General features: G+C 70.5%; 108 protein-coding genes (2 of these 108 only partly in view). 55 read left to right on the top strand and 53 right to left on the bottom strand.

Going from position 1 to position 110,566, the window contains the following annotated elements; genetic code table 11:
- Window positions 1–418, top strand: the end of a protein-coding gene (locus tag ACZZZB_RS16390) for an endo alpha-1,4 polygalactosaminidase (protein WP_463530264.1). 446 nt of this gene lie to the left of the window's left edge; 418 of the gene's 864 nt are visible here — the last part of the coding sequence; its start codon lies off the left edge, out of view; its stop codon occupies window positions 416–418.
- Between the two features lie 131 nt (window positions 419–549).
- The gene (locus ACZZZB_RS16385) at window positions 550–1,455 is read left to right on the top strand and encodes a LysR family transcriptional regulator (protein WP_192018475.1); all 906 of its coding nucleotides are present in this window, start codon (window positions 550–552) and stop codon (window positions 1,453–1,455) included.
- Between the two features lie 12 nt (window positions 1,456–1,467).
- Here the strand turns inward: ACZZZB_RS16385 and ACZZZB_RS16380 are convergent, their stop codons facing one another.
- The 13 genes from ACZZZB_RS16380 to ACZZZB_RS16320 all read right to left on the bottom strand — a co-directional run bounded on the left by ACZZZB_RS16380 (window position 1,468) and on the right by ACZZZB_RS16320 (window position 16,275).
- A complete protein-coding gene (locus ACZZZB_RS16380; protein ID WP_463530263.1) occupies window positions 1,468–2,922 on the bottom strand; it encodes an LCP family protein in 1,455 nt (484 codons plus the stop codon).
- An 82-nt stretch (window positions 2,923–3,004) separates the two neighbouring features.
- The gene (locus ACZZZB_RS16375) at window positions 3,005–4,162 is read right to left on the bottom strand and encodes a lysostaphin resistance A-like protein (protein ID WP_463530262.1); all 1,158 of its coding nucleotides are present in this window, start codon (window positions 4,160–4,162) and stop codon (window positions 3,005–3,007) included.
- A gap of 74 nt (window positions 4,163–4,236) precedes the next feature.
- Window positions 4,237–5,226, bottom strand: a complete 990-nt coding sequence (locus tag ACZZZB_RS16370; RefSeq protein WP_191941509.1) for a LacI family DNA-binding transcriptional regulator — start codon at window positions 5,224–5,226, stop codon at window positions 4,237–4,239.
- A gap of 87 nt (window positions 5,227–5,313) precedes the next feature.
- Window positions 5,314–6,234, bottom strand: a complete 921-nt coding sequence (locus ACZZZB_RS16365; protein ID WP_197479028.1) for a hypothetical protein — start codon at window positions 6,232–6,234, stop codon at window positions 5,314–5,316.
- Between the two features lie 88 nt (window positions 6,235–6,322).
- Window positions 6,323–7,732, bottom strand: a complete 1,410-nt coding sequence (locus ACZZZB_RS16360; RefSeq protein WP_463530261.1) for an FGGY-family carbohydrate kinase — start codon at window positions 7,730–7,732, stop codon at window positions 6,323–6,325.
- A 159-nt stretch (window positions 7,733–7,891) separates the two neighbouring features.
- Window positions 7,892–8,947, bottom strand: a complete 1,056-nt coding sequence (locus ACZZZB_RS16355) for a DUF4432 family protein (RefSeq protein WP_463530260.1) — start codon at window positions 8,945–8,947, stop codon at window positions 7,892–7,894.
- A 64-nt stretch (window positions 8,948–9,011) separates the two neighbouring features.
- A complete protein-coding gene (locus ACZZZB_RS16350) occupies window positions 9,012–9,779 on the bottom strand; it encodes an SDR family oxidoreductase (RefSeq protein ID WP_463530259.1) in 768 nt (255 codons plus the stop codon).
- Window positions 9,780–9,836: 57 nt separating this feature from the next.
- On the bottom strand, window positions 9,837–10,583 hold the full coding sequence (locus ACZZZB_RS16345; RefSeq protein ID WP_463530258.1) for an SDR family oxidoreductase: 747 nt from the start codon (window positions 10,581–10,583) through the stop codon (window positions 9,837–9,839).
- Window positions 10,580–11,422, bottom strand: coding sequence for a class II aldolase/adducin family protein (locus tag ACZZZB_RS16340; RefSeq protein WP_137243454.1), 843 nt, complete (start codon window positions 11,420–11,422; stop codon window positions 10,580–10,582). The genes ACZZZB_RS16345 and ACZZZB_RS16340 overlap by 4 nt, the downstream gene beginning before the upstream one ends.
- Window positions 11,419–12,906 carry a rhamnulokinase gene (locus ACZZZB_RS16335; RefSeq protein ID WP_229938952.1) on the bottom strand — a complete coding sequence of 496 codons (1,488 nt, stop codon included), beginning with the start codon at window positions 12,904–12,906 and terminating at the stop codon, window positions 11,419–11,421. The genes ACZZZB_RS16340 and ACZZZB_RS16335 overlap by 4 nt, the downstream gene beginning before the upstream one ends.
- Window positions 12,903–13,907, bottom strand: coding sequence for a 1-phosphofructokinase family hexose kinase (locus tag ACZZZB_RS16330; protein ID WP_463530257.1), 1,005 nt, complete (start codon window positions 13,905–13,907; stop codon window positions 12,903–12,905). The genes ACZZZB_RS16335 and ACZZZB_RS16330 overlap by 4 nt, the downstream gene beginning before the upstream one ends.
- The gene (locus tag ACZZZB_RS16325; RefSeq protein ID WP_229938950.1) at window positions 13,904–14,689 is read right to left on the bottom strand and encodes a DeoR/GlpR family DNA-binding transcription regulator; all 786 of its coding nucleotides are present in this window, start codon (window positions 14,687–14,689) and stop codon (window positions 13,904–13,906) included. The genes ACZZZB_RS16330 and ACZZZB_RS16325 overlap by 4 nt, the downstream gene beginning before the upstream one ends.
- A complete protein-coding gene (locus ACZZZB_RS16320; protein WP_229938949.1) occupies window positions 14,686–16,275 on the bottom strand; it encodes an FGGY-family carbohydrate kinase in 1,590 nt (529 codons plus the stop codon). The genes ACZZZB_RS16325 and ACZZZB_RS16320 overlap by 4 nt, the downstream gene beginning before the upstream one ends.
- A 132-nt stretch (window positions 16,276–16,407) precedes the next feature.
- Between ACZZZB_RS16320 and ACZZZB_RS16315 the strand changes: the two genes are divergently transcribed.
- Both ACZZZB_RS16315 and ACZZZB_RS16310 read left to right on the top strand, forming a co-directional pair.
- Window positions 16,408–17,178, top strand: coding sequence for a DeoR/GlpR family DNA-binding transcription regulator (locus ACZZZB_RS16315; RefSeq protein WP_463530256.1), 771 nt, complete (start codon window positions 16,408–16,410; stop codon window positions 17,176–17,178).
- 55 nt (window positions 17,179–17,233) lie between these two features.
- Window positions 17,234–18,052 (top strand): class II fructose-bisphosphate aldolase, encoded by an 819-nt coding sequence (locus ACZZZB_RS16310; protein ID WP_463530255.1) that lies wholly within the window; start codon window positions 17,234–17,236, stop codon window positions 18,050–18,052.
- A gap of 38 nt (window positions 18,053–18,090) precedes the next feature.
- Here ACZZZB_RS16310 and ACZZZB_RS16305 read toward each other — a convergent pair whose 3' ends face one another.
- From ACZZZB_RS16305 to ACZZZB_RS16280, 6 genes are all read right to left on the bottom strand, one after another.
- A complete protein-coding gene (locus tag ACZZZB_RS16305) occupies window positions 18,091–18,390 on the bottom strand; it encodes a hypothetical protein (RefSeq protein WP_463530254.1) in 300 nt (99 codons plus the stop codon).
- Window positions 18,391–18,648: 258 nt separating this feature from the next.
- Entirely contained in the window at window positions 18,649–19,644 is a 996-nt protein-coding gene (locus ACZZZB_RS16300; RefSeq protein WP_056013014.1) for an ABC transporter substrate-binding protein, read from the bottom strand.
- Window positions 19,645–19,779: 135 nt separating this feature from the next.
- Window positions 19,780–20,865: an ABC transporter permease gene (locus ACZZZB_RS16295; RefSeq protein ID WP_079707371.1), complete on the bottom strand. Its 1,086-nt coding sequence runs from the start codon at window positions 20,863–20,865 to the stop codon at window positions 19,780–19,782.
- The gene (locus ACZZZB_RS16290) at window positions 20,862–21,623 is read right to left on the bottom strand and encodes an ATP-binding cassette domain-containing protein (RefSeq protein ID WP_079707372.1); all 762 of its coding nucleotides are present in this window, start codon (window positions 21,621–21,623) and stop codon (window positions 20,862–20,864) included. Before ACZZZB_RS16290 ends, ACZZZB_RS16295 begins: the two co-directional genes overlap by 4 nt.
- A 130-nt stretch (window positions 21,624–21,753) precedes the next feature.
- Window positions 21,754–22,848 (bottom strand): class I mannose-6-phosphate isomerase, encoded by a 1,095-nt coding sequence (locus tag ACZZZB_RS16285; RefSeq protein WP_274500627.1) that lies wholly within the window; start codon window positions 22,846–22,848, stop codon window positions 21,754–21,756.
- Entirely contained in the window at window positions 22,845–23,882 is a 1,038-nt protein-coding gene (locus tag ACZZZB_RS16280; RefSeq protein WP_274500626.1) for a LacI family DNA-binding transcriptional regulator, read from the bottom strand. Before ACZZZB_RS16280 ends, ACZZZB_RS16285 begins: the two co-directional genes overlap by 4 nt.
- Window positions 23,883–24,238: 356 nt before the next feature.
- Here ACZZZB_RS16280 and ACZZZB_RS16275 point away from each other — a divergent pair, with 356 nt between their 5' ends.
- The 3 genes from ACZZZB_RS16275 to ACZZZB_RS16265 all read left to right on the top strand — a co-directional run bounded on the left by ACZZZB_RS16275 (window position 24,239) and on the right by ACZZZB_RS16265 (window position 27,933).
- Complete coding sequence (locus ACZZZB_RS16275; protein WP_463530253.1) at window positions 24,239–25,447, top strand: HAD-IA family hydrolase; 1,209 nt, start codon at window positions 24,239–24,241, stop codon at window positions 25,445–25,447.
- 161 nt (window positions 25,448–25,608) lie between these two features.
- Window positions 25,609–26,229 (top strand): CPBP family glutamic-type intramembrane protease, encoded by a 621-nt coding sequence (locus tag ACZZZB_RS16270; RefSeq protein ID WP_463530252.1) that lies wholly within the window; start codon window positions 25,609–25,611, stop codon window positions 26,227–26,229.
- 186 nt (window positions 26,230–26,415) lie between these two features.
- On the top strand, window positions 26,416–27,933 hold the full coding sequence (locus ACZZZB_RS16265; RefSeq protein WP_463530251.1) for an HNH endonuclease signature motif containing protein: 1,518 nt from the start codon (window positions 26,416–26,418) through the stop codon (window positions 27,931–27,933).
- 529 nt (window positions 27,934–28,462) lie between these two features.
- On the opposite strand, the gene ACZZZB_RS16260 is transcribed toward ACZZZB_RS16265, so the two are convergent.
- Together ACZZZB_RS16260 and ACZZZB_RS16255 are read right to left on the bottom strand one after the other, a co-directional pair.
- The gene (locus tag ACZZZB_RS16260; RefSeq protein WP_229939620.1) at window positions 28,463–29,956 is read right to left on the bottom strand and encodes a mannitol dehydrogenase family protein; all 1,494 of its coding nucleotides are present in this window, start codon (window positions 29,954–29,956) and stop codon (window positions 28,463–28,465) included.
- A gap of 85 nt (window positions 29,957–30,041) precedes the next feature.
- Window positions 30,042–30,734 (bottom strand): nucleoside/nucleotide kinase family protein, encoded by a 693-nt coding sequence (locus ACZZZB_RS16255; protein WP_463530250.1) that lies wholly within the window; start codon window positions 30,732–30,734, stop codon window positions 30,042–30,044.
- A 221-nt stretch (window positions 30,735–30,955) separates the two neighbouring features.
- On the opposite strand from ACZZZB_RS16255, the gene ACZZZB_RS16250 reads away from it, so the two are divergent.
- Both ACZZZB_RS16250 and ACZZZB_RS16245 read left to right on the top strand, forming a co-directional pair.
- Window positions 30,956–31,684: an SDR family oxidoreductase gene (locus ACZZZB_RS16250; protein WP_064296395.1), complete on the top strand. Its 729-nt coding sequence runs from the start codon at window positions 30,956–30,958 to the stop codon at window positions 31,682–31,684.
- A 36-nt stretch (window positions 31,685–31,720) separates the two neighbouring features.
- Complete coding sequence (locus ACZZZB_RS16245; protein WP_463530249.1) at window positions 31,721–32,704, top strand: LacI family DNA-binding transcriptional regulator; 984 nt, start codon at window positions 31,721–31,723, stop codon at window positions 32,702–32,704.
- Window positions 32,705–32,879: 175 nt separating this feature from the next.
- Here the strand turns inward: ACZZZB_RS16245 and ACZZZB_RS16240 are convergent, their stop codons facing one another.
- Together ACZZZB_RS16240 and ACZZZB_RS16235 are read right to left on the bottom strand one after the other, a co-directional pair.
- A complete protein-coding gene (locus ACZZZB_RS16240; RefSeq protein ID WP_463530248.1) occupies window positions 32,880–33,821 on the bottom strand; it encodes a linear amide C-N hydrolase in 942 nt (313 codons plus the stop codon).
- A gap of 39 nt (window positions 33,822–33,860) precedes the next feature.
- Window positions 33,861–34,412: a GIY-YIG nuclease family protein gene (locus ACZZZB_RS16235; protein ID WP_463530247.1), complete on the bottom strand. Its 552-nt coding sequence runs from the start codon at window positions 34,410–34,412 to the stop codon at window positions 33,861–33,863.
- A 706-nt stretch (window positions 34,413–35,118) separates the two neighbouring features.
- On the opposite strand from ACZZZB_RS16235, the gene ACZZZB_RS16230 reads away from it, so the two are divergent.
- Entirely contained in the window at window positions 35,119–35,445 is a 327-nt protein-coding gene (locus tag ACZZZB_RS16230; protein ID WP_124769757.1) for a GIY-YIG nuclease family protein, read from the top strand.
- Between the two features lie 690 nt (window positions 35,446–36,135).
- On the opposite strand, the gene ACZZZB_RS16225 is transcribed toward ACZZZB_RS16230, so the two are convergent.
- Both ACZZZB_RS16225 and ACZZZB_RS16220 read right to left on the bottom strand, forming a co-directional pair.
- Entirely contained in the window at window positions 36,136–37,314 is a 1,179-nt protein-coding gene (locus tag ACZZZB_RS16225; RefSeq protein WP_463530246.1) for a Gfo/Idh/MocA family protein, read from the bottom strand.
- Window positions 37,311–38,153, bottom strand: coding sequence for a class I fructose-bisphosphate aldolase (locus ACZZZB_RS16220; RefSeq protein ID WP_202938184.1), 843 nt, complete (start codon window positions 38,151–38,153; stop codon window positions 37,311–37,313). The genes ACZZZB_RS16225 and ACZZZB_RS16220 overlap by 4 nt, the downstream gene beginning before the upstream one ends.
- Window positions 38,154–38,278: 125 nt before the next feature.
- Between ACZZZB_RS16220 and ACZZZB_RS16215 the strand changes: the two genes are divergently transcribed.
- Entirely contained in the window at window positions 38,279–39,355 is a 1,077-nt protein-coding gene (locus ACZZZB_RS16215; protein WP_202938185.1) for a carbohydrate kinase family protein, read from the top strand.
- Between the two features lie 25 nt (window positions 39,356–39,380).
- A complete protein-coding gene (locus tag ACZZZB_RS16210; protein WP_202938186.1) occupies window positions 39,381–40,403 on the top strand; it encodes a LacI family DNA-binding transcriptional regulator in 1,023 nt (340 codons plus the stop codon).
- A 347-nt stretch (window positions 40,404–40,750) separates the two neighbouring features.
- Here ACZZZB_RS16210 and ACZZZB_RS16205 read toward each other — a convergent pair whose 3' ends face one another.
- The 3 genes from ACZZZB_RS16205 to ACZZZB_RS16195 all read right to left on the bottom strand — a co-directional run bounded on the left by ACZZZB_RS16205 (window position 40,751) and on the right by ACZZZB_RS16195 (window position 44,019).
- Window positions 40,751–42,523 carry a glycoside hydrolase family 3 protein gene (locus tag ACZZZB_RS16205; RefSeq protein WP_463530245.1) on the bottom strand — a complete coding sequence of 591 codons (1,773 nt, stop codon included), beginning with the start codon at window positions 42,521–42,523 and terminating at the stop codon, window positions 40,751–40,753.
- A 136-nt stretch (window positions 42,524–42,659) separates the two neighbouring features.
- Window positions 42,660–43,613 (bottom strand): alpha/beta hydrolase fold domain-containing protein, encoded by a 954-nt coding sequence (locus ACZZZB_RS16200; protein ID WP_463530244.1) that lies wholly within the window; start codon window positions 43,611–43,613, stop codon window positions 42,660–42,662.
- A gap of 40 nt (window positions 43,614–43,653) precedes the next feature.
- Window positions 43,654–44,019: a MerR family transcriptional regulator gene (locus ACZZZB_RS16195; protein WP_137243475.1), complete on the bottom strand. Its 366-nt coding sequence runs from the start codon at window positions 44,017–44,019 to the stop codon at window positions 43,654–43,656.
- Window positions 44,020–44,140: 121 nt separating this feature from the next.
- Between ACZZZB_RS16195 and ACZZZB_RS16190 the strand changes: the two genes are divergently transcribed.
- From ACZZZB_RS16190 to ACZZZB_RS16170, 5 genes are read left to right on the top strand one after another with little or no spacing between them, the layout of a single operon-like run.
- Window positions 44,141–45,337: an MFS transporter gene (locus tag ACZZZB_RS16190; RefSeq protein ID WP_463530243.1), complete on the top strand. Its 1,197-nt coding sequence runs from the start codon at window positions 44,141–44,143 to the stop codon at window positions 45,335–45,337.
- 50 nt (window positions 45,338–45,387) lie between these two features.
- A complete protein-coding gene (locus tag ACZZZB_RS16185; protein WP_463530242.1) occupies window positions 45,388–46,239 on the top strand; it encodes a siderophore-interacting protein in 852 nt (283 codons plus the stop codon).
- Between the two features lie 56 nt (window positions 46,240–46,295).
- Window positions 46,296–47,231 carry an ABC transporter substrate-binding protein gene (locus tag ACZZZB_RS16180; RefSeq protein WP_463530241.1) on the top strand — a complete coding sequence of 312 codons (936 nt, stop codon included), beginning with the start codon at window positions 46,296–46,298 and terminating at the stop codon, window positions 47,229–47,231.
- Window positions 47,228–48,283 (top strand): FecCD family ABC transporter permease, encoded by a 1,056-nt coding sequence (locus ACZZZB_RS16175; protein WP_463530240.1) that lies wholly within the window; start codon window positions 47,228–47,230, stop codon window positions 48,281–48,283. The genes ACZZZB_RS16180 and ACZZZB_RS16175 overlap by 4 nt, the downstream gene beginning before the upstream one ends.
- A 17-nt stretch (window positions 48,284–48,300) precedes the next feature.
- Entirely contained in the window at window positions 48,301–49,308 is a 1,008-nt protein-coding gene (locus ACZZZB_RS16170; protein ID WP_463530239.1) for a FecCD family ABC transporter permease, read from the top strand.
- 18 nt (window positions 49,309–49,326) lie between these two features.
- Here ACZZZB_RS16170 and ACZZZB_RS16165 read toward each other — a convergent pair whose 3' ends face one another.
- From ACZZZB_RS16165 to ACZZZB_RS16150, 4 genes are all read right to left on the bottom strand, one after another.
- Window positions 49,327–49,566, bottom strand: coding sequence for a helix-turn-helix domain-containing protein (locus ACZZZB_RS16165; RefSeq protein ID WP_159879522.1), 240 nt, complete (start codon window positions 49,564–49,566; stop codon window positions 49,327–49,329).
- Window positions 49,566–50,216: a DUF2975 domain-containing protein gene (locus tag ACZZZB_RS16160; RefSeq protein ID WP_463530238.1), complete on the bottom strand. Its 651-nt coding sequence runs from the start codon at window positions 50,214–50,216 to the stop codon at window positions 49,566–49,568. The genes ACZZZB_RS16165 and ACZZZB_RS16160 overlap by 1 nt, the downstream gene beginning before the upstream one ends.
- 100 nt (window positions 50,217–50,316) lie before the next feature.
- Window positions 50,317–50,649: a biopolymer transporter Tol gene (locus tag ACZZZB_RS16155; protein ID WP_463530237.1), complete on the bottom strand. Its 333-nt coding sequence runs from the start codon at window positions 50,647–50,649 to the stop codon at window positions 50,317–50,319.
- 81 nt (window positions 50,650–50,730) lie between these two features.
- Window positions 50,731–51,039, bottom strand: coding sequence for a hypothetical protein (locus ACZZZB_RS16150; protein ID WP_079706962.1), 309 nt, complete (start codon window positions 51,037–51,039; stop codon window positions 50,731–50,733).
- 283 nt (window positions 51,040–51,322) lie between these two features.
- Here ACZZZB_RS16150 and ACZZZB_RS16145 point away from each other — a divergent pair, with 283 nt between their 5' ends.
- Complete coding sequence (locus tag ACZZZB_RS16145) at window positions 51,323–51,808, top strand: pyridoxamine 5'-phosphate oxidase family protein (protein WP_202938193.1); 486 nt, start codon at window positions 51,323–51,325, stop codon at window positions 51,806–51,808.
- 21 nt (window positions 51,809–51,829) lie between these two features.
- Here ACZZZB_RS16145 and ACZZZB_RS16140 read toward each other — a convergent pair whose 3' ends face one another.
- Window positions 51,830–53,242 carry an aminotransferase-like domain-containing protein gene (locus tag ACZZZB_RS16140; protein WP_274500607.1) on the bottom strand — a complete coding sequence of 471 codons (1,413 nt, stop codon included), beginning with the start codon at window positions 53,240–53,242 and terminating at the stop codon, window positions 51,830–51,832.
- On the opposite strand from ACZZZB_RS16140, the gene ACZZZB_RS16135 reads away from it, so the two are divergent.
- Both ACZZZB_RS16135 and ACZZZB_RS16130 read left to right on the top strand, forming a co-directional pair.
- A complete protein-coding gene (locus tag ACZZZB_RS16135) occupies window positions 53,241–54,155 on the top strand; it encodes a DMT family transporter (RefSeq protein WP_463530236.1) in 915 nt (304 codons plus the stop codon). The two genes, ACZZZB_RS16140 and ACZZZB_RS16135, sit on opposite strands and share 2 nt — an antisense overlap.
- A gap of 7 nt (window positions 54,156–54,162) precedes the next feature.
- Window positions 54,163–54,780 carry an FMN-binding negative transcriptional regulator gene (locus ACZZZB_RS16130; RefSeq protein WP_191941546.1) on the top strand — a complete coding sequence of 206 codons (618 nt, stop codon included), beginning with the start codon at window positions 54,163–54,165 and terminating at the stop codon, window positions 54,778–54,780.
- Here ACZZZB_RS16130 and ACZZZB_RS16125 read toward each other — a convergent pair.
- Window positions 54,698–55,723 carry a DMT family transporter gene (locus ACZZZB_RS16125; RefSeq protein ID WP_463530235.1) on the bottom strand — a complete coding sequence of 342 codons (1,026 nt, stop codon included), beginning with the start codon at window positions 55,721–55,723 and terminating at the stop codon, window positions 54,698–54,700. The genes ACZZZB_RS16130 and ACZZZB_RS16125 overlap by 83 nt on opposite strands.
- Window positions 55,724–55,755: 32 nt before the next feature.
- Here ACZZZB_RS16125 and ACZZZB_RS16120 point away from each other — a divergent pair, with 32 nt between their 5' ends.
- Window positions 55,756–56,343, top strand: a complete 588-nt coding sequence (locus tag ACZZZB_RS16120; protein WP_463530234.1) for a TetR/AcrR family transcriptional regulator — start codon at window positions 55,756–55,758, stop codon at window positions 56,341–56,343.
- 54 nt (window positions 56,344–56,397) lie between these two features.
- Window positions 56,398–57,207 carry an SDR family oxidoreductase gene (locus tag ACZZZB_RS16115; RefSeq protein WP_463530233.1) on the top strand — a complete coding sequence of 270 codons (810 nt, stop codon included), beginning with the start codon at window positions 56,398–56,400 and terminating at the stop codon, window positions 57,205–57,207.
- Here the strand turns inward: ACZZZB_RS16115 and mmuM are convergent.
- Window positions 57,204–58,103 (bottom strand): homocysteine S-methyltransferase, encoded by a 900-nt coding sequence (gene mmuM / locus ACZZZB_RS16110; protein WP_463530232.1) that lies wholly within the window; start codon window positions 58,101–58,103, stop codon window positions 57,204–57,206. The two genes, ACZZZB_RS16115 and mmuM, sit on opposite strands and share 4 nt — an antisense overlap.
- Window positions 58,104–58,340: 237 nt before the next feature.
- Here mmuM and ACZZZB_RS16105 point away from each other — a divergent pair, with 237 nt between their 5' ends.
- Entirely contained in the window at window positions 58,341–59,927 is a 1,587-nt protein-coding gene (locus tag ACZZZB_RS16105; protein ID WP_229939599.1) for an MFS transporter, read from the top strand.
- On the opposite strand, the gene ACZZZB_RS16100 is transcribed toward ACZZZB_RS16105, so the two are convergent.
- The 5 genes from ACZZZB_RS16100 to ACZZZB_RS16080 all read right to left on the bottom strand — a co-directional run bounded on the left by ACZZZB_RS16100 (window position 59,908) and on the right by ACZZZB_RS16080 (window position 63,040).
- Window positions 59,908–60,393: a Sec-independent protein translocase family protein gene (locus tag ACZZZB_RS16100; RefSeq protein ID WP_229939598.1), complete on the bottom strand. Its 486-nt coding sequence runs from the start codon at window positions 60,391–60,393 to the stop codon at window positions 59,908–59,910. The genes ACZZZB_RS16105 and ACZZZB_RS16100 overlap by 20 nt on opposite strands.
- 15 nt (window positions 60,394–60,408) lie before the next feature.
- Complete coding sequence (locus ACZZZB_RS16095; protein WP_137243487.1) at window positions 60,409–60,588, bottom strand: twin-arginine translocase TatA/TatE family subunit; 180 nt, start codon at window positions 60,586–60,588, stop codon at window positions 60,409–60,411.
- A 58-nt stretch (window positions 60,589–60,646) separates the two neighbouring features.
- Window positions 60,647–61,630 (bottom strand): intradiol ring-cleavage dioxygenase, encoded by a 984-nt coding sequence (locus ACZZZB_RS16090; RefSeq protein ID WP_463530231.1) that lies wholly within the window; start codon window positions 61,628–61,630, stop codon window positions 60,647–60,649.
- Between the two features lie 78 nt (window positions 61,631–61,708).
- A complete protein-coding gene (locus tag ACZZZB_RS16085; RefSeq protein ID WP_463530230.1) occupies window positions 61,709–62,722 on the bottom strand; it encodes a squalene cyclase in 1,014 nt (337 codons plus the stop codon).
- Between the two features lie 42 nt (window positions 62,723–62,764).
- Complete coding sequence (locus ACZZZB_RS16080; protein ID WP_079706952.1) at window positions 62,765–63,040, bottom strand: hypothetical protein; 276 nt, start codon at window positions 63,038–63,040, stop codon at window positions 62,765–62,767.
- A gap of 139 nt (window positions 63,041–63,179) precedes the next feature.
- On the opposite strand from ACZZZB_RS16080, the gene ACZZZB_RS16075 reads away from it, so the two are divergent.
- From ACZZZB_RS16075 to ACZZZB_RS16035, 9 genes are all read left to right on the top strand, one after another.
- Window positions 63,180–64,670, top strand: coding sequence for a glycoside hydrolase (locus ACZZZB_RS16075; protein WP_463530229.1), 1,491 nt, complete (start codon window positions 63,180–63,182; stop codon window positions 64,668–64,670).
- Between the two features lie 81 nt (window positions 64,671–64,751).
- Complete coding sequence (locus ACZZZB_RS16070) at window positions 64,752–66,113, top strand: ABC transporter substrate-binding protein (protein ID WP_463530228.1); 1,362 nt, start codon at window positions 64,752–64,754, stop codon at window positions 66,111–66,113.
- Window positions 66,114–66,183: 70 nt separating this feature from the next.
- Entirely contained in the window at window positions 66,184–67,065 is an 882-nt protein-coding gene (locus tag ACZZZB_RS16065; RefSeq protein ID WP_056013507.1) for a carbohydrate ABC transporter permease, read from the top strand.
- Window positions 67,062–67,976 (top strand): carbohydrate ABC transporter permease, encoded by a 915-nt coding sequence (locus tag ACZZZB_RS16060; RefSeq protein WP_192005524.1) that lies wholly within the window; start codon window positions 67,062–67,064, stop codon window positions 67,974–67,976. The genes ACZZZB_RS16065 and ACZZZB_RS16060 overlap by 4 nt, the downstream gene beginning before the upstream one ends.
- Window positions 67,973–69,013, top strand: coding sequence for a LacI family DNA-binding transcriptional regulator (locus tag ACZZZB_RS16055; RefSeq protein WP_285026038.1), 1,041 nt, complete (start codon window positions 67,973–67,975; stop codon window positions 69,011–69,013). The genes ACZZZB_RS16060 and ACZZZB_RS16055 overlap by 4 nt, the downstream gene beginning before the upstream one ends.
- A gap of 10 nt (window positions 69,014–69,023) precedes the next feature.
- Entirely contained in the window at window positions 69,024–70,466 is a 1,443-nt protein-coding gene (locus tag ACZZZB_RS16050; protein WP_463530227.1) for a glycoside hydrolase family 32 protein, read from the top strand.
- Between the two features lie 82 nt (window positions 70,467–70,548).
- Window positions 70,549–72,126 (top strand): glycoside hydrolase family 32 protein, encoded by a 1,578-nt coding sequence (locus ACZZZB_RS16045; protein ID WP_463530226.1) that lies wholly within the window; start codon window positions 70,549–70,551, stop codon window positions 72,124–72,126.
- 111 nt (window positions 72,127–72,237) lie between these two features.
- Window positions 72,238–72,720 carry a hypothetical protein gene (locus ACZZZB_RS16040; RefSeq protein ID WP_463530225.1) on the top strand — a complete coding sequence of 161 codons (483 nt, stop codon included), beginning with the start codon at window positions 72,238–72,240 and terminating at the stop codon, window positions 72,718–72,720.
- Between the two features lie 56 nt (window positions 72,721–72,776).
- The gene (locus ACZZZB_RS16035) at window positions 72,777–73,364 is read left to right on the top strand and encodes a DUF1349 domain-containing protein (RefSeq protein WP_463530224.1); all 588 of its coding nucleotides are present in this window, start codon (window positions 72,777–72,779) and stop codon (window positions 73,362–73,364) included.
- Here the strand turns inward: ACZZZB_RS16035 and ACZZZB_RS16030 are convergent.
- Window positions 73,318–74,325, bottom strand: a complete 1,008-nt coding sequence (locus ACZZZB_RS16030) for a helix-turn-helix transcriptional regulator (protein ID WP_202938205.1) — start codon at window positions 74,323–74,325, stop codon at window positions 73,318–73,320. The genes ACZZZB_RS16035 and ACZZZB_RS16030 overlap by 47 nt on opposite strands.
- Before the next feature lie 98 nt (window positions 74,326–74,423).
- On the opposite strand from ACZZZB_RS16030, the gene ACZZZB_RS16025 reads away from it, so the two are divergent.
- Complete coding sequence (locus ACZZZB_RS16025; protein ID WP_463530223.1) at window positions 74,424–74,882, top strand: VOC family protein; 459 nt, start codon at window positions 74,424–74,426, stop codon at window positions 74,880–74,882.
- Between the two features lie 87 nt (window positions 74,883–74,969).
- Here ACZZZB_RS16025 and ACZZZB_RS16020 read toward each other — a convergent pair whose 3' ends face one another.
- A complete protein-coding gene (locus ACZZZB_RS16020; protein ID WP_137243498.1) occupies window positions 74,970–75,560 on the bottom strand; it encodes a DUF805 domain-containing protein in 591 nt (196 codons plus the stop codon).
- Window positions 75,561–76,177: 617 nt separating this feature from the next.
- On the opposite strand from ACZZZB_RS16020, the gene ACZZZB_RS16015 reads away from it, so the two are divergent.
- Window positions 76,178–77,449 carry an HNH endonuclease signature motif containing protein gene (locus ACZZZB_RS16015; RefSeq protein ID WP_463530222.1) on the top strand — a complete coding sequence of 424 codons (1,272 nt, stop codon included), beginning with the start codon at window positions 76,178–76,180 and terminating at the stop codon, window positions 77,447–77,449.
- A 651-nt stretch (window positions 77,450–78,100) separates the two neighbouring features.
- Entirely contained in the window at window positions 78,101–79,444 is a 1,344-nt protein-coding gene (locus tag ACZZZB_RS16010; RefSeq protein WP_463530221.1) for a BNR-4 repeat-containing protein, read from the top strand.
- A gap of 7 nt (window positions 79,445–79,451) precedes the next feature.
- On the opposite strand, the gene ACZZZB_RS16005 is transcribed toward ACZZZB_RS16010, so the two are convergent.
- Entirely contained in the window at window positions 79,452–79,763 is a 312-nt protein-coding gene (locus ACZZZB_RS16005) for a GNAT family N-acetyltransferase (RefSeq protein ID WP_192018426.1), read from the bottom strand.
- A 178-nt stretch (window positions 79,764–79,941) separates the two neighbouring features.
- Here ACZZZB_RS16005 and ACZZZB_RS16000 point away from each other — a divergent pair, with 178 nt between their 5' ends.
- Both ACZZZB_RS16000 and ACZZZB_RS15995 read left to right on the top strand, forming a co-directional pair.
- Window positions 79,942–81,210, top strand: coding sequence for an ammonium transporter (locus tag ACZZZB_RS16000; protein WP_079706939.1), 1,269 nt, complete (start codon window positions 79,942–79,944; stop codon window positions 81,208–81,210).
- 46 nt (window positions 81,211–81,256) lie between these two features.
- Window positions 81,257–81,880, top strand: coding sequence for a hypothetical protein (locus ACZZZB_RS15995; protein WP_463530220.1), 624 nt, complete (start codon window positions 81,257–81,259; stop codon window positions 81,878–81,880).
- Between the two features lie 3 nt (window positions 81,881–81,883).
- Here the strand turns inward: ACZZZB_RS15995 and ACZZZB_RS15990 are convergent, their stop codons facing one another.
- Window positions 81,884–82,375, bottom strand: coding sequence for a DUF4188 domain-containing protein (locus ACZZZB_RS15990; RefSeq protein WP_079706937.1), 492 nt, complete (start codon window positions 82,373–82,375; stop codon window positions 81,884–81,886).
- A gap of 69 nt (window positions 82,376–82,444) precedes the next feature.
- Here ACZZZB_RS15990 and ACZZZB_RS15985 point away from each other — a divergent pair, with 69 nt between their 5' ends.
- A complete protein-coding gene (locus ACZZZB_RS15985; protein ID WP_463530219.1) occupies window positions 82,445–83,077 on the top strand; it encodes a MerR family transcriptional regulator in 633 nt (210 codons plus the stop codon).
- 19 nt (window positions 83,078–83,096) lie between these two features.
- On the opposite strand, the gene ACZZZB_RS15980 is transcribed toward ACZZZB_RS15985, so the two are convergent.
- Together ACZZZB_RS15980 and ACZZZB_RS15975 are read right to left on the bottom strand one after the other, a co-directional pair.
- Window positions 83,097–84,014, bottom strand: coding sequence for a carbohydrate kinase family protein (locus ACZZZB_RS15980; protein ID WP_463530218.1), 918 nt, complete (start codon window positions 84,012–84,014; stop codon window positions 83,097–83,099).
- 37 nt (window positions 84,015–84,051) lie between these two features.
- Window positions 84,052–85,092 (bottom strand): LacI family DNA-binding transcriptional regulator, encoded by a 1,041-nt coding sequence (locus ACZZZB_RS15975; protein ID WP_064294696.1) that lies wholly within the window; start codon window positions 85,090–85,092, stop codon window positions 84,052–84,054.
- 150 nt (window positions 85,093–85,242) lie between these two features.
- Between ACZZZB_RS15975 and ACZZZB_RS15970 the strand changes: the two genes are divergently transcribed.
- From ACZZZB_RS15970 to ACZZZB_RS15955, 4 genes are read left to right on the top strand one after another with little or no spacing between them, the layout of a single operon-like run.
- The gene (locus tag ACZZZB_RS15970; RefSeq protein WP_426737913.1) at window positions 85,243–86,625 is read left to right on the top strand and encodes an ABC transporter substrate-binding protein; all 1,383 of its coding nucleotides are present in this window, start codon (window positions 85,243–85,245) and stop codon (window positions 86,623–86,625) included.
- The gene (locus tag ACZZZB_RS15965; RefSeq protein WP_370582698.1) at window positions 86,625–87,575 is read left to right on the top strand and encodes a carbohydrate ABC transporter permease; all 951 of its coding nucleotides are present in this window, start codon (window positions 86,625–86,627) and stop codon (window positions 87,573–87,575) included. The genes ACZZZB_RS15970 and ACZZZB_RS15965 overlap by 1 nt, the downstream gene beginning before the upstream one ends.
- Window positions 87,576–87,583: 8 nt before the next feature.
- Complete coding sequence (locus ACZZZB_RS15960; RefSeq protein WP_175117588.1) at window positions 87,584–88,417, top strand: carbohydrate ABC transporter permease; 834 nt, start codon at window positions 87,584–87,586, stop codon at window positions 88,415–88,417.
- Window positions 88,418–88,470: 53 nt separating this feature from the next.
- Window positions 88,471–89,808: a glycoside hydrolase family 32 protein gene (locus ACZZZB_RS15955; protein WP_463530217.1), complete on the top strand. Its 1,338-nt coding sequence runs from the start codon at window positions 88,471–88,473 to the stop codon at window positions 89,806–89,808.
- Between the two features lie 40 nt (window positions 89,809–89,848).
- On the opposite strand, the gene ACZZZB_RS15950 is transcribed toward ACZZZB_RS15955, so the two are convergent.
- Window positions 89,849–91,480, bottom strand: a complete 1,632-nt coding sequence (locus ACZZZB_RS15950) for a helix-turn-helix transcriptional regulator (protein ID WP_463530216.1) — start codon at window positions 91,478–91,480, stop codon at window positions 89,849–89,851.
- Between the two features lie 175 nt (window positions 91,481–91,655).
- Between ACZZZB_RS15950 and ACZZZB_RS15945 the strand changes: the two genes are divergently transcribed.
- Both ACZZZB_RS15945 and ACZZZB_RS15940 read left to right on the top strand, forming a co-directional pair.
- Window positions 91,656–94,775 (top strand): DUF7507 domain-containing protein, encoded by a 3,120-nt coding sequence (locus tag ACZZZB_RS15945; RefSeq protein WP_463530215.1) that lies wholly within the window; start codon window positions 91,656–91,658, stop codon window positions 94,773–94,775.
- A gap of 83 nt (window positions 94,776–94,858) precedes the next feature.
- Window positions 94,859–95,419: a hypothetical protein gene (locus tag ACZZZB_RS15940; RefSeq protein ID WP_191941571.1), complete on the top strand. Its 561-nt coding sequence runs from the start codon at window positions 94,859–94,861 to the stop codon at window positions 95,417–95,419.
- Window positions 95,420–95,425: 6 nt separating this feature from the next.
- On the opposite strand, the gene ACZZZB_RS15935 is transcribed toward ACZZZB_RS15940, so the two are convergent.
- On the bottom strand, window positions 95,426–96,046 hold the full coding sequence (locus ACZZZB_RS15935) for an amino acid deaminase (RefSeq protein ID WP_191941572.1): 621 nt from the start codon (window positions 96,044–96,046) through the stop codon (window positions 95,426–95,428).
- A gap of 147 nt (window positions 96,047–96,193) precedes the next feature.
- On the opposite strand from ACZZZB_RS15935, the gene ACZZZB_RS15930 reads away from it, so the two are divergent.
- The 7 genes from ACZZZB_RS15930 to ACZZZB_RS15900 all read left to right on the top strand — a co-directional run bounded on the left by ACZZZB_RS15930 (window position 96,194) and on the right by ACZZZB_RS15900 (window position 102,937).
- Complete coding sequence (locus tag ACZZZB_RS15930; protein WP_191941573.1) at window positions 96,194–96,901, top strand: HAD family hydrolase; 708 nt, start codon at window positions 96,194–96,196, stop codon at window positions 96,899–96,901.
- A gap of 31 nt (window positions 96,902–96,932) precedes the next feature.
- Complete coding sequence (gene phnD / locus ACZZZB_RS15925; RefSeq protein WP_137243514.1) at window positions 96,933–97,943, top strand: phosphate/phosphite/phosphonate ABC transporter substrate-binding protein; 1,011 nt, start codon at window positions 96,933–96,935, stop codon at window positions 97,941–97,943.
- 39 nt (window positions 97,944–97,982) lie between these two features.
- The gene (gene phnC, locus ACZZZB_RS15920; protein WP_463530214.1) at window positions 97,983–98,807 is read left to right on the top strand and encodes a phosphonate ABC transporter ATP-binding protein; all 825 of its coding nucleotides are present in this window, start codon (window positions 97,983–97,985) and stop codon (window positions 98,805–98,807) included.
- On the top strand, window positions 98,804–99,637 hold the full coding sequence (phnE, locus tag ACZZZB_RS15915; RefSeq protein ID WP_124769806.1) for a phosphonate ABC transporter, permease protein PhnE: 834 nt from the start codon (window positions 98,804–98,806) through the stop codon (window positions 99,635–99,637). Before phnC ends, phnE (ACZZZB_RS15915) begins: the two co-directional genes overlap by 4 nt.
- Complete coding sequence (gene phnE / locus ACZZZB_RS15910; protein WP_124769807.1) at window positions 99,634–100,509, top strand: phosphonate ABC transporter, permease protein PhnE; 876 nt, start codon at window positions 99,634–99,636, stop codon at window positions 100,507–100,509. Before phnE (ACZZZB_RS15915) ends, phnE (ACZZZB_RS15910) begins: the two co-directional genes overlap by 4 nt.
- Window positions 100,490–101,362 (top strand): MurR/RpiR family transcriptional regulator, encoded by an 873-nt coding sequence (locus ACZZZB_RS15905; protein WP_121293987.1) that lies wholly within the window; start codon window positions 100,490–100,492, stop codon window positions 101,360–101,362. The genes phnE (ACZZZB_RS15910) and ACZZZB_RS15905 overlap by 20 nt, the downstream gene beginning before the upstream one ends.
- A gap of 66 nt (window positions 101,363–101,428) precedes the next feature.
- On the top strand, window positions 101,429–102,937 hold the full coding sequence (locus ACZZZB_RS15900) for an ABC transporter substrate-binding protein (protein WP_463530213.1): 1,509 nt from the start codon (window positions 101,429–101,431) through the stop codon (window positions 102,935–102,937).
- Window positions 102,938–102,951: 14 nt separating this feature from the next.
- On the opposite strand, the gene ACZZZB_RS15895 is transcribed toward ACZZZB_RS15900, so the two are convergent.
- Window positions 102,952–103,581, bottom strand: coding sequence for an isochorismatase family protein (locus tag ACZZZB_RS15895; protein WP_274500576.1), 630 nt, complete (start codon window positions 103,579–103,581; stop codon window positions 102,952–102,954).
- Window positions 103,582–103,696: 115 nt separating this feature from the next.
- Between ACZZZB_RS15895 and ACZZZB_RS15890 the strand changes: the two genes are divergently transcribed.
- Window positions 103,697–104,791, top strand: a complete 1,095-nt coding sequence (locus ACZZZB_RS15890; protein WP_463530212.1) for a hypothetical protein — start codon at window positions 103,697–103,699, stop codon at window positions 104,789–104,791.
- 15 nt (window positions 104,792–104,806) lie between these two features.
- Here the strand turns inward: ACZZZB_RS15890 and ACZZZB_RS15885 are convergent, their stop codons facing one another.
- Entirely contained in the window at window positions 104,807–105,319 is a 513-nt protein-coding gene (locus tag ACZZZB_RS15885) for a hypothetical protein (protein ID WP_463530211.1), read from the bottom strand.
- 115 nt (window positions 105,320–105,434) lie between these two features.
- Between ACZZZB_RS15885 and ACZZZB_RS15880 the strand changes: the two genes are divergently transcribed.
- Window positions 105,435–105,989: a GNAT family N-acetyltransferase gene (locus tag ACZZZB_RS15880; protein WP_463530210.1), complete on the top strand. Its 555-nt coding sequence runs from the start codon at window positions 105,435–105,437 to the stop codon at window positions 105,987–105,989.
- Between the two features lie 18 nt (window positions 105,990–106,007).
- Here ACZZZB_RS15880 and ACZZZB_RS15875 read toward each other — a convergent pair whose 3' ends face one another.
- Window positions 106,008–106,646, bottom strand: coding sequence for a suppressor of fused domain protein (locus tag ACZZZB_RS15875; RefSeq protein ID WP_463530209.1), 639 nt, complete (start codon window positions 106,644–106,646; stop codon window positions 106,008–106,010).
- Window positions 106,647–106,840: 194 nt separating this feature from the next.
- Here ACZZZB_RS15875 and ACZZZB_RS15870 point away from each other — a divergent pair, with 194 nt between their 5' ends.
- Window positions 106,841–108,478 (top strand): ATP-binding protein, encoded by a 1,638-nt coding sequence (locus tag ACZZZB_RS15870; RefSeq protein ID WP_463530208.1) that lies wholly within the window; start codon window positions 106,841–106,843, stop codon window positions 108,476–108,478.
- A 50-nt stretch (window positions 108,479–108,528) separates the two neighbouring features.
- Here the strand turns inward: ACZZZB_RS15870 and ACZZZB_RS15865 are convergent, their stop codons facing one another.
- Both ACZZZB_RS15865 and ACZZZB_RS15860 read right to left on the bottom strand, forming a co-directional pair.
- On the bottom strand, window positions 108,529–109,497 hold the full coding sequence (locus ACZZZB_RS15865) for an aldo/keto reductase (RefSeq protein ID WP_463530207.1): 969 nt from the start codon (window positions 109,495–109,497) through the stop codon (window positions 108,529–108,531).
- A 17-nt stretch (window positions 109,498–109,514) separates the two neighbouring features.
- A complete protein-coding gene (locus ACZZZB_RS15860; RefSeq protein WP_463530206.1) occupies window positions 109,515–110,384 on the bottom strand; it encodes a helix-turn-helix transcriptional regulator in 870 nt (289 codons plus the stop codon).
- 173 nt (window positions 110,385–110,557) lie between these two features.
- Between ACZZZB_RS15860 and ACZZZB_RS15855 the strand changes: the two genes are divergently transcribed.
- Window positions 110,558–110,566: the 5' end (the start) of an MFS transporter gene (locus tag ACZZZB_RS15855; RefSeq protein WP_463530205.1), read on the top strand. It continues 1,416 nt past the right edge of the window; only the first 9 of its 1,425 coding nucleotides appear in the window; it begins with the start codon at window positions 110,558–110,560; its stop codon lies beyond the right edge, outside the window.

The raw sequence follows: 110,566 nt of genomic DNA, 5'->3' as shown, positions 1-110,566 counted from the left end.
CTGCGCGGAGGCCGGCTTCGACGCCGTCGAGATCGACAACCTCGACTCGTACACCCGGTCCGACGGTCGACTCACCGTTGAGGACGCGATCGCCCTCGCCACCCGGTACGCCGACCTCGCCCACGACGCGGGTCTCCTCATCGGGCAGAAGAACGCCGCCGAGCTCGGCACGCGAGGTCGGGACGACGTCGGGTTCGACTTCGCCGTCGCGGAGGAGTGCCACCGCTTCGACGAGTGCGCCACCTACACCGAGGTGTACGGAGGCGCCGTGCTGGACATCGAGTACACCGACGACCTGCGCGGCACCTTCGACGAGGTGTGCGCCGATCCGCAGGTCCCCTTCTCAACGATCCTGCGCGACCGCGACCTCCGGACGGCCGACGACCCCGCCCACGTCTTCGACGCCTGCGCTCGGTAGGCACCGGCAGGAGATCCGCTCCGGGGCAGGAGGTTCCAAGGCGAAGCGTCCTGCTGCGGGGCGGACCCCCGGCGCCCAGGCATGTCCAGCAGGTGTCGGTAGCGTGGAGGCATGATCCGGACCCACGACGCATGAACCTGGAGCAATTGGAAGCGGTCGTCGCGGTCGTCGACTACGGCTCGTACGCCGCAGCGGCCGACGTCCTCCGGATCTCGCAGCCCTCGCTCACGAGACGCATCCAACGCTGCGAGACGGACCTCGGGCTCGCGCTCTTCACCCGGGTCGGTCGGCGCATGCAGGTCACCGACGCCGGACGGTCCGTGCTCGGCCCGGCGAGGCGGATGCTCCAGGAGGCGAACGGGCTCCGTGCACTCGCCGACGCCCAGCAGGCGCTCACCGCCGGCACGCTCCGGATCGGTGCGCTCCCCTCGCTCGTCGCGACCCACGTCCCGGAGCTCGTCGCCCGGTTCCACGCCGCGCACCCCGACGTCCGCATCGAGGTCACGGGCGCCGTCGACTCCGCCGAACTGCTCGACGCCATCGACCTCGGGCGCATCGACCTCGGTGTGGCCGATGTGGCCACCGCCGGCCCCGGTGTCGAGGTGCGGCTCCTGGAGGAACAGCGGTTCGCGATCGTCCTCCCCGGCCTCAGGACCGTCGCCGAGCGCGAGGCCGAGCACACGCCGCCGACCATCACCGGCGACGAGCTGGCTGCCCACACCCTGGTGACCCTTCCGCGCGGGACGTCGATGCGCGCCGTGACCGACGAGGCCTACGCCCGCTTCGGCGTGCAGCCACCGCGGGTCATCGTGACCACCCAGCGCGACGCGCTCACCCGGTTCGCGACCGCCGGCGTCGGGCTGACCGTGGTCCCCGAGCGGCTCGCCGACTGGGCGGCGGCGAACGGCGCCCGGGTCCGCCGGTTCCCGACACCGGTCACGAGGAGCATCGGCCTGCTCGTGCGCCACGACAGCGTCGGGACCCCCGCCGTGAGTGCCTTCCTCCGCTTGGCGGAGCGGGTCCCACCCGGGGACTGACGACGCCCCGGGTCAGCCGCAGAGGTCCGCGGCGGCGTTGCGGGACTCGACCTCGACGGGCGCGGGCGCGGCAGGAGGGGTCAGTGAGGCGAAGTCGTCGCCGATGACGAGCACGACGTCCTCCTCGTCCGGCCCCGGTTCGCCGCTCACGACGACCGTGATCCCCAACTCCTGGGCGAGGGAGGCGGCCGTCGCCCGGGCCGCGTCCGAGTCGCGCGCGAGCAGGACCGTGACCGGGGTGTCCGTCTCCGCGTCGCCGATCGACGCGACGGTGTAGCCGAGGGCGGTCAGTCGGTCGGCCGTCGCCGTCGCGACCCCGTTCGTCTGCGAGCCGTTGAGGACGCTGACCGCTTCGACCCGCACCGGTTCGACCGGGGCGACCGGCTCGGCGGAGGACGCGTCAGCGGTTCCCGCGATCGGCACCGGGACATCGGTGGCGAGGCTCGAGAAGACGATCGCGGCGTCATCACTCGGGACGACCCGGTTGGCGTCCGACGGCGCCTCGGTCCACGGCATCGTCAGGAAGGTGATGGCCGAGGCCGGCACCTGCGAGACCCGGTGCGCGAGCGAGGTCAGGCTCGCGAGGTCGCCGAGCGCGGTGTCGACGGTGAGCGATGAGGTGACCGCGTCCAGGAAGCGGATGAGGCGGTCCGGCCGGGTGAGCACCTCGGCACTCAGCGCCCGCTGCACGATCGCGGACATCACCATCTGCTGGTTGCCGAGGCGCGAGATGTCGCTGCCGTCACCCACCGCGTGCCGGGTACGGGCGAGCGCGAGCGCCTGCGTCCCGTCGATGACCTGCGCTCCGGCGGGCAACGCGAGGTTCGAATAGGGGTCCTCCATGTCCGACGGCAGACACACCGCCAGCCCGTCCATGCCGTTGACGATCGCCTGGAAGCCGCTGAAGTCGAGCTCGACGAAGTGGTCGATCGGCACACCGGTCATCGCCTGCACCGCGGCGACTGAACAGGCGGCCCCCGAGTTCAACGCCGCGTTCACCATCCCGTAGTCGTCGGGCGTCCCCCGCCCGGTGTCCGTGCACATCGACAGGTCGGTCAGCGTGTCACGTGGGATCTGCATCGCGTCGATCCGGGTGTTGCCCTCGGAGACGTGCACGAGCACCATCGCGTCGCTGCGCTTGGTGCCGGTGTCCTCGCCGTAGTCGCCGACCGCGAGGTCACGACTGTCGGAGCCGAGGAGGAGGACGTTGATCGCCGGGTCCGGTGCGCCCGGCTGCGCGGGCTCGGTCGAACGTCCGGTCGGGGCGGCGATGGCCTCGGAGCTGAGGTTGCCCTGCAGGCGCAGCGCGAGCGCACCGACACCCCCGAGGAGCGCGAGCACGAGGCCGCCTGCGATGCCGACGATGAGGCGCCGACGGCGGACCCGTGCGCTCACCCCACCGCCGTGACGGCGAGCGTGGGCGGCACGTGGGCGGACGGGTGCCTCGGGGAGATCGGGTCTGCGCATCGTCCCAGTGCACCAAGCGTCGAAGCGGCGGACAAGCAGCCTGCCCGGTGCGACTCATACGCGGCGCGCATGCGTCGGAGGATCAGCTCACGGGCGAGGCGACCTCCGAGCCACGCAGTCCGGGCACCGCACGATTGCCGAACTGGCCGGTGACGACCAGGATGAGCGTCGTCGCTGCGAGGAGGATCCAGCCCGGCCAGCCGAGCAGGGTGCCGAACACACTGCCGGTGTCCTGCATCGACGTCGGGCTGGCGAAGAGCAGCAGCGCCCCGACGGCGGCGTTCACCGCGCCGTGGGCGATCACCGCCGGCCAGACCGAGGCGGAGCGGAGCCGCAACCAGCCGATGAGGACGCCGAGCAGCATGCACCAGCCCACCATGAGGAGCAGGCCGAGGACGTCGGTCCGCTGGTAGTTGTAGCCGAGGAGGATGAGCGGTGCGTGCCACACGCCCCAGATCGCCCCGGAGAGCAGGAGGGCGGGCCACGTGCCGAGCGGCAGGAGGTTCGGCAGCAACCAGCCGCGCCAGCCGAGTTCCTCCCCGAACGCGGACAGCGATGCCACCAGGACGCCGAGGGGCAGGGTGAGGAGCTGGACCAGGGCGACCGTGGTGAGGTCGTCCCGCCCGAGCTCGCCGGCGCCCGAGGCGGTCATGATGGCGGCGAGACCGGACAGGCCGACGAGGTCGAGCTCGATGAGCCCCATGGCCTGCCCGAGCAGCATGGAGCAGAACGCGAGGACGGGGAATCCGACGAGCGCCGCCGCGCAGAGCCCGAGGGTCCGGCCGAGGGGACGCAGCGGCGCGAGTCCGAGCAGCCGCGGGATGCTCCTCGGGCGGGCGACGAACAGCACCACGACGAGCGCGGCGATGGTCGGGGTGTACATCATGCCGAGGGCGATGAGCTGGAACCAGGGGTTCGCGAGTCCTTCACCGGACAGCCACAGCGGTGCGGCGATGAGCCAGGCGAGGCCGACGGCGAGCACGGTGAAGACCGTGACGGCGACCCACGGGACCCTGGCGGGCAGGATCGGGGCCAGCTCGCGGTTGCGCCGGCGCTGGCGGTCCGCCGCCGACTCCGGCTGCTGCGCGAGCACGGCCCGCCCGGCGGCACCGATCACCGGAGCCGCGGCCGGTGCTGGTGCAGGCGATCCGTCGGCGACCGGCGTCCGGATCGGCCCTGGCGCGGGCTGTCCGATCGGCGCCCAGCCGCCCTCGATCGGTGTGTCGTCCGGTCGCTGCATGTCATCCCCCGTGGTCGCGAACAGCTTCCCACGCTACGGAGCGACGGCGCGGGGCGCATCCGCCGCCCGGGGGATCACGCGGTGAGGTGACAGCCGCAGGACTCCCGCAGGAGGAGCCCGACGGGGACGACGGTGCTGCGCTCGTGCTCGCCGTCCGCGTCGCCGAAGCGGGCGAGCGCCCGGGTGGCGGCCAAGCGGCCCAGTCGTGCCGGGTCCTGTTCGATGACGCTGACGGCCGGATCGAGCTGGTCGGCCATCGGGAAGTCGCCGAAGCCGAGCGAGGCGATCCCGCGTGAGCGCAGCGCTGGGACGAGCGCCATCGTCACACGCGCGTTCGCCGAGAACAGGGCCGTCGGCGGGGAGGCGAGGGCGAGGAGACCGTCGACCACGGCGGCAGCCGGTTCGCGATCCGTCGCGTCGAGGCTGACGAGGGCGTCGTCGAGGTCGATCCCGCTCTCGGCGAGCGCCGAACGGTAGCCCTCGAGCCGGCGACGGGTGCTCGGCGGGTGTGCCGAGTCGGCGATGAAGGCAACGCGGGTGTGCCCGTGCTCGAGCAGGTGCCTCGTCGCGAGGTAGGCGCCGCGGTGGTCGTCCTCGACGAAGCTGTCGGCGTCGAGTCCGCCGGGGGCGCGGTCGACGAACACGATGGGTGTGTGCTCGGCCCACGGCGCGAGCCACGACTGGTCCTCCGCGACAGGCGCGAGGACGAGCCCCATGAGCTGTGACCGGAGCAGCGAGTCGAGCACGGCACGCTCGCGCGCCGGGTCGTCGCCGATGCTCGTGACGAGGGTGGTGATGCCCGAGACCGAGCAGACCTCCTCGACGGCGCGGACGACCGCGGCGAAGAAGGGGTCGACGACGTCCGGGACCGCGACGCCGACGGAGGAGGACCGCCCGGCGCGGAAGGTGCGCGCCAGGACGTTCGGGACGTAGTTCAGCTCCCGCATGGCCGATTCGACCCGCGACCGCGTCTCCGGGAGCACGTGCGGGTCGTCGTTGAACACGCGGGAGACCGTCTTCGAGCTCACTCCGGCGAGGGACGCCACGTCCTGCATCGTGGCCATGGCTGCTCCTCGGGTGGTTCCACCTGCGTGGCGTGGTCGGATCGGGCTGGTTCGCGGGCGGCGACCGAGGACGCCGCCCGCGATCCGTCAGCGACCGGCGAGCGCGGTCTCGATGACCTGCTCGAGCTCACGGAGGCGAGGCAGCGCACGGTTCGTGAGCAGTTCCTCACGCTTCGCCGACGAGATCGAAAGGCTATCCTTCCACAGCGAACGACCGGCCATCGCGCCGCCGGCACCGTTCTCGACCGCGGTGCGGACCTGGCCGACGAAGGTCTCGTGGTCGACGCCGGCGGAGAGCACGGCCCACGGCACACCGGCGGCGGCCTCGGTCACGGCTGCGGCGGCCTCGGCGGAGCCCGGGTACTGGAGCTTCAGGACCTTGGAACCGGCGGCGACGGAGATCTCCGCGGCGCCGCGCACGAGCTCGGGGAAGATCTCGGCGTAGGCCTCGTCGCTCTCGCCGTCGAGCTGGTAGACGAGGATCTCGACGATGAGCAACACGCCCTCGGCGGTGCACTCCTCCACGAGGCGGGCGATCTCGTCGATGACGACCTGCTCGGCCTCCCGCTGGTCGGAGCGCAGGTAGAAGAGCATCTTGGCGGCGTCGCCACCGAGTTCGCGGACCCGACGGGCGTCCATGCCGGGGACGTACTTCGTCCGGCGCAGACCGTTCTCGGTGTCGAAGCCCGAGGAGTCCATGCCGACGACGAGACCGGTCGTGCGGGAGAGGGTGCGCTCGTCGACGACGAGCGGGAGGGCGACCTCCGGGTCGAGGAGTATGGCGGGTGCGTGGTTGCCGAGGAACCGGACGAGGTCGCTCTTGGCCTCGGCGAGTTCGTCACGGCTGATGCCGGCCGCGCCGTTCGGGGCGTCGGTCATGACGGCCTTCATGCCGTTGCGCTGGTCGCCGGCGACGATGAGCATGCCGCCGCCCGGGGTGCTGATCGTGGCCATGGCGCGGCGTTCGAGCGTCGTCAGCTCGTTGGTCCTGGTGGCTACTGCGTTCATGAGGTGCTCCTTGTGCTTCGGATGGGGTCTGATCCCGGCAGCGGTCGCGCCGGGGCGGATCGGTCTGGGTCGTCGGGTGGTCGGTCGGTCAGGGATGTGATCGGGAGGTGGCTGGTTCGAGGAGGGCCCCGGCGAAGACGGCTGCGCCGTATGCCGTGTCCTGGGACCGGTGCGACACCTGCACGCCGGGCAGGACGGCCGCTCGGGCGCGTTGCACGGACCGCATGCTGGCCCAGCCGCCGGTGAGCAGCGCCGAGGTGGCCGGGGCGACCTCGCGGTCCATCGCCGCGATGAGCACGGCGAGTTCGTCGTTGCCGTGCCGGAGCACCGCTTCGAAGATCTCGGCCGGTCCCGCGCCGTCGGCACGGACCGTGAGCTTGAGGACGCCGTCGTCGTTCCGGGCGCCCGCGACCGAGATGTCGCCGTCACCGAGCAGCCCGCCCGCCGGGAGCGCCATGACCTCGTCGTCCAGGCGGTCGCGCCCTGCGCGGTCGGTCACCCCGACGAGCTGGAGGGTGCGACGCATGAGCAGGCCGGTCTTGACCCCGGCGACGAGCACCCAGGTGCCCGGCACGACGTGACGGACGCAGTTGATGAACACCTCGGCGAGCCGCTCCCGGGCGGCGAACGGGAGTGGTTCGTCGAGGCGTCGCAGCAGGACCTCGGCTGTGCCCATCGACACGTGGTGCCGCTCGGCGGGGAACGAGCCGGTGGAGACGGCCGACACGAGGTGGTCGTGGCCGGCGACGGTCAGGGCCGCACCGGAGAAGACCGCCGGCACCCACGGACTGCTCGCGGCGCCGAGCGGGGCACCGGCGTCGGTGAACGGTGGGAGGAACGACGCGTCGACGCCGAGGTGGTCGAGCAGCTCGGGCCACGGCTCACCCGTGTCCTGGTCGAGCAGGCCGGTGCGCGACGAGAGCGAGTACTCGGCTGCCTCCTCGCCGCCGAGGGCCGAGACGAGGTACTCCGGCAGGTTGAGCCAGCGCGTTCCGGCGAGGTCGAGTCCGGCGTCACGAAGGTGGAGGAGCTTGATGACCGAGACCTGCACGCCGAGCGGCAGGCCGGTCCGACCGGCGAACTGCTCGGCGATCTCGGCCGGGAGGGCTGCGAGCTGTTCGGCACCGCGCGGATCGAACCAGGCGATGGCGGGCGCGACGGGCCGACCGACGGCGTCGAGGACGATCCCGGACTCCCCCATGCCGGAGACGGCGAGGGCCCGGACCCGCGCGGCCGGCCCGAACCGGTCGACGAGTTCCGCGCCGACGTGGTCGAGGAGCTCCCGGACGGTGGCGATGAGGGACGCCGCCTCCATCACGGTCGTGCCGCCTGGACCGGCGAGCCACGGGGTGGGCAGCTGGTGGATGAGGACCTCGGCGCCGTCGGCGTCGGTCACGAGGATCTTGACGCCGGTGCTGCCGAGGTCGAGGCCGGCGACGAGTCGATCCGAGGCCACGGAGGTGACGGCGGTCGAGTCGAGGTTCGCAGCAGGGTGCACGGCGGTGTCCGTTCAGGTTCCGACGTCCGTGTCGGCTTCCGACGATGACTCCATGTCATCGATGTCATGGCGAGCATACCTCGTTCATGTCATCGATGACATACCCCAGCGTGAATTCTTCGGAAACCGGGTATCTGATGGTGGCGGAGGCCGGTGGGCTCAGTCGCCGAAGTCGTCCGCCGCCGGCTCGAACACGATCTCGAGATCGACCTCGAACGACTCCCCGGGCTCCACGATCCGGCCGGCCTTCCCGCGATCCGGACCGGCGGCGTGACTCGGCCAACAGGTTCCGGGTTCGATGCCGAGGGCGTACGACCCCGCGGCCGTGCTCCGCCAGACCGTGAGGAAGGGCAGCTGCTCCGGCCGGAACCGGACGGTGACCGTGCCTGCCTCGCCCGACAGGGTCGCGATGGACCAGCCGTCGGGCCCGGCGACCGCGTCGAGGGCGTCGACCTGCTCGTCGGCGGCCGGTTCGGGCTCGCCGATCACCCGCCGCCAGGCAACATCGTCCGGGCGTTCGGACCCCGCCCCGCCGGGGACATCGGCCTCGGCGGCCACGACGGCACCGCCGTGCAGCACCGGCCAGCCGAGGTTCACGTGGTAGAGCAGGCGCACCGGCTCGGCGATGAACCCCTCGTTCCGGACGACGTCGTGCAGACGGATCCGTGCGACGCCGACCTCGGCTCGGATGCTGCGGGTCACCGTGAGGTTCTGCTGGAAGACGGCGCCCTCGCGGAGCAGACCGTCGACGAGGAGCTCGTACCGGCCCGCCGCGGTCCATCGCCCCTCGCGGCGGGTGAGGGTCGCCGGGATGCGATGCGCCCGACCGTGCATCCCACCGTCCGCCTCCGCGGCCACACCGACCGCGGTGAGCCCGCAGGTCGTCAGCAGACCGCCCTGCCAGCGACGGGCCCAGCTCTCGGCCTGCGGAGCGGTCGTCGGCGCGACGAAGGACACGACCTCGCCGTTCCAGGAGGCCTCGCCGAGGTCGAGGAACTGGTCGACCTCGACCGCGACCTCGAGTCCGCCGAGGTGGCGCAGTTCGATCTGGCGCCGGCCCGTCGACGGCCCGTCGTCGACGCGGACCGCACGCGGAGCCCACGCACGCTCGACGGCACCGGATCGGGCTTCGACGAAGCGTCGACGCCGGGCGCCCCACACGGCGTCGCGGTCGGCCTGGTCGTCAGGCGTCTGTTCGGGCGGCGTCGTCGTCATGGCGGGTCCTCGGGTCGGTGCGGTCGGTGCGGTCGGGTCGAATGGTTCGGCGGGTGGGGCCGGCTCAGAGGGCGGTGTAGCCGCCGTCGATGACGAGGCTCTGGCCCGTGAGGTACGAGGAGGCGTCGGAAGCGAGCAGCAGGACGAGCCCGTGGAGGTCCTCCGGCTGCCCCATCCGGCCCGCCGGGATGTCCGCGGTCCACTCGGCGGCGAGGTCGGGGTTCGCCTCGGTGAACTCGCGGGTCATGTCCGAGAGGAAGTACCCGGGGGCGATCGCGTTGACGCGGATACCGGAGGATGCCCACTCGACGGCTAGCGACGACGCGAGGTGGCTGACCGCCGCCTTCGAGGCATTGTAGGAGGCCTGGAACTGCGGCTGGTTCACGATGAACGCCGACATCGACGAGATGAAGACCGCCGAGGCGGGCCGGCCCGCCGCGATGGCACGACGGGCGAAAGACTGCGCGGCGAAGAAGGTGCCGTCGAGGTTCACGGCGAGCACCTTCCGCCAGGTGTCCGCCGGCACGTCGACGCTGTCGCCCCAGATGGTGATGCCCGCCGCGGTCACGAGCAGCGACGGCGCGCCGAGCGCGGCCTCGGCAGCGGCGAAGGCGGCCTCGACGGCGGTGGCGTCGGTGACGTCGACCGGGTGCGCCGAGGTGCGGACGCCGTACTCGGAAGCCAGCCGCTCGGCCGACTCGTGGACGGTCGGCAGCAGGTCGAGCAGCGCCACCTGGACGCCCTGCGCGGCGAGCGCCGTGGCGATCGAGTAGCCGAGCCCGCGGGCCCCGCCGGTGATGACGGCCGTGCGGCCGTGGAGGTCAGAGAACATGTGCGGTCCTTCGATCGGGGCGGGCTGGTGGAGGTGTCGTCGAGCGACGCGAGTCGCTCAGATCTCCTGGTCGGTGGGCAGGATGACGAGGTCGCGGATGGTGACGTGCCGGGGTCTCGTGAGCATGAAGAGCACGGCGTCGGCGACGTCCTCGGAACGGATGCCGGTGCGTGCGGCGATCTGGTCCTCCACCCCGGAAGCCCCCTCGGCGATCCCCCACAGCTCGTTGAGCACGACGCCGGGGGCGACCGCGCCCATCCGCACCCCGGATCCGACGAGGTTCCGCCGGGTGGTGTGGACGAACGACTGCATGGCGTGCTTCGTCGCGGAGTAGACGGGCTCCCAGTGGATGTCCTGGTGACCGGACACCGAGCTCGTCACCAGGACGTCGCCCGCGCCCTGCTCGACGAGGTGCGGCAGCGCTGCGCGAACCGTCGCCATCGCTCCGAGGACGTTGACGCCGACGAGCTCCTCGATCGCGGTCATCGGGGTGTCGACGACGTCACCGCCGACGTAGAGGCCCGCGTTGGCGAGGACGATGTCGAGGCGTCCGAAGGCGGCGAGCGCCAGGGCGACGGCCTGCTCGGACACGGCGGGGTCGGCGAGGTCACCCGCCAGGAAGACGCTCGGTGTCGGCAGGGCGTCGGCGACGCCCGAGAGTCGCTCGGTGGAGCGTCCGACGAGCACCGTGCGCACCCCGGCAGCGGCGAGCGTCTGGGTGTAGGACCGGCCGATGCCCGAGGAGGCTCCGGTGATGATCGCGACCTGCTCGGTGAGGTCGATGGCGCTGGTCGACAGGCTCATGTCGTGGTCCTTCCGTGCGCCGTCCCGGCGCGGTCGGTGGTTGATTCCTGCGCGGCGAGCGCGGCTCGACGCAGCAGTTCGTCGGGTCTCGTGTCGATGCGGGCGACGGCCTCGTCGCTCAGGTACACCGGCCCGCCGGCGGCGAGTGCTCCGAGGAGCACCTGGGCGACCTTCACGGCCATCTCGGTGATCCGGAGCACCTCGGCCGCACTCGATCCGAGGGCGAACATCCCGTGGTTCTGCAGGTACACGACCTTCGGTACCCGACCGGTCGTGGCGAGCTGCTCGCGCAGCATGCGGCGGACCGTGCGGGCGAGCTCGAGCCCGGGGTCGACGTAGGGCACGAGCAGCGGATCGGTGCCGAGGACCACGATCTGGTCGGGGAAGAGCGAACCGCGGGTCAGGGCGTCGGCCGACGGTGAGCAGAGCAGCGCGTTGACCGGCACGGGATGGGTGTGGCCGACCGCGATGACGCCGGGCAGGTCGAGGCAGACGGCGTGGAGGATCGCCTCCACCGAGGGGCGTCGACCGTTGCCGGCGAGTGCCGCGGCATCGAACAGCGCGGCCACCTCCGCGTCCCCGCCCGTGTGCGAGTCGACGAGGTCGAGCACCGGTCCGAGCGCGAGACGGACCGCGTCGTCGGCGGTCGCCACGGCCATGGACGCGCCGCTCGCCTTCACGAGCATCGCCGGATCACCGTCGTCGGTCAGGAGCAGGGAGGTGTTGCCCTCTGCCAGCAGGGCCCACGCCCGATCGGGGCGGCCGAGATCGCGCGAGAAGGCGACGAAGCGGTCGAGCAGGTCCGTCTCGGTCTCCGGCTGGTCGGTGCGGTCGGTCATGTCGGTGTCCGCTCATGGTCGTGGTCGTCGTGATCGTCGTGGTCGTCCTGGCCGTGCCGGTAGACCGCGTCGAGCGACGGCGCGTGACCGGCCGCGACGAGCTGCACGGCCAGATTGCCGAGCGCCGAAGCCTCCGCCGGACCGGCGGTGACCGGAAGACCGGTCCGTGCCGCCGTGCGGGCGCACAGGAGCCGGTTGCGCGATCCGCCGCCGACGATGCGGACCGAACGGATCGTCACCCCGGTGATCGCCTCGCAGGCCCGGACCGTCTCGGCGTACGCCACCGCGAGGCTCTCGACCACGGTACGCACGGTGTCGCTCCGTCCGCTCGGTGGACGCTGTCCAGTCTCCCGGCAGAGCGTCGCGATGCGTTCCGGCATGTCATCCGGGACGAGCAGCCGTGGGTCGGCGACGTCGAACACGGCGGGCGTGACGTCCGTGGTCGCGTCTCGTTCCGTCTCCGCCACGGCCGACACGAGATCGACGAGGTCGACCGCGCTCCCGTCCTCGGCGGACCAGGCGCGGGCGCACTCGGTGAGCAGCCACATCCCCGCCAGGTTGCGGAGGAGCAGGGAGGATCCGGAGACACCGGCCTCGTTCGTGAAGCCGGCGGTCCGCGCGTGCTCGGTGAGCACCGGCGCCGGCAGACATACCCCCACGAGGGACCAGCTGCCACTCGAGACGAGGAGCTCCGCACCGTCCGGGCAGGCGAAGGCGAGCGCGGACGCAGTGTCGTGCTCCGCGACGCGGTGGACGGGGATCGGCACGCTCGACCCGAGACGCGCCGTGACCGCCGGCGTCGTCGGGCCGGCGACCGTCCCCGGTGCGACCACCGGCGGGAAGTCGAATCCGTCGAGACCCCAGCGACGGATGAGCTCCGCCGCCCAGTCACCGGTCCCCTGATCGAGCAGCTGCGTCGTCGAGGCGATCGTGCGCTCCGCTCCGACAACGCCGGTGAGCAGCCACACCCAGAGGTCCGGGACGAGCAACACGGTCGGGCGATCGCCGTCGGCTCGGCGCGCGTCGAGCTCCTCGGCGCGGGACCGCAGCTGGTACGAGGTGTTGATGGTCTGCTCCAGCACGCCGGTCACCGCGTAGGCCGTCGCGGCGTCGACGAGCACGGCGGCACGGGCCGGTCCATCGGCGTCGGCGCCGCGGTGATGCAGCACGGTCGGGAACGCCGTACCGGTGCCGACCCCCACGAGTGCGATGTCGACGCCCCAGCTGTCGACCCCGATCCCGTCGAGCACGCCGCCGGCGGCCGCTGCGATCCGGACGGCCTCCGCGAGCCCGACGATGGTCTCCTCGAACAGGCGCTCCGCATCCCACCGGAGTCGACCGTCCTGCGTGATCGGGCCGTTCGGGAACCGGTGTACCTCGGTGAGTTCCAAGCGGCCGTCGGCCCAGCGCCCGAGCATGACGCGACCGCTCGACGCGCCGAGGTCCACGGCGGCGTGGAAGCGTGGAACGGCCTGATCGATCATGGCGTCGTCGCTTCGTCGCGTGGCGGCGTGGCCGGTTCGCTCAGCGGCGTCGTCGGGTCGGGGTTCTGGACGGCGACCGGTGTGGTGAGCGCCTCGAGGGAGGTGAGGATGGTCGTCGCGCTCGACACGGCGAGTGCACCCCACGCGGCGGCCGATGCGACCGCCGCCGCCGGATCGTCCCGTCCGTCCTCGCCGTGGAGTCCGACGAGGAATCCGGCCAACGAGGCGTCGCCGGCACCGGCCGTGTTCACGACCGTGGCTGCGACGTGCGCGTGCCACAAGCCCGCCGCCGTGCGGAGGAGCGCTCCGTCGGCCCCCATGCTCACGTAGACGAGGTCGCAGCCGGCACGGTGCAGTTCGTCGGCGGCGGAGGCGACATCACCGATCGCCAGCAGCTCACGGCCGGTGAGCTCGGCGAGCTCGTGCGCGTTCGGCTTGAGCAGGTGGACGAGGTCGAGGTTCGCGACGGCGGTCTCGAGCGCCGCACCGGCGGTGTCGACGGCCACGCGCGCTCCCCGGTCACCCGCCTGCCGGAGCAACTGGAGGATGTCGACGAGGCCGGTACCGCCCTGGACCGTCGGGATCGTGCCGGAGAGGACGAGCCAGTCCGCGCCGATCCGGTCGATCTCGGCCCCGGCGGTCGCGACGACGGCGGCCCAGTCCTCGGCGCGCAGCGGGATCGCCGGTTCGTTGATCTTGGTCGTGCCGGTCGCGGCGTCCAGGATGGTCGTGTTCACGCGCGTCCGACCGTCGGTCGGGACCACGGCGAGCAACGTCCGGAGTGCCGGGTCGTCGGCGAGGATCCGTCCGTCCGCACCCATCGGCACCACCGCACGGACCGGGAGCCGAGAGAGGGTGACCGCCCGCGCGACATTGACGCCCTTGCCGCTCAGCTCGGTGGACACGCCCACCGCCCGGTTGACGTCGCCGAGTCGCAGCCCGTCGACGCGGTAGGTCTGGTCGATCGCGGCCGCCGGCGTGACCGTGACGATGCCGCTCATGCGTCCGCCCCGACCGTCTCGACGCGGACGCCGGTCGCGAGGAGGGCGTCGAGGGTCGGTTCGTCGACGCCCTGATGCACCACCGCCACGTCGAGACGAGCGGCCGGGACGGAGGCCGCGAGGCCGTCTGCGCCGAACGTCGCCGGGTCGCCCAGGAGGATCGTCGTGGAGGCCAGCTCGACCGCCGAAGCGACGACCGCGGCCTCCTCCGGCGAGGCATGGAGCAGTCGGCCGTCCGCGGAGACACCGAGCGGCTCGACGACCGCGACGTCGAGGCGGAGGCCGGCGAGCTGCTCGCGCGCCCAGGCGCCGGTGAGGACGCCGCGCCCGTCCGCCGTCCCGCCGACGAGGTGGACGACGGCCGATTCCTCGGCAGCGGCCGCGGCCAACGCCACCGGCACCGAAGCGGTCACGATGACGGTCCCGGCGGTCGTGGCGAGACCCGCGGCGAGCGCCTCGCAGGCCGAGCCCGCGCCGAGGAAGACCGCTGAACCCGGGTCGACCACGGTCAGCGCTTGCGCCGCGAGCGCACCGGACACCCCGGAGTCCTGGCCCGGGTCGAGGTCGACCCGCACCGCCCCGCCGTGCGCGCGTCGGAGGCGTCCGTCGAGTTCGAGGACGCGGAGGTCGCGCCGGATCGTCTCCTCGGTCACGCCGAGGTCCACTGCGAGCACGCCGACCTCGACCCGCCCGTCCTGGTCGAGTCGGGTGAGGATCTGCCGACGCCGGTCGTCCACAGGGCTGGACGTGGCCGTCCCGCGGCCTCCGATGGACGCGCTCATCGTTCAACCCCGGCGCGGTCGTCGCGTTCGGACGCCGAAGCGTCCGGGCTCGACTCCTCGGCCCGCCGTCGCCACCAGGGGCCGATGGCCTCGACGAGCTCGTCGAACGCGGTTCCGACCCCGGCCCAGTACGCGGCCGAGGCGTCCGTCGGCAGGACGGCGGGTGCGTGTCGGACGACGTCGCGCTGGGCTTGTTCCACCGACGGCAGCAGTCCGGTGGCGACCCCGGCGACGATCGCTGCGCCGAGAGCTCCGGCCTCCTCGGAGTCGACGACCGTCACGGGTGCTCGTAGCGCGTTGGCCACGAGTTGTACGTACAGCGGTGACCGCGCGAGGCCGCCGCCGAGGACGATCGGCTCGTCCCACCGGAACCGTTCGCCGAGCGCACGGGTGTGCCAGCGGTGCATGAGCACGATGCCCTCGAGGGCTCCGCGCAGGACGTGTGCCCGGGTGTGCCAGTCGCGGACGCCGGCGAGGGTGGCCGACGCTTCGGCACCGAGCGGGGAGTCCGATTGGAAGGGCAGGACGAGCGGCACCTGCTCCTCCGGAGGGAGTGCTGCGGCCTCGGCGATCAGCGCGTCGCGGCCGGTGGCGTCGGTCACGCCCAGGAGCCGGAGCGTCCAGTCGAAGGAGGGCGATGCCGTCGCCGAGGTCGACATCGCGATCCGCAGGTCCGGGGTGATCGAGAGGCGGGACTGCCACCGCGGGTCCACGTCGGGCTGGGTCGTCGTCACGCCGTTGGTGCTGAACGAGCCGGCCACGAGGGCGAGCCGCCCGGGGACGAGCGCTCCCATGCCGATCGACGAGGCCTGCACGTCGTGGAGTCCCGACACGACCGGTGTCCCGGCGACGAGGCCCGTGACCGCGGCGGCCGCCGGCAGCACCGACCCGACGATCGTGCCGCTCGGGTTGATCGGCGGCAGCAGACGGAGCAGTTCGGCGGGCAGGCCGTAAGCGTCGAGGACCTCGGCGCTCCAGGTGGCGGTCCCGACGTCCAGGAAGGAGGCGCAGGCGTCGGAGTAGTCGGTGGAGATCTCGCCGGTGAGCCGCAGGCGGACCACGTCCTTGCAGAAGAGCATCGCGTCTGCCTGCTCGACACGCTCCGGGTCGTGGCGGAGCAACCAGCGGAGGAGGTTGCCGGCGGCGCCCGGCGTCGGCAGCTGTCCGGAGCGTTCGAGCACCACGCGCAGCCGGTCCGGGTCAGCCGCGAGTTCGGCGGCCTCGACGTGCGCCCGGGAGTCCATCGCCGTGATGGCCGGGCCGACCGGCGCTCCCTCGGCGGTCACGAGGTGCAGGCCGTCGCCGTGGCCGGTGATCCCGACGGCGGCGACCAGGGTCGGGTCGACACCCGAGGTCGCCATCACCTCCGACACCGCATCGGCGACCGCGGCCCACAGGGCGTCCTGCGACCGCTCGGCGTGCCGGGCGACCGGGCGGTCGACGGGGCTCGCGCGCCGAGCGACCGCGACCGGCAGCAACCGCTCGTCGTGCAGGACGGCCTTGACGGCGGTCTGCCCGACGTCGATCCCGAGCAGGAACCGCGACCCCGACTCGTGGGGTGCGCTGTGCGGCCCGTGCTCAGCCATCGGCGGCCTTCCGTTCGTCGTCATCGTCGTCGTCGGGTGCGCCCGATCATGTTGATCTTCGCACCGATCCCACCGAATCGGAAGGGATATCGGACAGATTCGGATACGCTGGCCGGACCGGACGGAGCAGTCATGTACCCAGCAGAGCGTCACGCCGCGATCCTCGCGGGTGCCCGCGACGGCGACGGCGCCCTGTCGGTCGCCGAGCTGAGCAGCCGACTCGGCGTCACACCGGAGACCATCCGTCGCGACCTCGCCGTCCTCGAGCGACAGGGGCTCATCCGCCGCCACCACGGTGGCGCGGTCCTCGCCCGGCGACCCGCGTTCGAGCCCAGCCTCCAACGACGCCGCGAGGGCGAGCGCATCGAGCGCGCCGCCGTCGCCCGGCTCGTCGTCGAGCAGCTCCCCGAGGAAGGGGTCGTCCTCCTCGACTCCGGTGCGATGACCCTCGAGGTCGCCGCGCTCCTCCCCCACACCAGCCGACTCCTCGTGGTGACGAACAGCCTGCCGATCGTCGCCCTGCTCGGTGGCCGGCCGCGACTCACCGTGCTCGCCCTGCCCGGGCGGGTCCGCGCCGTCACCCAGGCGACCGTCGGTGCGTGGACCGTCGAACGGCTGTCGGGGCTCCACGCAGACGTCGCCGTCCTCGGCGCCAACGGGGTGGGGCTCACCTCGGGCGCCACGACGACCCTGCCCGAGGAGGCCGAGGTGAAGCGGGCGATGCTCGGCATCGCCCGACGACGCATCCTCGCCGTCACCGCCGCGAAGTTCGGCACCACCTCGTTCCACCGAGCCGCGGGACTCGACGAGTTCGACCAGATCGTGACCGACGACGGGCTCGACCCGGACACCGTCGACGCGCTCGCCGACAGCGGTCCCGAACTGCTGCTGGCCACCACCTGACCAACCCCACCGGCACCGGGCCGATCGTCCCACGTGCACCCCGAGAGGAACAACCATGACGCTCGTCTCCACCGCCGCGCTCCTCGACGCACAGCGCGCCGTGCTCGCCTTCAACGTCGTCCAACTCGAACACGGCGAGGCCATCCTCCGCGGCGCGGAGCTCGCGGGCCGCGGCGTCATCCTGCAGGTCTCCGAGAACGCGGCGAAGTACCACGGCGGCCTCGCGCCGATCGGGCTCGCGAGCCTGGAGCTCGCACGCGAGACCGGCACCGCGACCGCCGTACACCTCGACCACGCCGAGGACGAGGCGCTCGTCGAGGAGGCGGTACGGCTCGGATTCACCTCGGTCATGTTCGATGCGGCGACCCTCCCCGACGAGGAGAACCGCGAGCGCACCGCAGCGGTCGCCCGCGCGGCTCAGGCGCAGGGCGTGTGGGTCGAGGCGGAACTCGGGGCGATCGGCGGCAAGGGTGGCGCACACACGCCCGGCGTCCGGACCGACCCCGGTGAGGCCGTGGCGTTCGTCGCGGGCACCGGCGTCGACGGCCTGGCGGTCGCGGTCGGCAGCTCGCACGCGATGACGTCGCGGAGCGCGACCCTCGACTTCGGCCTCATCCGCGAACTCGCGGCAGCCGTCCCCGTCCCGCTCGTCCTGCACGGTTCGAGCGGCGTGAGCGACGAGGACCTCGTGCGGGCGGTGGACGCGGGCATGCGCAAGATCAACATCTCGACCCACATCAACGGCGTCTTCACCCGAGCCGTCCGTGAGCGCCTCGACGCGGACCCGTCACTCGTCGACCCGCGGAAGTACCTCGGCCCGGCGCGCGACGCCGTCGCCGCCGAGGTCGCGCGGCTCCTCACCCTCGTCGCATAGGACTCGTCGCCGACCCGACCGTCAGTCGATCGAGTCGTTCACAACCAGTGGACGATGTCCGGGTCCAGACAGACCCCGCCGAGGCCCTCGGCGGTGGTGACGCCGTCCGCGAACCGGATCACCACGGCCCGTCCCTCCATACGCACGTACTCGGCCCGGAGCCCGAGTCGGAACGGAACGTCGGTCGACGCGGTGACCGCACGGCTCGCGCGTTCGGGGACCGTGATGACCAGGCGGTGGGCTCGCCCCGCTGCATCGACGACCTCGGCCTCGATCCGTCCCGGAGCATCGTCGGACAGCCGGCGCACCGCGGTCGCCGCGACGATCACCTGGGTCATGTCGCGATTCTCGCACCCCGTGGAGGGTGGCGTCGAGGCGGAGCGGACCGGCTTGCCGTCGAGCCTGTCGCCCTTCGACAAGCTCAGGGACCGGGTCGGGGCTCGCGCTCCAGGACCGGGTCGGGCTCGGAGGACTGCCGCCGGTCGCGCAGGCAACGGCAACGCCCGGGCGGACATCCTGCCGGACGCAGCGCGACGGCGCCGGAGCTCGATGCTCCGACGCCGTCGCGGTCTGGTGGTGCGGGGTGGCCAGCAGGCCTAGCCGCACTTGGACTGGTAGACGGCATCCTTCGCGTCGCCGTCGACGTTGTCCTTCGTGATGATGGTGAAGCCGGTCTCGATCTTGGCCTCGACCTTGTCACCGTTCAGTGCTGCGATCGCCTGGGCGACGCCGTCCTTGCCGATGGTGGCCGGCTCCTGAGCGACGAGCGCCTGGACGGTGCCCTCCTTCAGCTGCTTGACCTGGGCGGGACCCGCGTCGAACCCGACGATGGTGACCGAGTCCTCCTTGCCGGCCTGCTTGACACCGGTCGCGGAACCTTCGGCCGCGAACAGGTTCGCTGCGAAGATGCCCACGATGTCGGGGTCCTTCTGGAGCGCCGCGGTCACGATCTCGGCAGCCGTGGACGGCTCGTTGTGGCTGTACTGCACGCCGAGGTCGGTGAACTTGTCATCGCCCTTCACCGCTTCCTGGAAGCCCTCGGCACGGGCGTCCGTGGTCGAGATGCCGGGGTCGACCGAGACCACGAGGACCTTGCCGCCCTCGGGGTGCGCTTCCTTGATCGCGTCGAACGCCGCAGCGCCGCCGCCCTTGTTGTCGCTCGAGATCTGCGAGACCGCGAACGACGGGTCGTCGACGGTGGTGTCGACGAGGACGACCTTGATGCCCGCGTCGGCCGCAGCCTTCAGCGGGGCCTCCATGGCCTTCACGTCGGTCGGAGCGACGAGGATCGCGTCCGGCTTCGAGGCGACGACCGAGTCGACGAGCGGCTTCTGCAGCGTCGGGTCGAACTTCTCCGGACCCTGGGTCGTGACCGTCGCGCCGGCGTCCTTCGCCGCCGATTCGATACCGCACTGCATCGAGATGTAGAACTCGTCGCCTGCGACGCCCTGGATGAACGCGATCTTGTAGCCGTCGGAACCTGCGCCTGCGCTGCTGCCGCCCGAGCTCGCGCCACCGGAACAACCGGTGAGCATGAGGCCTGCCGACGCGCCGAGCGCGAGGACTCCGAGAACTGACTTCTTCCACTTCATTGTGATTACCCGTTTCTCTTGAACTGCTGGACTACTGGGATGGTGCGGGGGGGGTGTTGATCTGTGTAGGGGTTATTTCTTCTTCCTGCTGACGAGGGCTTCGCCTGGTGGACGCCGCCTGGTTGATCAGCAGCTCTATTTCTTCTTCCTGCTGACGAGGGCTCGCCAGAAGCTCGTGGATCCACCGCGGGCTGCGGAGGAACGGCGGACCTGGTCGACGTAGACGGCCAGGATGAGGACGGCGCCGACCGCGACCTGCTGCCAGAAGGGCTGCACGCCGGTGATGACGAATCCGTTCTGGAGGACGGCGGGGATGAACAGACCGACGACGGTGCCGAAGATCGTCCCGTAGCCACCGAAGAGCGAGGTGCCACCGATGACGACCGCGGCGATGACGTTCAGGTTCGTCTGCGACTGACCGGCGATCGCGGTGGTGCCGAACTGCGACAGCGACAGGATGCCGGCGAGACCCGCGAGGCCTCCGGAGATCGCGTAGATGCGGATGAGGTGACGGTCGACCTTCACGCCGACGCGTCGTGCCGCCTCCTCGCTCGAGCCGACCGCGTAGGTGTACAGGCCGAACTTCGTCTTGTGGAGGACGAGCGCACCGATGATGACGACGACGAGGGCGATGACCGAGATGATCGGAACCGCGCCGAAGATGTTGCCGTACCCGATCGAGTCGGTGAGGACCGACGGCACCTCGCGGATGTCGACACCGCCGGTGAGGATCTGGGCGAGGCCGAGCGCCATGCCGAGGCTACCGAGGGTGACGATCAGCGGCGGCACCTTCGCCTTGGAGATGAGGATGCCGTTGAACGTGCCCCAGAGGATGCCGACGCCGATCGAGACGATGATGCCGACGATCGCGGTCCCCCAGTCGTCGCCGCCCATGGCCCGCATCGTCGTCGCAGACACGACGCCCGAGAAGACGAGGACGGATCCGATCGAGAGGTCGATGCCGGAGGTGATGATGACGTAGGTCATGCCGACGCCGAGCACCGCGAGGATCGAGGCGTTCTGCACGACGAGCCGCAGGTTGGACAGCTGCGCGAAGGTGTCGGGCGCGATCGCGGAGAAGATCGCGATGACGACGAGGAGGACGATGAAGATCTGGAAGGCCTGGGCCTTGAAGAGCTTCCTGATCGGGGTCTCCCGATCCTTGGCCGTCTCGATGGCGGTCGTCTCCGGCCCCATCTCGGCCTGCTTCACCGCGCTCATGCGACGTTCCTCGTGCTGGCACCGGTCATGAGACCGACGAGTTCTTCCATGTTCGTGTCCTTCGTGTCGACCGTCGCCGCGCGGTGGCCGAGCCGCAGCACCTGCACGCGGTCGGACACCTCCATGACGTGCGGCATCGAGTGGCTGATGAAGACGACCGCGATGCCCTTGTCGCGCACCCGGCGGATCGTCTCGAGCACGTTCTTCGTCTGGCGGACGCCGAGGGCGGCCGTCGGTTCGTCGAGGAAGACGACCTTGTTGGCCCAGTGCACCGCGCGGGCGATGGCGATCGCCTGGCGCTGCCCACCGGACATCGCGCCCACCGGGTCGGTGAGTGAGCGGACGGTCGCGCCGAGTTCGTCGAAGGCGTGCCGCGACTGCTTGCTCATCTCCTTGACGTTCATGAGGCCGAGCAGCCCGCCGAGGCCGGGCCGCATGATCTCGCGGCCGAGGTAGACGTTCTGGACGGGGTCGAGGTGGGGCGCGAGGGCGAGGTCCTGGTAGACCGTCTCGATACCGAGCGCGCTCGACTGCATGGGCGAGGTGAGGGTGATCGGTTCGCCTTCGAACTTGATCACGCCGCTGTCGACCGCGAGGTTGCCGGAGAGGGCTTTGACCAAGGTGGACTTGCCCGCTCCGTTGTCGCCGATGAGGGCGGTGACCTCGCCGGGGTAGACCTCGAAGTCCGCTTCGTCGAGGGCGCGGACGTGCCCGAACTGCCGGGTGAGGCCTCTGGCCTCCAAGACGGGAGTCGTCATGTCGTTCTCGTTCCTTTCCAGCCGGCCCCGGTGGACGGGTCCGGCGTGTGGTGGCTGTCGTACCGCCGTTCGGGGCGGTGGTGTGTGGTGAGCTGCTGCGTGATCGTGGGTCCTGCGTCGAGGGGTGGCGTCATCGGATGCCTCCCGATGCGAGGGTCGCCGGCCAGCCCACACCGGGGCCGGCGGCGAGCACGGTGCCGGAACCACTGACGGTCCAGGGCCCGAACCCGGCCGGGACGGCGAAGACCTCTCCGGCGGAGAACTCGACGGCCTCGGCGCCGGTCTCAGAGACCAGTGCGCCAGCGCCGGTGAGTGCGAGGGCGACCGAGAAGCCGGCGTCCACGGGTGCGCTGCCGTCGGTGCCGGGCGCCACAGCGAAGAGCTGGAAGTAGGGGTCGGCGGCCGCGGGCAACAGCGACACCGGCGCGTCCGTCCGGGCATCGAGGTCGTGCAGCACGACGAGGTGTTCGATCTCGGACTGCGGGAGTGCCGTCGTCGACACCGCGCCCATCACGGTCTCGAATCCGAGGCCGAGGTGGGACTCGTCGCGGGTCGAGGTCGTGACGGACCACTCGAGGAGGATGGAGAGGTCGGTCGGTTCCTGCACCTCCGCGAGGAAGATGCCGCCGTCGATCGCGTGGGCCGTGCCGGCCGGGACGAGGATGCCCATGCCGCGCTCGACGACGATCCGGTTCATGTGCGACAGCATCCACTCGCTGTCCTGGGCGTCGCGACGGCGGTCGAGTTCGTCGGGGTCCACGTCCTCGCTCCATCCGAGATGGACGGCCGAACCGGGCTCGGCGTCGAGGATGAACCAGGCCTCCGTCTTGCCGTAGGCGCAGTCGAGGTGGGAGGCGGCGAACGCCCGGTCCGGGTGCACGTGGACGGGGAGCCGCTGACGCGCGTCGAGCAGCTTGACGAGGATGCCGGTGTCGGCGGCGTCGGTGCCGTGGTCCTGTCCCGCGCCGGTCCACTGCTCCGGGTCAGCCGCGACGAGGTCACGGAGGAGGACGCCGTCGACGGTGCGGGCGAGGCCGATGGCGCCGCCGGGTTCCTGGTCGGCGCGGCTCACGGTCGCTCCGAGCCACTCCTCCGGCTGGAACTCGCTCTGCTGCTCGATGCCGCGCAGGCCGGCGATGCGGTCGCCGCCGCGGTAGAAGTGCTCGATGAGGTTCGGCGCGAGTCGCGTCGGCTGGGCGAGCGTCGTGGGCTGGGTCGTGCTCATGCTGCTGGTCCTCCGACCATGCTCGTGGTGGACGCGGTGCGCGCGTCCACGATGTGACGCTGTGCCGGGCCGGGGATCTCTCCGGAACCACGCGACACCAGGGAGGTCGGGACGACCCACTCGCGCGGTTCGTCGGCCGGCGATTCGCGCAGTTCGAGGAGTCGCTCGATGGCGGCGGTACCGATGACGAACGGGTCCTGGTTGATGCAGCTGACGGCCGGTCGCAGGACGTCGGCGAGGGTGAAGTCGCCGAACGCGATGTGCGCCGTCCCCTCCCGCCCGATGCGGTGCAGGGAGGTCGTCAGACCGATCGCCGCCTTCGCGTTCGACGCGAAGAAGGCGGTGGGCGGGTCCTCGAGTCCGAGCAGGCGCTCCGTCTCGGCGGCGTAATCGAGCGAGCCGTCGATGGTCCAGGAGACGAGCGACGGGTCGAGGTCGATGCCGGCCTCGGCGAGGACGTCGGTGTAGCCCTGGTAGCGCCGACGGATGGTGAGGAAGCGTTCGTCCCGGTCGTAGAAGGCGATGCGGGTGTGGCCGAGCTCGACGAACTGGCGGATCGCGAGCTGGGTGGCGGCGTAGTCGTCGACCACGACGCTGTCGAAGGCGGCGAGCGGACGGTCGACGGCCACGACTGGCGTCACGTTCCGGAACGCCTCGAGGTAGGGCAGCTCCGCGGCGACCGGGGCGATGATGACGCCGGCGACCTGGTGGCCGGCGATGAACCCGGTCAGCTGGTCGCGCTCGCGCCCCTCGTCGAGCCCGGTGCTCGCCACGAGGACGCTGAGGCCCTCCTTGAGCGCACGGGCCTCGATGGCGCTCACGAGCGAGGCGAAGAACGGGTCGGCGAGCGAATCGATGAGGACGCCGATCGCGCCACCGGTGCCGGACTTCAGAGAACGGGCGGCCGTGTTGGGCACGTACCCGAGGCGATCGATCGCCTCGAGCACGCGGCTTCGGGTCTCGGGGTGCACGGACGGTTCGCCGTTCACCACCCGCGAGACGGTCTTGATGCTGACGCCGGACTGCGCAGCCACATCCTTGATCCCGGGCGGCCGCATCAGCGGGTCCCCCTGACGGGAAGCGGAACGGGTCGGACGTCGCAGCCGGTCCGGAGCGACGGGACGTGCGCATGTGTCCGGGTCGGACTGGTCGCGGTGATCGCGGGGTTGCAGGTGCCCATGGGCTCCACCTCCTGACAGCGTTGTCATCGGTCGGGGTGGTGCAGCTGCAGAACCCCGTCGTTCCTTCGTGCGCCTATACTGACCGCAGACCGACAACGTTGTCAAGCAACGTTGTCTGAAAGAGATCAAATTCATTTGGAACTCGCATCGAAGAGGCGTTCAGACCCCTCGGATGCGGGTCGCCACCCCGGAATCATCGAGGAGTCAGCGTGATCGTCGTCGTCGCAGGAGCAGCCGGAAGCGGCAAGACCACCCTCGGACGTGAGCTCGCCAGGGCCCTCCGACTCCCGCTCCTCGACCTCGACACCATCACCAATCCGTTGCTCGACGGTCTCGGTGCGGTGACCGATCCCGACGGCGCCGAACCGCTCCACTGGAACGACGCGAAGCTGCGCCCGACCATGCGCCCGGCACGGTACGCGGCCCTGCGAGCGGTCCTCGCCGACCAACGCGACAGCGGTGTCGGCGCGGTGCTCGTCGCACCCTTCACCGCAGAGCTCCGCGGCGGCGCCGAATGGGACGCGCTCGTCGAGGCCGCCGGGCTCGTCCCGAAGGTCGTCTGGCTGCACGCCGATGCCGCCACGCTCGCAGCCCGCCGGGCCGAACGCGGTGCCGAGCGGGACACGCACATCGTGGACCCGTCCACCGACACCCCACCCGCCATCGAGCACCTGTCGATCGAAGCGGCGTTGTCCACCTCGCAGCAGCTCGCCGCCGTCCAACGCGCGCTCGGGCTCGGACGGACCATCGAGGCCTCCGCGCCGATCTTCGACCAGGTCTTCGCCGCCGGGCTCTTCGACCTCGACGGGACCCTCATCGACTCGACGCCGGCGGTGAACCGGTCGTGGGCGCAGCTCGCCCGCGAGTACGGCCTCGAGGGCGACCTGCTCGCCGCGGGACACGGCCAGCCCGCCGCCCAGGTGCTCGCCGCGATCTTCCCGCCCGAGCAGGTCGCCGGAGCGCTCGCACGGATCATCGAGATCGAGGCCGACGAGGTCGCCGACGTCATCGCGCTCCCGGGGGCGGCGGAGGCTCTGGCAGCGCTCGGCGACGACGCGAAGGCGATCGTCACGAGTGGCACGAGGCTCATCGCCGGCAACCGGATCGCGGCCGCCGGCCTCGTGCGGCCGGAGGTCGTCGTGACCTTCGACGACGTCACGAAGGGCAAGCCGGACCCCGAACCATTCCTGCTCGGACGCACCCGGCTGGGCATGGAGTCGCAGCCGTGCGTCGTGTTCGAGGACGCACCGGCCGGGCTCGCCGCAGCGCGTGCCGCCGGCTGCTGGACAGTCGGCATCGCGGGGACGCACGAGGCGCACGAACTCGATGCGGACCTCGTGATCGACGGTCTCTTCCAACTGCGGCTCGAGCCGGTCGCCGAGGGTGGGTTCCGGCTCGTCCCGGCGTCGCTCGGCTGAGCAGCGCCCCGCTCCCCGAGCCTGTCGACGGGCCTCCGAACACATCCTCGATCGCGACGACTCCCCCGCCACGACGGTTCGTTCTCCACCGCTGCCTCGGGCAGTTGCGACCGCCATTCTTGTCTTGCATCTGAAATAACACTGCTAACATATCGACTGCTATGTCGATCGTTACAGACGCTCCCTCCCGCCGACCCCTCCGCCCGTTCTCCGCACTGGCCCTCGCCGCGGCGTGGTTCACCCTGTGGTGCCTGACCCCGGGTATCACCGACCGAGGCCCTGTGCGCCTCGTGGTGCAGGAGGAGACCCTCGTGGTGTTCCTCGAGTCCCTGATCGCCGGCCTCCTGGTGATCGCCATCGCCATCCTGCAGCGCACCCACACCCGTGAACTCTTCGCACCGTCTCGGCGGCGGTTCCTGTACGTCATCCCGGTCGCGCTCGCGCTCGCGTTGCCGTTGCACTACGAGCTCGAGTTCCCCGTACTGCTCTACATCTTCTGGATGACCGTCTCGGTGTTCTGGCAGGACTACCTGACCTTCGGACTCCTGCAACGCCATCTCGCCGCGCGCTTGCCGTCGCGCGCGGTCATCCCCGCCGTCGCCGTCCTGTTCGCCCTCGGACACGTCATCCTGCTCCCCGACAAGTTCGGGCTCGTGCCGAACCCGCTCCCGGCACTGAGCATGCTCGCGCTCGGACTCCTGCTCGCGTGGCTCCGTCGCCGGTTCACGACGATGCACCTCATCCTGACGCTGCACCTGTCGTTCTACTTCGTCTTCGCGTGAGGTCAGGCCGCACGTCCGAACGCGACCATCGGCGAGCACCTCGACCGGCTTGACGACCGCGTCATCGCCGGTCCCTGAGCCTGTCGAAGGGCACCCCGAGGAAACATCAACTGTTGGATAAATACCCAGATCAGGGACCGATTCAGTGCGCGCTCGAATGTCAGTGGTCCGTGTTTGGATGGATCCATGACCAGCACCGCACCGAACCCGCTCGCCGCCGCCGCGGCCGGGTTCGATGCGGTCTGGCAGGGCGCGCTCGACGCGATCCGTCCCGGTGCAGGTGTCGCGGAGCAGCTCGAGAACATGAACGACGAGGCGGTCCTCCGGGTCCTGGACGAGCTCGGTGCCGTGCAGCACGCGGTCGAGGTCCTCGCCGCCCGCGTCGTCGGCGCGATCGCGTTGCGCCCGTCGCCTTCCCGCCGCGACGGCACGCTCGTGCGCGCCGCTGGTTACGCGAACCCGGGCGTCATGGTGTCCGAGCGGTGGCGGGTGGCACGCGCCCGCGGCGCAGCGATCGCGGAGGTCGGTGCCGCCATCACGCAGCCGCGCGGGCTGCTCGGCGAGTTGGAGGAATGCCCGTTCCCCACGGTCGCTGCCGCCCTCGAACCGGCACCCGGTTCCGACGCCACGACCGCCCAGGCCGACGGGCCCAGCGGGTCATCCTCGTCGGCCACCACGGATGGTGACGCGTCCACTGCCCTCGGCAGCCCACGCTCACCCCTCAGCGTGGATGGTGCTGCGGTCATCGTCCGGGAGCTCCGCAACGCCGGCCGCATCTGCAGCAGAGGCGAACTGCAAGCGGCGTCGGTGATCGCGGTCGAGCACGCCACCCACGCGCCACTGCAGGACGTCACCCGCATCGCCAAACTCGTCCGCACCCGCCTCGACCAAGACGGCCGCGAACCCCGCGACGAACTCCTCCGCCGAGCAGAACGCTGCACCATCCACGAACTCCCCACCGGCATGACCCTCCTCCGCGCCGAACTCGCCCCCGAAAGCGCCGCCTTCATCCGCGCCGGCCTCGACGCCCTCATCGGCGCCACCCACCGCAAACCCCACTTCATCAACCCCGACACGGCCGACCCCGCCGACCAACCCGACGGATCCGGGAAACCCATGCCCGACGGGCCGTCACTCATCCCCATCGACCGACGGCGCGCCATCGCCCTCACCGAGACCTTCCGCCACCTGGCCGGCTGCAACGCCGCCGCCACCGAACTCGCCCCCGTCACCGTCATCATCCGCACCGACCACAACACCCTCGAAACCGGTCTCGGCACCGCCACCATCGACGGCATCGACGAACCCATCGGAGCTGGCGCCCTCCGCCGCCTCGCCGCCGACGCCAACCTCATCCCCATGATCCTCAGCGGCCCATCCCTGGTCCTCGACCTCGGCACCAGCACCCGCCTCTTCACCCGCGGACAAAAACTCGCCCTCGCCGAACGCGACGGCGGCTGCGCCTGGACCGGCTGCACCCACCCACCATCCTTCACCGAAGCCCACCACATCACCTGGTGGTCCCAAGGCGGCCCCACCAACCTCGACAACGGCATCCTCCTCTGCCCCTTCCACCACCACCGCATCCACGACGACCACTGGACCATCACCATCCAAAACGGCATCCCCTGGTTCATCCCACCCAGCCACATCGACCGACACCAAACCCCCATCCGAGGCGGACGAATCCACCTCGCCGCCTGAACGCATGGCACCCGTCTGCCCGCAACCCCTGCCCTTCGACAAGCTCAGGGACCGAAACGGGAACCACCCTGCCCGGCAAGCCCGGCAGTCGGGTACCCGGTCCCTGAGCCTGTCGAAGGGCCCACGACGAACCGTCATACCTGCCCTTCGACAAGCTCAGGGACCGAGACGGGACACCATGACGTCTCGACACGCCCGCCAGCCGAACGCAGGCTCCGCATCCGGGGCGCCGTTCCCTGAGCCTGTCGAAGGGCTCACGAGGAACCACTCTGCCTCGACAAGCTCAGCGACCGAGACGGGAACCGCCCTGCCTCGCACACGCTCAGCGACCGACGCCGTCCTCGACAACCCGGCCACCCTGGTCCCTGAGCCTGTCGAAGGGCACACGAACAGCCTTCGAACCTGCTCTTCGACAAGCTCAGGGACCGAGACGGGAACCACCAGCACTCGAGGACGGGGACGACTCAGCGACCGAGCGCCCCCTCAACCGGTCGAAGGGCCCACGAGGCACCGGCCGGCCGCCGCAGGGTCACCCTGCGGCGACGACCTCCTCGACCGCCGCCCGCGCACCGACGTCCGCCAGCCGTGCTCGCGCCGCGATGAACGCCTTGCGTAGCCGCGCGTCCGATCCGAGGTCGCCGAACACGACCTCCAGGTCGAGGAACGCCCCAGGGCGCTCCGCCTCCTGCGCGACGGCCGCCTGCAACTCGGCCAACCGCCGGTCGACCGGCGCAAGCTCCCGCCCATCATCACCGACACCCTCGATGAATCGACTCCACGCCGCGAGCACGAGCGCCGAGCGCGCGATCCCGCCGCCGGTCCGCAACTGCTCACGGACGACCGGGAGCAGGAACTTCGGGATGCGCTCCGAACCGTCGACGATCTGCCGCGCCAAGGTGTCCTTGATCGCCTCACTGCCGAACCGGCGCATCAGCTCCGCACAGTACGCGTCGATGTCGATCCCCGGGACCGGCGCGAGCGTCGGCCTCGCCTCCTCATGCATGTACCCGAGAAGGAACCGCGAGAACAGCTCGTCACGGCAGACGTCGTGCACGTACGTCTCCCCCGCCAGCAACCCGAGGTAGCTCATCGCCTGGTGGGAGGCGTTCAACAACCGGAGCTTCATCAGCTCATACGGCTCGACGTCCTCCACGAGCTGCACGCCCACCTGCTCGTACGGCGGACGGCCGTCGGAGAAGTCGTCCTCGAGCACCCACTGCTCGAACGATTCCGAGAGCACCGGCCAGCGGTCGTCGATCCCGAACCGCTCGGAGACGAACGCCCGCTGCTCGTCCGTCGTCGCCGGCGTGATGCGGTCCACCATCGAGTTCGGAAACCGCACCTCGGCACCGATCCAGGCGGCGAGCGCCGGGTCGATCCGCTCGGCGAACGCGAGGATCGCCGTCCGGGCGACGTGCCCGTTGCCCTGGATGTTGTCGCAGGACATGACCGTGAACGGGACCGCACCGGCGTCGCGCCGGGCACGGAGGGCCGCCGTGATGAAGCCGAGTGGGCTCTGCGGCACCGCGCCCGCCGGCAGACCGTCGAGGTCCGCGAGCGTCGCACCGTCACTCGGCTCGAAGGCCCCGGTCGCGTCGTTCACTCCGTAGCCGCCCTCGGTGATCGTGAGCGACACGATCCGCGTCGACGGATCGCTCACGCGGGCGAGGACCGCTTCCGGGTCGTCGGGAGCGAACAGGTACTCGACGATCGACCCGACGACGCGCGCCTCGACCTCGCCGTCCGGACTCGTCGTCACGAGCGTGTAGAGCCGGTCCTGAGCACCGAGTGCGTCCCGCATGGCGGCGTCACCGGCCAGTGTGCCGACGCCGACGAGCCCCCAGGACGCGTGTTCGTCGCTGGGGAGCCCGAGCACGCGGTCGACGAACATCGCCCCGTGCGCACGATGGAAGGCGCCGACCCCGAAGTGGACGATGCCGGGTCGGATGGCCGAGCGGTCATAGGCGGGGACGGCCACCCGCTCATCGAGAGCGGTGAGGGTGGCGTCGGAGAGCTGGGTCATGTGGTGCCTTCTCGTCGGTGAGCGGGTTCCGGGTGGTGCAGGTCGAGGGTGGTGCGGGTCGAGGGTGCTGCGACTGCAGGGTGGATCAGACGCCGTGGGTGGACTCGGTCTCCACCGGCGTCGACGCGTCGAGCGTGACGATGCGGGTGGCGCGCTGCTTGGTCGCGTCGACCAGGCGGGCGTTCGGCTCGTCGACGCCGAGCACCCAGGCTTCGGCCTCGTCGCGCGGGTGTCCGTGACCGAGGCGTCGGGCGATGAGTCGGTCGCGGCGGACCTCGTCGTCCACGTCGACGTACCAGGATTCGTCGAGATGCGCGGCGACACCCTGCCAGCCGTGGTCGTCGAACAGGAGGTAGTTGCCCTCCGTGATCACCAGCGGCACCTCGGGGCGGACGAGGACGGCGCTGCCGATCGACGCCTCGAGCGAGCGGTCGAACCTGGGTGCGTAGATCGGTGTGCCCGGCGAATCGGCGGTGCGTCCGGCACGGGCGAGGCGGGACAGCAGTGCGACGTAGCCGTCGACGTCGAAGGTGTCGGGCGCGCCCTTGCGGTCGCGTCGCCCGAGGCGGACGAGCTCGGCGTTGTCGAGGTGGAAGCCGTCCATCCCGACGATGACGGCCTGGTCGCCAAGCGCGGCGGCGAGCGCGTCGCTGACGGTCGACTTACCCGCACCGGGCGCACCGACGATCCCGAGGATCCTGCGGGACCCGGTGGTGGCGAGCGAGCGGGCGTGATCGATGAGGCCGTCGAGGTCGGTCCCGATCGTGATGCCGCTCATCGTGATGCCTGACCTCTCCTGGGAGCCGACCGGTCGCGGACGCGCCGTCGCCCGACTCACGGTAGGTCCAGGGGATGCGTGTGTCAACACCGGATGTCACCGGTGTCATGATCTGCTGGTGAAATTCATGTCACGGGTGACATGGTTGCCATTCCGTGGTTATGATGCTCCCGACCCGGTGCACCGACGCACGGGCCTCATCACGTCGATCGGACCACCTCATGACTGACTTCAACGGCCGCACCATCCTCGTCACGGGAGCGAGCGGCGGCATCGGCGGCGCGACCGTCCGCCACCTCGTGGCAGCGGGCGCGCAGGTGATCGCCTCCGGTCGCAACGTCGAGCACCTCGACGCCATCGCCGCCGAGACGGGCGCCGAACCACTGCCCTTCGACCTCACCTCGGAGGACAGCATCCGCGACGCGATCGAGGGACGCGACATCTGGGGCGTCGTCAACTCCGGAGGTTGGGGCGGCGAGATCGCCTCCCCACAGGAGACCGACATCGACGTGTTCGACAAGGTCATCAGCATCAACGCACGCGGGTCGCTGCTCGTCACCAAGTACGCGTCCCGCGAGATGATCCGCCAAGAGCGCGGCGGGGCGATCGTCAACGTCTCGAGCCAGGCGAGCCTCGTCGCACTCTCCGGCCACATCTCCTACGGCTCGTCGAAGGCCGCGCTCGACAACATCACGCGGGTCTCGGCCCTGGAACTCGGGAAGTACGGCATCCGGGTGAACGCCGTCAACCCGACCGTCGTGATGACGCCGATGTCCGCCTGGTACTGGGGTCGCCCCGACATCGAAGGCCCCTTCCTCGAGGCGATGCCGCTCGGCAAGTGGGCCACCGAGGACGACATCGCCGGCCCGATCACCTTCCTGCTGAGCGACGCCGCCGGCATGATCTCCGGCGTCTCGCTGCCGATCGACGGCGGCTACACCGCGCGCTGACCCGATCCGGCAGGACCGAACGGGAGGGACCCGAGCATGGCCACGATGCGCCAGATCGCCGCAGCCGCCGGCGTGAGCGCGAAGACGGTCTCACGGGTCTTCAACGACGACCCGCACGTCCTCCCGGCGACCCGAGAACGGGTCGAGTCGATCATGCGGGAGCTCGACTACGTGCCGAACTCCCTCGCGACGGCGTTCCGCTCGGGCCGCCCGTCGGTCATCGGGGTCGCCGTCCCCGACATCGTCGACCCGTTCTTCGCCGAGATCGCGCGTGCGGTGGAGCGGACGGCGCGCGATCACGACATGTCGACGCTCGTGACGAGCCTCGGCGACGACCCGGACCGCGAGCGCGCGGTCCTCGAGCCGATGCTCCGGCGTCAGCTGGCCGGAGTGGTGCTCGCGCCGATCAGCGACGACCAGAGCTCGCTGAGTGCATGGGCGTCGCGGACGCCGTTCGTGTTCGTCGACCGCGCGCCAGGCGGGCTCGCTGCCGACGCGTTCACGCAGGACGACTTCGGTGGAGCGTTCACGGCGACGACCCACCTCGTCGAGCACGGCCACCGCCGGATCGGTTTCGTCGGCGACGAGCTGGCTCTGCCGACGACCGCCGAGCGGCTGCGCGGGTACCGGGCGGCACTCACCGAAGCCGGGCTGCCCGCCGACGAGGAGCTCATCGCCCTCGGTGCGGCGACCCGCGAAGGGGCGGCGCGTGCGCTGGCGGCGATCGACTCGCAGGCGACTGCTCTCTTCTCGTCGAACGCCGTCTGCACGATGGCGTTGCTGCCCGCACTCGCCGAGCAACCGCTCCCACTCGTCGCGTTCGGCGACTTCCCCCTGGCCGAGCTCCTGCGACCGTCGGTGTCCGTGATCACGCAGGACCCGGAGGCCCTCGGCCGACTCGCTGCGGAACGGATCATCGATCGCCTCGACCGCCCCGACGCGCGATACCGCCGGAGCACGGTCCTCCCGGTGCACCTCGTCGAGCGCGACTCATGCCGGGCCGCGCCCGCGGTGCGCTGAGTCGCCGGCTCCGAGCCGCCCCGGCCGAGCCGTCAAGTCCCCGGCCTAGCAGTCAAGTCCCCGGACTAGCCGTCAAGTCCCCGGCCCCTGAACCATCTCGGCCCCTGAGCCTGTCGAAGGGCGCCACGCGAACGCCCCGAACACTCGACCGGCTCGGGAAACGAAACCGGCCGGCCTAGTAGCTCAACGTCGCCGGCGCGAGCTCCGCCGTCTGGTCGCCGACGCGGCTCGGGTCGCGCGGGTCGAGGCGACGGACCTCGCCGACGTCCGCGAGTTCGTCGAGCTCGATCCAGAAGATGTTCGGACTCCGTGTCGAGCCGAAGTAGTACACCCGGTTCGTGAGGTCCGCCCCGGCCCGCCACCACGTCGGGTACACGTCGCCCGTCGAGTACGGCGCGCCATACGGCACCGACACGTTCGCGATGAGCTGGAACACACCAGCCACCGCCTCAACGGTGTCCGCCGGCTCCGGCAGGTAGTGGAGGAAGTAGGACGCGCGGACGAACCGGTCGACCGAGGTGATGTCCCCGGGAGGCGGGAGCTCGCCACCGAACGGGCGGTAGCGGTCGCGGTTGGCGATCTGCTCGTCGAGGCTCGGCGAGTTCGCCATCACGGTGAACTCGCGGCCGTGGTGGACGACGAGCCGGCCGTCGATCGGCTCGATGACCGCGGAGTCACCCGAGGCGTCTTCGATGGCGATGTGGATCCCCATCTGGAGGCCGCGGAACATCGGGGACGTGATGCGGACGGTGTCGATGTCGGCGATCGCTTCGGCGACCGACCCATAGGTGTCGAGGAGGTACTGCACCCACAGCGCGTTCGAGACCGTCGGACGGCCGTCGGGCTCGGCGAACGTCACGTCCTCCGGGTCGAGATACAGTGCGTGTGCTCCGAGGCCCGCCGTGTTCAGGCCGTCGACGGTCCCCATCCCCCACATGCTCGTGACGACACTGCCGTACCGGGAGGTCCACCGGTGCGAGGTGGCGTCGCCCGTGCCACCTCGGTCGGTACCGCTCGGGACGAACCACAGCTCGGGTTCGTCGCTCTCCGACCAGTCCATGCAGCGGCTGACCGTCTTGGCGACCGCGTTGTCGTTCCAGAAGATTCGAGTGCACACGCGCTGAGCGTACTCCGAGCGCGGTGCTCGACGGAGGGGCTATCGCCCACGCAGTGCCGCCGCCTCGCTGAGCCAGCGGCTATAGCAGTCCCAGGGGTCGACGTCGCGGGCGACCGAGGCGATGTGGGCGAGCAGTCGGGGCGACCCCGTGAACCATTCGGAGCGTTCGAGGCGCTCGCGGGCGAACTGTTCGTGACGCGCACGCTCGACGTGCCGGTCGCCGCGTTCGAGGGCGAGCAGTTCGTCGTGCCAGATCGCGGCGAACCGCTGGCGAGGGTTCGTCGTGGTGCCGATCTTCACGCGGTCGCCGTGACGGAGGTAGTAGACGACGTCGATCCGCGGCCGGGCGAGGTCGTCGTCGGGCACGTCCCCCTGCCGCCACTCGCACGCGGCGCACAACCAAGCGGACGGGTAGTGACGGCCGAGCCGCGAGCCGCACATGATGCACGGCGACGGCAGGGCGTCGACGACACCCCAACGACGTCCCGCCCAGTCGGCGGCGAGGGCCAGGTGATCCTCGCAGAGCGCGACGGGCGCGTCGACCGGTGCCGCGGCGTCACACCCGGGTTGTACGCATCGTCTGTGGGGCATCTCCCGAGTGTCCCCCACCCCGCCGACACCGGCCTCCAACCCCCGTCCCTGACCCTGTCGAAGGGCACACGGCAAAACCCCGCCCTTCGACAAGCTCAGGGACCGAACGGTTGGGCTGGCAGGGACCGACCGGACGGGCGAACAAAACGACCGACTCCAACCCCGGTCCCTGAGCCTGTCGAAGGGCACACGAACAGAGCCCGCCCTTCGACAAGCTCAGGGACCGAACGGTTGCGCCGGCAGGGACCGAACGGACGGGCGAACAAAACGACCGACTCCAACCCCGGTCCCTGAGCCTGTCGAAGGGCACACGGCCAGACCCCGCCCTTCGACAAGCTCAGGGACCGAATGGTTGCGCCGGCAGGGACCGGCTGGGTGAGCGAACAAACGACCGACTCCAACCCCGGTCCCTGAGCCTGTCGAAGGGCACACGGACAGACCCCACCCTTCGACAAGCTCAGGGACCGAACGGTTGCGCTGGCAGGGACCGACCGGACGGGCGAACGAAACGACCGACTCCAACCCCGGTCCCTGAGCCTGTCGAAGGGCACACGGCCAGACCCCACCCTTCGACAAGCTCAGGGACCGAACGGGCGAAGCGGCAGGGTCGAGCGACGGTCCTCCACAACTCCCCTGTGATCCGAGAGCGTCCACCGTCGGACGTCAGCGCAGACCGACAGGATCGAGGTCCTGCGAGGCTTCCCGGATGCCCCACGTCTACATCCTCAAATGCGCCGACGGATCCTTCTACACCGGCAGCACCATCGACCTCGCTCGACGAGTCGCCGAGCACATGGACGGCCTCGGAGCGACCTACACCCGCGAGCGACTGCCCGTCACACTCGTCTGGTCGGCCGAGTACGACCGCGTGGACGACGCATTCTTCATCGAGAAACGTCTTCAGGGGTGGAGCCGGGCGAAGAAGCAAGCAGTGATCGACGGGCGGTTCGACGACCTCCCGCGCCTCAGCTGCTCGCGGATCACCGCATGGCGCGATCCAGAACCCGGAACGGACCCGGTGGCCGGTCCCTGAGCCTGTCGAAGGGCACACGGACAGACCCCGCCCTTCGACAAGCTCAGGGACCGAACGGTTGGGCTGGCAAGGACCGGCTGGGTGAGCGGACAAGGACCGACCCTTCAGAAACGGCCGACTCCGACCCCGGTCCCTGAGCCTGTCGAAGGGCACACGAACAGAGCCCACCCTTCGACAAGCTCAGGGACCGAACGGGTGGGCCGGCAGGGACCGAACGGTTGGGCTGGCAAGGAGCGGCTGGGTGAGCGGACAAGGACCGACCCTTCAGAAACGACCGACTCCAACCCCGGTCCCTGAGCCTGTCGAAGGGCACACGGACAGACCCCACCCTTCGACAAGCTCAGGGACCGATCGGTTGGGCCGGCAAGGACCGGCTGGGTGAGCGGACAAGGACCGACCCTTCAGAAACGACCGACTCCAACCCCGGTCCCTGAGCCTGTCGAAGGGCACACGGACAGACCCCGCCCTTCGACAAGCTCAGGGACCGAACGGTTGGGCTGTCAGGGACCGCCCTTCGACAGGCTCAGGGACCAGACAGGCGAGCGGACAACCCTTCGACAGGCTCAGGGATCAGAGAGGCGAGCGGACAGGTGAGCGAACAGGGAGCGCCCTTCGACACGCTCCGGGAGCGGACCGGCGAAGGGCGTTCGGCTGGGAGACGATCGGGTGGCCTCCCAGCCGATGCGCACGTCACAGCGCGATCGCGCGAGCCTCCTCGTGGGAGCGGATCGCCGCTCGGTAGATGTCGTGGGTGAGCGCCGCCTCCTCGGGGCGCGCCGCCCCGAACCGGTCGCCGAGGGAGCCGTGTCGCTCGGCGAGGAACACGGCCCACATCTGGAGGATCGTGTCGGAGAAACCGGACTCGAAGTTCGGCCCGGTCACCGTCGGCCAGACCGACTGGCTGCCTGCGTCAAGCTGCTGCCACACCTGCTCCCGACCGCCACCCGGGATGTCCCGCACCGCGAACACCTCGACGAGCTTCGGGTTCTTCGTACTGAACCGGACCCCGCCGTCGAGACCGATCGCCTCGAACTCCCACGTGTTCTTCTGTCCGGGATCGATGCGCTTCGTCTCGGTCGCCAGCGGGAAGCGGACACCGTCGTGGGTCGCCCAGCTGTGCAGCACGGCGTTGTCCCAGGTGTCGCATGGCACGAGCGAACCGTCGGGGCCGGGACGCTCGGTGACGATGTTCTGCAGCACCCCGTACACGCTCTCGGGTGCCCAGCCGAGCCGCAGCGGCACGTGCCAGGTGTGCATCCCGAGGTCGTTCATCACGCCGGCCTCACCGCAGAACTGCGTCTGGCGCTTCCAGTTGATCTGCTTGCCCCGATCGATGTCACTCGAGTGCAGGAAACTGTTGCGCGCCTCGACGATCGTGCCGAGCGCCCCGGACCGCACGTAGTCGATCGCCAGCTGCGCTCCCGGGAAGAACGGCATCTCACTCGAACACCGGACGAAGCTCTCCGGGTGCTCCGCCATCGCCGCGAGGACGGACTGCGCGGCCGCCGCGTCGATCCCGAACGGCTTCTCCGCCAGGAGACCCTTCCCGGCTCGGATGACGTCGGTGTAGATCTGCTCGTGGAGGTCGTGACGCACGGCCACGTAGACGACGTCGACCGACGGGTCGGCGAGCAGCTCGTGGTAGTCCGTGGTCTTCGTGACGACCGTGTCGATCTCGTCGAACCAGTCGAGCGCCGCCGGGTTGATGTCGCAGACGGCCGTCAGTCGCGGTCGCACCGGGTGGTCGATGAGTGCCGGCCACCGCTGGATGGCGGCTGCGATCTCGCGCCCCATGAGTCCGCCGCCGATGATCGCGACGTTGACGCGCTCCGCCGTCGCCCGGTCGGCCGTCACCTGGTCGGCGCTCATGCGCGAGCCGCCTCGAGGATCGCGAGGCCGGCATCGGCGTCGGCGCCGTCGTGCAGCACCGCCATGAGTGCCGCGGTGATGGCGGCCGGATGCTCGTGCTGGATGATGTTGCGGCCGTAGACGATGCCGCTGACCCCCGCGTCGAGGACGGCGACCGTGCGCTCCAGCAGGGTCCGGTCGTCGACGCGACCGCCGCCGCGGACGAGGACGGGGATGTCTCCGGCGACCTGCACGACCCGCGGGTACTCGGTGATGTCGCTACTCGGGTCGGCCTTGATGAGGTCCGCGCCGAGTTCGACCGCCTGGCGCACGAGGGTGACGATCTTCTCGATGTCGCCGTCAACCTGGTACCCGCCGGCCGTCGTGTTGTCCTGCATGACGAGCGGTTCGATCATGAGCGGCATCCCGTACCGGGTCGCTTCGCGGCGCAGGGCCATGATCGAGCGGATGTTCGCCTCACGGACCTCGGGGTGGTCGGGGATCTGCATGAGGTTGACGCACACGGCGACGGCGTCCAGCCGGACGGCCTCCTCGATCGCGTGCGGCACGTGGTGGCTGTAGAGGATCGAGTCGAGCGGGTTGCCGTAGACGTTCGCGACGTCCGTCCGCAGGACGAGCGCCGGCTTGTCCTTGCCGGGGACCTGCTGCAGGAGACGGGCCTGGCCGAGGGTCAGCTGGACGGCGTCCGGGCCCGCGGCGACGAGGGTGCGGACGACCTCGCCCATGTCCTCGATACCGGTGATGAACGAACGCTCGCCGAAGAACCCGTGGTCGACGGCGACGTCGAGCGCGCGACCGGATCGGGCGTTGAAGAGACGATTGAGGCGGTACAGCGACATTGCGGCGGCTCCTGATCGTGACGGGGAGGGTTTCCGAATCGTCCCTCGGTGTGTCACAGTAGTGGCCTGAGACAACGTTGTCTAGCTTGCGTCGGGTCAGCCCCGGGGCGAAGAACGGAGGGTCCATGGGCGAGATCGTCGTCGCCGGTCACATCTGCGTCGACCTGTCGCCAGGGCTGAGCGCGAGCGCACGAATCGATCCGGGCGCCCTCATCGACACCGGCCCGCTCCGCATCTCCCTCGGCGGCTGCGTCGCGAACACCGGCCTGGCCCTCGCCGACCTCGGGAGCACGGTCCGCCTGCACGCGACCGTCGGCGACGACGAGCTCGGCGCGATCGTCGCGTCGCGCATCGCCGCGCACGAGCGGCTGCACCCGGCGCTCGAGGTCACCGACCGGGCCGCGACCTCCTACAGCGTCGTCGTCGAGCCCGCCGGCCTCGACCGGACCTTCTGGCACCACACCGGTGCCAACGAGGTGTTCACCGGCGAGCACCTGGCCGTCGGCGACGCGGACCTCGTCCACCTCGGCTATCCCCCGCTGCTCCCCGGGATCGTCGCCGACGACGCGGCGCCCCTCGCGAGGCTGCTCGAACGGATCCACCGACACGGTGCCACCACCTCGATGGACCTCGCCGTCGTCGACCCCACGAGCGCCGTCGGTCATCTGGACTGGGAGGCGATCCTCCGGCGCACCCTGCCGCTGACCGACATCGTGAGTCCGAGCGTCGACGACCTGCGTTCGGCGCTCGGCACGCTCCGCCTACCCGCCGGGACCAGCGCATCGCCCCTGGCCCAAGCGGCGGCGTTCGCCGACCTGCTGCTCGCCTGGGGTGCCGGGGTCGTGGCGATCTCGGCCGGCGAGGACGGTCTGCTCCTCCGGGCCGCCGGTGTCGACCGCCTGCGTTCGGGCGGACGGATGCTCGCACCGCTCGCCGAGGCCTGGGCCGACGTCGACCTCGTCGCGCCGCCCGTCCCCGCACCCGCGTTCGTGTCGACCAACGGCGCCGGGGACGCGTCGACCGCCGGCCTGCTCTTCGCGATGTCACACGGTGCCGCACCGGCGGAAGCGGCCGAACTCGCGGGCGCGAGTGCCGCAGCGACGATCGCGGGACGCCGTCCGACGGCGGCCGAGATCACCCGACTGCGCCCCGGACTCAGCGGGCTCTTCGCGGTCGCGGGGGCGGGCGAGCCGATCGCATGATCCCCCATACGCCAGGATGGTGAGCATGCGCAGCTCCCGACCCCCGACCATGAACGATGTCGCCGCGGCAGCCGGGGTCGGGCTGAAGACGGTGTCGCGGTACGTGAACGGCGCGACGAACATCAACCAGGAGCTGTCGGAACGGATCGGCGCGGCGATCGAGGCCCTCGGCTACCGACACAACCTGGCGGCCGCGAGCATCCGGCCCGGCCGGTCGAGCAAGGTCATCGGGCTGATCATCAGCGACCTGGCGAACCCCTATTACTCGGTGTTGGCACGCTCGGTGGAGCGCGTGTGCACGGAACACGGCTACCTGCTGATGTCCGCGAGCTCCGAGGAGGACGCCGGCCGGCACCGGCTGCTCGTCGACCGGCTGGTCGCACAACGCGTGGACGGCCTCGTCGTCGTGCCACCACGGCAGGCGACCACGTCCTGGGCCACGAGCACGATCGTGCACGTCCCGATGGTGCTCGTCGACCGACCGACCGGGCCGCTCGAGTCGGTCGAGGTGCACACGGTGCTCGCCGACAACGCGGGCGGGGCGACCCGGGCGACCGCGGCCATGCTCGCCGCGGGTGCACGTCGGGTCGCGTTCCTCGGCGACTCACTCGAGCTGTACACGATGCGCGAGCGACTGGCCGGCTACCACCGGGCGCTCGCCGAGGCCGATCTCGGCGGCGCGACGGGGACGGGTCCGATCGAGCCGATCGTCTCCGACGGCGCACACTCCGTCGAGGACGCTGCGGCGGTCGTGGCGGGGTTCCTGGCGTCGGGCGAGGTCGACGCGGTGTTCGCAGCGAACAACCGGGCCGCGATCGGGGCCATGCAGGCGTTCGCGACGGCCGGGCACCGGCTGCCGCTCGTGGGGTTCGACGACTTCGAGGCGGCACCGCTCGTGTCCCCGGCGGTGTCGGTGGTGGCGCAGGACGTGGCGCTCATGGGCCGGGTCGCGGCGGAGACCCTCCTCGGACTCATCGCCGGCGAGGCGGGCCCACCCGTGACCCACACCCTGGACGTGCGCCTGGAGCTGCGCGGTTCCGAGCGCTGACGCCCTTCGACAAGCTCAGGGACCGGTGACGGGTGCTCAGGGACCGGAAGAAGTGCACCCGGACCACCCTTCGACAAGCTCAGGGACCGGAAGAGGTGCTCCGGGACCGGAGGGGCATTCACGGACCGTGGGAAGCGACCCCGAGCACGAAGAAACCGCGGACGGAGAACCGCTCCCTGAGCCTGTCGAAGGGCACACGAGAAGACGCCGCCCTTCGACAAGCTCAGGGACCGGAAGAAGTGCTCAGGGACCGGAGAGGTGCTCAGGGGACCGGGGACGGGTGCTCCGGGACCGCCCTTCGACAAGCTCAGGGACCGGAAGAGGTGCTCAGGGACCGGGAGAGGCGCTCAGGGACCGGCGGGGTACGTGAGACCGTGGCCGAAGCGGAAGAGCGGGTCCTCGGTGTCGTAGGGGACGTCGGACCGACTCGCCTCGACGGCCGCCATCGAGCGCGGCAGGTCGAACGGGAGCCGGCCCTCCGGCAGCACCCGACCGAAGACGACGTCGAGGAACGCCGCATCACTGCCGCCGAAGCTCGCGACGAGCGCCGCGACCGCGTCCACCACCCCGGTGAGGATCGCCGGTCGGTCGAGGTGCATGTCGAGCACGGTCGGCACCGTCAGCGCGAGCACGCGCAACCGCTCGACCTCGTCGGCCGGGATGTCGAGGGAGCCTGCGTGGAACATGGCCTCGAAGCCGCCGGGCCGCGGTTCGTACGGCGTCTGCATGCGCACGAGAGCGACGTCCGCCGAAGCCGGATCCGCGACGACCTCGCCGTACGCGCCCGCGACCTCGGGATCGACGCCCTCGAGGTACAACCGCGGACGCGGCGAGCGCACCGGCAGCGTCTCCGCCACGTTCGTCAGGACGGTGAACGCGCGGCGCTGTGCGGCCTCGCCGGCGGCGACGAAGTCCGCGCGCCCGACGACCCCGCTCGCGGCGCCCGCGTCGACGTACGGCTGCTCGAAGAGCCCCAGCACGAACTTCTCGCGCAGCAGTCGGCGCACCGAGGCGTCGATGCGATCCTCGGTGACACGTCCCTGCTCGACGAGTTCGACGACGAGCTCAGGTCGGGCCTCGCCACCGAACTGGTCGCAGCCGGCCTGCAGGATACGCTCGACCCGGGACAGCTCGTCGAGGTGCTCCAGGCCCCAGGCCCGTGCGGGCATGTCCTGTCCCATGATCGACGTGTCGGTGACGAGTCCCCAGTCGGTACAGACGATGCCTGCGAAGCCGAGTTCCTCGCGGAGGAGCCCGGTGATGATCCCGTGGTTGAAGGCGAACGCGACCTCCTCGTGTTCGGTCCCGACGGGCATGCCGTAGTACGGCATCATCTGCGCGGCTCCGGCGGCGATCGCGGCGCGGAACGGGATGAGGTGGTAGTCGAAGTTGTCGCCGGGGTACACCTGTTCGCGCCCGTAGGCGAAGTGCGGGTCCTCCCCGTCGAGCTGGGGCCCACCACCCGGGAAGTGCTTCGTCATCGTGGAGACCGACTGCGGCCCGAGTTCGGCACCCTGGAACCCTCGGATGTAGCCGGCGACGAGTTCGGCACTGAGCTCGGCGTCCTCGCCGAAGGTGCCACCGATGCGCGACCAGCGCGGCTCGGTCGCGAGGTCGACCTGCGGGTGGAGCGCCAGCCGGATCCCGACGGCGAGGTACTCCTGCCGCGCGGTGTCGGCGAACGCCTCGACGAGGTCGACCGATCCGATCGCCGCGAGGCCGAGCGTCTCGGGCCACTGCGAGAAGGCGCCCGCGCGGGCCGCCGTCCCCACGTTGTCGGTGAAGTGGTTGCGCGGGTCGGTCGACAGCGTGACCGGGATGCCGAGTCGGGTGCGCGACGCGCGCTCCTGCAGAGCGTTGGTCCACTCGGCGAGCGCCGTCGTGTCGGGCGCGGTGCCGAGGACGTTGAAGTGGGACATGAGCTGCTCGCCGATCATGTGCTCGCCACTCGCGAGTCCCATGTGCGGGTTCGCCTCGTCGATGGGCCCCGGGGCGATCATCGTCTGGAAGAGCATGCCGGCCTTCTCGGCGACGGTCATCCGTCCGAGGAGGTCCTCCACCCGGTCCTCCACCGGCAGGCTCGCGTCGCGGTAGGGCAGCGCCGGTTCATGCTCGCTCATGGGTGGTCCGTTTCTCGTCAGTGAGTGGGGCGGCGTCGGGATCACCCGGGCTCAGGCGGGCCGGAAGCGAAAACCGAACTCCGTTCGGGAACGGAGCGTGACTCCAGTATGCCCGCTGACGAGGATCACGCAAGACTCAGTCGGCGTGATTCCCCGTGGCGCGCAGCCCGTCGGCCAGCCAGTCCAGCGACGGGGAGACGCCTGGCGCGACCGGATGGCGATTGAGGTGGCCATGGAGGACGCCTGGCTCAAGCCGGCTGCGGACGGGAGCACCGGCGGCCTCCGACGCCGCGATGAGCAGCTCCCCCGACGGCCGGAGGTCGTCGAACTCCGAGAGCAGGACCCACAGCGGCGGGCGGTCCGGGGTCACGGGGACGATTCCCGGCAGGGCGAGCTCGGGCACGTCCTCCAGGCGACCGACGTAGTTCCCGACCATCCAGTCGATCGACTCGGTCGGGAACCGCATGAAGTCCGGGAGGACCGCCATCTCGGCCAGGACGTCCGCGGGCAGCGCTGGCACGACGGCGTGCAGGAACGGGTAGGCCAGCAGCACGGCGTCCGCACGTCGATCGCTGCGGAGTGACGCGGCGAGCGCGAGGGCCGCTCCGGCGCTGGCCCCACCGATGGCCGTCCGCGCACCGGGAACGGCCGACCGCTCGTCGTCGAGTTGCTCCCAGACCGCGAGCACGTCGTCGAGCGGCACCGGGTATCGCGTCGTGCCGTCCGCCAGTCGATAGTCGACGGAGACGACCTCGGCACCCGCTCGCGCCGCCAGTTCGGCGCTCACGACGTGCGCCTCCGGCCAGTCGAGCGTCCCCGCCGCGAAGCCGCCGCCGTGCACCCAGAGGAGGGCGACACCACTGGGGTCGGCCGGGACGTAGCGTCGGATCGGGACCGTGCCGTGCGGACCGTCGACGACCTCGTCGGTGATCACCACGTCGCTCGGTGGGCTCCACGGCCCGTCGTCACCGTATGCGACGAGTCGTTCCTGGAACGCCTCGTCGAGGGTCCCACCGGCGGCGGCGCGATCGGCGTTCGAGAACCCGTCGAAGAGGCTCAGGCGGTCGCGGTAGTACGGATCGAGTGACATGCGCCGAGCCTACCCAGCAGACTCGGTCGACTCAGCCGACTCAGACCACGATGCCGCCGACGCGGTGGAGGTAGACGTCGATGGCGTCCCGGCTCTCCTGGATGCAGCCGAGCTTCGCATCCAGTCGCTCGCGATGCTCGAGCAACCGCTCCAGCACCTCCGCCGAGGGCGTCACCTGGTAGATCGTGTCGTCGTCCTCGAAGCAGGGCAGGACCTGGAGGATGAGCGCGGTCGGCATGCCGACGGCGATCAGCTCACGGATGCGCTGCACCTTCGCGACGAGGTGGTCCCCGTACTCGCGGTACCCGTTCGGGCAGCGGGTCGGGCGCAGCAACCCCTGTTCCTCGTAGTACCGGAGCAGCCGCGGCGTGCTCCCGGTGGCCGCCGCCAGTTCGCCGATGCGCATGCAAGACCCCTTCGACCGAGTTGTGTCCTCTTGGAGCAGCCGTCGGTGCCGGGCGGATATTCCCGGGGCATCCTCGTCGGCTTGACCCTGCCACCAGTGGCAGGCCGGGAGACTCACCGACATGACCACCGACAGTTTGCGCGCGGCACGATCCACGACCCCTCCTGCCACCGGAACCCGCTCTCCCCTCCCGACCGCGCTGCTCCTCGCCGCCGTCGGATTCGTGACGCTCCTCACCGAGGTGCTCCCGGCCGGGGTCCTCCCGGCGATGGCCGCCGACCTGGGCGTCTCGGAGTCGATCGCGGGCCAGAGCGTCGCCGTCTTCGCACTCGGTTGCATCGTCGCCGCGATCCCGCTCAGCCGTGCCCTCGCGAAGCTCGACCGCCGGACGGTCGTACTGCTCGCCCTGATCGTCTCGGCGCTCGCGAACGCCGGCACGGCCGTCGCGCCCGACCTGCTCACGCATCTCGCGACCCGGTTCGTCGCGGGGCTCGTGGCCGGCGTCGTCTGGGCGATGCTCCCTGGGTACACCCGCGGGTTCACCGCCCCGGAGCGGTTCGGTTCCACCCTCGGCGTCGTGCTGTCCGGTGCCACACTCGGCTTCGCGCTCGGCGTCCCGGCCGGCGCGGTCCTCGGTGAGGAGTTCGGTTGGCGCACGGTGTTCGGGATCGTCGCCGCCGCCACCGCGCTCCTCGGCGTCCTCGCGGTCGTCGTCGCTCCCCGCGTGGCAGGCAGGGCCCCCGGGCGTTCGACGCGCATGGGTGCGGCGCTCCGCATCCCCGCGGTCGTGACGATCCTCGTCGCCCTCGCCGTCTGCATCATCGGCCAGAACATCGCGTACACCTACCTCGCACCGGTCCTGTCCTCCCGCGGGACACCCGTGCCGCTCGGGTTGCTCCTCGCCACCTTCGGTGTGGCGTCGGTCGTCGGCACGCTCGGCGCCGGACGGCTGGCGAACCTGCGCCTCGGGACGACCATCCTCACGGCCGCCCTCCTCGGGACCGTCGGCCTCGCCGTCGTAGCCTGGGATCCCCCGGTCGTCGTCCTCCTCATCGCAGCGGCAGGCTGGGGGCTCGCCTTCGGCGCCTACTCCGTGCTGTTCCAGGTGGCGATCGCGCGGGTCGCCGGGAACGCTGCGGATGCGGCCCAGTCAGCACTCGTCACGGTGTGGAACTGCTCGATCGCCACCGGCGGCGCGGTCGGCGGGATCATCCTCGGCACCTGGGGCCCGGCCCTGCTCCTCCCGGCAGCGGCCTCGCTGACCGTCGTCGCCATCCCCCTCTGCGCCGTGATCGCACGCGCCGTCCGCCGCGGGTGAACGACGGAGGACCCGGCACGCCAGCGCCGGGTCCTCCTAGACTCGATGCGATGCCCGTCCCGTTCCTCCACTCGCCGAACATCCTGTTCGACACGGTCGTGGACCGCACGGAACGGCTGTCCCCCGGCTTCATCCGCCTCACCCTCGCCGGTGCCTCGCTCGCCGACTTCGCCCCGTACGAGCGGGACCAGCGGATCAAGGTCCTGCTGCCGGGAGACGACGGCGCCTACCCGGAGGGACTCCACGACGGCCTGCCGGAGCACGCGTGGCGGCGCACCTGGCGCGCACTCCCACCGGCGGACCGCCCGGTGATGCGCAGCTACACGGCCCATCGCGTCAGGCCGGCGCAGCAGGAGGTCGACCTCGACGTGTTCATCCACGAGCCGGCGGGCCCGGCCAGTCGATGGGCGCTCGGCGCGCGGGTGGGCGACCGGCTGCTCGTCTCGGGGCCGGACATCCGTCGCGGCGACCCGACACACGGCGTCCAGTGGGCGCCCGGCACTGCGACGACCGTCCTCATCGCCGCCGACGAGACGGCCTTCCCCGCCGTCCACGGGATCCTGCGCTCCCTCGACGAGGACGTCCGCGCCCACGTCCTCCTCGAGCTCGGCGACCCCGCCGACACCGCCCTGCTCGGGCCGCTGCTCGAGCGTCACACGGTCGAGGTCCATGAACGGGCCGGGCAGGCGGGCGGTGACGCGCTCGTCGCCGGCGTCGAACAGTGGCTCCGGACACACGGGTCGTCGGCGGCGACACTGGGCACCGGCTTCGCCGCCTGGCTGGTGACCGAGAGCACCCGGATCCCCCTCCTGCGCGCTGCGACGACCGACCACGGGATCGACCCGGAGCGCGTCCACGGGCAGGGCTACTGGAACGCTCGCCCCAGAGCCACATCCGAATGAAGGTTATGCTTGCCTTACTCGGTCGCATGCGTCGCGACCCGTTCGAAAGGTGATCCGTGCCCCTCCCCCTCGCCCATCGTCGACGTCTCGTCGCCGTCGCCGCCCTCTCCATCGCCGCCCTCGGCCTCTCCGCCTGCAGCAGCTCGAGCGCCTCGACCCCCTCGGACACCGCGACGAGCGCGACCCACGTCATGGAGCACGCCCACGGCGAGACCAGCATCCCCGACGCACCCAAGCGGGTCGTCGTCCTCGAACCGGTGCAGCTCGACACGACCGTCGCGCTCGGCATCACCCCGGTGGGCGCAGCGGTGCTGAACGAGACCGCCGGCGTCCCCGCCTACCTCGGCGAGCAGGCCGCCGACATCCCCACCGTCGGGACCGTGGCGGAGCCGAACGTCCAGCTGATCGCGGCCGCGAAGCCCGACCTCATCATCGGCACCGAGTCGCGGCACTCCGCCCTGTACGACCAGTTGTCCGAGATCGCTCCGACGGTGTTCATGGCGACGCAGACCGACCCCTGGCGCGACAACGTGCAGTTCGTCGCCGAAGCACTCGGTGACCCGGACGGCGCGGACGAACTCCTCGACGCCTACGACGCGCGCTGCGCGGAGATCGCGAAGGAGCACGAAACCGCCGGCAAGACGGCACAGCTGATCCGCCCCCGCGACGGTGTCCTGACGCTCTACGGCCCGACCTCCTTCGCCGGCAGCACCCTCGAGTGCGCCGGGTTCACGACGCCCGAACACGCCTGGGAGGACATCTCCCTCGACCTCTCCCCCGAGCGCGTGCTCGAAGCGAAGGCCGACCAGGTCTTCGTGACGAGCGTCGATCCCGACGACACCTCGACGCTGCCCGCCTCCCTCACCGCGAACACCGACGCCTTCCCCGAGCTGCACCTCGTCGACCAGTCCTTCTGGATCACCGGCGTCGGCCCCCTCGGCGGCATGGCCGTCCTCGACGACCTCGACCGGCTGCTCTCCGACGGGTCGTGACGAAGCCGACCGCGATCCTGACTGCCCGCGACACCTCGGTGAGCGGTCGAGCGCCGCGGCGACACCGCTTGCTCATCCCACTGCTCGCGGGCGTCGCGGCGCTCGCGGTCGCCGTCCTCCTGTCACTGTTCGTCGGCGCGAACCCGATCGCTCCGGATGACGTCCGTGCGGCGCTCCTCGGCACGGGCTCGGACGAGGCGAACTTCGTCGTGTGGGATCAGCGGGTGCCGCGCACGGTCGCGGCGCTGGCCGTCGGTGCGGCCCTCGGCGTCGCTGGCGCGCTCATGCAGGCGTTCACCCGGAATCCGCTCGCCGACCCCGGCATCCTCGGCGTCAACGCCGGGGCAGGCTTCGCGGTCGCCGTCGGCCTGGCGTTCCTCGGTGTCCGAGCGCCGGGCGACATCGCCTGGCTCGCCTGCGGCGGGGCGCTCGTCGTCACCCTCGTCGTGTACTCGATCGGTTCCGGCGGGCGTGAGCAGTCCTCCACCGCCCGCCTCACCGTCACGGGTGTCGCGTTCGGTGCCGTACTCGCCGGGCTGACGACGGGGATCGCCATCACCCACCCCGACGCGTTCGACCGGATGCGCGGCTGGAACGCCGGCAGCCTGCTCGAACGCGACCTCGGTGTCGTCGTGCCGGTCCTCCCCTTCCTCGCCGTGGGGCTCGTCCTGGCCGCGGCGAGCGCGCGGAGCCTGAACGCGATCGCCCTCGGCCCGGACGTCGCCAGAGCACAGGGCGTCAGCGTCACGCGCAGTCGCATCCTGGTGCTCGCCGCGGTGACCCTGCTCGCCGGTGGCGCCACCGCGATCGCCGGGCCGATCGCCTTCGTCGGCCTCGTCGTGCCCCACCTCGTGCGCTGGTCGGTCGGCAGTGATCAGCGCCGCATCCTCGGGGGTTCGGTCCTCGTCGGCTGCGTCCTCGTGCTGTGCTCCGACGTCGTCGGACGGATCGCGGTGCTCCCGGGCGAGATGCCCGTCGGGCTCGTGACCGCGTTCGTCGGGGCGCCCGTCCTCATCGCGCTCGCCCGACGCAGAACGGCCTCGGGACTGTGAGCACGACACGGGAACAGGTGACCGCCGGTCCGATCACCGGGCGCCGACCGGCTCGACGAGCCCTTTTCGTCTGCGCCGCCGCACTCCTGGCGATCGTCGTCGCGGGGATCGCCGGTCTCGCGCTCGGCGACTACCCGCTGACCACCGACGAGGTGATCGGCGTCCTCACCGGACGCGTCGACGGCCTGGCGCGCACCGTCGTGCTGGACTGGCGACTGCCCCGCGTGCTCGCGGCGATCGGCTTCGGCGCAGCGCTCGGTGTCTCGGGAGCGATCTTCCAGACGCTCACCCGGAATCCGCTCGCGAGCCCCGACATCATCGGCCTCGCGAACGGTTCGTTCACCGGGATGCTCGTCGCGCTCCTCCTCCTCGGCGGCAGCTGGCCGGCGTTGATGGCCGGGTCGCTGCTCGGCGGCCTGGCTGCCGCGGTCGCGATCTTCATCCTGGCCCTCCGCCAGGGCTTGTCGGGCTTCCGGTTCATCGTCGTGGGCATCGGCGTCTCGGCCATGCTCGCCGCGTTCAACAGTTGGCTGTTGCTCCGGGCCGACCTCGACGTCGCGCTCTTCGCGGCGGCCTGGGGCGCGGGGACGCTCAACACCGCGACCGCGACCGTCGTCTGGCCGGCACTCGCGTGCCTCGTGGTGCTCTTCGCGGTCCTGCCGTTCGCCGCCCGTCCGCTCCGCCAGCTCGAACTCGGTGACGACGTGGCTGCCGCGACCGGGGTGCGCCTCACCCGTGAACGCGCCATCCTCATCGGCCTCGCGGTCGCGCTGGTGAGCGCGGTGACCGCGGTCGCCGGCCCGATCGCGTTCATCGCCCTGGCCGCTCCGCAGATCGCCCGCCGGCTGACCCGCTCGCCGGGCATCCCGCTGGTCGCGACGGGGCTCGTCGGCGGCGTCCTGCTCCTCGCATCCGACCTCGTGGCCCAGCATCTGATCCCGCTGACGGTGCCGGTCGGCGTCGTCACGGTGGTCGTCGGCGGGCTGTACCTCACGCAGTTGCTGCTCCGGGAACGCCGGCGCTGACGGTCGGTACCGGACCACTCAGCGGGCGTCGTCGAGCTCCAGCAGTTCGCCGACCGTGCAGTCGAGCACCCGGCAGATCGCCGTCAGCGTCGAGAACCGGATCGCCTTCGCTCGGTCGTTCTTCAGCACGGACAGGTTCACCACGCTCACCCCGACGAGCTCGCTGAGCCGGGCGAGGGTGAGACCACGGTCGGCGAGCAACCGGTCAAGGTTGCAGTGCACGCCGGTCGCGATGTCCTCCTCGGGCGCCGGCACCATCAGACGAGTCCCTCGGTGTCGGCGCGCAGGCGCTCACCGGCGCGGAAGGCGATCGCGAGGCCGCCGACCGCCATGGCGACGAAGAACGGGATCCAGGTGAGCGGGTAGGGGGTTCCTTCGACGGCGCCGTCGGTCACGGCCGCGAGCGCGCCGTTGGACGCCATCGTGCCGAACCAGGTGTCCGCGATCCACCCGCAGAGGATGGCGATGGAGGCGATCGAGAGCAGCCGTGCGTTCCCGGGCGCGAAGGCATCGCCACGCAGCAGGCGGCGGAAGAAGCGGAACGCGCAGACGATGACCACGAGGTTCGCGATCGCCGGCAGGATCGCGGCGAGCAGCACGCACACGAAGGTCACCACCGGGAGGTCGGCCACGACGACCGAACCCTGGTCGATCGTGAAGGCGCCGGCTCCTGCCGCACTCGGCAGGACTGCGTCGACGGCGTCGAAGAACACGGGCACCCGGGTCCCGTCGGTGCCGAAGATATCGAGCAGCCGGAGGACGAGGGTGACGACGACGACCCCCGCCGCGACGACGGCGGCACCGAGCACGGACACGAGGTCGTTGCGGTTGGAGCGCTGGGTCTTCGCGGCCTGCCAGGCCGCGTGGTCGAAGCCGGACGGCGTCGGGCGATCGGTGGACTCGGTCATGATCATCACATCCATATCGATTGTCGTTGGTATCGATAAACGATATGTCGAAACTGATCAGAACGCAAGAGCGGGCGGAGAGCACGTCCACCCGACCGGATCACCCGGGCGGCGACTCGTCGATCGCCTCGAGCTCACGCAGCGCCGCCTCGGCGCGCTCGAGTCGATCGCCCTCCGACTCCTCCCACCACTTCGGGCCGCGTTCACCGAGCCCGTGCTTCGCGAGCCCGACGCGACGGCGGGCAGCAGCGACCGCATCCTCGTCACCCGCCCGCTTCCCGACACCGACACCGGAACGCCCACGACCGAGATGGGACTGCAGGGACGCGACGAGCTCCGACGGCAGAATCGGATCCGTCCGGCGCCAGCGCCTGCCGTTCACCACGAACCAGTGCTCGTCCTCCACCGGCCCGTCGTCCGATCGCGGCGTCACGGGTGCCTCCCGGAGACGACGCAGGGCCCGGCCCACCGCGAATGCGGACGAGACCGGACCCTGGAGGTCATGACGACGCGATCAGCCGTTCTTGACGGCGTCGAGCACGCCCGCCCAGCCGAAGGCGGAGATGGCGTCGGCGAAGGTCGAGTCGCCGCGTCCCTCGCCGATCTGCTTGCCCGAGGCGTCGCGGACGACGACCGTGTGGTCCTTCTCGGCCTCGGTGCCGTTGCCCTCCTCGATGAAGTCGATGTGGATCTCGCTGTCGCCGAGGGTGCCGGTGACCGTGGTCGTGGCGTCCTTCTCGGTGGTCTTCGTCGTGAGGAACGGACCGCCGCCAAGTGCCGCGAGCGCCTCGTTGATCTGGTTCGTGAGCGATGAGGTGTTCATGTGTCTCTCCCTACGGTGGTGAAGAGTCCAGGGTAGTGAGCGGACCCGGGAACGGCGGGAGCATGGCGCTCGCGCACGAGATGTGCGATGGGGCGAGCGGAGACGTCGACTGGAGTCGGCGACCGGACACGACGACCGGAGTCGCCGCAGGAGCAGAAGATCCGCCTCGCGTCAACGGTCGGCACCATCCAGGTGCCGTCGGAGCCGCGAGTCGTAGGCTGCGAGCCACGCAGACCGGCACCCCGACACCGACGGGCCGGTCGACGAGACGAAGGAGACCCCCATGGCCGGAGACACCGACCCCTACACGACCCTCAACAAGCTGCTCGCGGACTTCCGCTTCGCGATGCTCACCACGGTGGACCTCGACGGCAAGCTCGTCGCCCACCCGCTCACCGTCCAGGAGCGCGAGTTCGACGGCGACCTGTGGTTCATCGTCGGCAAGGACGCCTCCGCCGTCCAGCAGCTCGACGTCAACCCGAACGCCGGCGTCACGCTGAGCTCGGACAGCTCATGGGTGTCGCTCGCCGGCACCGCCGAGCTCGTCGAGGACCACGCCAAGCTGGAACAGCTCTGGAACAGCGTCGTCGAGGCCTGGTTCCCGGACGGCCCCTCCGACCCGCGCGTCGGTCTGCTGAAGTTCTCGGCCGACAGCGCCGAGTACTGGGACAGCCCCGGCGGCAAGATCGCGACCGCCGTCGCGTTCGTGAAGTCGAAGGTCACCGGCGAGACCTACGACGGCGGCGACAACGCGAAGCTCGACCTGTAACGAACGGTCGCCTGAACACCTTCAGGCGCGTTCGTCCGCCAGGACACCGCCGAGGATGCGGGCCGCCTCATCGAAGCGACCCGCGTCCTCGCCGGAGTAGTTGACCCGGAGGTAGGACCCCGCGGGCTCCGCCGGGAACCACTCGGTGCCGTCGGAGACGATGAGCCCACGGCTCTCGCAGGTGCGGACCACGCGCGGCACATCGGTGCCCTCCGGGAGCCGCAGCCACAGGTTCAGTCCACCGAGCGGCAGCCGCTCGAGGTGCGCCGTCGGGGCGTGCTCGCGCAGGCTCGCGACGAGCAGGTCCCGCCGGGCCCGGAGGAGCGGTCGCAGACCACGGAGGTGCGACCGCCACCCGGGCTGGGTGACCACGTCGAGGGCTGCGGCCTGCAGGACCCCACTGATGTACATCGACTCGGCGGCCAGGTCGGCCAGGATCCGGTCGTGGGCGGGCCCCCGCGCGATGACGGCGGCGACCCGCAGCGCCGGCGAGACGCTCTTGGTCAGCGACCGCAGGTAGATGACGTGTCCGTCGTCGTCGAGCGCGGCGAGCGGCCGGGCATCGACGTCGATCGCGAGGTCGTGCGCCCAGTCGTCCTCGATGAGGAACGCGCCGTGCCGCCGGACGGTCTCGAGGATCGCGACCCCCGTCTCCGGCGACCAGCGGCCGCCGGTCGGATTCGCGAAGGTCGGCTGTGCGTAGAACGCCCGCGCACCGGTGTCCTGGAACGCGCGCTCCACGACGTCCGGGTCCGGTCCGTCCGGACCGGTCGGCACGGGGACCAGCGTCACGCCCGCCTGCTCGGCCGCGAGGATCGCACCCCAGTAGCTCGGCGACTCGATGAGCATCGGCTGCCCCGGGCCGACGAGTGCCCGGAAGATCGAGCTGAGTCCGCTCTGGCTGCCGGAGATCACGATGACGTCCCGCACGGTCGGCGGCGTGACCCCGGGCGGTGCGGCTGCCGCGAGGTCGGCTGCGAACCACGCCTGGAGCTCGGGCGAGCCGGCCGCCGGCGATCGGGTCATCGCCACGTCGGTGCGGGCGGCACGCGCGAGCGCGGCGCGGACCAGCCGTTCAGGCAACAGTTCTCGGGCGGGGTATCCGGAGTGCATCGCGATCGCGGCGGGTGCGACCGACCGTTGCGCCGAGGAGAGCGCGCCAGAGCGCCACGGGAGCGCCCCGAGCGCAGCGGTCTGCCAGCCGTAGTCGACCGACCGCGCCGGACGAGCCGCACGCACGAAGGTACCGACGCCCGGCCGACTCTCGATGAGCCCTCGGCCGGCCAGCTGGCGCATCGCGTTCTGGACGGTGACGGGGCTCGCTGCGAACTCGGCGGTCAACGCCCGATTGGAGGGCACGCGTGCACCCGGAGGTGCCGCTGCGATCCAAGCGGTCATGGCGGCGACGATCCGCCCGGTGCTATCGTTGTCCATGAGCCCACAGAGTAGCGTTATCGTGACGCCGGCGCGAGTGTTATCCCGCGGCGGGCTCGGCTGGGGCTTCCTCGGCGTCATGGCGTTCTCCTTCACGGTCCCCGTCACGAAGGTCGCACTCGTCGGACTCTCGCCACTCTTCATCGGTTCCGGGCGCGCGGTCATCGCAGCCCTGCTCGCCGCGATCACCCTCGCCACTCTGCGAGCGCGACGACCGACCGGCGCGCAGTGGGCTCGCGTCGCGATCGTCGCCGGCGGCGTCGTCGTCGGATTCCCGCTCCTGACCTCCTTCGCACTGACCACCGCTCCCGCCGGTCACAGCGCCGTGGTGATCGGCCTCCTCCCGGCGGCGACGGCGGTCGCCGCCGTCCTCCGGGGCGGCGAGCGCCCGACGCGTCGCTTCTGGATCTTCGCGGGGTCTGGCGCGGTCGCGGCGATGCTGTTCGCCTCGGTGCAGCACGGCGGCCTCGCGCCGCTGGCCTGGTCGGACCTCCTCCTCCTCGGCGCCGTCGTCGCGGCCGCCGTCGGCTACGCGGAGGGCGGACTGCTCGCCCGGGAGCTGGGCTCCTGGCAGACGATCTCCTGGGCGCTCGTCGTGGCAGCACCGCTCATGGTCGCCCTCACAGCGCTGTCGATCGTCCAGCAGCCACCGACCGCAGCCATCGGCAGCTGGCTGGCGTTCGGCTACCTCGGCGTCGCGAGCATGTTCCTCGGCTTCTTCGCCTGGTATCGCGGACTCGCGATCGGCCCGATCGCCCGGGTCAGCCAGATCCAACTCGTCCAGCCGGTGCTGAGCATCGCCTGGGCGGCCCTCATCCTCCGCGAGCGACTCGACTGGGCCACCGCGCTCGGCGGGCTCGCGGTCATCCTGTGCGCCGGCCTCGCCGTCCGCACCCGTCTCGACCGGAAGTGACCCCACCATGCGCCACACCCCCACGTACCTGATGACCGACGTCGACGAGGTCAAGCGCCTCATCCGCAACCACCCGTGGGCGACGTTCGTCTCGCCCGCGAGCACCGGTCTCGTCGCCTCCCACTACCCGGCGATCCTCGAGGAGGACCGGGACGAGCTGTCGATCGTCAGCCACTTCGGCCGACCGGACGAGCACTCGCACGAGCTCGGCGAGCACGAGATCCTCGTCATCATCCAGGGACCGCACGACTACGTCTCGCCGAGCTGGTACCCGGAGGGCCAGCTGATCCCGACGTGGAACCACGTCACCGCGCACCTGTACGGCACGCCGGAGGTCCTCAGCGAGGACGAGAACTACGAGATGCTCTCGCGACTCACCGACCACTTCGAGGATCACCGACAGGACGGCCGCCACCTGTCCCAGGACGAGGCCGGCACCCGGCGCGCAGCGAAGGGGACGGTCGGCCTCCGGATGCGCGTGACCCGCTTCGACGCCCGTGCGAAGCTCAGTCAGAACAAGACGCCCGAGGTGGTCGACGACATCACCGCGCACCTTGCTGAGCGGAATCCGGCACTGGCCGAGGAGATGCGCCGTCAGCAGGATCGGCGGCCGGAGGGGCACTGACCCGACGGGCCCCGACCCGACGGGCATCGACGCGACCGCGGGCGTCGCTCACGAGCACGAGGGCGACGCCCGCCGCACTGAGCAGGAACCCGCCGGCCGTCAGGAGCGTGAACGGCTCCCGGAACAGGAGCGCACCCGCGACGGCGGTCGTCGGCGCGACGAGGAACAGGAGCGCGTTGAGGACCGTGACCCCGATGCGACGCAGCAGCCACCAGTAGAGCCCGTAGGCCGACAGCGTCGGGACGAGCGCGAGGAAGAGCGTCGTGAGCCAGAAGGTCGCGTCGCCCGGCGGTACCGCCTCACCGGTCGCGAGGGCGAGCACGGCGAGGAGCACCATGGTCGCCGTCGCGTGGACGGTGAGCGTGAGGAGGACCGGGGCTCGGTGCGGCGAGCGCCGTTCCAGGATCGTCGCGGTGATGAGGCTGACCATGGCCAGTGCGGGCAGGGCGTAGGCGATCGGCGGTGCGTCCGAGGCGCCGAACTGGGACTGCACGATGAGGAACACCCCGACCGCGCCGATCCCGAGCCCCAACCATTGAGCGCCCGGGACCCGCACGTGCAGCAGCGGTCCGGCGAGCGCCGCGATGACGAGCGGCTGGACGGCGTCGATGAGCGCGGTCGTCCCGGTCGAGATGCCCACGGCGACCGAGGCGTAGACGAACACGACGTAGCCGAACTGCGCGAACAGGCCGATGACGAGCTGCGACCGCACCTGTGCCCGGGTGGCGTTCCGCCACTGCCCGCTGAGCAGTAGCACGATCGCGAGCCCCACGGCGAGCGGGACGAACCGCCAGAGGAGCACGGTGAGCACCGGCACGTCCTCGGTTCCGATCTTCGCGACGATGAACCCGGAGCTCCACGCGAGGACGAACCCGATCGCCGCGAGGGGGACGATGACCGCGCGGATCGCACGAACCACAGGTATACCGATCTGTTTACTCATCCCGGCAGTATACAGACTGGTATAGTCTTCGCATGACGGTCGACACTCCAGAGCTCGCACCCCTCACGCCGGGCGCCCGACGCGTGCTCGACGCCGCCTCCGTGCTCTTCTACGAGAACGGCATCCACGCGGTCGGCGTCGACACCATCGCGGAGGCGGCCGGCGTCACGAAGAAAACGCTCTACGACCGCTTCGGCAGCAAGGAGGCCCTCGTCCTCTCCTACCTGCAGCATCGCGACGCCCGCTGGCGCGTCTGGGTCGACGAGTTCCTCGCCCGGCACCCGGAACCCGGGATCGACCGGATCCTCGCGATCTTCGACGCGGCGATCGGCTGGTCGGACGACAACAGCCCCAAGGGCTGCAGTGCCGTCAACGCCCGCGCGGAGATCCCCGACCACGCGACGAGCGGCCTCGTCCTTCCCGAGGTCACCCGACAGAAGCAGTGGCTCCTCGACCGCTTCGCCGAGCTCATCACCGAAGCCGGCCTGTCGGACCCCGGGGCGCGCGCCCGCGAACTCATGCTGCTGTACGAGGGCGCCATCGTGACGGTCGGGATGCGCACCTTCCGCGAACCGTTCGAGACCGCGCGTGCGATCGCGCGTCGACTCCTGGCCGCCTGACCGGAGCCGGCGCCGGTCTGTCGCCGACAACCCGACATCGCGTAGGGTCTCGGGATGGACTTCACCGACGACGCCATCGCCGCCGACCACGAGAACAGCACCGACCGCATCGCCATCGTCACCGGGGTCGGACGCCGCCGCTCGATCGGCGCGGGACTCGCCACCGGTCTCGCCGCGGACGGTTGGAACCTCGTCCTCAACGCCTGGCGACCCTACGACGACCGCGTCGGCTACGAGCGGACCCCCGACGACCCCGAGTCGATCGCCGACGAGTGCCGTGCGCTCGGCGTGACCGTCGAGCTCGTGCTCGGCGACCTCGCCGACCCGGCGTTCCCGGCCGAGCTCGTCGGGCGGGCGGCGCAGCTGGGTCCCGTGTCGGGGCTCGTCATGTCGCACTGCGAGTCGGTCGACAGCTCGATCCTCACGACGGACCTCGACAGCTGGGACCGTCACTTCGCCGTGAACGCGCGCGCGACGTGGCTGCTCATCAAGGCCTTCGCCGAACAGCTCCCCGTGCAGGAGGCGCCGCCCCGGGTGGCCGGTCGGATCGTCGCCCTCACGAGCGACCACACCGTGAACAACCTCCCCTACGGGGCGAGCAAGGGCGCGCTCGACCGCATCGTGACCGCTGCGGCCGTGGAGCTGGGCGACCGCGGGGTGCGGGCGAACGTCATCAACCCGGGTCCGATCGACACGGGTTGGATGACCGACGACATCCGCCGCTGGGGCACCGAGGCGACGCCCGCCGGCCGGCTCGGCACGCCGTCCGACACCGCCGACCTCGTCCGCTTCCTGTTCTCAGCCCCGGGCTCCTGGATCAACGGCCAGGTGCTCTCGAGCAACGGCGGCTTCAACGTCGGTTAGGAACGTGTGTCCCGGCCCACCAGGGCACGGATGTCGGCGATGTCGGTCGGCATGATCCGGCAGCAGCCGCCGATGATCGTCGCCCCGGCCTCCAGCCAGGCCTCCACCTCGCCGACCCCGGCGGCTCCGCGCCAACAGCGGGCGCCGGCGTCCCAGCGCTCGCCCGAGTTCGGGTAGACCACCACCGCCTTGTCCGTCACGGACCGCGCAGCGGCGATGGCCGGGAGGACCTCGTCCGGGTGCGAGCAGTTGACACCGACGGCCTGGAACTCGTCGATCCGCTCGACGAGACGGAAGCCCTCCGCCATCGGCTCGCCCGAGCGGAGACGACCGCCCTCCACCGTGAACGACAACCATGCCGGCACGCCCGAACCCCGCACCAGATCGGCGAGCGCCGTCGCCTCGTCGAGCGTCGGGATGGTCTCGAGGGCGAGGAGGTCGGGGGCCGCGTCGACCAGCACTGCCAGACGCCGCTCGTGCCACTGCCGCAGCTCGGTCCGACTGAGACCAGAGGCGCCCCGGTACTCCGAGCCGTCGCCGAGCGTCGCGCCGTACGGACCGACCGACGCGGCGACGAGGAGCGGACCGTCGGGGTCCGATTCCGACCGCGTGTCGCGCGCCGTCCGCGCCAGTTCGACGCTCGATCGCAGGAGCCGTTCGGTCTCGGGAGGCGCGATGCCGACGCACTCGAACGCGTCGAACCCGACCTGGTACGACGAGGTGATCGCGATCTGGGCACCGGCGGCGAAGAACTCCCGATGAGCGTCCAGAATCGCCTGTGGCTCCTCAAGCAGCAGACGAGCGCTCCACAGCGCGTCGGAGAGGTCGTGCCCTCGGGCCTCGAGCAGCGTTCCGAGTCCGCCGTCGAGGGTCCAGACACCGCGCCGAACATCCATGCCGTCCATTGTGCCCGCACCACCGCGGGGAGGGTCGCCACTGGACACCTGGTATTGTCTATACCCGTCCAGAGCCGAGAGGACGCGTTCTCCCCGAGAACGACCCGCCACCCGACGTGCAGCTCCCCCGAGCTCCGTGCCAGTGCAGCATGGCGATCCTCCGGCATTTCTCGGGCACTGAGCGATTACGCGAGTGCCGAATGATTCAACACGACTGTCAGGAAACGAGTACTGCTTGTGAACTCCAGCGACAACGCGGCATCATCGTCCCCCGCATCACCCTCCCCCAAGACCGGCCGGAAGCCGGCCCGTAAGACCAGACGCCTCCGCGTCGACGACGTCCTCGTCGTCAAGACGTCCAAGGTCCGCACTGCCATCTCAGGCACCGTCGTCGGCAACTTCATGGAGTGGTTCGACTTCGGCATCTACGGCTACCTCGCGGTCACGATGACCGTCGTCTTCACCGAGGGACTCCCTCCTGAGGCCGGCATCCTCGTCACCCTGTTCGGGTTCGCCGTGTCGTTCCTCGTGCGTCCGCTCGGCGGGCTCGTGCTCGGACCACTCGGCGACAAGATCGGCCGGAAGAAGATCCTCTTCCTCACGATGTCGATGATGGCCGCGGCCACCGCGCTCATCGGCGTGCTGCCGACCGCCGCCCAGATCGGGCTGTGGGCCATCGCCCCGTTGTACCTCCTGAAGATGATCCAGGGCTTCTCGACCGGTGGTGAGTACGCCGGCGCGTCCACCTACGTCGCCGAGTTCTCACCGGACCGTCGCCGCGGGTTCTGGGCCTCCTGGCTCGACGTGGGGTCCTACGTCGGCTTCGCGGCCGGTGCCGGGACCGTCGCCCTCACCACGCTGATCGCGGAGGGCCTCGCCGGCCCCGACGCCATGACCGAGTTCGGTTGGCGCATCCCGTTCCTCATCGCCCTGCCGCTCGGTGCGGTGGCGGTGTGGTTCCGCCTCAAGATCCCCGAGACCCCGGCCTACGAGGTCGCCGAGACCGCTGGCGGCATCGAGTCCGAGCACGAGGACCCCATGGCCCGCCAGGGCGTCTTCGGGATCTTCCGTCACTTCTGGCGCCAGATCCTCATCGCGATGGCGATCGTCGCCGCGACGAACACCGCCGGCTACGCGCTCACGAGCTACATGCCGACCTACCTCGAGAAGGACGTCGGCGTCTCCAACCTGACGGCGGCGGTCGCGACCATCCCGGTCCTGCTGATCATGTCCGCCTGCCTGCCGCTCGTCGGCCGGATGTCCGACAAGCTCGGCCGCAAGCCCGTCTACCTCATGGCCGTCGGTGCGACCCTCGCCCTCATGGTGCCGGCGTTCGCGGTCATGCAGATCGGTGAGATCTGGGCCATCTTCATCGCCCTCTTCATGGTGGCCGCCCCGGTCGCGCTGTGGGCGGGACCGTCCGCGGCCTCGCTGCCGGCGTTCTTCCCGACGGCGTCCCGCTTCGGCGCGATGGCGATCGCCTACAACCTGTCGGTCTCGCTCTTCGGCGGCACGACGCCGCTGTTCAGCGAGTTCCTCATCCAGCTCACCGGCAACACCTTCATGCCCGCGTTCTACATCATGTTCTTCGCGGCTGTGGCGGGCGTCGGCGTGCTCACGATGCGGGAGACGGCTCGTCGTCCGCTCATCGGCTCGGTGCCGACGGTCGAGACGAAGGCCGAGGCGGTGGAACTCGTCAAGGGGCAGGACGACAACCCGCTCATCGACACCCACACGATGCCACTCGACATCCTGCCGCCCGCGTCGACCAGCGGTGCCGCGGCGGACGGCCAGGACGGACGCGTCACGACGCCCGCCGGCTAGCGGGTTCGTCGACGCGTCCGTCGAGGACGACGCGTTCGGTGATCACGATCGGGGCGGGTGCGCGGTGCGCATCCGCCCCGTCGCGTCCGACCCGCTCGAGGAGCGCGGCCTGCCAGCCGCCGCTCGCGACCGGCTTCGCCGGGGCAGACGGCACGGTCGGCTCCACCTGCACCTCCGACGTCGTCGACGGCTCGAGCTGCGCGACCGACCCACGATCCTCGACGAGCGCCTCCTGGATGATCCGTCGGGGATCGAACTGTCGAGGGTCGAGGCGTTTCCACTCGGTCGGGTCGAACTCGGGGCCCAGTTCCTCGGCGGCTCGCGCCTTGGTCGTCGCGACGAGGTCGCGGACCGTGCGGACGAGCACCCCGAGTCGCTCGGCGTACACCGGCAACTGTTTCGGGCCGATGAGCACGGCCGCGAGGATGCCGATGACGATCAGCTTGTCCATGGTGAGTCCGAACACGATGCGCTCCGATGATCAGGCGGCAGGCGTGTCGGCGCGAGTGTCGGTGTCGGCCGACACCTCGTCCTTCAGGATGCGCGCCGACTGCCCGACGCTGCGGGCGAGGCTGGGGAGTTTCGCCGCGCCGAAGAACAGCAGGATGACGGCGAGGACGATGAGGGCGTGCCAGCCCGTGAGGTTCTGGAGGAATCCCATGACGGGTCCTTTCGGGTCGATACGGGATGGGTCGGGGATGCGAGGAGACGCGGCGCGGTCAGCGGCCGCTCGGGGGCGTCCCTCCGCCACCGCCGGCCCCACCACCACCGGACGGAGCGGCGCCGGCGGTCGGCGTCGTCGTGGTGTCCACGCGGACGGTGAGCGCCACCTGGTACCCGGAGGTCGCGTCGCCCGACACCGTCGCGAGTTGCAGGGCACCGCCGTCGTCACCGAAGACGTTGTCGTCGTCGAGACTCACCTGGGCGAGGTTCCCGCTCGAACCGTCGTAGCCGGACAGCGCGTAGACGGTGTCGCACGCCGCCTGCGGCAGGGCGACCTGCGAGGTCGCGATGGCGTTCGCGGAGTCGGAGATGTCCGCGACCGTGGGGTACACCTCGAAGTGGATGTGCGGCCACCGGCCCGAGTAGCAGGCCGGGAAGATCGAGGTGTACGAGACGGTCCCCGAGCTGTCGGCGACCTGGACGCCGCGGAGGTAGGTCTCGTCCTCGATCCCGTCGGAGTACATCGAGTAGCCGCCCGACGCGTCGCAGTGCCAGACGTACACGGCGACGTCGGTGAACGGGGCGTCACCGTTCGCCGTGTCGAGGATGGTCAGCGAGAGGGCCATGGGGACCCCGCTCGCGGTGGTGCCGGACCCGATGCTCGACCGGATGTCGCTGCGGACGATGCCGGACTCCTCGAGCACGTCGGCTCCGTTCGAGCCATCGCCCGGGTAGGGGCCCGCGGTCTCGTCGGGGATCTCGCCCGATGGGAGGTCGCCGGTCGCGGTCGCGGTGCTCGTGCCGGAACTCGCGGCGCCGGTGCTCGTGCTGCTGCTGCCGGACGCCCCGGTGGAGCAGGCGGCGAGCGCGACGGCCCCGACCCCGGCGCCCACGAGGCTCAGCACCGTGCGTCGGCTGACGAGGGTTCCGAGGTCGAACGCGACGCCCTGGTCGACGACCTCCTCGTCGGCCCGGTCGAGCAGGCGGCCCTCGTAGGCCGGGCCGTCCGGGGTGGTCTCGGGTGTCGGGATCCTGCTCATGGTGCGCCTCGCCTTCGTCTGCGATCGGTGGTCTCGATCGGTGGTGAGACGAGCATCGGCGTGCCGGCTATGGGCTTCCTATGAGCCGTCCATACGTCGTCGATGGGTCTGCTGGGCGGTTGCCGAGCCCGCGTCGTCCCACCAGGCGAGGACCCGGGAACCGATGAGCGTGAGCCACTTCGACGGTTCGCCCTCCGGCACGTCGGTGTCGAACCAGACGCGTCCGGGCAGGGGCCGCCCCTGGAGCCAGGTCCCGTCCGGCCGGCGAGCCGCACGGACGAGCTCGACGGCGTCGGCGAGGCGCGGATCCGGGGGCGTGCCGTCGGCGAGCGAGGCGTCCCGGAAGTGGTCGAGGGCGGCGAGGGCACTGTAGCGGTAGCGGTTCGGGAAGACCAGGTGGTCGACGAACGGGCCGACCCGCTCCCCGGTCGTCGCCCGATTGAGGAGTCGTCGCGTCAGGAGGTACTCCTCGCCACCCTGCCGGGCCTCACGGACGCTCGAGTCACCCGTGTACGCCTCGTACGCCAGGAGACCGCGCACCGCGTTGAGGGTCGAGTGGAAGGAGGACCGCACCGAGTCACCCTCCTCCGCCTCGCAGTTCCAGCCGCCGTCGGCGAGGCGATGCGTGGTGAACCAGGCGGCGAGCGGGGTGACGTCGACGCCGAGCCAGGCGCCGGTGGCGAGCGTGAACGAGTTGATGCAGACGTCGACCTCACCGCCCCAGTACGGCAGATCGTCGTACTCCCACCGACTGTTGACCGCCAGGCGCTCGGCCGTGTCGGTCAGGGCGGCGGCATCGACGCCCCACTCGCGGAGGTCCTTGAGGGCCCAGGTGGTCCCGACCCAGGGCTGCCCGGGCTCCTCCTGCTCGGCACTGCCGAAGAAACCGGCCGGGAAGTACGCGCCGCCCGCCCACTGCCCGTCGGGGTCCTGATGCGCGAGCAGCTCGGCACCGAACCCGGTCGTCGCGACGGCGCTCCGCGTCGCCTCCCAGACCTCGGGTGGCGCACCCGCCAGGTCTCGTTCGACCTGCCACCGGAGAGCCGGATCGGCGTCGAGCAACCAGTCGAGCAGCTTCGGATCGATCGCCATGCGGGAACGCTACTCCCCGACGGCGCGCTCCGACAGAGCGGATCAGCGCGGGGTGGCCTTGAGCCCATTGGGCGGTCCGTCGCGGTCGGAGGTGGTGCGCGGGACGTCGTACCGCACGAGGGCGTCGGCGCGTTCCAGGCTCGGTTGCACACTCATCAACACCCGCTTGAGCGGATCGATGTCCCAGGCGATGACGAAGTACGCGTCGGCACCACCCCGATCGCGGCGCCGTTCGATGACCGCCTTCGGGATCACCGGGTCATTCCGCATCACGAGCCACGTGTCGTGGTCGAGGCGGATCGGACGCGGGCGGGTCATGTGTCGAACATACGTTCGAATGTCACATGAGGCAAGTCGACGATCGAGCTGCTTAACTTTGCTTAACCGCTTGACCACCTTCTCGGCGTCCCGCTACGGTAACTGCGTAACCGATTAACCACTCACTGCAGAGGACGTCATGAACCAACGAGGGTTCCACCAGCCGAATGGCGCATGGGTCGGAGACGTCATCCCCTGGCAGGAGGACGGTGTCTTCCACCTCCTCTACCTGCACGAGTCGCGTCGCGTGCCCAAGATCGGCATGCCGTGGCATCGCGTGACCACCCGGAACCTCGTCGACTTCGACGACCTCGGCGAGGCCCTGGCGTCGGGCGGACCGTCCGCGCCGGACTTCAACGTCTACACGGGCAGCGTCGTCCTGGGTCCCGACGGCGTCCACCACGTCTTCTACACAGGACAGCACCCGGAGCGCCGCGGTGCCGACGGTCTGGCGCTACAACTCGTCATGCACGCCGTCAGCACCGACGGCATGCGCACCTGGGAGCGCCGGGAGGCCGACACCTTCGGCGCCACCGCAGGGTATGAGACCGCCGACTGGCGGGACCCCTTCGTCTTCTGGGACGAGGACGCGGCCGTCTGGCGGATGCTCATCACCGCCCGACACGCACACGGCCCGGAACGACGTCGCGGCGTCATCGCCCAGTGCACCTCCACGGACCTCTCGACCTGGGAACCCGTCGAGCCGTTCTGGGACCCGCGCCGCTACATCGCTCACGAGTGCCCCGAGGTCTTCCAGTGGGGCGACTGGTGGTACCTCGTGTACTCCGAGTTCAGCGAGTCGTTCACGACGCGCTACCGGATGTCGCGCACCCTGCACGGCCCCTGGCTCGTCCCCGAGCACGACACGCTCGACGGACGCGCGTACTACGCGGCGAAGTCCGCCTCCCGCGACGGACGCCGGTTCTTCTTCGGCTGGATCGCCTCGCGTGAGGGAGCCCACGACGCGGGCGCCTGGCAGTGGGCCGGCACCATGTCGGTCCTCGAAGCGGAGCAGCGTGCCGACGGCACCCTCGCCTTCCATCCGCCGGTCGAACTCCGCGAGACGTTCGGACCCGCCGAGGAGCCGGCGGACGCCGTCATCACCTCGGGCACGGTTCTGAGCGCCCCCGACGGGTACGCCGACGCCCTCTCGGACGTGGACGCACCGAGTTCCTTCCGACTGGTCGCCCGGTTCGACATGGCCCCCGGCACGACCGAGTGCGGCGTCCTCCTCCGGGCGAGCGACGACGGCGACGAGGGCTACGTCCTGCGCCTGGAGCCGAAGCGCGACCGCCTCGTGTTCGACCGCTGGCCCCGCTCCAGCACCGGCACGGAGCAGTGGCAGATCTCGGGCGACGTCCCGTTCGTCGTCGAACTCGAACGCCCCTGCCACCTCGCCCCCGGCTTGCACGAGCTCGAGGTGATCGTCGACGGCGACCTCTGCGTCGCGACCGTCGACGACGCGGTCGTCCTCAGCACGCGCCTCTACGACCTACCGAGCGGTCGCGTCGGCGTCTTCGTCGGTGAAGGGACCGTCACCGTCGAGGCGTGCACGCTCCTGGAACGCGACGGCGGCGACTCCGACGACGACCCCACCTCACACCGACTCCTCACCAGCACCACGTCCTGATCCCGACACCACGCTCCGCCCTGCTGCACCACCACCCGCACACCCGCACCCACCTGTGATCGATCAACGGAGATTCCGACCATGCCAACCACCGCACGCCCCCGCACCATGCGCCCCACCCGCAGCACCGCCTTCGTGGCGCTCGTCGCCGCTGCAGCGCTCGCCCTCTCCGGCTGCGCCGGCGGATCGAGCGCCACGGACCCGACCGACGTCGACCCGAAGGGCGACATCGTCCCCCGCGAGATCTCGTGGCTGCTCTCCCGCCCGGCCGACGGCGGGGTGATCACCGCCATGGAGCAGATCGCCGACGAGTACGCGAAGGACCACCCCGGCTTCTCGCTGAACCTCATCACGACGCCCGACCGCCCGTCCTACATCCAGAAGTACGAGACCCTCGCGGCCGCGAACAAGCTCCCCGAGCTCTTCGACACCGACGCGACCCCGTTCGCGCAGAAGCTCGCGAAGCAGGGCCGGATGGTCGACGTCGACCTGCTCCTCGAGGACCTCGGGCTCGCCGACTCCTACCGCGAGGCGGCGCTCAACTACCAGCGGTTCGACGACGGCTCGCTGTACATGGTGCCGTTCGAGTTCCAGCTGGAGTTCTTCTGGTACAACCGCTCGCTGCTCGAGGACGCCGGCGTCACCGTCCCGGCCACGCTCGACGACTTCCCCGCCATGTGCAAGGCGCTCCGCGCCAAGGGCGTCACCCCGATCGCACTCGACGGTCAGGACCAGTGGCCGCTCGAGCGCTACATGGCCTACTACCCGTTCCGGATGGCGGGTCCCGAGTACATCCAGGACCTGAAGGCCGGGAAGGCATCCTTCTCAGACCCGGCAGGACAGGCCGCGGCCGAATGGCTGTACGACCTCGGGCAGGCCGGCTGCTTCCAGGAGGGGTTCTCCTCGACCGGTTACGCGGACGCGCAGGCGCTCTTCACCTCGGGGAAGGCCGCGGTCTACAACATCGGCACGTGGGAGCTCTCGAACCTCGCGACGGATGCGCTCGACCCCGGCGTCCGTGACGCGGTCGGCACCTTCACGCTACCGACCATCGACGGTGCCGTCACCGCCGACAACGAGTACGTCACCCCCTCCGGCATCGGCATGGCCGTGAACGCGAAGACGTACGACCCGCTCGTGCGCGACTTCCTCGCGTTCGCCCTCGAGCGCTACCCGGAGCTCTACGCGGCGACGGGCGCCCTGTCGCCGACGACCTCCGCGCAGACCACTGTCCCCACGAACGCGACCGAGCTGTACGCGAGCTCCGTGGCGCAGGCCGACGGCGTCGGACCGGCGATCGCGATGCCCTGGGACACCCAGCTCGACCCGGCCACGAACACCCGACTCCAGCAGGAACTGACCCTGCTCGTGCAGGGCGACATCACGCCGGACGAGTTCATCACGACGATGGACGCGGCCCTCACGGAGAACGTCGATGACTGAGCTCACCCAGAGCGCGGTGGGCGCGGCGCCGGCCCGCCCACCGCGGCGGCGGAAGCCGATGTCCACGTCGATGCTGCCCCGCCGGTCGACGCTGTCGGTGCTCGTGTTCCTCGTGCCGCCGCTCGTCCTCTACGGCGTGGCGGTGCTCCTGCCGATCGTGCAGTCGCTGTTCCTCAGCCTCTTCTCGTGGGACGGCATCACGGACATGGCGTTCGTCGGACTCGACAACTACGTGAAGATGCTCACGCGGGACGACGTGTTCTGGACCTCCTTCGGCAACGCCCTCGGCTACCTCGCGATCTGTCTGGTGCTCCAGCTCGGTGGCGCGCTCCTCGTCGCCGGGCTGCTCACGGCCCTCCCCCGGGCCCGCGAGCTCGTCAAGACGCTCTACCTCCTGCCGGCCGTCATCTCCACGGTCGCGATCGCCATCCTGTTCCAGCGGCTGTACGCGCTCGAACCGGTCGGGCTGATCAACCAGCTGCTCGCATGGGTCGGACTCGGCGACCTCCAGACGGCCTGGCTGTCGAACGTGCAGACCGTCCTCGCGGCCGTGTCGATCCCGGAGGGCTGGCGGTTCACCGGCCTGTACATGCTCATCATCTACGCCGCCCTCATGGCCGTACCCCGCGACCTCGAGGAGGCCGCCAGGCTGGACGGCGCCTCCTGGTGGCAGATCTTCTGGCGGATCCGCTTCCCGTACATCCGGCCGGTGTGGATCACGACGACGGTCATGGCGACGACCTTCGCCCTCCGTGGCTTCGACATCCCGTACCTGCTGACGAACGGCGGTCCCGGTCAGTCGTCCGAGCTGTTGACCACGTACATGTACAAGACGGCGTTCGTCCACACGGACTACGGCTACGCCAGCGCGATCTCCATGTTCATCGTCGTCGAGTGTCTCGTCGCCGTCGGCCTCATCTTCCTGCTGCTCCGACGGAAGGACAAGTCATGACCGCCACCCTCCCCGCCCGGCCGACCGAACACGTCGCGCCCCCGGCGGCGCCGGCACCGAAGCGGAAGCCCCGGCACACCCCGCGCGTGCGGGTGCAGCGGACGATCCTCACCGTGACCGTCGTCGCGATCGTGCTCGTCCAGGTCTACCCGCTCGTCTGGTTGCTGCTCACGAGCTTCCGGACGGCGGCGGACTTCGCCGGTGGCAACCCCTTCGCGTTACCGTCCGAGTGGACGCTCGAGAACTACGCGCGGGCGTTCTCGACCGGCAACCTCGGGCTGAACATCGTCAACAGCCTGATCGTCACCCTCGGGTCGAGTGCCCTGATCGTCATCGCCGGCATGATGGCGGCGTACGCGCTCCAGGTCCTCGGGTTCCGGTTCAGTGGGCTCGTCCGCGGCCTGTTCCTCCTCGGCATCATCGTGCCCGTGCAGATCGCGCTCGTCCCGCTGTTCATCGACTACTCGCAGGTCGGCCTGCTCGACACCCACCTGTCGATGATCATCCCGCTGGCGGCGTTCGCCCTGCCGATGGCGGTGTACCTGTTCTCCTCGTTCTACGAGTACATCCCGCGGGAGATGTACGAGGCCGCGTCGCTCGACGGGGCGGGCCCGTACCGGATCTTCGGCCAGATCACGTTCCCGCTCTCGGTCAACACGATCATCACGGTCGTGCTCGTCAACAGCATCTTCATCTGGAACGACTTCATCTTCGCGAACACCTTCGTGCTCTCGGACGGATTGAAGACCATCCCGCTCGGCCTGCAGAACTACATCGGGGCGATGGGGAACACTGATTGGACGGCGACGTTCGCCGCCGTCTGCGTCACGGTCACACCGCTGCTGCTGGTGTTCCTCGTGTTGAACAAAGCGATGATCAGCGGCCTCGAGAGCGGAGCGACCAAGGGATGAGCAGCACCGACCAGCCGAAGCCCGGCGCGGACCACCCGAAGAACACCTCGGGCATCACGATGCGCGACGTCGCGAAGGCCGCCGGCGTCTCCGTGGCGACCGTCTCGCACGTCGTCAACGACAAGCCGGGGTCGCGGATCGGCGAGGACGCGAAACGTCGGGTGCACGAGGCGGTGGCGGAGCTCGGCTACCGGCCGAACGCCCTCGCGAAGACGCTGTCCCAGGGGCACTCCCGGTTCATCGGCCTCGTCGCCGACGCGATCGCGACGACCCCGTTCGCCGGCCAGATCATCCACGGCGCCCAGGACGAGGCGTGGCGCCACGGCTACGTCCTGCTCGTCGCCAACACCGACGGCAACACGGCCGCCGAGGAGGAGGCGATCGCGATGATGCTCGAGCACCAGGTCCGCGGGATCCTCTACTCGACCTGGTTCCACCACGAGATCACCGTGCCGGAGGCGCTCCTCCAGACCGACACCGTGCTCGTCGACTGCTACGCAGCCGGCAGCGGGCTCCCGGCCGTCGTCCCCGACGAGGAGCAGGGCGGGCGGACCGCGACCGAGGCGCTGCTCGCGGCCGGTCACCGACGGATCGCGTTCGTCAACACGACGACCCCCTCACCGGCACAGACCGGCCGGCTCGCCGGGTACCGCTCGGCGTTGCAGGCGGCGGGGGTGGCCTTCGACGACGCCCTCGTGTTCCCGGCCTCACCGGAGCAGGAGGGCGGGTACGCGGCGACCGCCGAGGTCGTCGACTCGGGCGCCACCGCGGTGTTCTGCCACAACGACCGTGTAGCGATGGGCCTCTATGACGGCCTGCGCGAGCGCGGACTGCGGATCCCCGACGACATGGCCGTCATGGGGTTCGACAACCAGGACGTCATCGCCGCCCACCTCCGGCCACCGCTTTCGACGGTCGCCCTCCCCCACTACGAGCTCGGGGCGGCCGGTGTCCGTCGGCTGCTCGGTCTCGACGCCGCGCTGCCCGCCGGGCCGCAGCTCATCGCCTGCCCGGCCGTCCCGCGGCACTCCGTCTGAGGGCGCGACCGTGCACGACGAACAGCACGCCCTTCCACGGCCCGGCTTCCACCTGACGCCCGAGCGGAACTGGATGAACGACCCGAACGGCTTGGTCTTCCACCGCGGGAGGTGGCACGCGTTCTTCCAGTACAACCCGGAGGGTGGCGACTGGGGCAACATGAGCTGGGGTCACGCCTCGAGCGTCGACCTGCAGCACTGGGACGAGCATCCGGTCGCCCTGCGGTACAGCGCCGAGGAGCAGGTGTATTCGGGATCCGTGGTCGCCGCGGGTCCCGACGGACGCCTCACGGCGTACTACACGAGCGTGTCCACCGACGGTCGGCAGGCGCAGTCCCGGGCGACCAGTGATGACGACGGGCTCACCTGGCAGCGCGACCCGGACAACCCGATCCTCGACCGCGGCTCGCACGCGTTCCGCGACCCGAAGATCATCCGGTACGAGGACGCCGCGGGCTTCCGTTGGATCATGCTGACGGTGGAAGCCGTGGAGCGTCAGGTCCTCGTGTACTCCTCCACCGACCTCCGAACCTGGGAGCACGTCAGCACCGTCGGTCCGTTCGGTCCCACCGGCGTCGTGTGGGAGTGCCCCGACCTCATCCCGCTCGCGGTCGACGGCCGCCCGGACGAGCTCCGGTGGGTCCTGCTCCTCAGCACCAACCCGATCGGCGACGCGCAGGACCCGGACGGATCGTCGATGAGCTATCTCGTCGGCGACTTCGACGGCACGGCGTTCACGCCTGAGCGGGCAGAGCTGCAGCGGCTCGACCACGGTCGGGACTTCTACGCGGCGGTCGGGTTCGACGGCGCTCCGGACGGCGAAGCGGTGATCCTCGGCTGGATGAGCAATTGGCGCTACGCGGCCGACCTGCCCGCCTCGCCGTGGCGGGGCGCGATGTCGCTCCCCAGACGCCTGTCCTTGACCACGGTCGACGGCCAGCCGCGACTCGTGCAGGAGCCGCCGGCCTTCGTCCGGGAACGACTGGCCGCGATCGAACCGACGACCGTCGCCCTGTCCTCGGACGCCGTCGACCTGGCGCTCGATGGCGACGGCGTAGTCGAGTTGCGCTGGGATCCGTCGATCACGGGTGAGCTGCGGCTCCGACTGACGGCCGACACCGGCGGAGCGGTCCTCATCGTCCACGACCCGGCGGCGGCGTCACTCTCCGTCGCCCGGTCGGGCGGTGCCATGGACACGGTGCACCCCGACTTCGCCTCGACGAGCATCGTCCCGCTCGCCGGTGACCGTCCGGCGCGGCTCCTCCTCAGCCTCGACGGCCCGCTGCTCGAGCTGTTCGTCGACGGCGGTCTCGCCACCGTCTCCGACCTCGTCCTCCTGGGGAGCGGACGACCGACGCTGACCGTCGCGAGCGAACGCGCCAGTCCCGTCTCGGTGGCCGTCACCGTCCTCGACCGGGTGCCAGCCACCGACCAGGCGCACGCGCCCGCCTGAGCAGTCCTCCACCGCACGATCCAGCACCATCCCCGCCACGGGTGCCTTCGGCGCGCCCGTGGCACCGACGAAAGGAACCGCAATGACGCACGACCTCTCCCGCCGGACCGTCCTCCAGGGCGCCGGCCTCGGGGCGCTCGCCCTGTTCGCGAGTGCCGGCACACCCCTCGCCGCACAGGCGCAGACCACCGCACAGGCGCAGGCCTCCCTCAGATCGGTGTTCCACATGACGCCGCCGTCGGGGTGGCTCTGCGACCCGCAACGACCGGTGTTCACGAACGGCGCGTACCAGCTGTACTACCTGCACTCCGGCCAGAACAACGGCCCGGGCGGTTGGGATCACGCGACGACGACCGACGGCGTCGCCTTCACCCACCACGGGACCGTCATGCCGCTGCAGCCGGACTTCCCGGTGTGGTCGGGATCCGCCGTCGTCGACACCGCGAACACCGCCGGTTTCGGGGCGGGCGCGGTCATCGCCCTCGCGACGCAGCCCACGGACGGCGTCCGGAAGTTCCAGGAGCAGTACCTCTACTGGTCGACGGACGGCGGCTTCACGTTCACGATGCTCCCCGACCCGGTGATCGTGAACACCGACGGACGTGCGGCCCAGACCACGGCGGAGATCGAGAACGCCGAGTGGTTCCGGGACCCGAAGGTCCACTGGGACGCGGCCAGGAACGAATGGGTGTGCGTCATCGGCCGAGCGCGCTATGCGGCCTTCTACACCTCGCCCGACCTCACGACGTGGCAGCTGCAGCACAACTTCGACTTCCCGAACCACGACCTCGGCGGCATCGAGTGCCCGGACCTGTTCCAGATGCGAGCGGGTGACGGCAGCTGGCACTGGGTCTTGGGCGCCAGCATGGACGCCTACTCGATCGGCCTGCCGATGACCTACGCCTACTGGACGGGCACCTGGGACGGGACGCGGTTCACGGCCGACGACCTCACCCCGCAGTGGTTGGACTGGGGCTGGGACTGGTATGCCGCCGTCACCTGGCCGAAGGCGGAGTCGCCCGACGACCGCCGGCTCGCGATCGCGTGGATGAACAACTGGAAGTACGCGGCCCGCGACGTCCCCACCGACGCCTCGGACGGCTACAACGGCCAGAACTCCGTCGTCCGGGAGTTGCGACTCGAGGCCCAGTCCGGTGGTCGGTACAGCCTGCTCAGCTCACCCGTGGACGCCCTGGCCGGGTATGCGACCTCAACCGTGTCCCTCCCGGACCAGACCGTCACCGGGAGCGCCGTCCTGCCCTGGAGCGGCCGGGCGTACGAGATCGAGCTCGACCTCACCTGGGACACCGCGACCAACGTCGGTCTCTCCGTCGGGCGCTCGGCGGACGGCTCCCGACACACCAACATCGGGAAGGCCGGGGCCGAGCTCTACGTCGACCGCGCACCGTCCGACCTGGCCGGCTTCTCACTGCAGCCGTACACGCGAGCCGCAGCACCGATCGACGCCGCTGCACGCTCGGTCCACCTGCGGGTCTTCGTCGACACGCAGAGCGTCGAGGTCTTCGTCAACGCCGGTCACACCGTCGTCTCGCAGCAGGTGCACTTCGCCGAGGGCGACACGGGGATCTCGCTCTACACCGATGGCGGGCCGCTGACCGCCTCGGGGATCACGATCCGCGAGTTCGGCACGGCGATCTGAGGCGAGCGCGGTCGGGCGCGGCGACGGTGCCCGACCGCGTCCGACGGGTGCGCTCGGTAGGCTTGACGTTTCTTCCGGCGGGATCGCCGGACAACAGGAGATGGGGATCCCGTGAAGAACGCCGCGTCGTACGCGATCGGGCTCGCGCTGAGCCTGGTCTACGTCTCCCTGGTCGGCGTGCTGTCGATCCAGATCTCCGGTGTCGCCGGTGGCGCGGTGTTCGACCTCAGCAACACCCTGACGGCCGTCACCGAACCGAACGCCGGCCTGCTGCAGGTGCTCGGCATCGCTGTCGCGAGCGGTGCTGTGTTGTGGATCCTGATGCGGCGCGGGACCACGGGGTCGGACGTGCAACGCTTCCTGCGACTCGGCTTCGGCACGGGAACGCTCGTGCAGATCACCATCGGTGTCGTCCTCCTCGTCGGACGGTTCTCCGTCTTGGACCTGAATCAGGGTCCGGCGAAGTGGCTCGAGGGCTGGATCACCTCCGGCGCCTCGAACTCGGCCGTCCACGTCGTCCTCATCGTGACGGGGTACCTGATCGTGACGAGGCGACACCGTACCGGCGGCACAGCACGGACGTCTCCGGCCTGAGGGGTCGGACGCACTCTCGTACCATCGCATGCTGGTCCATACGTCAGGATGGACGGATGGATCTCCAGAGCCTTGCCGAGCACGGACGTTGGACGACGGCCCCTGCGGCGGTGACGACGGAGCCGGACGGTTCCCTGCTCGTCACCGCCGTCGAGGGCAGTGACGCCTGGCGGCACACCTCCTACGGTTTCGTCCACGACACGGAGCACGCGCTGATCGCGCCGATGCAGCGACGGGCGGCGATCGAGGTGTCGTTCGTCCTCGACGGCTCCGAGCAGTTCGATCAGGCCGGTGTGTTCCTCCGCGCCTCCGAGTCGACGTGGATCAAGGCCGGGGTCGAGGTGTCCGACGGGGTCGCCCAGCTCGGCGCGGTCGTCACGCACGGCACCTCGGACTGGTCGGTGGCGCCGGTCCCCGACTGGCTCGGACGAACGGTCACCGTGCGCGCGAGCCGCGACGGCGACGCCATCACCGTGCGCGCCCGGGTGGACGACGAGGACTGGCGACTGGTCCGCGTCGCCCACCTCGACCCGGAGGCCGACGTCGAGGCGGGACTCTTCTGCGCGGCCCCCACGCGCGCCGGCCTCACAGTCCGGTTCACCGCGGTGCGTCTCGGACCGCCGGACGACGCGCTCCACGGCTGACCGTCTGCGCGGTCGCGGCGTTGCGCTCCGCGAGCTGCGCGAACGCGGCGGCGAGCTCGGGCGGCTCGACGACGTCGATGTCGGTGTCGAAGCGGTTGAGGGAGGCGGCGAGCGCGACCCACGACCAAGCGCCGGCGGTGTAGCGCGTGCGGTCCGGGCCGAGGGGCCCGGCGGTGCCGTCGCCGACGAACGGTCGGACCGCCTCGAACGGCAGGTGGAGCACGACGGTGCCGACACAGGGCCAGGCGTCGGTCTGCTCTGAACCCTTGAACCTCGCCGCCACGAACGCCTGCACGTCTCCACCCGGCACCTCACGCGGACGGAACCGCGGTCCGGTCGGCGTCCTCGGCGCGATGCGGTCGGCGCGGAAGATCCGCCAGTCGTCGCGATCGAGGTCCCAGGCCACGAGGTACCAGCGTCCCTGGGAGGTGACCAGGTGGTGCGGCTCGACGCGCCGGGGCGGTTCCGGGTCGTCGTCGGATCGCCCGAACCGGAGCACCTCCCGCGCGCGGATGGCCGCGGACAGCGCGAGGAGGACCGAGACGGCCACCTGGGGCGTCGGTCCGTCGCCGGCTCGGGGCACCGAGGTGACGTCGACGGCGTCCAGTCGATGCCGCAGCCGCGACGGCAGGACCTGGCTCACGGTCGCCAGTGCTCGGAGCGCGGGCTCCTCGAACCCGGATCCCGCGACGGCGGCGGTCTGGAGGGCGATGGCGAGCGCAACGATCTGCTCGTCATCGAAGAGCAGCGGCGGGAGCTCGCTCCCGGCGTCGAGGTGGTACCCGCCGTCCGGCCCCATCGTGGCCTCGATGCGATACCCCATCTCCCGGAGCCGGTCGACGTCGCGGCGGATCGTGCGGTGGCTGACGTCCAGCCGGTCGGCGAGCAGGGCACCCGGCCAGTCGCGCCGCGCCTGCAGGAGCGAGAGCAACTGCAGGAGTCGGGAGGTCGGTGAGGCCATGGTGCGAGCGTAGTCCGAGTGTAGGACATTATCTGTCCTAGACGCCTGGGACAGTGGTGCTCGACCGGGAGGAGCCCGGCACGACTCGAGGAGCACGCATGAGCATCACGACCACGACCCACCTCAATTTCCAGGGCGACGCCCGCGCTGCGCTGGAGTTCTACGAGTCCGTCTTCGGCGGGCGGACGACGATCGCGAGCTACAGCGACCTCGGGATGCCGAAGGACGCCCCGGGTGCCGACCTGATCGTCTTCGGTCAGGTCGAATCCGAGGACGGCTTCCGGGTGATGGCGTACGACAGCCCCGGAGCTCCGGCGGCGTCACTGATCGGCACCGGAACGACCCGCCGCGAGCACGGGACGACGGTCACCGAGCAGTCCTGCTTCGTCGCGGTGCGCGGCGAGACGCTCCCGGAGGTCGAGGTGTTCTGGAACCGACTCGTCGTCGGAGGTTCGATCGTCGAGGAGCTCGCCGCGTCCGCCTGGAGCCCCGGCTTCGGCATGGTGACGGACCGGTTCGGCGTCACGTGGGTGCTCGACGTCGCGGCGGCAGGCTGAGGCGTCCACGCACGTCCTGCGAGATGGAGAACGGGCCGGTGCGGACATCTCGTCCGCACCGGCCCGTTCCGGTCTTCAGGTTGCGACTCAGCGCACCGTATCGAACCGCTGACCCTCGGGCTTCGAGGGCAGGAGGAAGAGGACGAACAGGATGAGGCCGCCGATCGAGGGGATGAGCGAGAGGAAGTAGAACGGGCCGGGGAAGTTGGCGTCGTGCAGGCGGCGCCAGGCGAGGGCAAGGTTCGGGACGATGGTCGCCAGCCCGATGAGGCAGAGGAGCACGAAGCCCGTCAGGATCAGCGGAGCAGCCTCGGGGATCTCGAGGATGCCGGGCTGGGTGTAGTACGTCCGTGCGCCCGGGCTGCTGTCGAACACGACGGCCTCGCGCTGTGCGGCCGCCGACGTCGCGCCGATCAGGAAGCCCGTGAAGAAGAGGATGTTCGGGATGAGCGCGACGAGGAAGACGAACAGCGTGGCCCACCAGTACTCGCTCCGCGAGGCCCGGCCGGTGAAGGTCGCGTACTTGCGGAGGTAGCGCTTGATGGCCTGCGGGAAGGTCGCGCCGTAGAGCGGGAGCGTCAGGTCCTCCGGGGAGGCGGCGCCGCGGATCGGAGCGGGCGCGTACGGCTGCCCGTACGTCGGCGTCGCGGGGTATTCAGGGGTGGTGTTGGAACTCATGGTGTCTTTCGATCGAGGTACACGGTACTGAGATCCTGGCATAACACATGACCACCCAAGAACAACTTGCGCGACCGACCAACTTCGGGCATGCTCCGCGGCATTGTTCCCGGTCCCTGAGCCTGTCGAAGGGCACCCGAGCAACCTCCCGAATCCGGCACTCTTCCTCCGCTCCCTGAGCCTGTCGAAGGGCACACGAGCAACCTCCCGAATCCGGTGATCCTCCACCGCCCCCTGAGCCTGTCGAAGGGCACACGAGCGACCGCCCGAATCCGGTGATCCTCCACCGCCCCCTGAGCCTGTCGAAGGGCACACGAGCAACCTCCCGAATCCGGTGATCCTCCACCGCTCCCTGAGCCTGTCGAAGGGCACACGAGCAACCTCCCGAATCCGGTGATCCTCCACCGCTCCCTGAGCCTGTCGAAGGGCACACGAGCAACCTCCCGAATCCGGTGATCCTCCACCGCTCCCTGAGCCTGTCGAAGGGCACACGAGCAACCGCCCGAATCCGGTGATCCTCCACCGCTCCCTGAGCCTGTCGAAGGGCACACGAGCAACGTGCACAACCGGCACAACTCACCATCTGGAATGTCAGTGGTCCATGATGGACTGGTTCCATGACCGAGACCACCCTCACCGCGACCCGCGTCGGCGAAGAATACGCCGCGCAGCTGGCGGAGTTCTCGGACGAGTGGACTGAGATCCACCGGCAGCAGGCCGTCCTCGACGCACGCAAGGCGCGCCTCCTCGCCCGCTCCGCCGCTTACGCCGACGCGTTCGCAGACGCTTCCGTCCCGGCCATCTTCCCGCCGGCCGAGCGCCGGGCGCTCTCTCGCCGGTCGACCTGCGCGGCTCTCGCGATGGCGACCCGAATACCGGAGCGGACGATCCAACGGGCGACCAACGACGCCGAGCGCCTCGTGAACGACGCACCAACCGTACTCGCGTCACTGGAGGCCGGCCGCATCTCGGCGCGGCATGCGCAGGTGATCACCGACCAGCTCTGCGACGTCCCTGCTGCTGGGCGGGCGGTGTTCCTCGAGCAGGTGCTGTCGGTCGCCGAAGGTGCGACCGTCTCGTACCTCCGGCAACGCGCTCGCGTCCTGCGCGAGCGCCTCCACCCCGAGTCCATCACCGCCCGAGCGGTCCGCTCCGAGGCGGACCGCCGGGTCGAGTTCGAACCCGCAGCGGACGGCATGGCATGGGTGCACCTCTTCACCACGGCACCGATCGCGCAGGGCATCATCGAGCGCGTCGAAGCGGCGGCAGCGGAGTCACGCGCAACCGGCGACACTCGCACCTGTGCTCAGCTGCAGGCGGACGCCCTCGCGGCGCTCGCGCTCACCGGCGCGACCCCGGAAGACGTCATGTCGAGCCCGGTGCTCCCGCACCCGATCGAGGTGCAGGAGCACATCAAGCCGACGGTGCAGATCACGGTGCCGGCGCTCACCATGGCCGGCGTCAGCGACGCCCCGGCCACCCTCGACGGGTACGGCCCGATCGACCCGGAGACCGCAGCACGTATCGCGGTCAACGCACCGAGCTTCACCCGGATCCTGGTCCAGCCGGAAACCGGCGTGGTCTTGTCGGTTGGGCGGAATCAGTACCGGGTTCCCGCTGACCTCCAACGCGCAGTCCGCCTCCGGGACGGCACCTGTCTGGCGCCAGGCTGCGGCAGACGAGCCAGAGCCTGCGACCTCGACCATTCGGTCGCGTGGGAGGACGGCGGCACAACAGATGTCGGCAACCTCGCCTGTCTCTGCCGACATCACCACCGGATGAAGCACCTCCCCGGGTGGAACCTCGACCATCGGCCTGGCGGGGTCCTCGACTGGACAACACCCGATGGGAAGCAGTATCGGACGGAACCGGATCCCGCACCGTTCTGACTTGCCTCGGCGTACGCAGATCGAAGGGTTCCTCGTGGGCACTTCGACAAGCTCAGTGAGCGGAAGAGGTGTGCCCGGAACGATGAGGAGTCCTCGTGGGCAGTTCGACGAGCTCAGTGACCGGGATGGGTGTGCCCGGAACGATGAGGCGTCCTCGTGGGCACTTCGACAAGCTCAGTGACCGGGAAAGGTGTGCCCGGAACGACGAGGGCACCCCGTGGGCACTTCGACAGGCTCAGTGACCGGGGAAGGTGCGCCCGGAACGATGAGGCGTCCTCGTGGGCACTTCGACAGGCTCATTGACCGGGAGAAGTGCGCCCGGAACGATGAGGCGTCCTCGTGGGCACTTCGACAGGCTCAGTGACCGGAGAAGGTCCACCGGGAACGCCTGGGTCCCTGAGCCTGTCGAAGGGCAGCTGGGTCGTGACACCTCGGTGAGCCGGAGACACTCACCGGGAACGATTCGGTCCCTGAGCCTGTCGAAGGGCAGCTGGGTCGTGTCACCTTGGTGAGCGGAGGACGCCCACCCGAGATGCTCCCGGTCGCTATGCCGGCCAGAGCGCACTCCGAGTCCCACCACGTCCGGGAAAGCGCTTGCCGAGCGCCGCCCGCACCGGTAACCTCGTCCGGAACCCCACCCGGAAGGTCGCGATGCTGCGCCGAAACGACACCTCCACCACGCCGATCGTCGTCAACGACAACGCCGCCTGGTGCTGGTTCCAGGACGAGCGCGCACTCGTCGATCCAACGTCGAACCTCCTCGTCGTGGGGTCGATCGCGTCAACGGGCGGCGTCGACGGCGAGCAGCGCGGCGGCAACGTCGAGGTCACCGTCGTCGACCTCAGCACCGGCACCGCCGACATCGTCGTCCTGCACGAACGCCTGGAGTCCGACGACCACGACGTCCCGGCCCTCTGGCGGCGGCGCGACGGGCGCTGGCTCGGGATGTACACCCGTCACAAGACCGACGACCTCACCCGCTGGCGCATCAGCGAACCACACGACCCACGCCACTGGGGGCCCGAGCACACGTTCGACTGGAGCGCCTACACGGGCGGACTCGGCGTGACCTACTCGAACCTCCACGAACTCGACGGCCGCCTGTACTGCTTCGCCCGCGCCGTCAACGACGACCAGTGCGCGCTGGTGTCGGACGACGACGGCGACACCTGGAACTACGCCGGCAAGCTGTTCACCCGGCCGAAGGTCGGCTACGTCAACGGCTACACGCGCTACGTCTCCTCCCCCGGGCGGATCGACCTCATCACCACCGACCACCACCCGCGCGACTACGACAACAGCATCTACCACGGCTTCCTCGACACCGGCGGGCTCCACCGAACCGACGGTGCCGTCGTCGACCCGCGTCCGTTGCGTGGCGACGCACCATCGCAGGTCGAGCTCACCACCCTCGTCGCCGCCGGATCACGAATGCCCGACGGCGGTAGCTGGGCCGGCGACCTGCTCTCCCACTGCTGGACCGTCGACGTGCGACGAGCCCCCGACGGCACCGTGGCCGCCGTCGTCTCCGCCCGCGCCCACGACGGACCAGCGCACCCGGACGAGGCGGCCGAACGACTCCGGCCCGTCCTGGACCACCGGTTCCTGTTCGCCCGCCTGACGCCCGGCGGCTCCTGGCAGGTACACCCACTCGCCCTCGCCGGCCCCGGCCTCCTCCCGCACGAGCAGGACTACACCGGACTCGTGGCGATCGACCCGGACGACCTCGACTCGCTCTACGTCTCGACGCCGATCGATCCACGGAATGACGAACCGCTCGCCCACCACGAGATCTTCCACGGACGCACCGACGACGACGGGGCGACCTGGGCCTGGACGCCGGTCACGGAACGCTCGGACATCGACAACCTGCGGCCGATCGTCGCGCCCGGCGATCACTCGACCGTCTCGCTCCTGTGGTTCCGCGGGGACATGGCGAGCTCGCAGGACTACCGCTGCGAGGTCGTCCTCCTCCGGATGCCACGCAGCGAGTGACGATCCGTCACTCGGGCCAGGACACCTCGCCGCTGAAGTCCGGGTGCTTGCGGAGGTAGGCCTGGATGAAGGGGCAGTACGGCACGATCGTCAGTCCTCGCTCGACCGCATCGTCGAGCGCCGCGGCGGCGAGGACGCTGCCGAGCCCCTGCCCACCGAAGTCCGGATCGATCTCGGTGTGGGTGAAGAGGATGCGACCAGGTTCCTCCTGGTACCCGGCGATCCCGGCGACGCGCTCCCCCACGAGGATCTCGTACTCGTGACGCTCGTCGTTGCGGACGACCTGCGGGCCGTCCTCGGGTGTGCTCGATGTCGACATCGGGGCTCCCTTCCGTTCGTCCCCCACTGTACGTCGAGCGATCCGTCATGTGCTGTTTACGCAGCGGCCGATTCCGCAACGTGCCGGAAACACGCGCACAGGCCATCGGAAACACGCCGGTGTCACGCTGGGCGCACCCGACGCGCTCCAGCCGCGTCCCTGCGGAGAGGCACCTCGAATGGATCAAGGAAACACAGCGTTCATCCTGATATCAGCGGCACTCGTGCTGCTCATGACACCAGGGCTCGCGTTCTTCTACGGCGGCCTGGTCAAGGCGAAGAGCGTCATCAGCATGATGATGATGAGCTTCGGCGCACTCGGCCTCATCGGCGTCCTCTGGGTGCTCTACGGGTACGCGATCGCGTTCCCCGGCTCCGAAGGCACCGTCGCCCCCTGGGCGATCGACACCGGGAACATCGGCCTGACCGCCGCCCTCGAGACGCCTGAGGGAGCGGCCTACCCGCCACTCGCCTTCGTCGCCTTCCAGGCCACCTTCGCGATCATCACCGTCGCCCTCGTCTCCGGCGCCATCGCCGACCGCGCGAAGTTCGGCTCCTGGATGATCTTCGCCGGCATATGGGCGACCGTCGTCTACTTCCCGGTCGCGAGCTGGGTGTTCAACTTCGGCCTCGCCGACGACGGCAGCTTCGCCTACGGCGGTTGGATCACGCACGGCCTGCAGGACGTCTTCGGCGTCGGCGTCATCGACTTCGCCGGTGGCACCGCGGTCCACATCAACGCCGGTGCTGCAGCCCTCGCCCTCGCGCTCGTCCTCGGCCGCCGCGTCGGATTCAAGAAGGGCGTCCACGTCCCCCACAACCCGCCGTTCGTCCTCCTCGGCGCCGGTCTGCTCTGGTTCGGCTGGTTCGGCTTCAACGCCGGTTCGGAACTGGCGGCCGACGGCACCGCGGCACTCGTGTTCGTCAACACCATCGCGGCCCCGGCAGCAGCCCTGCTCGCCTGGCTCGTCGTCGAGAAGATCAAGGACGGCAAGCCGACCTCCGTCGGTGCCGCGTCGGGTGCCGTCGCCGGTCTCGTCGCGATCACCCCGGCGTGCGGTTCGCTGCACCCGATCTGGGCCATCGTCCTCGGCCTCGTCGCCGGTGTCGTGTGCGCCCTCGCCATCGAGCTGAAGTTCAAGCTCGGCTTCGACGACTCGCTCGACGTCGTGGGCATCCACCTCGTCGGCGGCCTCATCGGCACCCTGTACCTCGGCTTCTTCGCCAACGGCACCGGCCTCTTCATGGGTGGTGACGCTTCGCAGCTGCTCGTCCAGGCGATCGCCGCGTTCGCCGTCCTCATCTACTCCTTCGTGCTCGCCTTCATCATCGGCTTCGCGATCGAGAAGACGATCGGCTTCCGCGTGAAGAACGAGGACGAGATCGCCGGCATCGACACCGTGGTCCACGGTGAAGAGGGATACGTCCTGGTCGACACCAAGGCCTGATCCACCGGCCTGAACGACCTGCCCGACCCGACCCGACGAGGACGAGATGCGCGGAGCAGCTGGACCCGAACCGGCTGCCACCCCCGCTCATCTCGTCCTCGTCGACGTCGCGTCACGACCACCGGCCGACCCGGGCCCGCCCCGGCTCGTCCGGTTCGCCGACCTCGTGCGGCAACCACTCGACCGCGGCCGGGGCAGCCTGCGAGACGTCTGGACGAGCACCGACGTCGACCGCCGCATCCGCTGGCGACTGCAGGTCGTCGAGCTCCGTGACGCCGCCGGGCTCATCGCCGCCCCCGACGACATGAACCACGCGATCGTCGGCTTCGCCGGCCCACAGGTCGCGGTCCGCGCGGGTGGGAACGAGCTGAACGGCCCCGGACGCATCCTGCACCGCGACGAGGTCCTGACCGTGCGCGAATCCTCCGTGCGCCTCTCGAGGCCGCGGCTGCGGGCCTCGGGGTCGAGCTCGATGATCCTGCTGAGCTACAGCACCTCGGAGGACCCGCCGACGCTGAACTTCGAGCAGCCGGAGACCGCGCACGATCCCGCAGACGGCCTGCGGATCACCCTCGCCCTGCGCGGTCCGATCCGGCGCGGCGACGGCGAGGTCCCACAGGGTGCCGCCCTCGTCTCCGCGCCGTTCGCCGTTCCGCCGCGCTACCGCTGACCGCTAGCGCTGACCGGCGGTCCGGCCGTCGGCGAACCGCTGTCGCGCGTGCTGCTGCCGCGACCCGACCGGCACCGCCTCGGTCGCCGCGGGGAGCCCCATGGACGGCGTCGACACGTAGATGCTCTCGGCGCGGTCGACGAGGAACGTCTCGTGCCAGACGCCGACGGCCTTCGGAGCAGACCGGGCGCGCTTGTTGAACCGCGACCAGGCAGGCCGATGGGCGGAGGCCGGTGCCGACGCGTAGGCGTAGAGCTTGTCGATCGACGACCAGTACTGCACGAGGTACGGGCCGCTGGAACCGAGCAGGATGTGCGAACCGAGGAGCCCGGACTCCGGGTCGGACATGAGCTCCTGCAGCATGCGCGGCATGTCACCGAAGATCGGGAGCCATTTGTCCACCCGCCACCACTGGTTGATGGTCATCCCGATGTGGAACACGACGAGCTCCCCTTCGTGACGATGGGTGATTCGGCCGACGACGACGCGTGACATAGACTGCTCCTGTTCGATAGTGACGCTATCCAAGTTGGATAGTAGCACTATCCAGACGAGGAGGACAGCATGAGGATCTCGGAACTCGCGGCGGTGTCCGAGGTGCCGGTGGCCACCATCAAGTACTACCTGCGCGAGCAACTCCTTCCGGAGGGCGAGCGCACCTCGGCGACCCAGGCGAGCTACGGCGTCGCCCACGTGTCCCGGCTCCGCGTGATCCGCGCGCTGCTCACCGCCGGCGTGAGCATCGCGGAGACCCGCAACGTCGTCGCCGCGCTCGACTCACCGCCGGCGGGCCCCTACGACCTCCTCGGCGTCGCCCACACCGCCGTCACCCCGCGCCCGAGCGGTCCGGTCGACACGACCCGCGCACTCGAGCTCTACGAACGACTCGGCGGCATCGAGGCGCAGTGCGATCCCGGACTCCTCGCCGGCCTGGCCGGAGCCCTGGACACCCTGGAACGAGCCGGCTTCACCGTGCCACCCGCAGTCCTCGACCGCTATGTCGACGCAGCGCGCAGCATCGCCGAAGCCGAGATCGACGGCATCCCGGCGGATTCACCCGAGCTCGCGGTGCAGTACATCGTGCTCGGCACCGTGCTCACCGAACCGCTCATCCTCGCCCTCCGTCGGGCAGCCCAGCAGGTGGTGTCGTCGGAGCGCTTCGCCGGGACGGAACTCCCGCCGTCCGAGTCGTCCTGACGCTCAGACGTCGCACCCCTCAGGCGTCGAGTTCCGCCGAGGTGGGCGGGTTCGCTCCCGGCCGCGACACCGTGATGCTCGCAGCTCGCGCGGCGCGGTCGAGCAGCTGCTGCAGCACGTCGTCGGACACCCCACGAAGTCGCTCCTCGGCCCCGGGCCCAGCAATACCGGCGGTCAGCAGTCCGTCGATCAGCGCACCCATGAACGTGTCGCCGGCACCGACGGTGTCGGCCACCTGCACCCGCGGCGTCTCGATCTCGAGCACGGAACCGTCTCTGACCGCGACCGCCCCGTCACCACCCATCGTCACGACCACGAGTCCGGGCCCGGCCGCGACCCATTCTCGAGCGGCGTCGACCGGTGCCACACCGGGCAGCAGGAACGCGACGTCCTCGTCACTCGCCTTCACGACGTGGGCGCGCGCGATGCAGTCGAGGGCCGCCTGGCGGACGCGGGCCGCGTCGTCGATGAGCGATGGCCTGATGTTCGGGTCGTAGGTGATGAGCGCCGAGGGACGACGCGTCTCGACCAGCTCGCGCAGGCGGTCGGCACTCGGCTCGAGGACCGAGGCGATCGAGCCGGTGTGGACGACGGCGGCGTCCGGCGCACCCGAGGCCTCCAGATCGAGCGAGAGGTCGAACTCGTAGGTGGCCGCCCCCTCGGCGTCGAGGGTCGCCTGAGCTGTGGACGTCCGACCGGTCGGAGCCGACACGAGGGTCACCGCGGACGCGTCGAGCCAGGAGCGGATCGCCGCGCCGCGCTCGTCGTCGCCCACATGGGTCACCAGGGCCGGGGCGCGGCCCAACCGACCGAGGGTGATCCCGACGTTCGCCGGGCTGCCGCCGGGGCTCTCCGCCTGCGTCCCATCGAGCCGCCGGACGATGTCGATGAGGGTCTCGCCGGCGATGAGGACGTCGGTCGTGGGGGCTGCGTGCATGGCATCTCTCTCTGCTGGATCCGAGGGTCGGGTGGCGTCAACCGGCGTCGGTCGACACCGCGGCGATGAGCGAGTCCCGCTCGATGATGGGCATCGTGACCAGCTCGTGCCCGAGGGCGTGCTGGCCGAGGAGCATCGAGGCTCCGAGCGCGCCGATCTCCTGGTAGGGCAGCCGCGCGGTGGTGAGGCCCGGGCGCAGGTAGCCGGCGAGGATCTCGTCGTCGAAGGAGACGACGGAGACGTCCTGCGGGATCCGACGACCCTGTTCGAGCAGCACCTGGTAGGCACCGAAGGCGACGCCGTCGTTCGCGGCGAGGATCGCCGTGACGTCCGGGTGGCGCTCGAGGAGCGTGGCCGTCGCCTCGTAGCCCGGTTCCGGCTGCCACTCGACGATGTCGACCCGAGCAGGTTCGATCCCGGCCTCCGCGAACGCTGCGGCGATGCCCGCGAAGCGGAGTGCCACCGTCGCCGTCTGTCGCGGATCGTTGATGACGTCCTGGGGCAGGTCGCCGACCACGCCGATCCGTCGGTGACCCGCGTCGACGAGCCGCTTCGCGACCGCGTACCCGGCAGCTCGTTCGTCGGGCAGGACGTTCGCGTGTCCCGAGGAGGACGCTCCGTTGAGCACCACGACGGGGACACCGGTCGAGGTGGCGGGGAGGTCGATGAGGCGGGCGCCGAGGAGGCCGATGAGGATGCCGTCGACCCGGTGGTCGATCATCGTCTCGAAGGCGCGGGCGAGACCGCCCTCGATCCCCTCGGTCTCCGCGATGAGCATCGTGTGGTCGTGGGCCTTCGACACCTCGAGCGCGCCGCCGATGAGCCCCGAGGCGTGCCGGGTGAGCGTGACCTCGTCGGAGATGAACCCGATCGTCCTGGTCTTCCCGCGGCGCAGCACCTGGGCCGCGGGGTTCGGGCGGTAGTCGAGCTCCGCCGCGGCGGCGCGTACCCGCTCGACGGCGTCCGCGGACAGCCGGGAACCGGGGCGGTCGTTCATGATCATGCTCACCGCGGCCTTGGACATGCCCGCGCGCTCCGCGACGTCCGCGAGGGTCGTGCGGCGGCGTTGCGTGGACATGACACTCCCTCGTGCGGTTTGCTGAATCAGTTCAGCATATCGCGCGGAGCTGTGTTATGTTTCGTTTGCTGAATCCGTTCAGCACCTTCATTCACGGCTCATCGTCCGCGCCCTGCGAACGGTCGGCCCCGATTTCGCAGGAGCAACAACGTGGTTGATCTGAGTCGCAGGGCGGCACTCGCCTTGCTCGGTCTCGGTCTGGCGGGCACGGCCATCTCCTGGCCGCGCCTCACCGGCGGAGACATCCCCGGCCGAGGTGACGACGCCCTCACCGTCGCCCTCTTCGGCACCGCCCAGGACGCCGCCGCCCGGCAGTCGCTCGTGGACGGCTTCCAGAAGCTGCACCCCGACATCCCCGTCCGGATCATCGCGATCCAGGGCCAGGACTGGGGCAACTTCTTCGCCAAGATCCTCACGATGGTCGCGGCCGGCACCCCGCCGGACATCGTGTCGGTCGCCACGGAGGGCACCCAGCTGTTCGCCGAGCGCCTCGCCCACCCGATCGACGAGTACGTGCAGCGCGACGCCGCCGAGCTGCAGGAGTACTTCGACGACGTGAACCCCTCGCTCATCGAGTCGTTCATGTACAAGGGCAACCTGTTCCAGCTGCCGGACAACTTCAACGCGGCGAACATGTACTACAACACCTCCGCGTTCGAGCGGGCCGGCCTCGAGCGTCCGCGCGACGACTGGTCGGTCGACGACTTCTTCGCCGTCGGCCGCACCATGCAGGCCAGCGCCCCCGGATCGTTCCTCCCCTACTTCTGGAACAACCGGCTCTGGGGCGGTGTCGTGCCCTGGTTGTACATCAACGACACGAGCTTCCTCACCGAGGAGAAGGCACCCGGCGGCGACTGGATGTGGTCGAAGTTCTACCCGGACGAGACCCCTCGTGGTGGTGGGTACCTGTGGGAGAACGCCGACGCGCTGAGCGACCGCACCGTCGAGAGCTTCGAGGTCCTGCAGCGCATGGTCTCCGAGGGCATCGCCGCGAACCCCGCCCAGGGCGGCGGCAACGAGCTCGTCTCGCTCTTCTCCCGCGGCTCGGTCGGCATGACGCCGGCCGGCGGGTTCTGGGTCAAGGGACTCAACGACGCCGGCCTCGGCGACGACGAGTACGACGTCACCTACTTCCCGAAGATGCGCGGACAGCGCCACCAGTTCGGAGCCGGCGGGTACGCGATGATGCAGACCTCCGAACGCAAGGACGAGGCGTGGGAGTGGATGAAGTACTGCATCTCCGTCGAGGGCATGTCGATCGCGCACAGCCAGCCCGACTCGTCGCTGCCCCGGCGCTCACTCAACGCCGAGCTGTACGGCGGTGACATCGGACCGAAGCACTGGGAGGTCTTCTACGACACCCTCGACCGGTTCCCGACGACCGGCCCGATGCCCGCACCGCCCCAACAGGCCGCCGTCGAGTCGGCCCTCATCAAGAACGTGGTCGGCACGATCACGAACGGCCCGAACGGCGTCCGCCGAGGCCTCGAGACGATGCAGCGGGACCTTGAGCTCGCGCTGAAGGGACGATGATGGCACTGCAGTCACCGACGGCGACCCGGGCACTGGTCGTCCCGCCCGAGGCCAAGACCGGACGACGCAAGCGTGCCCCTCGCGGCAGCCGACTGCTCGTCTGGGTGTTCCTCGCCCCGACGCTCATCGGCCTCGGACTCTTCAGCTTCATCCCGATCATCGGGTCGTTCGTCCTCGCCTTCTTCCGGTGGGACATCATCTCGGCACCCGAGTTCGTCGGCGTCGGCAACTTCGTCGACCTCGCCGCCAACCCCACGGTGCGCGTGTCCTTCCTGAACACGGTCGGCTTCGTGGTCGTGGCGGTGACGCTCCAGCTCGCCGTCGCGCTCCTCCTCGCGATCCTCGTGCAGTCGCGGATGCCGGAATGGCTGCGTACCTTCTTCCGCTCCGCGCTGTTCTTCCCGTTGGTGCTGTCGGCCGCGTCCGTGTCGCTTGTGATGTCGTACCTGTTCAACCAGGAGTTCGGCCTCGTCAACGAGTTCCTCGGGCTCTTCGGCGTCGGGAACATCGGCTGGCTGACGACCGGTTTCGGGGCGAAGATCGTCGTCCTCCTCGTCTACGTGTGGCAGAACTTCGGCTTCACCTTCCTGCTGTTCATCGGCGGACTCGCCGCGATCCCGCGCGAGGTCTACGAGGCGTCGTCGCTCGACGGCGCATACGGCTGGAGCCAGTTCCGGAACGTCACCCTGCCCCTCGTGAGCCCCACCATGCTCGTCGCGTCCGTCATGGCCATCATCAGCGCCCTGCAGATCTTCGACCAGCCGTACGTCCTCACGCGAGGTGGGCCGGGAGACGACACCCGTACCGCGGTGATGGTGATCTACGAGTCCGCATTCCAGCAGCTCGACTTCGGTCTCGCCGCAGCGATCGGCATCGTGCTGACGCTCCTGATCATGCTCGTCACCGCCGCACAGTTCCGGCTGAGCAAGCGTTTCGTCTTCTACGGATGAGGTCCCAGATGTCCATCGCAGCAGTCACCCCCGACTCATCACGCCGCCGACTCGCCACGGCCGGGAAGTTCCTCGTCCTCGTCATCGCCGCGTTCCTCACACTCGCGCCCGTCGTGTGGACGCTCATCACGGCGCTCACCCCCGCGAACGTCGACACCGGGCAGACCGAGTTCGGCCCGGGCGCGTTCATCGACGTCTTCCAGAAGATCCCGATCCTGCTCTACACGTGGAACAGCGCGCTGGTGACGCTCCTCATCGCGGCCGGGCAGATGCTCAGCGCGGCGATGGCCGGCTACGTCTTCGCGCGCTTCGACTTCGGCGGCAAGCGCATCCTGTTCGGACTCATCCTCGCCACGATGATGGTGCCGATGCAGGTGACGATCGTCCCCGTGTTCATGCTCATCCGCGGCATGGGCCTGTCGGACACGCTCCTCGCGCTCATCATCCCGATGATCCCGACGGCGTTCGGCACGTTCCTCATGCGGCAGTACTTCATGGGGTTGCCGCCGGAGCTCGCCGAGGCGGCGCAGATCGACGGGGCGGGTCCGTGGAAGATCTTCTTCCGCATCTACCTGCCGCTCGCCGCCCCGGGCCTCGCGATCGTCGGCATCCTCGCGTTCAACTACCACTGGAACGAGTTCTTCCGGCCATTGATCCTGACGATCAGCGAGCAGAACTTCACCCTCCCGCTCGGGCTCGTGACCCTGCAGGGCAACCTCGGCACCGGGTCGGTCGCGACCGTCCTCGCCGGTGTCGTCCTGTCCATGATCCCGGCTGCGCTGGTCTTCGTCTTCGGCCAGAAGCCGCTGCGCGAAGGGCTCACCGCCGGCGTCAGCAAGTGACCAGCACCACCGCCCTCCCCTCGATCCGACTGATCTCGAACCGAAAGGAAGCCATGACCGGCCTCCACGCAACGCACGTCCTCGACCGCGGCTTACCGCTGCTGCACCCGCGACCCGAGGCCGGGTGGTTGAACGATCCGAACGGCATCATGTTCGTCGACGGTCGCTGGCACGTCTTCTTCCAATACAACCCGGGGTCGGCCCGGCACGAGGACATCCACTGGGGTCACGTGAGCTCGCCGGACCTGCTCGCCTGGGAGGAGCACCCGGTGGCCCTGGCACCCCGCCCGGGCACCACCGATGGCTTCGGCTGTTGGAGCGGCGTCGGGGTCGTCGACCAGGGCCGGCCGTCCGTCGTCTACTCGGGCGCGCGTGACCGGCACGGGTTCTCGGAGGTCGTCGTCGTCCACGGCTCGGCGGATGCGCAGGACTGGACCGGCGAACGCATCGTCGCTGCGGGGCTCCCCGCCGATGAGCGCGTGACGATGGTGCGCGACCCGTTCCTCTTCGAGCTGGGTGGGCGCCGCTGGGCGATCCAGGGCGCCGGGCGCTCCGACGTCGGTGGCGCACTACTCCTCTACGGCGTCGACGACCTCGACGCCTGGACCGAGGAGGGGTACCTGCTGACGGCCGAGGCACCGGTCGTCTCGGAGCTCGCTCCGTGCGAAGGGTGGGAGTGCCCGCAGCTCGTGCGGGTCGGCGACGACTGGGTGCTGCTGGTGTCACTGTGGCTCGACGGCCAGCCGCACCGCGGGGTGGCCTGGGTCCTCGGCTCGATGGACCTCGACGAGGCCACCGGGCGGCCCGTGTTCAGCGCCCGCCGGACCGGCATCATCGACGAGGGGTCGAGCTTCTACGCGCCGCAGGCCGTGCAGTCCGACGGCTCGGACGGACAGTCGGAGCGGGTGCTGCTCTGGGGCTGGGCGCAGGAGATCGCTCCCGATGGCGTGCGCGGCCGGACGCAGGCGGACACCGACGAGCAGGGTTGGTCGGGCATGCTGACGTTCCCGCGCGAGCTCGTGGTCCGCGGCGACGAGGTCGAGCTGATCCCGGCGCGGGAGCTGACGGGACTCCGGGCCGAGGTCGTCGACCCGGCGGAACTCCCTGATCAGGCGGAGGTGCGACTCACGGGCGCGGGCACGGCCTCCCTCGAGCTGTCGGGTTCGGACACGCAGCTGATCTGGCGGGGCGAACTGGCCGACGGGGACGAGGTCCGCATCCTCATCGACGCGTCCATCGTCGAGATCCACCACACGGGGCACCCCGCTCGGACGTTCCGCGCGTATCCGGCCGACGGCGAGCGGTACGCCGTGCGGCACGACGCGACCGTGCGAGCCGAGGCCTGGTCCCTGGCCCTCCCCACGGCCGTCGAGGTGTCGGCGTCCCGCTGACCCGGAGACGCGGTGACGCGCGGCACGGATGCGCCGCGCGTCACCGCTCGGTCGGGAGCAATCCCAACCGCCGTGCGGTGGCCAGTGCGTCCTCACGGGAGTCGACGCCGAGTTTCCGGTAGACGTTCCGGAAGTGGAACTTCACCGTGTTCGCGGACACGTACAGCGCCTGCGCGATGTCCTGCCGGGTCCGGCCCTCCGCGGAGAGCTGGAGGATCCGACGCTCGGTGGCGGTGAGCTCCACGAGCTGCACGGTCTCCGGCGTCGGCTCGGGACTCGAGGCGAGCGTCCGCTCGATCCGCGCATGGGTCTCGCTGGGCGACATCGTGCCGAGGAGGTGTCGGAGCGGCCTGCGCGGCGCCACCACGAAGGGCGTCAGCATCCCGGTCCGCGCCGTCGTCGCGATCGCCTGCAGGAGATGCCGCCGACCGTCCTCGTCCGAGTCGTCGGCGAGCGCCGAGGTGATGAGCAGCTCCGTCTGCGCACCGGCGTCGATGTGCTCCTCGGCGAGCCCGGCGGTGGCGAGCTCCCGGGCGAGGGGTTTGCGGTCGCTCAGGAGCGCGAGCCGCGAGGCGACCGCCGCGGTGTGGGCATTGCGGTCACGGCCGTCGAGGAGGACGCTGGCCTCCGTCGGCCGGTCGAGGGCGAGGAGGAGTGACGCTTCCACGGCGTCGAGCAGTCGCTCCGACCCGGCGTGACGCAGGCTGCGACCGGCGAACACGCGGGTGCGTTCGATGAGCTGCAGCGCCGCCCGTCGATCGCCCCAGAGGAGTGCGTGCTGCGCTTGCGCGTAGGTGATGAACGGGGCCCAGGACCGCTCGCGGTTGACCTGGAGCTCCAGCGTCGCGAGCGCCGCCTCAGCCGCTGCCCGGTCGACGCGGGCGATGGCGATCAAGGCCCGGGCGATGGCACCCGACAGTTGGACCAGCGGCACCATCCACCCGTGCGCGCCGCCCCCGTCGTCGTGGCGCTCGAGCCAGCGGTCCGCCTCAACGATCTCGCCGCGCACGGCGTAGAGCAGGGCGAGCTTGCCGGAGGCGTCCCCGCCGTTCCGGCCGTCCCAGGACTCGTGCCGGAGCTCGTACGCCTCGCGGAGGACGAGGCTCGCCTCATGGAGGTCTCCCACGAGCAGTTTCGTGATCCCCACCTGCAGCAGGGCTGTGGGGACGCGGGCTGCGAACTCGGTCGGGCGGTGCACGCGGGCCCGGCGAGCGAGCTCCTCGGTGATCCGCGCGTAGTGCAACGCGCGCTGGTGCCGGCCGTGCACGCGGTAGGCGATCATGAACGCCGTCGATGCGCTCAGGCTGATGCGCGCAAGCTCGGAGCGGGCGCGGTCACGGATGTCGTCGGGATGGGTCGGGAGCTGGAACTGCCCCACCGACTGGTCGAGTGCGTCGGTCTCCCCGCGGATGTTGAGCCGGATCTCGCGGACGGCGAAGACGATGGGGTGGTTCGAGAGCACCCGCGCCGGGAGCGCCTGCAGTGCGTGGTCGAGTGTCGCGAGGTCGAGCGCCATGAGGATCCCCCACTCGTACTCGATCACCGAGACGACCGTGTCCCAGTCCTCCTCCTGGATGGCCGTGGTGAGGAGACGGGTGACCGGGGCGACGTCCGTGGGGTGGAGGAACCCCGCCCCGAGGGAGGGAAAGTACCTATTCCGACCGATGCGCACGGGTCAACCCTAAGTGACCGTCACCTGTCGGGGAACACCCGGGGCAGGATGCGGGGTGGTCTTTGGCCGATCCGCCCGGGCCGCGTCGGGGTTGCCGCTCTACTGATCCTCGGCCCCACAGCTGGGGCCAGGTTTTCGGCGGGCGCACCGCCGCTTCACGGGGAAGGCAACACACATGCAGCAGCACACGGGTCGAAGGAGTCACCGCGCACGGTGGCGGAACCGGTGGGGCGCACCGTCCGCCGGTCGCGCGACCATGGGGATCATCGGGGTGACCGTCCTGTCGGCGCTCTCGCTCGTCGGGGTCGGCTCGAGCGCGCAGGCGCTGCCGGGGACGCCGGGAACACCGCAGTCGGGCTCGGTCGTCTACACCGAGGACTTCGAGAACGGCGTGACGTCGCCGACGTACATCGAGGACTACGTCGGAGCCGACGGCACGCGGTACACCGCGGACGCCTCCTGGCGCGACCACACCCAGTGCAACGGCAACATCACGAGCTTCGCCTCGTCCGCGGAGCCGCAGTGCCTCGCGGCGTCGGCGTCCGGTGAAGGGCGCACGCGGCAGCTCGCCTGGGCCCTCGGCGCCGGCGACACGGCCAACCACTCCGTGAGCGCCTGGACCTCGCAGCAGAACCTCACGATGAACCCGCCGAACGCGGTCGAGTTCGCGACCGTCGATCCGATCGCGCTCACGAGCGCCGGCCGGTACCTCACGACCTCGGTGGATCTCGCGGCGGTGTCCTGCAACGCGTCGCAGCAGCCCGTCCTCGAGTTCTTCCTCACCGACGACCAGGGCGGTGCGCACTCCGTCGGGGCCATCAACGGTTGTACCGCAGCCGGCTCCCGGTCCGTCACGGCACCGGCCACCGGTGCGGCAGGGGCCGAGAACGTCCGCGTCGGCACCTACGTCTCGCCGGGAGCGGTCCTGCTCCCCGGGGCGACCGTCGGCATCGTCGCCCGCAACCTGACCGGCGGCGGCACGGCCGGCAACGACCACGCCTTCGACAACATCCAGGTGCTCGACGTCTCCCCGCAGTTGGACAAGTCGTTCAGCCCGGCGAGCGTCGTCGCCGGTGAGACGTCCACGCTGACCCTCACGATCACGAACACCGATGAGCTCGCGGCGAAGAACGGGTGGTCGTTCACGGACGCGCTGCCCGCCGGCCTGACGATCGCCGACGGCGACGCGTCGACCACCTGCCCGTCGGGTGTCGTCACCGCGCCCGAGGGCGGCTCGTCGATCGACGTCACCGGGAACCTCAGCCAAGGCATGATCTCCTGCGCCGTGACCGTCGAGGTCACGTCGCCGGTCGCCGGGACGTTCACGAACGGGCCCGACAACATCACGAGCGTGGGCCTCAACCCGCCGGCCGACGCCACGGTCGAGTTCGTGCCGCAGGCCCCCGCGATCACCGTTGTGAAGTCCGCGTCCCCCGCAGCGGCGGAGTACGCCGTCGGCGACGAGATCACCTACTCGTTCCTCGTCACCAACACCGGCAACGTCCCGCTCACCGACGTCCAGGTCGACGAAGGCGCGTTCACCGGGACCGGTGACCTCTCCGACGTCGTCTGCCCGCCGGGTGCCGCGTCGCTCGCACCTGCGGCGGCCGTGACCTGCGAAGCCACGTACACGATGACGCAGGCCGACATCGACGCCGGTACCGTCTCCAACTCGGCCACCGCGACCGGGACGCCGCCGCAGGGTCAGCCGCCGGTCTCACCGCCGTCCGAGGTCACCATCCCGGGCGTGGCCCGGGCCCCGGCGCTCACCGTCGTGAAGTCGGCGACGCCGACGACGGTCGCGGGCGCCGGCGAGGACGTCACCTACTCGTTCCTCGTCACCAACACCGGCAACGTCACCCTGACCGACGTCTCGATCATCGAGGGCGAGTTCTCCGGCACCGGCGAGCTCTCCGACGTGGTGTGCCCGGCCGCAGCGGGCTCGCTCGCCCCGGCGGCGACCGTCACCTGCGAAGCGACCTACACGGTCACGCAGGCCGACGTCGACGCCGGCTCGGTGACCAACTCGGCGACCGCGACCGGCACCCCGCCGTCGGGCGGCACTCCCCCGGTCTCACCGCCGTCGGAGACCACGGTCGAGTTCCCCGCCGCGCCCGCCATCACGGTGGCGAAGTCCGCGACGCCGACCACGGTCGCGAACGCCGGCGAGGACGTCACCTACTCGTTCCTGGTCACCAACACCGGCAACGTCACCCTCACCGACGTCCAGGTCGTCGAGGGCGACTTCACCGGCACCGGCGAGCTGTCCCAGGTCGTCTGCCCGCCCGCGGCAGGCTCGCTCGCACCCGCCGCAGCCGTCACTTGCGAGGCCACCTACACGGTGACCCAGGCCGACGTCGACGCGGGATCGGTCACGAACAGCGCGACCGCGACCGGCACCCCGCCGTCGGGCGGCACTCCCCCGGTCTCGCCGCCGTCGGAGACCACCGTCGCGTTCCCGGCGACAGCCGCCATCACGGTCGTGAAGTCGGCCGATGCGGTGGCCCAGGACGGCCTCGCTGTCGGCCAGGTCGTCACCTACTCCTTCCTCCTCACCAACACCGGGAACGTCACGCTGACGAACCCGACGGTGGTGGAAGGGGAGTTCTCCGGCGCCGGCGAGCTGTCCGACGTCGTCTGCCCGCCCGAAGCCGCTGCGTTGGCACCGGGCGCGACGATCACCTGCGAGGCCACCTACACGGTCGTGCAAGCCGACGTCGATGCGGGGCTGATCACGAACTCGGCGACCGCGACGGCGACGCCGCCGAACAGCGTGAACGGTGTGCCGCCGGTCTCGCCGCCGTCCGAGGTCACGATCCCGTCGCCGCCCGTCCCCGGTATCTCGGTGGTCAAGACGGCAGACGTCGAGCGGGCCACGACCGCAGGACAGGTCATCACCTACTCGTTCCAGGTGACGAACACCGGCAACGTCACGCTGCGTGACGTCGCGGTCCAGGAAGGTGACTTCACCGGCACGGGCACGCTCTCCGCGATCACCTGCCCGACCGGCACGGCGCTCCTCGCCCCCGGGCTCCAGCTCGTCTGCACCGCGACGTACACGGTCACCCAGGCTGACCTGAACGCGGGCTCGATCCGCAACACCGCATTCGGGACCGGCACGACGCCGGGCGGCGAATCGTTCACCTCCGACCCGTCCACGGCCACCGTGAGCACGCCTGGTCCGGTGCTCGCCTCGACCGGAACGACCGTCGCACCACTGGCGGTCGGAGCGGCGATCCTGCTGTTGCTCGGTACCGGGCTCGTCATCCGACGCCGCCTCGTCACCGGGCGCTGACCCGGACCTGACCGATCGGGCGGGTCGAGCCTTCGGGCTCGGCCCGCCCGTCGTACTTCCACCACCACTACCCTGTTGAGGCCATGAGATCCGCGACCACCACGACCCTGCTGCGCTGTGCGGCCTTCGGCGCCGTCGGTGCCGTCATCCTCGTCCTCGTCAGCCCGCTGACGTCGACCGCCGCCGTGCTCAACCCGGTGCTCTACGCCGCGATCGCCGCCGTCACGATGGTGATGCCGATGCTCGCCAGGCGCTGGACGGGCGTCCCCGGTGCGACGGTGCTCACCGCAGCCGTCACCGGGCTCCTCGCACTGCCCGTCACGGCCCTCGGCCCGGCGATCATCGTCGCGCTCGTCGTTCCGGCAGCCGCGATCGACCTGGTGCTCGCCCGCCGCCGTCACCCCGCCCGCGTGACGACCTGGATTGCGGCCGCGGCCGGCGGCGTCGCGATCTGGGCGCTGTCCTTCGCGGTGATCTCGCCCGACCTCGTCTCGCCGGTGCTCGTCATCGTGCTGCTCGCGGTCCGCGTCGTGAGCTACGTCCTCGCCATGGAGCTGGCCGGTCTCGTCGCCGGGCGCCTCCGCCGATCCGGCGTGCGATCAGGGCGTCGCCGGGACGCCCGCCGAGGATCCTCCGACGCCTGATCCGCGTCAGCCTTCGACAGCCGCGTTCCACCGGGGACGGTCGGGGTCGGCGTCCCACTCCTCCAGCACCGCTGCTCCGGAGGCGACCGGGAAGGTCGTGATCAGGCGCTCGTCGATGCCGTACACGAGCGCGACGGCGTCGGTGTCCGTCGGGTCGCCGAGCGCCAGACGCATCCGACCGGACGGGCCCTCGGCCGTCCGTACCGGTCGTGCGAGCAGGTCCTGCGCGGCCGCCGTCACCCGCGACAGCAGGGACGACGCACGAGCCCACGGGACGAACTCGTCGTCGGGGAGCCCGAACGCGCGCGCGAGCCTCCCGTCCAGCCAGCGGTCACGCTTCAACCCGTACGGCGTCGGGACCGACGAGAGCAGATAGCCGTAGACGTGGAGGAGCCCGGCGTTCCCGACGGGCCAGGCCGCGGCGAGGCCGGCGCGCGCATGGAGTGCCTCGAACAGCACACGAGGGATCACGGGCCCGCCCGTGTGCTCGTCGATGACGGTCGACGCACCCCACGAGGCGAACCGGCCGGCCGCTGTGTCGTCGTCGATCGCCGCACCCAACCAGGAATGCTCCTCGAGCACGGTCGAGGGTTCGGTCTCTGCTCGTCGCGCGAGCTCCGTCATCATCACAGCACCACAGCATAGGCGGCTCGTGCGTCGGTGAATTCACCCGCCGTTCACCCGCCATGGTGATTGCGTCCACACTCGCCGTCCATGATGGACGCAGCGTCCGCAGGAGCGGCCGTGTGAACGACACGCTCAGAAGGAGCGCCTGTGGCCCCCACCATCCTCTTCGATTTCGACGGCACCCTCGCCCTCGGCGACGGGCCGATCACGGCCTTCGCCCGCGCCATCGCCGAGCGCACCGGCGATTCCGAGTTCGCGATGCGCGCCGAGGCTGCCCTCGCCGCGTTCGCGACCGGCGAGACCGATGCCCGCGACGGGTACGACGCCGTGACCCGGATCGCCCGCGAAGCCGGCGTCGGTGCCGACGTCATCGGCGCGTCCTACGACGACTCCCGCGCGCTGCTCGGCTCGAGTGAAGCGGCGGTCGACTCCCCCGAGGGCCTGCCCGCGTTCCTCGAGACGCTGGGCACCCACGCCCGACTCATCCTGGCCACGAACGCCCCCGGTGACGGCATCACGGCGCTCCTCCAGACCTGGGGCGTCGCCGAGGCGTTCGACGCCGTGCACTTCACCGTCGGGAAGCCGGCCGGCCTCGTCCCGCTCATCCGCGACGCACTCGCCGCCGGCCCCGTCCTCGCCGTCGGCGACATCGTCGAGAACGACCTCGCTCCCGCCGCCGAGCTGGGCGCCGACACCGCCCTCGTCGGCGCGACCTTCGAGCGCTCGACGGCCACCGCCACGATGCGTGGGCGCTCGCTCGCCGATCTGTACGACCAGATCATCGCCTGGGCCGCAGCAGCATCGCGCCTCCCCGACGCCTCCCCGACCTCCACTCCCGCTCCGTCCGCCTCCTGATCACCCTCCACCCTCGAAAGGCATCCCGAACATGCGCAAGACCCTGCTCCTCACCGGCGTCGCGGCCGTCGCCGCCCTCGCCCTCGCCGGCTGCAGCCCCGCCGCCTCGTCCCCGTCGGCCACGGGCACGGCGTCCTGGCCCGACTCCATCACCATCTCGCTCGTGCCGTCAGTGGAGGGCGAGGACCTCGCCGAAGCGCTCGACCCGCTCACCAGCTACCTCTCGGAGAACCTCGGCATCGAGGTCAACGGCGTCGTCGCGACCGACTACGCCGCGACCGTCGAGGCCCTCGGCAGCGACCAGGCGCAGGTCATCATCACCGACGCCGGCTCGCTCTACAACGCGACCGAGCGCTACGACGCGAACCTCGTCCTGCGCGACGTCCGCTTCGGCGCGACCTCGTACGCGTCGGTCGCCTACACGAACAACCCCGACAAGTACTGCGCCGAGGCGCCGGTCATGGTCACCTACGCGGCGAGCGACACCCCGCTCTCCTACTGCAACGGCATCGAGCCCGGCGCAGACGCTGCGACCGGCTCCGGGCCGGCCGCGCTGAAGGCCCTCGACAAGATCTCGAAGGGCACCAAGGTCGCCCTGCAGGCCGCGACCTCGCCCGCCGGATACCAGTACCCCGTGGTCGCCATGCGTGACGCCGGCATCGACACCGACGCCGACATCACCCAGGTCCCGGTCGAGGGCAACAACAACGCGGTCCTCTCCGTCTACAACGGCGACGCCGAGGTCTCGTTCGGCTACTGGGACGCGCGCACGACCGTCCTCAAGGAGGCGCCCGACGTCGCCGACAAGGTCGTCGCCTTCGCCTACACCGAGATGATCCCCAACGGCGGCGTCGCCGTCTCGAAGTCGCTCCCGGCCGACCTCACCAAGCAGCTCACCAAGCTCATGGCGGGCTACGCGGACTCCTCCGACGCGGCGAAGAAGGTCATGTTCGACCTCGTCGGCCTGTCCGGCTGGACCGACAAGACCGCACCGGACGAGATCACCCGCTACGGCGAGATCCTCGACCAGTTCTCGAACTGACCCGCTCCAACCGATCGACCCTCTCCAGGAATCCGGTGCATGAACACTGATCAGCATCGCGCGGAGGCCCGAGCCCAGCTCGCGGCCTCCGCGTCGTGGTCCATCCGTCTCGACGACGTCTCGGTCACCTACCCGAACGGCACGAAGGCGCTCCGCAACGTCTCACTCGACATCGCCGCCGGGGAGATGGTCTCCGTCGTGGGGCTCTCCGGCTCCGGCAAGTCGACGCTCATCCGCACGATCAACGGCCTCGTGCCGGCGACGAGCGGGACCGTCGCCGTCGGGCCGCACACCGTCACCGGTCTGCGCGACCGGCAGCTCCGTCGGCTGCGCGGGCACGTCGGCATGATCTTCCAGGGCTTCAACCTGGCCGACCGGACGAGCGTGTACCGCAACGTGCTCGTCGGCCGGTTCGCCAGCACCCCGACGTACCGGAACCTCCTCGGCCTGACCACCGCCGCCGACCGGGAGCTCGCTCTGCGCTCGCTCCAGTCGGTCGGCATGCTCGACAAGGTCTGGACTCGCGCGGCGCAGCTCTCCGGCGGGCAGAAGCAGCGGGTCGCGATCGCCCGCGCCCTCACGCAACAGCCGAGCGTCATGCTCGCCGACGAGCCCGTCGCGAGCCTCGACCCGCCGACCGCGCACACGGTGATGAACGACCTGCGCCGGGTGAACACCGAGACGGGTCTCACGGTGCTCGTGAACATCCACCTCATGGACCTCGCTCGCACCTACACGACCCGCATGATCGGGCTCCGCGACGGCGAACTCGTCTACGACGGCTCCGCAGCCGACGCGACCGAGGCGGACTTCGAGCGGATCTACGGTCGCCCCATCCAGCCCGATGATCGGCTCGACCGATGACGACGACGGGAACCGACCGGAACCTGCCACCCGTGACCGACTGGCGGCTGCCGCCCAGGCCGAGCACCCGGCTGCGGACCGCGCTCATCATCGGGGCCGTGGCCGCCTTCACGATCGCCACCTGCCTCCCGGCGATCGGCGGCGTGCAGCTCGACTTCGGCGCGCTCATCTCCCACTGGGACAACGGATCCGGTCTGCTCCTCCAGCTCTTCCAACCCGACTTCGCCTTCCTGCCACGGACGGTGCAACCGATGCTCGAGACGCTGCAGATGGCGCTCGTGGGTGCGGTGGCCGCTGCGTTGCTGTCCGTCCCACTGACGCTGTGGGCGGCGGCGCCGACGAACCCGAACGGCCTGTCGCGTCGCATCCTGCGCGCGATCGTCAACGTCATCCGAGCGGTGCCCGACCTCGTCTACGCGACCATCCTCGTCGCCATGGTCGGCGTCGGCGCGCTGCCCGGCCTCCTGACGCTCTTCCTCTTCGACCTCGGCATCATCGTCAAACTCGTCTCCGAGGCGATCGACTCCGCCGACCACCCGTACATCGAGGCCGGCAAGGCCGCCGGTGGGACGCAGACGCAGATCAACCGCGTCACCGTCCTCCCGCAGGTCTGGCCGCTGTTCGCGAACCAGTGGCTGTACACCCTCGAGCTCAACGTCCGCATCTCCGCCATCCTCGGCATCGTCGGCGCCGGCGGCATCGGTCGGCTGCTCGACGAACGGCGGGCGTTCTACGCCTACGACGACGTCTCGGTGATCGTCCTCGAGATCCTCGTCGTCGTCGTGCTCATCGAGGTCGCGTCCAACCTGCTGCGGAGGCGACTCGTATGACCGCGAACGATCCGAACACCGTGCTCCCCCGCCGTCCCTCGCGACTCGTCCCGACCCTCGCGTCCGTCGCCGTCGGGATCGTCGTCATCGCCGCGACCGCCGGCCTGCCGATCGACTGGCGCGATCTCGGCACCGTCCCGGCGCAGCTCGTGCACTTCGGCGGACTCATGTTCGAGAGCCCGAACTGGGAGAAGCTGCCGCGGGCCCTCACCGAGATGTGGCGGTCGATCTCGATGGCCTGGATCGGCGCGATCCTCTGCGTCCTCGTCTCGATCCCGCTCGGCATGCTCGCCGCAGGGTCGGTCGGTCCGGTCTGGCTGCGGCTGCCGCTGCGTGGGGTGTTCGCCGTCATCCGCGCGGTCCCGGAGGTGATCATCGCCCTCATCCTGCTCACGATCACCGGGCTCACCCCGTTCACGGGCGCGTTGGCCCTCGGGATCGCCGGCATCGGCACCCAGGGGAAGTGGGTCTACGAGACGATCGAGTCGGTGCAGGAGGGCGCCTCGGAGGCCGTCCGCGCTGCCGGTGGCGGTACCGCCGAGGTGACGCGCTGGGCGCTCTGGCCCGCCGCCGCCCCGGCGCTGCTGTCGCTCGCGCTCTACCGGTTCGAGATCAACATCCGCACCTCGGCGGTCCTCGGGCTCGTCGGCGCGGGCGGGATCGGCAGCATGCTGGCGAACTACACCAACTATCGCCAGTGGGATACAGTCGGGATGCTGCTGATCGTGGTGGTCGTCGTGACCATGACGATGGACGCGATCTCGGGTGCCATCCGACGCCGGATCACCCGGGGCCCCGGCATCGCCCGTACCACCCGTACCGCCCTTCCCGCCCGCACGACGAGGAGCCGCAATGTGGACAGGGTCCGCTGACGCCCCGCCGACGGCCCGGATCGCGATGCTCGCGCCGTCGCTCCAGCCGAGCGAACGCCGAGTGGCCGAGACGGTGGCCGAGGACATCGAGGCGAGCATCGAGCGCACCGCCCAGGAGGTCGCCGACCTCGCCGGCGTCGGCCGCGCCACCGTCATCCGCACCGCGCAGTCGCTCGGGTACGAGGGCTACCCGCAGCTGCGTGTCGCCCTCACCCGCGAGGTCGCGCTCGGGACACCGACCGCCCGCGACGATGGCGACGACACGATGCTCGGCACCCTCCGCGGGGCCATCGACCACTTCGCCGGTCGCCTCGGCCAGACGACGTCGGCGATGACGGAGGAGACGCTCGAACGGTTCGTCCGCGTGCTCGACGAAGCGCCGAGACTGCTCATCGCGGCGAACGGCCTCTCGTCACCGCTCGGTTCCGATCTGGCGATGCGGCTCATCTCCGCAGGCCGGCCGGCCGAGTACCTGCCCGACACCCTCGGGCAGCAGATCGCCGCCACCCATCTCGGCCCGGGCGCGGCGTGTCTGGTCCTGTCGGGCTCGGGCGCGAACCGGGCGTCCGTCGACGTGGCCGCGGCAGCTCGAGCGAGTGGCGCGACCGTCCTCGCGATCACCTCCTTTCCGCGCTCGGCCGTCGCCGAACTCGCCGATGTCGCGCTCGTGGTCGCTCCCATCGACGCGACCTTCCGGGACGAACTCGTGCACACCTCCCGGGCGGCCATCATGCTCGTGACGGAATCCGTGGTCGGGCTGCTCGTGGGCCGACGTGGCGATCGTGCGCAGCGCGCCCAGTCGGCGACGCTCGCGGTCATCAGCGGCTCGCTGTCGGACGACGCTTCGGACTGACCCGGCTCGGGCCGTTCCGATCGGCACCGGACCGGGCCGGTGCCGGGATCCGCGAGAATGTTCTCCATGCCCCGTCACCGACTGCGTCGTCACCTGCTCACCGCCGTGATCGCGGCCACCGGTTCCCTGCTCGCCCTCACCGGCTGCGCGGGCCCAGCCACGACACCCACCGCGGACACCGACGCGACGCTCCGCGTGGGTCTCGTCCTCGAGCCGTCGGACCTGAACATCCGGACGACCTCCGGCGTCGCACTCGAGCAGGTCCTCATCGACAACGTCTACCAGGGGCTGGTCTCGCGCACACCGGACAACGAGATCGTCGACACCCTCGCCGAACGCCACGAGGTCAGCACCGACGGGCTCACCTACACCTTCGTCCTCCGCGACGGCGTGACCTTCCACGACGGCGCTCCACTGACCGCCGCCGACGTGGTCGACTCGCTCACGCAGGTGCAACAGAACGCGGCGTTCGTCGACCACCTCGACCTGGAACAGCTCCAGAGCGTCACGGCGGTCGACGACCGCACCGTCCGCCTGCAGCTCAGCTCCCCCGACTCCGACCTGCTGTGGGCGCTGACGGGTCGCGCGGGGCTCGTCCTCCAGGCCGGGGCCGACAACGACCTGTCGACGACGGCGAACGGCACCGGCCCGTTCACGCTCGCGTCCTGGAAGCAGGGCGACAGCATCACCGTCGAGCGGAACGACGACTACTGGGGTGACGCTCCGAAGGTGAAGGAGGTCGTCTTCAGCTACATCCCCGATTCGTCCTCGGCCGTCAACGCGACGCTCGCCGGCGAGGTCGACGTGCAGATCGGTCTCGATGCGAACCTGCGGGACCAGGTCGCTCGTACCGACGGCCTGACGATCATCGAGGGAAAGACGACCGACAAGTACACCCTCGCCTTCAACAACCAGCGCGCACCGCTCGACGACCCCCTCGTCCGGCAGGCGCTCCGCACGGCCATCGACCACGCCGCCATCGTCGAAGCGGTCGGCGGCGCCGCCGCCCTGCAGTACGGACCGATCCCGGAGCTCGACCCCGGCTACGAGGACCTCAGTGACGTCGTGAGCTACGACCCGGAAGCGGCGAAGGCGCTCCTCGCCCAGGCCGGCCAGGAAGACCTCGCACTCACGCTCACCGTCCCGAACCACTACGGCACCGCCGCCACCAACGTCCTGGTGTCGCAGTTCAAAGCCATCGGCGTCACCCTCACGGTCGACAGCGTCGAGTTCCCCACGTGGCTGAACGACGTCTACACGAACCACGACTACGACCTCAGTCTCGTGAACCACGTCGAGGCACGCGACGTCCGGCACTGGGCGGACCCGGACTACTACTTCGGCTACGACAACCCGACGGTGCAGTCGTTGGTCGCCGAGGCCAGGGCTGCGACCGACCCCGAGGTCGCTGACGAACGACTCCGCGAAGCCGCGGCGCTGGTCTCGCAGGACCACGCCGCAGACTGGCTCTACACCGGGATCACCCTCACCGTCGTGCGCGACGGCGTCACCGGCTTCCCCACCGACTTCGTGAGCGAGCACCTCGATCTCCGGGACGTCGCCGTCACCGACTGATCGTCGGCGGGAGGCTAGCCGCGACCCGCACCGCGCGTGGCGGAGGACACCAGGTCGTCCTTCGGCAGCGCCGTGCCGTCCGTGAGGGCCTGCGTCCAGGTGGCCGTCGTCGCGACCGCGGCGAAGTTCGAGTCGAGCAGCGCCATGAGGGTCGTGTGCACCGTCTTCGCGTCGACGGACCCGGCCGCGTTCTCGAGGTTGATCGCACCGGTCGCGTCGGAGAGCACCTCGACGTCGATGCCGAGTTCCTCGGCGCCCGCCGCGGAGGCGATGACGCAGTTGTTCGTCATGTACCCGACGAGCGTCACCGTGCCTGCGCCCTGCTCGCGCAGCCACGCCTCGAGGTCCGTCCCGGCGAAGACCGAACCGTACTGCTTCACGACACCCTTCCAGGACGGCTGCGCGCGGCGGGCGACCTCGGGGTGCAGCTCGAAGGCGCTCGTTTCGGGGTCGAAGACCGGCGCCCCGCTGCCCGATGAGTGCTGGACGACGGCGACCGGGATTCCTGCGGCCGTCGCCGCGTCGATGGCGGCCGCGATCCGCAGGATCGACTCCTCGCGCGGTGGGTACTGGATCGCGAGCGGCCCGGCGAAGTACTCCTGCTGGACGTCGATCAGGATCAGGGCGCGGCGGGTCGTGGTCACAGGGGAACTCCTCGGTTCGGTGATGGCATCGGCACGACGCCGGTTCCATCCTCCCTCGGAAGCGGACGACACGCGCCACCGATAGTCTCGGCGCATGGGGATCAGGGGTGCGGGGATGCGGTCGGTCGGGATCAGCGCGGGGCTCGCCGTGATGGTGGTGCTGTCGGCGTCGGCGTGCGGATCGTCCGCGACGCCGAACGCGTCGCCGACCTCTGATGCACCGAGCACCCCGGCGTCGGCCGACCTCCTCGCGTGCAGCGACCTCGCATCGCTCGACACCGTCGCCGGCGTCCTCGCTGCTGAACCGGCGGACGTCGTCGAGGCCGTGCAGCCGTCCGATGCCGTGGATCTGGCCGTCCTGACGGCGGCCGGCGGGCTCGCCTGCTCCTGGCGGGTGGGCGCCGGCCAGCAGATGATCGGCGATGGAGCGGGCGACTGGGCCTACCTCTCGATCGAGATCCTGCCGGGCGCTGCCGACGACTGGGCGCCGCCCTACGCCGGCGACACACCGTCCGAGGACACGAGGACGATCGCCGGTGTCGAGGCGACCACCTCGTCGGGCGAGACCGGGTGGCGCGTGTCGGCGCCCGTCGGCTCGGCCTGGGTCGAGCTGTCGATCACCGCCTCCGGACTGACCTCCACCGGCAGCCGGTTCGACGGCACGCCCGCGGGCGAGGTCCTCGACAACCTCGCCACGGCGGCGGAGACCACCTTCACGACGGTGGAGCCCGCCTCCGAGGCGCAGCTCGCCTGGCCCGCGCTCGCGCCGCGCGAAGGCGACGCGACCTGCGACGGCGGGCTGGACGAGGCCGGGATCGTCTCAGCGCTGCAGTACGGCGAGGCCACCACCACCTACACCGTCATCGACCCGCGGGCCCAGCCGATCGGCGATCTGGAGGATGCGGCGAGCGCCCGAGTCGGTGCGTTCAGCTGCGAACTCTTCGCGGAGGGCTTCGGGTACACCGACATCCTGGTCGTGCGCGATGGCGCGACGATCATCGACGAGCTGGCAGCCCAGCCCGACATGGCGGCGGCGCTCGAGCCGGTCACCCTCGAAGGCGCGGTCGACGGCGAGTCGGCACTCGTCGCGCGCCGCATGGACGGTCCGCGGTCGCCGCTCTACCTCACCGTCGGTGAGACGTTCTACGCCGTCAGCTCCGGCGACGGCGCGCAGACGGTCGCCGAGGCGATCATCGCCCAGACGCGGTGACGGCCGGCAGAGCGGTCAATCGGTGTCGAATCCGCAGGTCTGGATGGTCCAGGCGATGAACGCCTGATAGTTCGGGTCGGTCGCGGCGCTCTGCACGGCCTGCGACTCGGTGAACCTCGGGTCGAGCCCGACGTCGGAGACGAGGCTGTCGGCCGGGAACTCGGCGAGGATCGCGGTGGTCTCCTCAGCGGCGGTCGCGAACACCTCGGCGCCGGCTGCGACCTCGGCGCTCACGTCGTCCAGCGGCAGGAGGTCGCGGATCGTCGTGACCTGCGCCTGCACGGCCTCGAGGTCCTCGCCGACGGTGCCCGACTTCGCGGTCGCCGCCGCGCGGTTGGCCGCGCAGAACGCCGTGTAGTCGACGGGCCCGTCCGCGACGTCGGCGGTCGCAGTAGCGGTGGGGGTCGACGACGGCGCCGTGGAGTCGCGGTCCCCGCTGGACGGTGCAGAGCATCCGGCGAGGAGGCCGGCGACGAGGAGGGCGGAGCCCCAGACGAAGGCGAGTCGGCTGCGGTGCGGTGCGGTCATGAACGAGGTCCCCTTCATCGGTCTGCGAGTCGGCGCCATCCATGTTGCCGCACCCGCGCGCGGTCCGGAAGGTCCGCGGCGCGGTCCGGAGCGTGATCTCGTATCGTTGATCGACGTGAGTACCTCCCTTCCCACGACGTTCCCGCTGTCCACCGACCGACTCGTCCTCCGCCTGCACGAACCGTCGGACGTCTCCTGGTTGCTCACGGTCTACTCGCGCCCGGACGTCGCCACCTACCTCCTCGACGAGCCGTGGACGGAGGAGGTCGCACAGACGAAGAGCGCCGAGCGGCTGCAGCGCACCGGCCTGGACAGCCCGGCGCGTGCGCTCGCACTCATCGTCGAGCACGAGGGTGCGCCGGTGGGCGAGGTCCTGCTCTGGTACACCGACCATGAGCGGGGCGTCGCCGAGATCGGCTGGGTCCTCGACCCGGCGCACGGCGGCAAGGGGTTCGCGAGCGAGGCCGTCGGTGCCGTACTCGACCTCGCGTTCAGCACCCCGGGGATGCACCGCGTCGCTGCACAGCTGGACGGACGGAACACGGCGTCGGCGCGACTCGCGGAGCGGGTCGGCATGCGGCACGAGGCCCACCTCCGGCAGAACTGGTGGAGCAAGGGCGAATGGACCGACACGGTCGTCTTCGGTCTGTTGGCGAGCGACCGCGGCTGAGGCTGATGGCCTGACGACTCAGTGGCGCTCCGGGTCGATGATCAGCAGCGGGTCGTCGACCGCCAGACGCTCCAGCACCTCGTCCGTCGTCGACCGCTTCGCTTCCTCGACATCGGTGTCGGTCAGCGCGACGGCCTGCCAGAAGGCGACCCGGCCGTTCGGCGTCTCGATCGGCACGACTTTCGGGTCAAGCCTCACCGCGAGGGTCGTGAGGGTGCCGTCGGGATCGTCGGTCACGCCGTCGGCGAGCCGGATCCGGTCCCCGAGCCACAACTCCTGCGGCCCACTGCGCACATACTGCGCGAGGACGATCAGCGCGCGGTACGGCCACTGGGGCGGCGTCTCGTCGGCCGGAGACCGGCGCACGCGCATCGTGAGCTCGTACCCGAAACCGCTGGTCGTCGGATCGTCGGAGTCCTTGCCCCACAGCTCGGTGAGCCCGTAGGTGACGTAGAACCAGTGGTCGGGGCCCGGCAGCGCCGAACACCCCTGCAGAGCGGACCCGAAGTGCAGTCCAGGCGAGTAGGCGACATGGAACTCGCGGGCACCCGGATAGTGCTGCGACACCGCCTGCGTGACGGCGTCCCATCCCCGCTCGTCGAGGTCGTCGAGGTCGGCAGCCTTGGCGGGCTCCGGCTCGCTCGCGGCGGGTGACATCGGTGGCTGCTGGGATTTGCGTCGGAAGAAGCCCATGCGACGAGTGTAGGCATCGGTCGCTCGGACGCGGCCACGGAGGCGGACGCGTCCAGCACATAGGCCGTCGGATGAGGGCGGATCAAGGGAGCCGCCATCGATCACGGCGGCGATACAGTGAACTGGCCCGACACCGGGCGGGACACCTGGGAGGCCCGATGCCACGCTGGATCGAAGGCACGGAGCACCACCCCCGGTTCGGCCTCTTGAGCCGGAGTCAGGGTCCGCTGGCGCTGGGCGTGGGGATCGTCACGGCGATCGTCGGCACCACCAGTCCGGCCGTCCTCCGGGTCACCGAGCTCCAACTGGCTTGGGCCGTCATGGGACTCGCGCTCGTCGCGACACTCGTGCTTCCGTGGGAGCGGATCGCGCGCCCGTGGGCGCTCACCCTCGTCAGCGCCGACCTCGCCGTCGTGGGACTCGTGAACCATGCGGTGTCCCCCGTCCTCGGCGCATCGATCGTGCTACTCGCCTTCCCGGTGCTCTGGCTGTCCTACAGCTTCGGGCGCCTCGGCGTCGTCCTCGCTCTCGTGGGGAGCGTGCTCGTCATCTGGCTGCCCAGCCTGCTGTACGGCGAGGCTCCCGAGAGCGCGCGGGACCGGAGCGAGCTCGTCGCGCTCACCCTCCTGCTGGTGCTGGTCATCCTCGCCGTCGGCCTGCAGTCGCAGCGGTTCGAACGAGCCCAGGCAAGCGTGCGGGCCGAGGGCGAGGCGAAGGTCGAAGCTTTGGAGCGGCAGAACAGGCTGGCCGTGATGCTCCGCACCGTCGCCGACGAGGTGAACGTCGGGCTGGTCTTCTTCGACGAGCACGGAGACCAGATCCTCAACAACCGGCTCGCTGTGGAACTCGCGGCGCTGGCCGGCTACGACGCGTCGACCGGGCGCGCCCGCTTCATCTGGGCGGCGGACGGCATCACCCCGCTGGCGACGGAGGACCAACCGGTCGTGCGGGTCCTCGACGGACAGGACGTCCGCGACTTCTTCTACTGGGTGGGGCCTCCCGGCGAGCAACGAGCCCTCGTCGCGAACGGCCGACCGGTCAGGGGCGCGGACGGCGAACCGAACGGAGCGCTCCTCGTCGGACAGGACGTGACCGAGCTCACCGAAGCCGTCCGGATGCGCACCGAGTCGCTCACGAGCCTCAGCCACGAACTCCGGACACCACTCACGAGCATCCTCGGGTATCTCGACATGCTCGACGACGACACGGACATCGCACCCCGGGTGCAGGCTCAGCTCGCCGTCATCCGCCGGAGCGCCGATCATCTCGGGCGTCTTGCTGAACAGTTCCTCGCAGCGAGCGCACCCCACCTGGAGATCACCGACGAACCCGTCGACCTCAGCGCCATCGTCCTGGAGGCGGCCGACGAGCGACGACGACTCGGCCTGCCCGACGGCGTGGAGCTGCGCACGGCTGCCGTGCCGACGCTGCAGCTCGTCGGCGATCGAGCACGTCTGCGGGAGTTGCTCTCGATCATGCTCGACAACGCGGTGACCTACACCCGCGCCGGCGAGATCTTCCTGAGCGTGCGCTCCGACGGAGCGGATGCGATCATCCGCGTCACCGACACGGGGATCGGCATCCCGACGGACGAACTCGCCCGGGTCTTCGAACGGTTCCATCGGGCCGGGAACGTGCGCGAGGAGACGATCCGCGGCTCGGGCCTCGGACTCACCATCGCCAGATCCATCGCGCAGGCGCACCGCGGCACGATCGAGGCGTTCGCCACCGGTGATCCCGGAACGACCTTCATCGTCCGCTTGCCGCTGGCCCGTCGGAAGCGCTCGGTCGGCTGACGCCGCCGACGAGGCGTCTCAGTCGCCGAGGCACCCGGGCCGAACGGTGCTCACCACCAGAAGGGCGCTTGCGTCACGTAGGGGGATTCGAGCCTGGCGACCTCGTCGTCCGTCAGCTGCACGTCGAGCGCGGCGGCGGCATCCGTGAGGTGTGCCGGTTTGGTGGCACCGATGATGGGAGCTGCGACCGTCGGGTTCCGCAGGACCCAGGCCAGTGCGACCTGCGCCATCGGGATGCCTCGCTCGACCGCGATCTCCTCGACGGCGTCGATGATCGGGCCGTCGGCGTCCGTGTCGAACGCCTTCGCCACCTCGTCGATGTTCGAGCGGTCCGTGGCTGCGCCGCGCGGCCGGGCGAGTCGTCCTTTGCCGTTCGGCGAGTACGGCGTGAGGCCGACGCCGGTGTCCGCGCACATCGGGATCATCTCCCGTTCCTCTTCGCGTTTCAGCAGGTTGTACTGGTTCTCCATCGCGACGAAGGGCGTCAGCCCGCCCACCGCTGCGGCCGTCTGCAGCTTCGCGAACTGCCAGGCGTACATGGAGGAGGCGCCGAGGTAGCGCACCTTCCCCGCGCGGACGATGTCGTCGAGCGCTCGCATCGTCTCCTCGACCGGGGTCTCCTCGTCGAAACGGTGGACGTAGTACACATCGATGTGGTCGGTCCCGAGTCGTCGCAACGACGCGTCGACCTGTTCGAGGATGGCCGTTCGGGAGAGTCCCGATCCCCCGGGCCCGTCATGCATCCTCCCCGAGACCTTCGTCGCGAGGACGATTTCCTCACGGCGGCTGAACCGCGTGATAGCGCGTCCGACGTACTCCTCACCGCTGCCCTGTTGGTAGACGTTCGCGGTGTCCCAGAACGTGATCCCCAGCTCGACCGCCTGCCGGAAGAACGGCGCGGACGCCGCTTCGTCCAGGGTCCAACGGTGGAGTCCGCGGTTCGGATCGCCGTAGGTCATGCAGCCGAGTGCGAGGCGGCTGACGCGGAGGCCGGTCGCTCCGAGGCGGGTGTACTCCATGCTTGGTGCTCCTTGCTTCAGTGGTGGGGCGAGGGCTGTTCGGAGGTGGCCGCCCAGCTGGCGAGGAGTTTGAGTGATTCCTCGCTCGGTGAGCCGGGTTCGGCGCTGTAGATCAGGAAGTTCAGGCCGGGCTGATCCATCGGCTCCATCGCCTCGTAGATCATGCGGAGCTCGCCGACGACCGGATGATGGAACACCTTCTCGCCGGACGTGTGATGGCGGAGGTTGTGCGCGCCCCAACGGACGCGGAACTCTTCGCTGCGCGTGGACAACTCACCCACCAGGTCCTGCAGGGCCCGGTCGTGCGGATTGCGCCCCGCCTCGGTGCGGAGGATGGCGACGTTGATGTCGGCCGAGGTCGACCAGCTCGGGTAGAACGCCTCCGCGAGGTCGCGGTGCAGGAACACGAACCGAGCCAGGTTCACCGGGCGCTCCGGGAGCGCGTAGAGGTCGGCGTACAGTGCGCGGAAGAGCGCGTTCTCGGCAAGGACGTCCATCCGGCCGTTCCGGACGAACGCCGGGCCTGCGGTGATGGAGTCGAGGGCGAGTTGCATACCGGGCCGCACGCCGGCCGGCGCAGACCGTCGGCGGGCCCGGATCGGCGATTCGTTCGCCGCCCGAGCGAGGTCCGTGAGGTGGGAGCGCTCCGCGTCGTCCAACCGCAGTGCGGCGCCGATCGCGTCGAGGACCGCCTCCGACACCCCCGAGAGGTTCCCGCGCTCGAGGCGCGAGTAGTACTCGACGCTCACTCCGGCGAGCATCGCGACCTCGGTGCGACGCAGCCCCGGCACGCGTCGGTTCGTCCCGCCAGGCAGCTCCACCTGCTCTGGCGCGAGTCGGTCCCTGCGAGTCGTCAGGAACTCGCGCACCTCGTCTCGATTGTCCATGCCGACAACGATATGACGCGGCCTCCGGCGCTGGGGTGTTCCCGCAGGACACCCATCCTCGACCTCGTGGAGGCCGTCCGGGCAGGCACGCAGCGTCTCCCGTGCTCGCGCCGCCCCGAGACGTGCCCTGGCGGAGTATCCCTGCTTCGTCGCCGGTGGTGTGTGATCGAGGGATGCAGATC

The sequence above is a fragment of the Plantibacter sp. AC185 genome, from assembly GCF_979258065.1.
This window is presented reverse-complemented; position numbering and strand designations above follow the sequence as displayed.

What these genes read in the sequence shown, in the direction of transcription:
- ACZZZB_RS16385 (WP_192018475.1), top strand. Translation starts at nt 550, where the DNA reads ATGAACCTGGAGCAATTGGAAGCGGTCGTCGCGGTCGTCGACTACGGC.
- ACZZZB_RS16380 (WP_463530263.1), bottom strand. Translation starts at nt 2,922, where the DNA reads ATGCGCAGACCCGATCTCCCCGAGGCACCCGTCCGCCCACGTGCCGCC.
- ACZZZB_RS16375 (WP_463530262.1), bottom strand. Translation starts at nt 4,162, where the DNA reads ATGCAGCGACCGGACGACACACCGATCGAGGGCGGCTGGGCGCCGATC.
- ACZZZB_RS16370 (WP_191941509.1), bottom strand. Translation starts at nt 5,226, where the DNA reads ATGGCCACGATGCAGGACGTGGCGTCCCTCGCCGGAGTGAGCTCGAAG.
- ACZZZB_RS16365 (WP_197479028.1), bottom strand. Translation starts at nt 6,234, where the DNA reads ATGAACGCAGTAGCCACCAGGACCAACGAGCTGACGACGCTCGAACGC.
- ACZZZB_RS16355 (WP_463530260.1), bottom strand. Translation starts at nt 8,947, where the DNA reads ATGACGACGACGCCGCCCGAACAGACGCCTGACGACCAGGCCGACCGC.
- ACZZZB_RS16350 (WP_463530259.1), bottom strand. Translation starts at nt 9,779, where the DNA reads ATGTTCTCTGACCTCCACGGCCGCACGGCCGTCATCACCGGCGGGGCC.
- ACZZZB_RS16345 (WP_463530258.1), bottom strand. Translation starts at nt 10,583, where the DNA reads ATGAGCCTGTCGACCAGCGCCATCGACCTCACCGAGCAGGTCGCGATC.
- ACZZZB_RS16340 (WP_137243454.1), bottom strand. Translation starts at nt 11,422, where the DNA reads ATGACCGACCGCACCGACCAGCCGGAGACCGAGACGGACCTGCTCGAC.
- ACZZZB_RS16335 (WP_229938952.1), bottom strand. Translation starts at nt 12,906, where the DNA reads ATGATCGATCAGGCCGTTCCACGCTTCCACGCCGCCGTGGACCTCGGC.
- ACZZZB_RS16330 (WP_463530257.1), bottom strand. Translation starts at nt 13,907, where the DNA reads ATGAGCGGCATCGTCACGGTCACGCCGGCGGCCGCGATCGACCAGACC.
- ACZZZB_RS16325 (WP_229938950.1), bottom strand. Translation starts at nt 14,689, where the DNA reads ATGAGCGCGTCCATCGGAGGCCGCGGGACGGCCACGTCCAGCCCTGTG.
- ACZZZB_RS16320 (WP_229938949.1), bottom strand. Translation starts at nt 16,275, where the DNA reads ATGGCTGAGCACGGGCCGCACAGCGCACCCCACGAGTCGGGGTCGCGG.
- ACZZZB_RS16315 (WP_463530256.1), top strand. Translation starts at nt 16,408, where the DNA reads ATGTACCCAGCAGAGCGTCACGCCGCGATCCTCGCGGGTGCCCGCGAC.
- ACZZZB_RS16310 (WP_463530255.1), top strand. Translation starts at nt 17,234, where the DNA reads ATGACGCTCGTCTCCACCGCCGCGCTCCTCGACGCACAGCGCGCCGTG.
- ACZZZB_RS16305 (WP_463530254.1), bottom strand. Translation starts at nt 18,390, where the DNA reads ATGACCCAGGTGATCGTCGCGGCGACCGCGGTGCGCCGGCTGTCCGAC.
- ACZZZB_RS16300 (WP_056013014.1), bottom strand. Translation starts at nt 19,644, where the DNA reads ATGAAGTGGAAGAAGTCAGTTCTCGGAGTCCTCGCGCTCGGCGCGTCG.
- ACZZZB_RS16295 (WP_079707371.1), bottom strand. Translation starts at nt 20,865, where the DNA reads ATGAGCGCGGTGAAGCAGGCCGAGATGGGGCCGGAGACGACCGCCATC.
- ACZZZB_RS16290 (WP_079707372.1), bottom strand. Translation starts at nt 21,623, where the DNA reads ATGACGACTCCCGTCTTGGAGGCCAGAGGCCTCACCCGGCAGTTCGGG.
- ACZZZB_RS16285 (WP_274500627.1), bottom strand. Translation starts at nt 22,848, where the DNA reads ATGAGCACGACCCAGCCCACGACGCTCGCCCAGCCGACGCGACTCGCG.
- ACZZZB_RS16270 (WP_463530252.1), top strand. Translation starts at nt 25,609, where the DNA reads ATGTCGATCGTTACAGACGCTCCCTCCCGCCGACCCCTCCGCCCGTTC.
- ACZZZB_RS16265 (WP_463530251.1), top strand. Translation starts at nt 26,416, where the DNA reads ATGACCAGCACCGCACCGAACCCGCTCGCCGCCGCCGCGGCCGGGTTC.
- ACZZZB_RS16260 (WP_229939620.1), bottom strand. Translation starts at nt 29,956, where the DNA reads ATGACCCAGCTCTCCGACGCCACCCTCACCGCTCTCGATGAGCGGGTG.
- ACZZZB_RS16255 (WP_463530250.1), bottom strand. Translation starts at nt 30,734, where the DNA reads ATGAGCGGCATCACGATCGGGACCGACCTCGACGGCCTCATCGATCAC.
- ACZZZB_RS16250 (WP_064296395.1), top strand. Translation starts at nt 30,956, where the DNA reads ATGACTGACTTCAACGGCCGCACCATCCTCGTCACGGGAGCGAGCGGC.
- ACZZZB_RS16245 (WP_463530249.1), top strand. Translation starts at nt 31,721, where the DNA reads ATGGCCACGATGCGCCAGATCGCCGCAGCCGCCGGCGTGAGCGCGAAG.
- ACZZZB_RS16235 (WP_463530247.1), bottom strand. Translation starts at nt 34,412, where the DNA reads ATGCCCCACAGACGATGCGTACAACCCGGGTGTGACGCCGCGGCACCG.
- ACZZZB_RS16230 (WP_124769757.1), top strand. Translation starts at nt 35,119, where the DNA reads ATGCCCCACGTCTACATCCTCAAATGCGCCGACGGATCCTTCTACACC.
- ACZZZB_RS16225 (WP_463530246.1), bottom strand. Translation starts at nt 37,314, where the DNA reads ATGAGCGCCGACCAGGTGACGGCCGACCGGGCGACGGCGGAGCGCGTC.
- ACZZZB_RS16220 (WP_202938184.1), bottom strand. Translation starts at nt 38,153, where the DNA reads ATGTCGCTGTACCGCCTCAATCGTCTCTTCAACGCCCGATCCGGTCGC.
- ACZZZB_RS16215 (WP_202938185.1), top strand. Translation starts at nt 38,279, where the DNA reads ATGGGCGAGATCGTCGTCGCCGGTCACATCTGCGTCGACCTGTCGCCA.
- ACZZZB_RS16210 (WP_202938186.1), top strand. Translation starts at nt 39,381, where the DNA reads ATGCGCAGCTCCCGACCCCCGACCATGAACGATGTCGCCGCGGCAGCC.
- ACZZZB_RS16205 (WP_463530245.1), bottom strand. Translation starts at nt 42,523, where the DNA reads ATGAGCGAGCATGAACCGGCGCTGCCCTACCGCGACGCGAGCCTGCCG.
- ACZZZB_RS16200 (WP_463530244.1), bottom strand. Translation starts at nt 43,613, where the DNA reads ATGTCACTCGATCCGTACTACCGCGACCGCCTGAGCCTCTTCGACGGG.
- ACZZZB_RS16195 (WP_137243475.1), bottom strand. Translation starts at nt 44,019, where the DNA reads ATGCGCATCGGCGAACTGGCGGCGGCCACCGGGAGCACGCCGCGGCTG.
- ACZZZB_RS16190 (WP_463530243.1), top strand. Translation starts at nt 44,141, where the DNA reads ATGACCACCGACAGTTTGCGCGCGGCACGATCCACGACCCCTCCTGCC.
- ACZZZB_RS16185 (WP_463530242.1), top strand. Translation starts at nt 45,388, where the DNA reads ATGCCCGTCCCGTTCCTCCACTCGCCGAACATCCTGTTCGACACGGTC.
- ACZZZB_RS16165 (WP_159879522.1), bottom strand. Translation starts at nt 49,566, where the DNA reads ATGGTGCCGGCGCCCGAGGAGGACATCGCGACCGGCGTGCACTGCAAC.
- ACZZZB_RS16160 (WP_463530238.1), bottom strand. Translation starts at nt 50,216, where the DNA reads ATGACCGAGTCCACCGATCGCCCGACGCCGTCCGGCTTCGACCACGCG.
- ACZZZB_RS16150 (WP_079706962.1), bottom strand. Translation starts at nt 51,039, where the DNA reads ATGAACACCTCATCGCTCACGAACCAGATCAACGAGGCGCTCGCGGCA.
- ACZZZB_RS16145 (WP_202938193.1), top strand. Translation starts at nt 51,323, where the DNA reads ATGGCCGGAGACACCGACCCCTACACGACCCTCAACAAGCTGCTCGCG.
- ACZZZB_RS16135 (WP_463530236.1), top strand. Translation starts at nt 53,241, where the DNA reads ATGAGCCCACAGAGTAGCGTTATCGTGACGCCGGCGCGAGTGTTATCC.
- ACZZZB_RS16140 (WP_274500607.1), bottom strand. Translation starts at nt 53,242, where the DNA reads ATGGACAACGATAGCACCGGGCGGATCGTCGCCGCCATGACCGCTTGG.
- ACZZZB_RS16130 (WP_191941546.1), top strand. Translation starts at nt 54,163, where the DNA reads ATGCGCCACACCCCCACGTACCTGATGACCGACGTCGACGAGGTCAAG.
- ACZZZB_RS16125 (WP_463530235.1), bottom strand. Translation starts at nt 55,723, where the DNA reads ATGAGTAAACAGATCGGTATACCTGTGGTTCGTGCGATCCGCGCGGTC.
- ACZZZB_RS16120 (WP_463530234.1), top strand. Translation starts at nt 55,756, where the DNA reads ATGACGGTCGACACTCCAGAGCTCGCACCCCTCACGCCGGGCGCCCGA.
- ACZZZB_RS16115 (WP_463530233.1), top strand. Translation starts at nt 56,398, where the DNA reads ATGGACTTCACCGACGACGCCATCGCCGCCGACCACGAGAACAGCACC.
- mmuM (WP_463530232.1), bottom strand. Translation starts at nt 58,103, where the DNA reads ATGGATGTTCGGCGCGGTGTCTGGACCCTCGACGGCGGACTCGGAACG.
- ACZZZB_RS16095 (WP_137243487.1), bottom strand. Translation starts at nt 60,588, where the DNA reads ATGGGATTCCTCCAGAACCTCACGGGCTGGCACGCCCTCATCGTCCTC.
- ACZZZB_RS16090 (WP_463530231.1), bottom strand. Translation starts at nt 61,630, where the DNA reads ATGAGCAGGATCCCGACACCCGAGACCACCCCGGACGGCCCGGCCTAC.
- ACZZZB_RS16085 (WP_463530230.1), bottom strand. Translation starts at nt 62,722, where the DNA reads ATGGCGATCGATCCGAAGCTGCTCGACTGGTTGCTCGACGCCGATCCG.
- ACZZZB_RS16080 (WP_079706952.1), bottom strand. Translation starts at nt 63,040, where the DNA reads ATGACCCGCCCGCGTCCGATCCGCCTCGACCACGACACGTGGCTCGTG.
- ACZZZB_RS16075 (WP_463530229.1), top strand. Translation starts at nt 63,180, where the DNA reads ATGAACCAACGAGGGTTCCACCAGCCGAATGGCGCATGGGTCGGAGAC.
- ACZZZB_RS16070 (WP_463530228.1), top strand. Translation starts at nt 64,752, where the DNA reads ATGCCAACCACCGCACGCCCCCGCACCATGCGCCCCACCCGCAGCACC.
- ACZZZB_RS16065 (WP_056013507.1), top strand. Translation starts at nt 66,184, where the DNA reads ATGCTGCCCCGCCGGTCGACGCTGTCGGTGCTCGTGTTCCTCGTGCCG.
- ACZZZB_RS16060 (WP_192005524.1), top strand. Translation starts at nt 67,062, where the DNA reads ATGACCGCCACCCTCCCCGCCCGGCCGACCGAACACGTCGCGCCCCCG.
- ACZZZB_RS16055 (WP_285026038.1), top strand. Translation starts at nt 67,973, where the DNA reads ATGAGCAGCACCGACCAGCCGAAGCCCGGCGCGGACCACCCGAAGAAC.
- ACZZZB_RS16045 (WP_463530226.1), top strand. Translation starts at nt 70,549, where the DNA reads ATGACGCACGACCTCTCCCGCCGGACCGTCCTCCAGGGCGCCGGCCTC.
- ACZZZB_RS16035 (WP_463530224.1), top strand. Translation starts at nt 72,777, where the DNA reads ATGGATCTCCAGAGCCTTGCCGAGCACGGACGTTGGACGACGGCCCCT.
- ACZZZB_RS16030 (WP_202938205.1), bottom strand. Translation starts at nt 74,325, where the DNA reads ATGGCCTCACCGACCTCCCGACTCCTGCAGTTGCTCTCGCTCCTGCAG.
- ACZZZB_RS16025 (WP_463530223.1), top strand. Translation starts at nt 74,424, where the DNA reads ATGAGCATCACGACCACGACCCACCTCAATTTCCAGGGCGACGCCCGC.
- ACZZZB_RS16020 (WP_137243498.1), bottom strand. Translation starts at nt 75,560, where the DNA reads ATGAGTTCCAACACCACCCCTGAATACCCCGCGACGCCGACGTACGGG.
- ACZZZB_RS16015 (WP_463530222.1), top strand. Translation starts at nt 76,178, where the DNA reads ATGACCGAGACCACCCTCACCGCGACCCGCGTCGGCGAAGAATACGCC.
- ACZZZB_RS16010 (WP_463530221.1), top strand. Translation starts at nt 78,101, where the DNA reads ATGCTGCGCCGAAACGACACCTCCACCACGCCGATCGTCGTCAACGAC.
- ACZZZB_RS16005 (WP_192018426.1), bottom strand. Translation starts at nt 79,763, where the DNA reads ATGTCGACATCGAGCACACCCGAGGACGGCCCGCAGGTCGTCCGCAAC.
- ACZZZB_RS16000 (WP_079706939.1), top strand. Translation starts at nt 79,942, where the DNA reads ATGGATCAAGGAAACACAGCGTTCATCCTGATATCAGCGGCACTCGTG.
- ACZZZB_RS15995 (WP_463530220.1), top strand. Translation starts at nt 81,257, where the DNA reads ATGCGCGGAGCAGCTGGACCCGAACCGGCTGCCACCCCCGCTCATCTC.
- ACZZZB_RS15990 (WP_079706937.1), bottom strand. Translation starts at nt 82,375, where the DNA reads ATGTCACGCGTCGTCGTCGGCCGAATCACCCATCGTCACGAAGGGGAG.
- ACZZZB_RS15985 (WP_463530219.1), top strand. Translation starts at nt 82,445, where the DNA reads ATGAGGATCTCGGAACTCGCGGCGGTGTCCGAGGTGCCGGTGGCCACC.
- ACZZZB_RS15980 (WP_463530218.1), bottom strand. Translation starts at nt 84,014, where the DNA reads ATGCACGCAGCCCCCACGACCGACGTCCTCATCGCCGGCGAGACCCTC.
- ACZZZB_RS15975 (WP_064294696.1), bottom strand. Translation starts at nt 85,092, where the DNA reads ATGTCCACGCAACGCCGCCGCACGACCCTCGCGGACGTCGCGGAGCGC.
- ACZZZB_RS15965 (WP_370582698.1), top strand. Translation starts at nt 86,625, where the DNA reads ATGGCACTGCAGTCACCGACGGCGACCCGGGCACTGGTCGTCCCGCCC.
- ACZZZB_RS15960 (WP_175117588.1), top strand. Translation starts at nt 87,584, where the DNA reads ATGTCCATCGCAGCAGTCACCCCCGACTCATCACGCCGCCGACTCGCC.
- ACZZZB_RS15955 (WP_463530217.1), top strand. Translation starts at nt 88,471, where the DNA reads ATGACCGGCCTCCACGCAACGCACGTCCTCGACCGCGGCTTACCGCTG.
- ACZZZB_RS15945 (WP_463530215.1), top strand. Translation starts at nt 91,656, where the DNA reads ATGCAGCAGCACACGGGTCGAAGGAGTCACCGCGCACGGTGGCGGAAC.
- ACZZZB_RS15940 (WP_191941571.1), top strand. Translation starts at nt 94,859, where the DNA reads ATGAGATCCGCGACCACCACGACCCTGCTGCGCTGTGCGGCCTTCGGC.
- ACZZZB_RS15935 (WP_191941572.1), bottom strand. Translation starts at nt 96,046, where the DNA reads ATGATGACGGAGCTCGCGCGACGAGCAGAGACCGAACCCTCGACCGTG.
- phnD (WP_137243514.1), top strand. Translation starts at nt 96,933, where the DNA reads ATGCGCAAGACCCTGCTCCTCACCGGCGTCGCGGCCGTCGCCGCCCTC.
- phnC (WP_463530214.1), top strand. Translation starts at nt 97,983, where the DNA reads ATGAACACTGATCAGCATCGCGCGGAGGCCCGAGCCCAGCTCGCGGCC.
- phnE (WP_124769806.1), top strand. Translation starts at nt 98,804, where the DNA reads ATGACGACGACGGGAACCGACCGGAACCTGCCACCCGTGACCGACTGG.
- phnE (WP_124769807.1), top strand. Translation starts at nt 99,634, where the DNA reads ATGACCGCGAACGATCCGAACACCGTGCTCCCCCGCCGTCCCTCGCGA.
- ACZZZB_RS15905 (WP_121293987.1), top strand. Translation starts at nt 100,490, where the DNA reads ATGTGGACAGGGTCCGCTGACGCCCCGCCGACGGCCCGGATCGCGATG.
- ACZZZB_RS15900 (WP_463530213.1), top strand. Translation starts at nt 101,429, where the DNA reads ATGCCCCGTCACCGACTGCGTCGTCACCTGCTCACCGCCGTGATCGCG.
- ACZZZB_RS15890 (WP_463530212.1), top strand. Translation starts at nt 103,697, where the DNA reads ATGCGGTCGGTCGGGATCAGCGCGGGGCTCGCCGTGATGGTGGTGCTG.
- ACZZZB_RS15885 (WP_463530211.1), bottom strand. Translation starts at nt 105,319, where the DNA reads ATGACCGCACCGCACCGCAGCCGACTCGCCTTCGTCTGGGGCTCCGCC.
- ACZZZB_RS15875 (WP_463530209.1), bottom strand. Translation starts at nt 106,646, where the DNA reads ATGTCACCCGCCGCGAGCGAGCCGGAGCCCGCCAAGGCTGCCGACCTC.
- ACZZZB_RS15870 (WP_463530208.1), top strand. Translation starts at nt 106,841, where the DNA reads ATGCCACGCTGGATCGAAGGCACGGAGCACCACCCCCGGTTCGGCCTC.
- ACZZZB_RS15865 (WP_463530207.1), bottom strand. Translation starts at nt 109,497, where the DNA reads ATGGAGTACACCCGCCTCGGAGCGACCGGCCTCCGCGTCAGCCGCCTC.
- ACZZZB_RS15860 (WP_463530206.1), bottom strand. Translation starts at nt 110,384, where the DNA reads ATGGACAATCGAGACGAGGTGCGCGAGTTCCTGACGACTCGCAGGGAC.